We start from the raw sequence: 115,343 nt of genomic DNA on the forward strand, positions 1-115,343 counted from the left end.
TCTATTATTTAACAACAGATGGAAGTTTAGTGGAAACTGCTAACCTTTTGTATATCCATCGCAATTCTGTTAAATACCGGATGGATAAGATAGAAAAGGTCGCAAACATTAAAATAGCAAGCTTTCGAGAGAAATTTGTTTACTATTTATGCATTTTTTATTATTTGTTTAAAAATCCAAATTGAAAAAGCTCGTTGTGCTCGGAGCACAACGAGCTTTATTTATTTTTGGTTTATGGGAACATTGTAAAAGATGAATTAAATACTTAAAATTATAATAATTCTTTATATTCAATTAATTAAGAGGAACAAGATGAAGAGGTGATTGTCATGATAGGAGTTATTCGTGTATTTACGACCGATAATAAAGAGATATTAAATCAACACGGAAAGGTAATCACAAATACTAGTAATATACCTACAGTGAGCAAATGTATACAAGATCAGCCCCTTGGAATATTTAATGAAGAAACAGAAGCACAAGCAATTCCCAAAATTGTGGAATTGGGCAAAGAGCTAGAAAGGGAAGGCTCAAAGGTGCTGGTAATTAGCTGTGCTGCAGACCCAGCTATTGAAGAGCTTCGAAAAGCAGTATCAATTCCAGTAATTGGAGCAGGAAGTGCTTCTGCACTTACCGCTTTATCTATAGGTAAACCGGTTGGGGTAATGGGCATTACTGATAATGCTCCTGCAGTAGTGGAGGATTTACTGAGTTCATTGCTAGTTGGTTATAAAAGACCTGATGGCGTGACAAATACGACTGATTTATTAACAGCTCAAGGAAAACGAAGTGGCATTGAAGCGGCAGAGCATCTTATAAGTCTCGGTGCTGAAGCTATTGTATTTGCATGCACAGGCTTTTCGACAATCGGACTTGCTGCAGTATTGAGAGAAAGGTTAAATATACCAGTGATTGATGCAGTTGAAGCAGAAGGCTTGTTTGCCTCTTATTTATTGAAAAAGTCAGTTCCATCTGTTTCATCTCAAGCAGGATTCTTGTAATTTACATTATGCCTTAACAACGTAATAGAAAGAACATTTTCGGTAACTTAGGAGGATTTAAGTGAAAAACAATCATAATGAACCAAAACATCCACGAATTTTTGAACCAGTTGCACTTATTTTAACAACTGTAACAGCTATTTTTGGTGCCATCATTGGTATGCAAATAATCACAACACTTGGAGTAACTCCAAATACATCTATAATTGGTGCACTTATTGCCATGCTTATTGCTAGAATTCCGATTACAATCTTTAAAAAATATAAGTCTATTCATCGTCAAAATTTAGTGCAAACTTCCATCTCATCCGCAACCTTTGGTGCAGCCAACAGCTTGCTTATCCCAATTGGTATACCGTTTTTGATGGGTAATACAGAGTTAATTATTCCAATGCTTATTGGGGCGGCCTTAGCAATGTTTGTTGATGCAGCTGTGCTATATAAACTATTCGATTCAAAGCTTTTCCCAGCAAAAGGAACATGGGCACCTGGTGCAGCGACTGCGGAAGCAATCCTTGCTGGTGATAAAGGTGGAAAAAGAGCTGGACTTCTAGGTGTAGGTACAGGAATTGGAATAATAGGTGCATTCCTTCATATTCCAATGTCGGCATTCGGTGTAGCATTTATCGGTAATATTTGGGCATTAACAATGTTCGGTATCGGTCTGTTGTTCCGCCAATATTCCATTCCTTTCTTTGGTGTTGATGTCAATGCATTATATATTCCACATGGCCTTATGATTGGTTCAGGCTTAGTAGCATTAGTGCAAGTATCCATTCTGATCTTTTCGAAAGAAAAACCATCAAAGAAATCTAGTAATCCAGAAGTAGCAGCATCAATAGAATTGTCAGATGATTCGCAATATACTCGTCCGATAAAGGAAGCGAAAAGAGCGTTAGGCTTAGGCTTTTTAGCATATGTCGTTGTAGCTCTAATTATTGCAATCACAGGAGGGATTGTGACAGACATGTCACCAGGCATGTTTATCGGCTTCTTATTTTTTGCAGCATTTGCAGCATTTGTTCATGAATTAATCGTAGGAATTGCAGCAATGCATTCTGGGTGGTTTCCAGCGTTTGCTGTTGCCTTTATTACCTTACTAATTGGAATGATGATTGGCTTCCCGCCAGTTGCACTTGCATTACTTGCAGGATTTAGTGCAGCGACAGGTCCAGCATTTGCTGATATGGGTTATGACTTTAAAGCAGGCCATATTTTAAGAGGGCATGGCAAGGACAGAGAGTACGAAAAGAAAGGCAGAGAGCAGCAGTATATTACGGCAATGATAGCCTTTGGGATTGCTCTTCTAACCGTTGTTTTCACTTATAAAGGTTATTTCGCACAAAATTTAGTGCCGCCAGTTGATGCTGTATATGTTTCTACTATCCAAGCAGGCACATCACTTGAAGTGGCTAAACAATTATTAATATGGGCAATACCAGGAGCTATCCTGCAATTAATTGGTGGTCCAAGCAGACAATTAGGAATTTTATTTGCGACTGGCTTACTTATTACAACACCATATGCAGGCTTTGCTGTATTAGCAGGGATTATTATCCGCGTTATTTGGAGAAAAGCAAAAGGAAAAGAAGCGGATGCATCGATGAGTATTCTTGCAGCAGGATTTATCGCAGGTGACGCAATTTACAGCTTCTTCAGTTCAGTATTTAAGTTAGGAAAATGAGGTGAGTACATTGTCAAAAATGATCATTGATGAAAAAACGGTCGAATATGCCGTTTACGGTGGCGCTATTCTTGGCGGCGGCGGTGGTGGCTGGCTGGAAGACGGCCTGCAAATCGGAAAGCTTGCCTTTGAGGTCGGCCAGCCAGAGCTGATAACAATAGATAGTCTTAAAGAGGAAGATTTACTTGTAACAGTCTCACTAGTTGGAGCACCTGCAGCAAAGGATAAGTTTGTAAAACCGATCCATTATGCCAAAGCATTAGAAATCCTGTCTCAAAGGGTTGGAAAAAACATAAAAGGCATCATTACAAATGAAAATGGAGCAGGCACGACTGTTAACGGCTGGTTTCAATCAGCTGTTACAGGCATCCCGGTAGTAGATATACCCTGCAATGGTCGGGCACATCCAACTGGATCAATGGGCTCCATGAATTTATCAGAACAACCGGACTATATTTCCTATCAAGCCGCAGTTGGCGGCAAGGGTCCAAATTATATTGAATTAAGCCTCGCAGGCTCGCTCGACAAGGTATCTACTGTTGTTCGAAAAGCCTCCATTGAAGCTGGCGGACTTTTGGCTGTTGCAAGAAATCCGGTAACTGTTGCATATGCCAAGCAAAATGGCGCAGAAGGAGCTATCCAGCAGGCGATAGCGGTAGGCGAAGCACTGCTAAGTAACAAAGGGGAAGCAGCAATCGCAGCAGTCGTGAACAAACTTGGCGGCAAGGTTGTTGCTGAAGGTACTGTCACAGACTTTGTGCTGGAAACGACTGGCGGCTTTGATGTTGGAACAGTAACAATAAATGACTCCTATGAATTAACCTTTTGGAATGAATATATGACGATTGAAAAAAACGGTGATCGTTTTGGCACATTCCCTGATTTAATTATGACGTTTGATGCTAAAACAGCCAGACCAATTGTTTCGGCAGCAATCGAAAAAGGCCAGAACATAACGGTTATTTCCGTTCCAAAGGAAAAATTAATATTAAGTACAACAATGAGCAACGAAAAATTAATGAAGCCGATTGAGGAAATTATTAATAAATCTATTATTCCATATATCTATTAATAGAGTTTGAAAGGGGAAAATAAAAATGGTACTTAAACAAACATTGCTTGCATTGGAAACATTGGATAGTGCATATGTAACAGGAGAAATTGTAAAGGAGTTATTCTCTGAATATCCAAATGTCGAGGTAACGGTTACGACTGTTACCGGCGAAAAAGGCAGTACAGACTTTATAAAAATCCTCGTGCCTGGGACAAATGGGAAAACAAACGGTGGCACTGTTCCAACGTTTGGGATTATTGGAAGACTCGGCGGCATTGGGGCACGCCCAAGCCGAATTGGGTTAGTATCAGATGCAGACGGTGCTATTGCAGCAATCGCTTCTGCTTTAAAGCTGGCAGACATGCAAGTGAAGGGAGATCATCTTCAAGGTGATGTTATCATTACAACACATATTTGCCCTAATGCGCCAACTCGCCCGCATGAGCCAGTTGATTTTATGGATTCACCTGTCGATATTTTAACAATGAATAAGCATGAAGTAACTTCTGATATGGATGCCATTCTATCCATTGATACGACGAAAGGAAACCGAGTTATTAACCATAAAGGCATTGCTATATCTCCAACAGTAAAAGAGGGATATATACTGCGTGTAAGCGAAGACTTGCTGCGCATTATGGAAATGACGACAGGACAATTTGCTGTTACCTTCCCGATTACAGTTCAGGATATAACTCCATACGGCAATGGACTCTATCATATTAACTCAATCCTTCAGCCAGCTGTTGCGACACATGTACCAGTTGTTGGGGTAGCAATTACAGCACAATCGGTTGTTCCTGGTTGTGGAACAGGAGCAAGTCATGAAACAGATATTGCAGATGCTGTTCGCTTCGCTGTGGAAACAGCGAAGGAAGCAACAAATGGAACATGTCAGTTTTATAGTGATGCTGAATTTAGTCAAATAACAGAGCTTTATGGTTCAATGAAAAAGCTGCAAACAATGGGTGAAAAGGCATCACAACAATAAGAGGAGGAAGAGGAGGTTCCTCTTCTTTTTCTTTAAATGGAGGGTTATGATGGAAAGACTTGGGATGATAACGATAGGACAAGCTCCACGTATGGATGTTGCACCAATTCTTGAGAAATATTTACATGGACGAGCAGAACTCCTTCAAGCTGGCGTACTGGATGGCATGACAAAGGAATTTATTGAGCAAAACTTGTTTCCGGAAGAAAATGATTATGTACTTACCTCAAGACTAACAACAGGTGAATCTGTTATCATGTCAAGAGAGAAAATCAAGCCGATATTGCAGCAGAAAATTAACGATTTAGAGAACAAGGGGATTAAAAGTATTCTGTTGCTTTGCACAGGAGTGTTTCCTGGCCTCACTACGGAAAGCGCTTATTTAATTGAACCAGATCACATAATCCCGCCGACAGTAAAAGCATTAGTAGGTCATAGACGTTTTGGCGTAATTGTTCCATTGCCAGAACAAAAGACGAACTTAAAGCCGAAATACTCACCATATGAATTGAATCCATCGTTTGCTGTTGCTTCACCATATGAAGGCGATAAAGAGAGCTTTGTGCATGCTGCCAATGAATTGAAAGACAATGTAGACGTTATCCTGCTCGATTGTATGGGATACACAGAGCAAGCACGGGATATTGTCGCAAATACAACTGGATTACCAGTTATATTGTCTAATGCGATTATGGCAAAGCTAGTTGCAGAACTTGTTTAATAGGAGGATTACAATGAGCGAAAAATTAGTAGAAATCAGTAAAAATGTTTTAGTGAACTGTCTTGGTTTACGAAAGGGAGAAAGCTTCCTTGTCGTGGCTGATGATGTAAAAAAGGAATTAGCTGAATCCTTATATGAAGCTGGTAAATTACTCGGTGCAGAAGCTATGCTAGTTGTGATGAAAGAAAGGGATAAGTCTGGACAGGAACCGCCAGCCCCGATTGCTCTAGCTATGAGCAGGTCAGATGTCGTAGTGTGTGTGACCCAGCATTCCTTGACACATACACAAGCAAGAAAAAATGCGGCAGCTGCAGGAGCACGACTTGCAACAATGCCAGGTATAACAGAAGACATGTTTTTGGAGGGGGCAATCGCAGCTGATTATGTAAAAGTAAAAGCATTAACAGAAAAGTATACAGACATATTGTCAAAAGGGAATAGTATCAAAATAGAAAAGGGCGGATATGTTCTTTCCTTTTCGATAAATGGCCGCGAAGGGATTCCGAGTACTGGGATGTATGTAAACAGTGGTGAATCAGGTAATCTGCCATCAGGAGAAGCATATATTGCACCGATAGAAGGAAGTGCAGCTGGCCAAATTTTAATTGATGGCTCCATTGCAGGAATTGGGCAATTAGAGTCACCTGTCCTCCTGACAATTGAAAATGGGCGAATTATAAAGGCCGAGGGAGAACAAAGTGACAAGCTCCTCGCCATTTTAGGGGAAGAAGATGGCAGATTGCTATGTGAATTTGGGATTGGTACAAATGATAAAGCCAGAATTACAGGAGTTGTCCTGGAGGATGAAAAGGTGTATGGCACCATCCATGTAGCGTTTGGCAGTAACAATACATTCGGTGGAACAATAGCTGCAGGTGTACATATTGATGGTGTTGTCACGAAGCCAACAGTTTATATCGATGATAATGTAATAATTGATAATGGTGAACTAAACTAATTAAAGGCGCTATAAGCTTAAGTAGCTCATGGCGCCATTTTTTATGTGGGTTCAGTTTAATTAGGTACAATATAAAAAAAATCAGGATAATAACCGAAATGTATAACAAGGAGGAGTGTCATGTGAAAATGACACAAAATTTCAAGATGTGTGGACATGCTCATCCAATACAACACAAAGCAAAATAAAATAGAAAAAAATACAATGGTAGCAGGAAGCTCTAAGCTTTTTATCAGCAACCCTTTTAAACAAAGCAATGGTAATATAATCAACAATAATTTCTATTACTTAAGTGACGGAGAGAAAGAAACACGTTGGATATGGGAAATGAACGAAATAAAGGGCTTCAGCAGTTATAAGAAGAAAAGCAGCCAGGACAGTAAAAGTGTCTTTAAAAAGCCTAAGTTTAAGAATGAAAGTAAACGAGATTTACGACTGACAAAGTAATCTTCACCCCCAATGTTACGGTAATGAGGGAAAGCTAATATTAGTTTACATAATTATTTTATAGTTGACTGATAGGAATAAATACTTAGTTATGTAAAATTTCCGAATACTAGAAACTTTATCTTTATTTGACCGTAGAATGTATAGTATTTTTTCGGCAATTCCGTTAATTAAAAACGAGGTGATAGTATGTGGAATATATCAATCAATGCAAAGAAGGCTTTTTCGAAATGTACAGCCCTGCCGATACATGAAACAGATGAAGATTGGGAGATTACGTTAAGGGAAGCAAACGAAGAAGGAGAAGATATACATACAACTCTTAAAGCTGAGCTAAAGGAAGCAAAAGCGGAATTAATGCAAGTTTTGCCGAGCCGCTTTATCCCATTTTTAGAAAATGGTACGTTGAATCAGCCGGTTCTCCCTAAGGATGTGCGTAACGATTATTTACAGTGGGTTAGAAAGCAGGAAGAAATTTTTGAAAAGCTATTAGAGGCTGCCTATGATCAATCAGAGAAGGCAGCAGCGAACTTACCACCAACAGCTTAAGCTGTTTTGACAGAAGGATTTCATGATGCGATTATAGAGCGTGTGGAAAGAGAGGGGGAAAACCTTCATCTTTTTATTAATACAGAAAGTGGCTTTTATAATAAGTCATATGTACACTTAGTCTTACTCAATGTATTAACCGAATTTGCAGAAATGCCGCTGCAGACAGGGCAGTATATGATATATGATGAGCTAATGAGAATAAAGGATGGCTATGCTCTTCGTGTGTTATTCGATGCACCGGAATCAGAATGGACCATAAGCATGAAGAGTATAGAAGCCTCTTGCTATTACCGACCGGCTTTTTATACTATATATCATAATGAAGAGATGGGGGAAGAATTATCCTTTGAAGATTATTTAAAGCAGCTAAATCATCCTGACCATAACTATTGGCTAATTACACCTGATGTTAGCTGTCCGATAAAAATTGATTCCCATGAAGTCATATTAGAAAATGGCAAAATGTCCTTTAAAGAGGACAAAATAATTATTTCAGTCGCAAACAGTCGTTATGTATACAACATGGATGAATATCATCCAATCAACTTTATCTTTACTGAAACGTACGAAGATCCATATGCTCAAAATAATGAACCTTTACCTCAGGAAGAAATAGAATCTGCCATTTTAGGTAATGATTTGGAATTGCAAGTGCGTGCATGGAATACATTGTTTTCCAATCCTATGAATCATGTCGACTTAATTAACAACGTATTACTTCAAACAGAGATTTCAGAAGAAAATGAAATGCTGCTTGCTGTTTTTATTAGTGAGTTTAATGAAAAAGGCATCCTCACAGAAGAAGTTATCGAAAAGTTTCAATCAATGATTGATTAGCTGTAACCAGACTTTAAACAGAGCTGCCAATTGGCAGTTTCTTTGATTTTTACTATTTATAACGTATTTATTCTGTTAAAATATGTTATGTTAGGCATTCTTTACAACAATGAAATTATAGTGATTAAGGGAGGGGGAATCAAAGGTATTTTATCTAAATCTAAAATCAATACCTTTATTTCGAGATTTTTCATTAATTCTGTCAATAGAGTGTTCTGAATATTGAGTAAAAAAATAAAGAGATTTTAATTAGAGGGGAAATAGGAGGGGTAAAGCTGTTTGAATAAATTTATATAAATCTATATATTTCTATTGATAATCTTTAGATTGCTTGATAGTGTGTAGTCGAGGTGAAAAAATGAAACTATATTCTATCAGCCAGTTCGCTGAAAAAATCGGAGTTACTGCTCATACACTGAGGGTTTGGCATAAAGAAGAAAAGCTGATTCCCGCGAAAATTACAGATGGTGGTACCCGTTACTACTCTCAAGAACAACTTGATAATTATTTTGGAATCAAGCGCATTCAAAAGGAGAAAAAAGTGATTGGGTATTGTCGAGTCAGTTCTTATAAGCAAAAAGACGATTTGGAACGACAAACAGAAAACGTCAAGAAATATATGATTGCCAAAGGTTATCAGTTTGAAATTATTACAGACATAGGTAGTGGAATCAATTACAACAAAAAAGGATTGAATAAATTAATCGAAATGATTGTATCAGGTGAAGTGTCTAAAATTGTGATTCTTTACAAGGATAGGCTGATTCGTTTCGGATACGAATTGATTGAAAAAATCGGTCAACTCTATGGTGTTGAAATTGAAATTATTGATAATTCAGAAAAGTCTAGTGAGCAAGAACTTGTTGAAGATATGATTCAGATTGTAACTGTGTTTTCTTGCGGTCTTCAAGGAAAACGTGCTAATCAAGCCAAGAAGATGATAGAGGAGTTGGTTGAGAATGATTCTATCAAAGAAGATTAGGCTAAAGCCAACTCCCGAACAAGAAACATTGCTTTGGAAATCTGTTGGAACAGCACGATTTATTTATAATTGGACATTGAATCAGCAAGACATCAACTATTCAAGTGGTGGGAAATTCCTTTCAGACAATGTATTAAGAAAGGAATTAACCCAGCTAAAGAAAGGCGAGTTGATTTGGCTTAATGAGGTTTCAAATAATGTAGCTAAACAAGCAGTAAAAGACGCCTGTAACTCATTTAAAAGATTTTTCAAAGGGCAATCAAAGTTTCCAAGATACAAGAGTCGCAAACGTTCTAAACCATCTTTCTACAATGATACCTCTAAGTTGAAAATAAAAGTTGGTCAAGTACTTATTGAGAAAATAGGCTGGATTCAAACGTCAGAACAAGTATCTATGGATTGTAAATACACGAATCCACGAGTAAGTTATGATGGAAAGTACTGGTATTTGTCGGTTGGGGTTGAGCAGATTTTTGAAGAAGTTGAATTAAAGGATTTCTCACTAGGAATTGATGTTGGAATCAAAGATTTGGCAATTTGTTCAGATGGTTCAATATTCAAAAACATCAATAAAACTAGAACTGTTAAAAAATTAGAGAAACGTCTGCGGAGGTTGCAACGAAAGGTTTCTCGTAAATACGAAAATAATAAGGAGGGAAACCGTTTCGCCAAAACGTGCAACATTATAAAAATCGAAAAACAAATTCGTTTACTACATAGACGATTGACGAATATCCGAAAAAATCATTTACATCAAACTACGTCTGCTATTGTGAAAACCAAACCAAGCAGAATCGTTATGGAAGATTTGAATGTAAGTGGGATGATGAAGAATAAGCATTTATCAAAAGCGATTGCTCAACAAGGTTTATATGAATTTGGAAGACAAATTCAATATAAGTGTGAGAAATATGGCATCGAATTTATAGAAGCCGATAGATGGTATCCTTCGTCAAAAACGTGTAGTAGTTGCGGTTCAATCAAAAAAGACTTGAAACTGTCAGACAGAAAGTATATCTGTCACTGTGGTTTCGAGCTAGATAGAGATTTGAATGCTTCCATTAACCTATCACGTTATCAATTAGCAATGTAACAATAACCAGTTAATGCTAATATGTAGGATTCGTTGTATCCGAATTTAAGCCTTTTGAGTGTCATATCAAACGTTAGTAGCTTCGGCAAGGATGGACACGTTGAAGAAGGAAGTAAACGTAGATTTATAGATTTCTATAAGTTTATGGCAACGGAATACAAAGGTGTTTGAAAAGAAAGTAACTTGGTTAGAGCTTTTCTATGATTTATTATTTGTAGCGTCTGTCGCAGTTGCCACACATGTATTGATACATGTAGAAGACGGGCACATTCATACCGAATATTTATTTAAATTTGTATTGATTTTTGTTCCAATCTGGTGGGCATGGGTAGGACAAACTATGTTTGTTAACCGCTTTGGACAGGATTTATTTCATCAGCGCTTGTTTTTAATTCTGCAAATGTTTTTTGCATTAGTGATGACATCCAGTTTAAATGTTGATTTTGATCCATATTATCTTACCTTTTTAATAGGTTATATTGGCTTAAGAACAGTGACTGCTATACAGTACCTTGTTGTCCAGCGCCTAGAAGAAGGAGCGCGAAAGGAAGCAGCACGGTACTTAGGAAAGTACTTTTGGATAGGAATTATTATCTCCTTATTTTCACTGTTCTTCGATTCGTGGGTTCGCTATTTTATCCTATATTTAGGTATTCTGATTGATATTATTGTGCCAATGCTGGGTCGAAAATACTTAGTTAAAGTCCCAACTAATACCGCCCATTTGCTGGAGCGATTTGGCTTATTTACTATAATCCTTTTTGGTGAATCTCTTGTCAGTACACTGGCAGTTATTCAGCCTACCCAAGGAGATTGGCACTCCATAGGCTTTGCAGTCATATCGTTTGTACTGATTATCGCAATGTGGTGGCAATACTTCGATAACGTGGAGAAGAAGGTAGATAAATCAATCCAAACCGCTGGGCAAACAATCATCTATGGGCATCTCTTTATCTTAATGTCATTAAGTGCCGTAGCAGCATCAATCAGACTTTTGGTTTTACATGAAGTAGAATATTTCTTCAGCTTGTTCTTTATTTTCGGTTCCGTACTACTTTATTTTTTCGCAACAACGTTTGTATTCCATCAATACAGACATGTGCACCATCGCTTGAAAATATATCATTTGGGAATATTTTTAGGGATTCTCGGAGTATTTTTTATCTTTAATTTACTCGTCCCAGTACCTTCAATTGTTATAGTTGGAGAGATGACATTCTTTTTCATTGTGTATGCTAAGTTGACTACAACTTAGTAACAATGGTTATGTAGAGAAAGAAGAAGACATAAGCTATGTGAATAAGAGGTGATCGGTTGTGAAATTTAATTCAAAAAAAGACTGGTGGCTGACACTTATCATATGGGGCGGAGCATTATTCGCAATCGGGAGCGGCATGTACGGCTTAATGGAAAAACCTGCGGACCTGTTTATCATTTTTATAGTCATTTTTGGTGCAATTATTGTTCCGTTGTTTATGCTGTGGATGTGGTTTACTACTTATTATATTTTAAACGAAGAGAATTTGATTATTAAGTACGGCCCTTTCAAATCAACTATTCCACTTCAAAGTATAAACAGGGTAAAGAAAACAAACAATCCACTATCAAGTCCTGCATTGTCATTAAAACGGGTTGAGATACATTATGATAAATATAATTCAGTATTCATTTCACCAGTTGACAGAGCTGAATTTATTGCATTGCTTTGTAAAAGGTGTCCACAAATAGAATACAGCAAATCAAAAACGCCAAAGTCTTGAAGACTTTGGCGTTTTTGATTTTTACATATGGATTGATTAGTATTTTTGCTGTATTCAGAAAATTACTTGATTTTTCTAACTGATTAACATATCATATTGATATATCAAGGTGATATATATAATTGGAAATTATGGGGGTTAACTATGTCTGCAGAAAATTCAATACTAGCAATTTTAAGCTTTTGGCCTAGCTCAGGATACGATATTAAGGCGGAATTTGAACATAAAGCTGCCGGATTATATTGGGGAATGAGTTATGGAAGTATATATCCGAAATTAAAAAAGCTTGAAGAAGAAGGATTAATTTTTCCAATGGAAAAGGAAGAAGAAGGACGAAAAAAGAAACTATATGAACTTACTTCAAACGGATGGGGTGAATTCGAAAAGTGGTTACAGGCTACACCAGCATATCCTGTAGTAAAGGATGAGCTATTAATGAAAATGTCTACATGGCATGAGGATATGGATTCATCTGTATTAATCAGTCATTTGCAAGCAAGGAAAGCTACAACGGAGGACATCCTTAAATTTGTGAAGGAATGGCCGACAAACGGTAACTCATACATTAGCAATTATGGCATGCTGTCAATTCGCTATGCTGAAAAGCGTTTGAAAACAGAATTAGAATGGATCGAGGAATCGATTGAAGCCTTAATAAAGGATAAACTTCCTACAGGCCAAGATCCTTATGGTAATACGGATAAAATGATGTTGAGAAGAAGAGAGGCTTTAAAAACATTAAAGGAAAATAATTAAATGAATATTGGCTTAGTCAAGCCCTTAACATTTCGTGCATATCGGTCCCTTTTTAGCGCCCAATTATTTTCCGATTTAGGTAATTGGCTTGATTTTGTTGCATTACAGGTAATTGTTGCATACCAGTGGGGGTTGGATGAAACAGCAATAGCTGCACTAATTTTTGTTTTAGGTGTTCCATGGGTTATTATTGGCCCCTTTGCAAGTGTGTTTGTTGATCGTTGTAATAAAAAGTTTGTTATGATTGTTTGTTTATTACTGAGAATTATATTGGTAGGAGGACTTTTTATTGCTCCCAATCTGCCTATTCTATTAATCTTGGTTTTTTTGAAAGGGACAGTTGCAGCCATTTACGATCCTGCAAGACAAAGTATGATTAGATTTACCATACCTGAAGAATACCTGCCACAGGCTGTAACACTTAGCCAGCTTTCAAACAATACAATGAAAATTCTTGGGCCGGCACTTGGTGGAGGGATTATTGCTGTTTTTGGTGCTAAAAGTCCATTCCTTTTTGAAGGAGTTGGTTTTTTCCTTGCTGTGACGCTACTATTAAAACTTCCAAATATAAAAGAACACGTATTAAATACTGACAGTATTAATAAAGAATCAATAAAGAAAAATGATTATTGGAAGGAACTTATAGAAGGCATTAAACATATTGTCTATACTCCAAAATTGCAGACAGCAGTTGTTTTATCTTCTATCGGATTTTTTCTCATTTTCTTATATGATGGGCTATTAGTCTTTATTGCACAGAACTTAGGGTTTTCACAGGGGAATTTTGGCTTGTTGATTAGTGCTGTTGGTCTAGGAAGTGTTATTGGTTCCATCTTGCTAGGGAACTGGACAGGGTGGAAAAGTAAACCATTACAAATAATGTCGGTTGCCTTTTTATTAAGTGGATTTTTCATAATTGTCATGGGTCTTGGTGATATGGGGGTTGTTACGCTTCCATTAATAGGCTGGTGCCTCGGAGCTTTTATCCTTGGATTAATGGGATCTGGGGAATCCGTCCCTTATAGTTACCTGCTACAGTCAGAAACACCAAAGCATATGATGGGAAGGGTTTCTGCGGTGGCGACAGCCTTTCAAACAATTTCAATGCTTATTGCACCAGCAATTGGGTCTCTATTTGCCAAATTAATTGGAGCAAGTATTATACTTTTGGCAGCAGGAGGAGCTACTTGGCTTATGGGCGTAATCGTTCTTTTGTTTATTGTGAAAAGAATCAATCACTCTAAGAAGATAAAAGGAGAATTTAATAATTAAGAAAGAGTCAGCTGTCATTATCTATAAGGTAATGACAGCTGAAGAAATCAACACCTACAAACCATAAGCGCATTTCCATCTGGATCTTTAAAATAAAAATAGTGTCCATGTTGTATCGGGGTAACCATTTCGATTTGCTTTTGTTTAATGAAATCAAATGCTGCTTCAATATCATCGGTGTTTAAATGAAATAATGGTGTTTTTATGATATTTTCTGAAGTGAATATTTTGCTGTCCAGAACAATTCCTGTACCCTGCATAGGTAAAACATAAAGATGATCAAAAAGAATTTCTCCATTTGATTCTACACCTAAAAGATTACAATACCAATCTCTTGCTCGCTCAATATTGCTAACTGGTATAAAAACAGTCCCGATTTTGTTTGTTATAGGATTATTCATCATACACCTCAGCTTCAAATCCTTCCTATTTATCTAATACTATTAAAAAAAGTATAGGGATTGTTTGTGAATGTTCCCCTTATTCAAGATTTCGACCTATTATAGTTTCGTCCTTTAACAAACTGAAATTTAGTTATATTTTCCTACTAAAAATTGTGCTTTTTTATCCGTTATAAAGTATATCCATGGTAATAGAAAAGTAACTAATGAAAAAGGCAAATTTATCATAAGGTAGGACTTAAAGACCACTGTTCAAGGCGTTTGCTTCGATGGCTGGTTACCAGAGGAATATTTATGAGTAGAAATTTAATATAATAGTATATATTTTATTAGCTTCACTGTGAATAGGTCGTTGTTAGTAATGGAGTTATTTAAGGATATAAAGAATATCCTAATATGTAGAAAAAGGGAAGAAGAAACTTGAACACAACTGCTGGTATTAACATAAGTACTCAAGTATTAGAAGGAAATGCTGTTTTAGCTGCATTAGAGTCGAATTTGGCTATTGTTGAATTTGATTTGAACGGAAGGGTCATTTGGGCAAATGAAAATTTTGCGAAAACACTTGGTTATAATGTTCAAGTATTAAAGGATATGACGCATAAGCAATTTTGTACGGAGGAATTACAGGGTAGCAAGGAATATGCAGAGCTTTGGACTAATTTAAGAAAGGGTCTAAAGTTTCAGGAGAAAATCCAACGTGTTTGTAAGCAAGGCAACTTATTATGGCTTGAAGCAACATACATTCCTGTCTTATCAGACGAGGGCGAAGTGACTAATGTTCTTAAGATAGCAACAGATATTACAGAACGAGAAAATCAAACATTAGAGCTTGTTTCATTATTAAAGAATCTATCATTTGATTTAGGAGAAATGGTCACAGAAACAGCAAAGGAAAATATGATTGCGATCCATTCATTAGAGGAACAAACTGAATTAATCAGACATCTGTCTAAATCCATTCAAAATATTTCCTTACAAACAAATATACTGGCGCTAAATGCAGGGATTGAGGCTGCTCGTGCTGGTGAGCATGGACGAGGCTTTAATGTTGTTGCGAAGGAAGTACGGAAATTAGCCGGTAGTGTAGAAGAAGCTATTAAAAAAATAAATAATAACATTGAAAATATTTCAAAAGAAGTAACTAGAGTAAGTGAAGTAACGAAAAACTCACAGGAAGTCGTTAAAATCACACAAACAGAAATTTGTGGAAAGATGGATGAGTTTGAAGGATTAAATAATCGAAAATAAACTAGCCTTGTATAGTTTTTTGCCGCCAATTTTGGCGGTTTTTTTATGTAATCTCCTATAAGAAAATTCTTTCCTTAATATTCCTCTATTTTTTCAAAATCTAGCATTTTCTGTAATACTAGTAATATTTCTTAATGTAAGTGTAATGAGAATTAACTATATTTTTCTGAAAATATTGATATACTGAGATAGTTAAAACGTCGAGATACATAGCCAATGGAAAACACATAAATTTTGGAGGTTACCATCATATGAAAAAGGCCATTATCGCAGGATTGGCAAGTTTAAGTTTATTCGCAGGAGTATTAGCTCCTTCTCCTATCGATTCAGGAAAGGTAGAAGCTGCATCTTCTACTTCATATAAGGATAAAGCGGTTAAAGAAGGCAAAAAGGTTATTGGGACAAAATATAAATGGGGCGGAACAACAAAAGCAGGGTTTGATTGCTCAGGTTTTGTCAACTATGCCTATAAAAAGGCTGGTAAAAGCTTGCCAAGAACAACCTCAGAGCTTTATAAAAAAGGCCAAAAGGTTTCTAAAAGCAAACTGAAAAAGGGAGACATGGTGTTTTTCGAAACATATAAAAAAGGCGCATCACATGTTGGAATATACATAGGCGACAATAAATTCATTCATGCAGACTCCACTAAAGGTGTTACAATTACTAGCTTAAATAATAGCTACTGGAAATCAGCATACTATAGTGCAAAGCGAATTTAAATTAAAATAGCTGGCAACAATGCCATTACTTTTAGGAACAGAGCACCTTGGTGCTCTGTTTTTTAGCGTGTTTAATTGGGATATGGTAAGAGGGAAAATTAGGTGAACTTAAGAGGGGACACATACTATAAATAGTAGAATTTAATCTTTCCCTTTCTTAGGGAGTAAATTAAGAAATTTTGCTAATGAAAGCAATGTTGATGCTCTTTTCTCAAATAAATATTCCTTATTTGAGTATTCGGCCATCTCTGCTTTTATGTTTTCTGGTATATACTCCTCAGGAATAAGAATCGAAACAAAAGCATTTACTTTCGGGATATCCAATTGATCAGAAAGGTATGACAGATGATTTCCGTCACCAATTGCTGTGTATTTTCCATTAGGCAGACGAATTAAATGTAAATCAGCTATCAATTTGTCATCATCCCAGCCTTGTGCTTCAACTGATTTCCGAAGTTCAATCATTTTTTCGTCATTTTTAATTTCTTTAGGTGTGTGGCTTAAGCCGATGATATCTCTAGGTGAAACGGAAGTGACGCCATAATCAACCGTTACATATGGTTTATAAGGGCTGACCGCTTGATCAAAGAGTATCCACCGTTTTTTGAAGATTTTTAGCAATGGAAACACCTCCTGCTTTAATGCTATTTAACATCTGAGGATTTCATTCCTAAAAAAATAAAATGGCCATCCTAACGTTTGTGAAGCATTTATTTACTGAGGATACTGGGATTTTATAAAGTAATGAGACTGAACGATTCGAACTGTTGATCCAGAATGTTCAAAGAGCATGCAGATTACATTGTATGTGTTGGAAACTCTACTGAAATATTTATTTAAAACATGCTAAATATATAAGGCAGCCTGAATTATTTAATAATGCCTTCGCTAATAAGTGTTTGGATAGCCTGTTTAGCTCTTTTTACATAGGAGTGATTGGACACAGTATTATGTCCTTGCATTTTGATTTTTGTTCTTTCTTGTGGATGGTTCAAATAATAATCGACTAAGCTAAGGGTTTGTTGCTTATTATTAGATACAACTAAATCTTTTCCTGGAGTGAATAAATCTCTAACACCTGGAGTGTCAGAAGTGAGTAAGAAACCACCCGAACCTAATATCTCATAGGTACGTTGCGTCACCTGTGATTTGTAATTTTGCGGACCGATAATTATTTTTGCGCTATTGTATACTTTATAAGCATCTCTGTATGGCAAATAACCGTGAATCCAATCACTTGGGATATTTACACCGAGTACATTGCCCATCTTATCCCAATCTGCTCCCCAAAAGTCAATGCGGATACCTTCTTCTATCAATGGCTTAATCAGTGTTTGAAGGGATTTATTCCGATAATGCTCAGGAGATTCTGTAAGAATATGAGGGTAAGCGTTTGCTACTACTACAATATCATATTTATTTTCAGCATTAGAGACCGGATAATGAATGCTAGGCTCAAAGCCGAAATCAAGATGAGCGGCAGGTATTTTTAACTTTTTGTAGAAATCCACTAAATTCGTACTTAATGTGAAAACAAAGTCTGGCTTCATTCTGGCGAGCAGAGGAAGGGTAAAGTTAAGTGTAAAATGAGGATCCTCTACAGCCCAATATATATGTGGGATACCTGAAGCCTTTACTTGTGAGCTTATTAATTTCTGTTTCCACGGACTATCATTTTCTTCCGACCATCCCTCGGTAAAAATAAGTTGAGGCCGAAAGCTCGCAATTAGATTAGGAATTGTCTTTTCGTCTATTTTCCCTGAAACCAAAACCTCATGACCCGCATCCCTAAACCCGGCTGCTAACCCATACATTAAAAGTTCATTACTATCAATAAAGAGTATTCTCAAAAGGAGTCACCACCAGCAATTTTTAATAATATATGAAAAGATGGACAAACATGAAACGGCTTGAGTGAAATAAATTTAAATATGGTACAAATAGAAAAACATTGGCATATTTTATAAATAAATAAAAACACTTATTGCAAAAGAAAGGGGATAATTTTGAGAAATGACTCTAAACGCTTTATCGCTTTAACATTTGATGATGGACCATCACCCTATACACTGGAGATTCTTAAAATCCTTAAAACCCTTCAAGTAAAAGCAACTTTTTTTATCCTAGGTGAAAGTCTAGACAAATATCCTGGAATTCTTCAAGCAATAGTGGAGGATGGGCATTCGGTAGCAAACCATACCATGAACCATCCAGATATTACACAAATATCAAGGGATGTATTGCTGGAGGAAATTCATACACTTAATACGGAGCTCAAGAAATCTGCTGTTCAAGATATAAGGTTCTTCCGTCCTCCCTATGGAGCAATTAATGAGGAGACATACCAGATATTACATGAACTTGGCATAATTCCAGTCTTATGGGATATTGATACAAATGACTGGGATTTATCACAGGAAGACCAAATTGAAGATCGTGTAATGGATGGAATCAGAGGTGAAAAGGAATATAAAATCATCCTCATGCATGATGGGGGAGGTCCTAGGGAAAGAACTGTGCAGGCATTGCCTAGGGTAATTGAAAAATTAAAACAAAAGGGCTATCAGTTTTTAACAATGCCTGAGTACTTTTATCATGTATATAATATAAAATCATAAATGACTAAAAAAACTCCTCCAATTAATAGAGAGGAGTTTTTTAAATATGCGATTCTAACAGTAGTTTGTTTTCTAGGATTAATTTGTTGGTAGGATTGAATTTATGTGCGATAACAATATGCTGGTAGGCTTTATGGCTATTACCGAGCATCGAATGACAGACGCACAACTGCAAATGAGGAATCCATGTAGAACAGCCATGGTTTATGATACTGCCATCATCTATTTCGGGAAGAATTGTTGCATACTGAAACCAATGAAGCGCCGTTCTCGGTTCATCCTTCTGCAGAAAAAGAAACCCGAGTCGACAACAGTCTTCAGAACAGGGAGAGCCACATTGGAATGTTTTTAAGATGTAATGGATTGCATTGTCTACATCTCCCATTTCTGAGTAACAATCAGCTAATTTACGATAAGCTGTTCTTTCATCCTCCATCCAATGATTTTCAGTCTTAATAAAATCCTTATAAACAGGAATGGCTTCTTCATAATAGGAATTATCATAAAGTTCATTGCCATAATAGAAGAGGTCGCGAGGGGTAAAGGGAATTCCTTCATTCAATCGCTTTCTGTATATAAGCAGGTTTCTATTATTATTTTGATGCATTCTTTTATGGCTAATAATAATATCACTATGCAATACCTCACCGCTCACATCGAGGAATTCATGGACTGCTCCGTGCCACTTAAATTGTTTGGATCGTTTGACAATTCTAACTTGCCTCAGGCTTGCTAAAACATTGCCTCCTTCATCAAACGCTGCATGGTATTTCATTGTAATTGCATTGACGTATGAAGGAAGGGTTTCTTTTAAACGTAATAATTTTTCTTTATCCTGAAAGATATCATCAGCATCCATCGTCAAAATATAGTCCATGCTGGCGTGCTGAAAGGCAAAATTTCGGGCAGCTGAAAAATCATCAACCCATTTAAACTGGTAAATACTATTCGTATATTTTCGGGCAACATCTATTGTGCGGTCAGTTGAACCTGTATCAACAATAATGATTTCATCCACTATATCTTTTACGGAATCTAAACATCTGGCAAGCGTATTCTCTTCATTTTTGACAATCATACATAAGCTAATTAAAATCATACGTTCCTCCATATAAATATGTCTGCATCCTGTGGCAGGATGCAGACAATCTTCTTGTTTAGCCTTCTGGATTAATATACTGGTTGTACAAATCTTCAATCCAAGTTTGATAATCTTGATCATTTGTCATAGGATTTTGATTCTGTGAAACCGTAACGCCAGTCGCGCCAGTAACACCAGTAACCCCAGTTATCCCAGTAATTCCAGTAATTCCAGTAACTCCAGTAATACCAGTTATCCCAGTAATTCCAGTAACACCAGTTAACCCGGTAACTCCCTTAAGCTTTTTTAACTCGTGTGGAAGAAGGTGTTTTTTATGGGGACCTTTATGGCCTTTTGGACCTTTAGGAGGTTTAGGTGGCATATTCATCAACTCCATTTTATAAGTTACTATAAAATATTACGTTAACAAGAAAATAGTTCTAGGACAAACATAACAAAGCATATGTTTTTCATTAGATTTCTTGTATTTTTTAGAATTTCGAAGAATTCCAAATCGGGAAGTACCTTCTTAACTCAGGAATAAGTTTATTCATCTGTCGTTTTCTTATAATCAAATGGAACAACAGTGCTTTTACTTCTTCTTTTGATACTTGCCATTCTGATGGAATATCCCTCCCGAAGGCAGCAGCAAGCTGCTCGTCTTTTATTGATTCAAGCTTAATCAATGCTAAGCGGAAGGGGTCTGCATTATCAATGTAAGGTACAAATTCATCATAAGTAGAACCCCAGATGACCTGAGAGTTCCATGTATAATAATTAAGACTCTCAATAGTCCATTCAGGGCCATTAAAAGCATCAGCGTGATCGATATAGGCAAGCTGGTAAGGTTTTTGGCCAGTAATCAATATATTTTGCGGCTCATCTTTTCTGTCATAATTCGATATCCAGTGATCAAACACAATAATTTCTGGGAGTGTGGAAGTGTTTTTACAATGATTAAGCTTTCCGGGTGTATACATACTGGCATTATTAATAAGTAAGCTTCCGAAATGTGGTCCTTCTTCAATAGCCATTCTCTTTAATAATTTTGGATCTTTAAGTTTCTGTTTTGAAAAGATTATTACTTGACCAGTTGCTATCGGGAGATGTAATAGCGTTCCTAGCCGATATGCCACTAATTCATTAAATAACGATCTCCTGCCATTTGGGTTGGACATTAATTTTACAATGTAAATATTCCCATCACTGCACAGGAATAGCTTTGCAGCCATTTCGCCCTCTTCAACATCCTTTATATACTCAACTGCATAAACAGACATTTGTCCCCTCCTTGACAACATTCGTTTTTAGGTCTTTATAGTTTATTTGCATAAATTTAGATTGTGAGGCGGAAAGCCCTTGGAAAAAGAAAAACACATATGTATTTGCATCCTTAAACTGCCAAGAATAGAGGGTTTTTAAGCAAATGGGAGAATATTAATGGGGTGACTAATCAATATCAGAATTCTTAATGAAATTCTGAACATGTATTTATAGATAAAGAGGTGTGCAGATGAAAATGTTAGTTGTTTATACATATCCAAATCATAAAAGCTTAAATTATGCTTTTTCCCAACAAGTAATGAAGGGAAGCAAAGAAAACGCTAATATAAAGGGAATTCAAATGCTTGACTTATACGAAGAAGGCTTTAATCCCTTGTTAGTATTCAATGAACAAAAACGAAGACGTGATATGCATATTGATCCGGAGTTAGAAAAATATAGACAACAAATAAAGTGGGCTGACAAGCTAGTGTTTATTTATCCTATTTGGTGGGGAAGACCACCTGCCATGCTACTAGGATATATTGACCAAATGTTTGCCTCGAATTTTGCCTATAAAGATAAAAAAGGACTTTTTCCGGAAGGTCTTTTGAAAGGGAAATCTGTTGTCTGCATATCGACAATGAAGGGACCAACTAATTATCCGATGCTGTGGCTTAATAACGCCCACAAAATTCTTATGAAAAAAGCGCTATTTAATTTTGTCGGAATAAAAAAGGTGAAGTTTTTTGAATTCGGAAATATGGAAAGCCCTAGAGGAAACCACAGCAAGAAATTAGAAAAGATTTATCAATATTTCCAGAAAATAGACAAATGAATATCTTAGTATTGTCCGTATATTATATAATTTTCAAACAGCTGCCTGAGAGTCAGCTGTTTTTTTTCAAAAAAGTAAGCCATGGTTCCTTGCTTCAGTATAGCGATAAAGAAATTAGGATATTTTATGGATAAAGGCTTAAAGGAATTCTGTGAAAGGATTGTGGGCTTAAAATGTGGTATCCATACACGATAATAGGGATTTTTCTACTCATCCTAATTACTATGCCAAAAAAGCTGACAATTAAGGAGATGTATTATAGTGCTGGCGTCTTTGGCTTTGGCACTTGGCTTGGAGATGTATTGGTAGGGGATGTTTTTAAGGGATTTCAACTTGGCCCTTCGCCTGTCACTTCTCCGATCGACTATATATTTGTGGCATTTGTTCCACCAGCAATCGGCATCATCTATTTGAACTTTTTAACAGTTACTAAATCTATTTTATACAGGTGGATATTTGCCGTCGTTTCGTTCCTGTTAGAATGGGGAGCAGTAGCATCAGGCTACATGACAAGTAAAGGCTGGCATACATGGTATTCCATTCCAGTATATATTTTTGTTTTCCTTTTCTTTTTTCCTTTGCATTTAAAAATCATGAGAAAAAATTAAATCTTCATGTTCGTAAAGCCAAAAGAACCAAAGCAATTTCAGCTCAGGTTCTTTTTCTGTTTAAGATAATAAAGTGAATTTAACTAAAAACATCTGTTATTATGATATAATTAATGAATAAACGATTATGGTAATATAACAATTTACTAGTAAAATACTATTATTGTCAATTTATTAAAATAACTATATTTCTCTTGCTTACATAACAAATAGTAAACTAGCAAAATGTCTGTTATAGTTGGAGTATTGATATGTAGAAAGAAGGTACTGAATGTGGGGTACAAAAGGAAGCAATATTTTGGATTAGGATTGACCGTCTTATTTATGGTTCTCTTAATGGGAATCGTTCTTATTATGATGCAATCCATTAAAGATAATATGCTGGAGATTGTGCAGGATCGCTATCATAAGGTGAATGAGGCTACAGAAATCAGGCAGCAGATTTATTTGGAAGACCGTAATATGCTTAACCTGATGAACGGAAGAAGTGCGAATACAAATAACGATTTCGTTGAAACATCTGCGGAGGATATCACCCTTCTTAATACTAAAATAGCCGATCTTGAAGTAATATTGAATACAAACAAGGCACAGTCGCTAATTAAAGAAATTAGTAATGGTTACGCAGAGTTTGCCAAAATGGAAACAGAGATTTTAACTGTTTACAATAATAATGGCTCTACACAAGAGCTGCAAGCCATTTATAATGATGGCGCAGCAAATCGAACGGTGCTATTAAGCAAAATTGATGAGTTTAAGGATTATCAGGAATCGTTGATGGGTGACGCTTTAAGTGGAGCCAATGCTACATACAAACAGCTTGTTATTGCACTTATTTTGGTTGTTTCCGTTGCACTTATACTCATCGTTTCTGTCATGCTATGGATTATTAGAAGTACTACAAGAAATATTAATTCCATCGTTGATGTCATTAAAGATGTTGACTTTAATAATTTGGCTGAAGTGCCTCGCATTCAATTGGACAGTAATGATGAAATTGGTGATATTGCAAGATCATTTAATTCAATGGCTGCGTCCCTTGAAAATTACACATCAAAGGAAAAACAATTTGTCGAAGAAATTTCCGAACAAAGCTGGGTTCAATCTAATTCTGCTGAAATCATCAAATTATATGGCCGCCACGTTTCCATATCCGCACTTTCAGAGCAATTTATTAAGAAGGTAGTAACTGCTACAAACGCTAGTTTTGGTGCATTTTACCTTATGGATGAAACAGGCAAAGAGTCTGTGTTCAAAAAAGTCGCTGCATATGCAGATTCAGAGACTGGAAGACAAACATTTACTGCAGGCGAAGGGCTTATTGGCCAAACTGTGCACGACAAGAAAATGATTGTTTTGAATAGTGTTCCTGAAGACTATCGTTTAATCTCCACTGGATTAGGAGAGGTTAAGCCGAAATCTGTACTGATTGCTCCAATATTGGTGAAGGACGATGTTGTTGCTGTTTTGGAGATAGCGAGTATTAAGGAATTCACTAAAGCTGATCAGAAGCTTATTGAAAATGTCCTGGAAACATTGGGAATCGGTATTATGAATATTCTGGGGAGAATGGAAGTCGAGCGCTTACTGCTTGAATCACAAGCCCAAACAGAAGAGCTGCAAACACAATCAGAAGAATTACAAGCGCAATCAGAAGAACTGCAAACACAGACAGAAGAGCTGCGAATGATAAATGAACAGCTGGAAGAACGCACAAATGATGCAGAGTTTAAAACAGAGGAACTTGTGACTGTTAAAGAAGAATTAGAGGAGCAGGCGAAACAGCTTCAGCTTAGCTCGAAATATAAATCTGAATTCTTGGCTAATATGTCTCATGAGCTTCGCACACCACTTAACAGCATTTTGCTGCTTTCTGAAATGCTTGCAGATGACCTTGATGCAGAATTATCTCCAGAACAAAAAGAATTTGCGAAAGTTATTAATTCTTCTGGTAATGATTTATTAAATTTAATCAATGATATTCTTGACCTGTCCAAGGTGGAAGCAGGAAAACTTGAAATTAGCTTTGAAGAGGTGTACTTAAGTGAATTCGTCGATAGGCTGAAGCGTAACTTTACGCAAATTGCAAAAAGCAAAGAGTTAGACTTCGACATTAATTACGCAGACGATGTTCCGCCAATTATTTACACAGATGAACAAAGATTACAGCAAATCATGAAAAACCTATTGTCGAACGCATTCAAATTCACAAAAGAAGGCAAAGTAGCTATTACGGTTAATAAAGCAAATGCGGAGGAAGTTTCGCAGCTTCCGCTTTCTAACCATGCGGATATATGGGTGAAAATGTCTGTTTCAGATACAGGAATTGGGATACCTGCAGATAAGCATATGATGATATTTGAGGCATTCCAGCAGGTTGATGGAGCTACAATGAGGAAGTATGGTGGCACAGGTCTGGGCTTATCCATTTCTAGAGAATTTTCACAGCTCCTTGGCGGTATGTGCAAAGTAGAAAGTCAAGAAGGCGAAGGCAGTACCTTCACTATTTATATTCCTAATTTGCCAGGAGGAATTCCATTAATAGGGATAGATAACACAGAAGAGGAACAAGCTTCAACTACTGGAACAGAAGTGCCTGAATATGAGCTGAATGAATCGGCTGTCAGTGCAGAGGAAAGCACACCGCAGTCTCCATCAACTGTTTTACAAGGGAAAACAGTGATTGTAGCGGACGATGATTACCGGAATATCTATGCATTAAAAAACGCGCTGGCTAAAGAAGGTATGAACGTTATTACTGCTGAAAATGGTGCTGAATGTCTTGAGAAGATGAAAGAATTGGAGCATTTTGATATTGTTTTAATGGATATTATGATGCCTGTTATGGATGGTTATGAGACAATCAAACGAATTAGGACCATGGAAACACATAATGATATTCCTATCATTGCTTTAACAGCAAAAGCGATGAAGGGCGACAGGGATAAATGTATAGAAGCAGGGGCATCAGATTATATCAGTAAGCCTTTGAAGCTAGATCAATTATTATCTGCAATGCGTGTATGGCTCTCCTAAGCTTGGAATTGTCTCAAGTAAAAAATTAAGGAAATGATTACATGGAAAAAGAAGAAATTGAATTAGACTTACTTTTAACAGCTGTTTACAGAATTACTGGCTATGACTTTAGGCAATATATGCGTTCCTCCTTGATGCGTCGTGTTCAGAATCGCCTAAGCAGAGAGAAGCTGCTTACTATTACTGGCCTAACCGAAAGGATTATCTATGATGAAGACGTGCTGCACAAGCTGCTGCGTGACTTTTCCATAAATGTTACGGAAATGTTCAGAGATCCATCCTTTTTTAAGGCGTTTCGAGAAGAGGTAGTTCCTGTTTTAAGAAAGCTGCCTGAAATCCGAGTATGGCATGCAGGCTGTTCTACTGGGGAGGAAGCATATTCCATGGCAATCCTGCTAGAAGAAGAGGGCTTGGCTAACAAAACAAAGATATATGCAACAGATATGAATGACATTGTGCTGGAAAAAGCTGCCGGGGGAGTGATACCGCTCCCGAAAATGCAGGCATATACGAAAAACTATCTTGCTGCAGGCGGGAAAAGATCCTTCTCCGAATATTACACAGCAGACAGCAATGGCGCGGTATTACATTCTACCTTGCTGGAAAATATCGTGTTTGCACAGCATAATCTCGTGACGGACGGGTCGTTTAATGAATTTCATGTAATTATATGCCGTAATGTGCTGATTTACTTTAATTTTGAATTACAGCAGCAAGTATACAACTTATTTAATGAAAGCCTGAGTGCAGGAGGTTTTCTTGGTTTAGGCAGCAAAGAGACAATACGCAGTGATTCTGCCTACTTTGAAAATTTTAATACCCAGGAAAAATTATTCCGCAAAAAAAGCAGTGTCCCGTATTAGGACACTGCTTTAAATTTTTTAATTTGCTTGAATAAGAACAACACACATATCATCTGTGGCACCATCTTGATGATCCTTCGATGTAATTAAGTCGATTGGTTCAGCTAGTTTTGCTTCGGCAAGTCGGCATGAAGCCGCTTCCTTAATACACTCAATCCCTGTTTGACCGTATTTATCAATGGCCTCATGTACACCATCCGTGCAGAGGATAAGCTGTATAGATTCAGAGTATGTAATAACATTCTTTTTTGTTTTTATATCATCAAAGAAACCGACAGCTGTAGTGTTGCTTTTTAGCTCCGCTATATGATTATCATCAATTAAAGCATAGCCGTCGAGATGTCCTGCGTTTATGTATTCTATCGTTCGTTCATTCGTATCTAACACTAAATAAATGGCTGTAAAGTAATAAGGTATTTTCTGATTTGAGTTAAGGGTACTCATCCGGCGATTTAAATCTTGTATAACATACTCAGGATCAGGATTTGTTTGTATAGTATCACGCAATACCGAGGAAATGAACATACATACAAGCGAGGCCGAAATTCCATGCCCCATCATATCAAGCTGAATGGCGGCATAACGGTGGTCACTTATCTCATACCAGAAATACATATCTCCTGCCAATTGAAATGCAGGCACATAGGATGCCTTTATTAGCAAATTTTCTTTATAAATTGGCGGGCTTAGTACACTTGTTTGAACTTGTGTAGAAAGCTCAAGCTCATTGCGGATTTTTTCCTCCTGCTTTTTATGCCAATCTTTTTCATATTTTAAGCGGATGGCGACTCGAAGTCTGGCAAGCAGCTCCGTTTTGTTAATCGGTTTCATTAAGTAGTCTGTTCCACCTGCATCTAACGCCTCGACCACCTTGCTTGAATCCTCTAAAGCTGTTACAAAAATAACAGGTATATCCTTTAAATGTTCAACTTGCTGGAGTTGTTTACATGCCTCTATTCCATCAATTTCAGGCATCATGATATCCATTAAGATAGCATCCACCTGGCTCTCAATAACGTATGGGGTATCTGAATATAAGTAGTTAAACATATCCTGTGCGGAAGTAAACGACAGATAATCAATATACCCGGCACGCTGAAGCAACTTTTCGATAACGAATAAATTTGCCTCGTTATCATCAACAATCAGAATTCCCAATTATCGTCCCCTCACTTACTTTCTGTTTTTCTATATACAACATTTTTAAATACCCTATAAAAATTAAAATAAACATAAAAAGATAAATTTTAATTGATTCCAAATAGATTTCAAGGTGATAAAAATGGCAAAATGCTATAATTTCAGTAGGAACAAATGGTTACTACCATTTTAAAACGTGCTAAAACAGATTATATAGATAAAATTTTTTACAACCAATCTTTATGATAGTATTCTCATAAATCCTTAGTCAAGTCATTAATAAATCATTGTTCGAAACTAGCAGATGGAAAGAAGGGTTTGGATGAATAAGTTTTACATTGCTTCAAGCTTTAAAAATATAGATTCAGTACAATATGTCAGTGAAATATTAGTTAATAAAGGATATGTTCAAACATATGATTGGACAAAAAATGAAAGGGCATCATCACTTGATGCTTTAACAGAAATTGGTCAGAAAGAACTAACAGGGGTAAAAGCTGCGGATTTACTTATCGTGTTACAGCCTGCAGGAAAAGGGAGTCACATAGAATTAGGGATCGCACTTGGCCAAGGGAAGACAATTATTCTTTATACTCCAGAAAAGAAAATAGAGGATCTAAAGACCACTTGCACCTTTTACCATCTACCAGAAATAAAAAAATGTGTTGGAGATTTAGCTGAATTAATAGAGTTAGTTACAAAAACTGTTGCGGTTACAGAAAGCTAAAAAGCATAGCTTACATCAGTTATACTTTAACTTATTTACATATGTATTAATGAGTAATATGAAAGATAAGTTCACCAACAGCTTCACCAAGCTTGACAGTAATAGTAAATAACCAAAAGCCAATGGATGTAATAGAAGCTAATAGCCCAAAAGTAATAATTGTTTTAAAAGTTTTTATATTTTTTATATGCTGGTACATCTTAGAATGGTCCCCCATTATAGTTTTATTATAATTTATAACAAGAACGCTAATAATTGTAAATAATTTATGTTTGAAAATGGAGATATTATGTTAAATTGGATTAGTAGGTAAATAAATGGGTATTTCATATAAAAAAGTCACTTGAGAAAAGAGGGAGTTATCATGACAATAGTTATTGAAAATGAGTTGCTTAAGGTGGAAATCGCTAGCAGCGGTGCAGAATTACGCAAGGTGAAGCATAAGAAAACGGAGCTTGATTATATGTGGAAAGGTGATAAAGCCTATTGGGGACGCGTGTCACCAGTATTATTTCCAATTGTCGGCCGTTTAAAGGATGATGAGTACGAATTGAACGGAAAGACGTATGAAATGTCTCAGCATGGCTTTTTACGTGATGTAACTTTTGAGATTACAGAGCAGACAAGCAGTGCTGTTTCGTTTGCTGTAGAATCTGGTGGGCGTTTTCTTGATGTATATCCATATGAGTTTAAGGCGTTGATTCATTATAAGCTAAAAGAAGATTCTTTGGCTGTTGGCTGGGAAATAGTGAATGAAAACAACGAGGAAATGTACTTTTCTATCGGTGCACATCCTGCCTTTAATGTGCCGCTGTCAGAAAATGAAACCGCTGCAGATTATACCCTTTATTTTACGCCTGCAGAGAATCAAAGTGTAACAGAGTATGAGTTAAAGGATGCACTTATTCATGAAAAAGGAAACGCTAATGATATTAATGCCATTCAGATTAAAGACTCTCTATTTGAAAAAGATGCTTTAATATACAGTCATATTGATTCAATCAAGTTAGCGTCAAATCTTTCGAATCATGGGGTAGAAGTGAAGTTTGCTAATTTCCCATATGTAGGGATATGGTCGAATTATTCCAAAACAGAAGGAAAAATGGCCCCATTTGTGTGCATTGAGCCTTGGTACGGAATTGCCGATACGTTTCATACAACAGGCAAATTGAATGAAAAGTTCGGTATTAATAAGCTGGAAGCAGGAGAAACGTTCCAAGCGGAATACGAAGTAAGGTTTATATAAATGTAACGACAAGTATTCCTGACTACATTATTAGCAGAAGGCTGTATTGATTTACACATTTTTAGCAACGTCGGACATGAATGTAACTTGGCTATTAAGATAGTCGGTAAATAAGATTTCTCTTTGATTCTTTTACGTTCATTTCAAAATTCTCTTTACATTAGCACAAGTTAGGTTTATGCTTAATCTGAATTTTACATATGATTTAACTACTAGGGGTGCCCAGAAAGCGGGCTGAGAGAAAAAATGATTTTTTTAACCCTTTGGACCTGATCTGGGTGATGCCAGCGTAGGAAAGTAGTCAGTGAAGTAATTTGTTTACTGCTATTTAAGCCAGGTCTTTTTAAGATCTGGCTTTTTTATGTTGGTAAGCATGACAATTAAATAATTTTATCGCACTGGGGGAGCCGGAATTATCGGCTGAGAGTAGACATTTTTGTCTTGACCCTTTTGGACCTGAACTGGATAATGCCAGCGTAGGAAAGTGTTCACTTGGAGATAGCTGTTTTTTTTGCTACCCTTTTCCCTCAGTGCTATTTTACTGGAGGGATTTTTTTATGGACAAAACAAGGAAGCTCACATTAACAGCGATGATGGTTGCAATTGGAACGATGACAAGCAATGTGTTTTTTATTCCAATAGGGTTTACAAAGGTCTTTCCTATCCAGCATTTTCTTAATGTACTTTCAGCAGTAATGCTAGGACCTTATTATGCAGTGCTCCAAGCATTTAGCGTCTCCCTGTTAAGAAATATAATGGGAACAGGTTCTCTGTTTGCATTCCCAGGTAGCATGGTTGGTGCATTGTTGGCAACCTTCCTGTATTTAAAGACAAGGAAGCTGTATATGGCATTTATTGGGGAGGTTGTTGGTACAGGTGTACTTGGCGCAATGCTGGCATATCCGATAGCTGCCTTGCTGCTTGGACAAAAGGCGACGCTATTTGGATTCATCCCGCTGTTTATCTTCAGCTCGATTGCTGGTGCCTTGCTAGGCTTCATTATTTTAAGTGTATTTGTAAAAAAACAATCAATTGTCCTAACAAATACAGGTTGGCTTAAGAAATAAAAGGCAGGCTATTGCTTGTATAAAAGGAGAATAAGATGGCAGAAATAACACCAAAAACAGATGAGCAACAAATAATAGTGGAGCTTGAAGAAAAGCTTCCACCTTTCAAAAACTTTCTATACGGATTGCAGCATGTCTTTGTTTCCAATGTTTGGCTTGATCCAATTTTTGTAGCAGCGATGATTGGTTTGCCCTTTGCCTTTTCTGCAAATCTAGTAAACTCGATTTTTATTGCAGCAGGACTTGTCACATTGCTGCAAGCAGCCAGATTTGTGAAGCTGCCAATCGTTCAAGGTCCGTCAGCAGCATTTGACTCCATCATGATTGCTGCCGGAAAAGCGAATGGTCTTGCTGCAGCGAGCGGTGCAATTCTTATGAGTGCGTTAATCGTATTTATCCTCTCAATCACTGGGTTGCTTGGCAGATTAAAGATGCTGTTTACGCCAGTGATATCGGGAACGGTTATCTTTTTAGTCGGGATTTCATTGTCTGGCTTTACACTTTCAGAATTCCTTGGTGGAGCACCAGGTGACGAAGGTTTTGCTAGTCCGGCGGTATTAATGATGTCGATTCCTACAGCATGTATCGTTCTCCTTCTATCAATATTTGGAAAAGGGTATTTGAAATCATTTTCTTTTCTTATTGCATTAGTTGTTGGTGACATTATTGCCATTTTCCTCGGAAAAGCAGATTATTCGATGATAGCAGAAAAGCCTTGGTTCGGCCTTCCGACATTCTTGCCGTATGGAGGGCTGGAGTTTGAATGGACGACATTTATAACATTTTTTGTTGCTTATATTGTGGCAGTGATTGAAGCAATGGGTGTTTATCAAGCATCGTCCACGATATTAAAAACAGAAATAGATGCAAAGCGGATAAGAAATGGCTTTGCTGGTGAATCGGCTGGTTCCATGCTTTCCTCACTGATTGGCGGTTTTCCAACGACTGCATACGCTCAAAACGTTGGCCTCCTTCGTTTAACAGGTGTTGGTTCAAGATATCCAGTGATGATTGCAGGAGTTATTTTTCTTATCCTTGGATTTGTGCCAAAAGCAGGAGCGTTGCTTGCCTTAACACCGAGTCCAGTTGTTGGCGGGATTTTTCTGCCTGCTGCTGCAACATTAATATTTACCGGAATTTCCTTATTAGCAAAGGTAGAACAAAATGATCGCAACTATATGATTATAGGATTATCTATACTGCTGGCAATTTCATTGCCGAGCTTTGCAACAGGACTTACTGGTGCAGCAGGAACGTTCCTTTCTAATACAATTTTAATTGGAGCATTCAGTTCGATTATTCTGCAGCTATTGTTTGTTAATATCCCAAATTGGTTTAGAAAGGGGACAGGAAAATGAAAGAAAGCGCCATGGCAATAACAGATGATATTCTCTCATTTATTGATAAATATAAAGAGGGCTTTCAAGAACTGGAAGGATATGAACAAGATTTTAATACACTGTCACTGCAGCTGTTTAACTATCAATTTCAGCATAACTTACCATATAAAAAATATTGTCAGACAAAGAAAAGGACACCGCTTACTGTTAAGCATTGGTTACATATTCCGCCAATGCCGATTCAAGGCTATAAGGAGCTGACATTATCCTGTGAACCATCAGATGAGACAGAAGCAGTATTTATGACAAGTGGAACAACAAATCCTGAACAAAAGGGCCGAAATTATCACCCGACATTACGTGTTTGGGATGCTTCTATGAAATATCCATTTAAACAATTTGTTATGCCAGATAAAGAGAATCTGAAAATGTTAGTCCTTTCACCTGCAGAGGATTTGAATAAAAACTCTTCCCTTTCTAGGTATTTATCAAATGCAGTAGCCAACTTCGGTACAGAGGACAGCAAGTTTTTATTTAAAGAAAACGGGTTAGACATGGAAGAACTTATAAAGGAATTGCAGAAATGTGAGCAAAAACAAGAACCAGTTTTATTGATTGGCGCAACGTTTGCGTATGTTCATATCCTTGATTATTTACAGGCAAAGAAGCTGCACTTTCAGCTCGCAGAAGGAAGCAGGATATTTGATACAGGCGGGTTTAAGGGACAGTCCCGTGAAGTAGAAATGGAGGAGCTGTATCAGCATTTTCAAACATTTTTCCACGTCAGCCGATCTAAATGCATCAATATGTATGGCATGACAGAACTTAGCTCCCAACTTTATGACAAGACAATCCTGTCAAGCTGTAAAGGTGAAGTAACTTATGATAAAACAGGCCCTGCCTGGGTAAGAACAGTCATACTTGATCCAGAAACCTTAAAGCCTGTCGAGAAAGGATCAAAAGGTGTGATTGCACATGTCGATTTAGCGAACTGGAATTCATGTATAGCAATTCTGACACAGGATGAAGGTGTACAAACAGACGAAGGGCTTCAGCTGCTTGGCAGGATAAAAGGGTCTGAAGCAAGAGGCTGCTCGATTGCTGTTGACCAGTTAATGCAGGCAGCTCAGGGTGGTGCTTCGTTCTCGTGAGCAATCATGTAATCGTTGATGCCTTTTATCTGCCCAATTCTATTAAACTGAAAAACTTCCAAGAAAAACCTATTTTTGTAAACGGAGTAAATTATCTATTAAGATATCCTGTTATTCAGAAACAGGAGCTTCAGGAAATAGCTGCAGCAGTTAAGGAAAATAGAAGGACTTATTTAGCAACCCTTCCAACAAGTGAAATAGTGGCTAAAATCGATAAAGCAATCCAGCTTTGGCTGAATCCTGATTATCCATTAAGACAATTAGCTGAATCCCTTGTTCCTGCAATTACTGGCTATGATAGCGATATGGTACGCCTCGAGCTAAAAAAATATATGCGGACATTCCGCAAGAGAGAGCTACTCCGTTTTCTTGATGAGGAATTTGATCAGCCTGCAATACTGGATGAATTTCGGCCAAGAAAGTCAGGTGGAATGAGCAGGGCCTTTGGTCCAAGCACGATATTTCATATCTTTTCAGGAAATGTGCCAGGTGTGCAGCTATGGAGTTTAGTGATGGGTCTTTTGCTTAAATCAGCTGCAATTGGAAAAACCTCGTTATCAGAGCCGCTTTTACCTGTATTATTTCTGGAGTCACTGAAAGAAGTGGACGAGACCTTAGCCGAATCTATGGCAGTTATACCATGGAAGGGTGGAACCGTGGAGCTGGAACAGGCTGCGGTTGATTGGGGTGATGCTGTTATTGTATATGGTTCTAATCAAACAGTAGAGGCAATCAAAAAAAGAACACCGGTACATAAGAAGCTGCTGTCATATGGACATAAGATAAGTATTGCGTTGATCGGCAAGGAAGCATTAACAACCGATCATTTCGCTAAAACTCTGCATAAGGTTGCTGAGGATGTGTCCATTTACGACCAGCAAAGCTGCCTTTCGCCTCAAGTAATCTATGTTGAAAAGGAAGGGGCGCTAAGCCCGAAGCAATTCGCCCAAGGATTGGCTGGAGAGCTAGAACGGTATCATCTAAAAAGACCTAGAGCAAGATTAACAGGTGAAGAGGCAATGGCCATACAAAACATTCGTAATCAATATCATCTTAAAAGCATAAGTTCGGATAAAGTAGCGGTCTACAGTAGTAAAGAGGATACAGCTTGGACGGTTATTTATCAGGAAGAACCAGCTTTTAGCGGAACCCCTTTAAATCGTACTGTTCATGTATATGCAATCGACAAACTGGAAGCGGCAGCGGATATTCTTAAGTCTTATGAGACATACCTTCAGTCGTGCGGTTTGGCTGTTGAACCGGCCAGATTATTTTCGATTACAAGTCTGTTAGGTGCTGTTGGTGTTAATCGGTTTTGCCCGATTGGTGAAATGAATTCGGCAAAACCAGGCTGGCATCATGACGGCGGTTTTAATCTTACCGAGCTTGTCAAGATGGTTGATATGGAAAGAAACCTTGAATACGCGATGGAAAAATACGACGAGGATGTCGAGTAAAAGGATGTGTATAGATGAATCTTCAGGAAAAAGTCGTGCTGGTAACTGGTGCAAGCAGAGGCATTGGCGCTGCAATTGCAAAGAAGTTTGCTGCAGAAGGTGCCTTTGTTATTATTAACTATTTGAAAAACAAGACTCTCGCTGATTTGGTGGTTAAGGAAATTGAGGCAAACGGCGGGCAGGCAGCAGCCATACAAGCGGATGTTCAAGTAGAGGAACAAGTTGCCAATATGATTACTCAAATTGGTGATTCGTTTGGCACAATTGATGTTGTCATCAATAATGCACTAAGCCACTACACCTTTAATCCAAAAACAAGGAAAACAGCGTGGAATATCAGTTGGGAGGATTACAACAGCCAATGGGAGGGTAATGTACACGGAGCGTATAATGTGTGCAGGGCAGTAATGCCTTATATGAAAGAGCAAACGCACGGGAGAATCATTAATATTGTTACAAATTTAATGGAACTTCCTGTTATACCCTATCATGACTATACAACCTCAAAAATGGCGCTGTTAGGCTTCACCAGAAACTTGGCTAAAGAGCTAGGGGTTTTCGGAATAACAGTCAATGCCATCGCGCCTGGTCTGACATACCCGACAGACTCCAGTTCTGAAACACAGGAATCTGTCAGAGAATCGATCATTCACATGACACCAATGGGCCGTTTGGCGAAACCAGAGGATATCGCAGGCAGTGCTCTATTTTTAGCATCCGACCTCGCTGCATTTATTACAGGACAGTGCATATATGTGGATGGCGGGTTAGTAATGAGATGAGAGATTGCCCCTTGTCGTGAATGAATTAATGGACTTTTTCGTGTATGTTGGTTCCTGCATTTGGATATAAATCCTTCTCCTTAACATTAGAGAAGCTTTTGTAATAGAAGAAGCTATTATATAATGAACCTAAATCAACCGGCACTTAAGACGAAAGAGGGGTATAAGATGATATTAAAAATGGATGAAGAGACGATAGAGTATTTAAAACAAACATTAAAAAGATCTAACTTTGCAACAACGATATTAAATGATACACTTTATTTTTTTGCAAAAGAAAAGGTGAGATTACCAAAAGGAGCTAATCCAATGGAGGTGTTTGCCTATATTAATGAAAAAGATGAATTAGTGACAGAATTTGCAGCAAGACACGCTCAGGAACAAAACAGTCCATTTGTGACGATAGGCAGAACAACGAATCTTAAAGAAATTTCGATGCAGGGTTATATTCTTTATACATACTTCCTAACAGATAATAAAAGTGAAACAAATTATTCTAATGAGGTGATTGACACAAGCAGCACCCATTATTGGGTAATTAATACCCAGGAATAGCTTGAATTAATGGATTAAGACGCTATGTCGGAAAATTGGATGGTCAATAAATACCCTAATTGGATGGTTAACTTTTGTGGGAAATCCAGTATGATAGGAATGTGATATAATTATCATGATGTGATTTTAATATTGGAGTGAGCATTTATGACTTGGATTTCCATCATAGCATTAGTTCTATTTTGTATCGTGAAGGTTTTAATGACGTGCTTGCCATCAGGCGCCGTTGAGTGGCTGCTTGGAAAGTATAAATTGCATATGAAGCTTTCTAATGATCATACAGATATCCTTTACAATGGGAGAAAAATTGAGGGTGATACGAAAGCCGATATTTTAAACCATTTTAATCAAGCGATTGTCAGAGAAAAATACAGTCTGTATCCAGGCAGTGAAGATAGCTATCTACATCCGGCAAATGCCGATTACTCTCTAACTATTCATACGAAGGCAGGCAAAAAAGAGTGGAAGCTGCTGCTGTCCAGTTATAAGGACAGAATAGATGTAGTAAAACAATATAAGAACAAAATTGTCGTATATAGCACATACCCATTTGAGCTTGATCTCGACAAAATGAATAAAGCTTAATAAATATAAGGAAACAAAATGAGCCATTATAGTGACACTATATGGCTTTTTTAGTGTAATAATTTATCTTCAAAATAAATAGAATATTGCATAATATAATACCAATTTATGGCGGCCTGCTAGTATAATAGAAGGTATATGTGTAGAAATACTACAAATCTTTAAATTGTTATGAAATGAGGTAACAGGATGGGTAAAGGCTTAGAAGGAAAACGCGTAGCAATTGGAGCTTCTCGAAAAACAGAGGAAATGAGCAAATTGATAGAGAATCAGGGAGGCATTCCTGTTGTCCGTTCCCTGCAAGGTACGGTGTTTTTGGCAGAGAAGGAGGTTGAACCGGAACTAATTAAGTTTGTAGAAGAAGGTGCAGACTGGGTAATCTTTACGACAGGTATCGGAACAGAAACGTTAGTGAATATTGCTGATAAACTTGGAGTGAAGGAAACCTACCTGAAGCAAATCGACAAGGCGAATGTGGCAATAAGAGGATATAAAACGAAAAACTTCCTCAAAAAAATAAACATAGAGCCTGCTGTATTGGATGAGGATGGATCAACTAGAGGACTGATACGCGCTCTTGAAGACGTTGATTTTACAGGGAAAAAAGTGCTTGTTCAGCTTCATGGAGAAACAGCTCCTAAGCTGATTGAGTTTTTAGAGGGCAAAGGAGCAAGTGTTCAAACTATCCTGCCATATCAGCATATTGCTCCAGAATGGGATGCTGTTCAAACACTATTTGACGAAATCATAGAAAAGAAAGTGGATGCGGTTTGCTTTACAAGCGCCATTCAAGCAAGATCTTTATTTACGTTTGCGAAAGACAAGGGTATAACGAAAGAAATATTGGCTGCATTTCAAAGCAATACACTAGCTGTTGCAGTAGGGAAAGTGACGGCAGAGGCTTTATCAGAGGAAGGGATTGACCGAATTGTTGTGCCAGAGCTTGAGCGTATGGGGGCAATGATTATTGAGCTTTCTCGTTACTTTGAAAAAAGTAGAGTATAAGTATTTTGAGGTATCGGTGTAATTAGAACCGATGCCTTATTTTTTTAGATTAAGATAATTTGGTTTCTAAATTTATAAAAAATTTCTATAAAAAATCATTGGAAAAATTATAGTTCAATATTATAATAGTTGTAAGTATAAGTTAGTGATATTTTTCATCTGGTGCATACAAGTTTAAGCTCAATAAAAAGTAAGCGCTTATAAATATCTAATAAGGAGAATACAAATGAATCGAAACAGCAATTCACTGCAAGAACTAATCATTGCTCAATATCCATTTAATGATCCGAATAATATAGGGAAAGATACTTCCAATAATGGCAATCAAGCTACTGTTGAAGGAACTGTACCACCAGTAATAGAAGCAATTGGCGGGAGGTCTTCTGTTACATTGTCAGGTGGAAAATCTGGCACATCTTATTTAAGGTTACCTGCAGGAATTCTTGCGGATATTGATGATAACACAGGGATAACTGTCAGCACATGGCTTTATTTAGGAAAAGGATCAAATGTATGGGAGCGGATTTTTGATTTTGGAAAAGGGGAAACAGGCCCGTACCTGTTTTTGACTCGAAATTTCAGAGGCAATTGTTTTTCCGGCTCAGACCTTATCGCAGATGCAGGCAGAACTTACTCTTCAGGTGATTGGCTTCATGTGGCAATGAGTGTCCGCGGCACAGAAGGCGGAAGGCTAAGCAGTGCAGGTCCTGTTATTTACGTGAACGGTGAAGTTGTCGCAGACGGTTCGATCAGCCAAACGTCAAGTGGCACATATGCTAAGCTGCGCAGTTGGTTCGAAACCTTTTCTTATCCGGACAACTACAGGAATAATTTTATCGGTAAGTCACAATTTGAAGTAGATGCTGACTTTAACGGCTCTGTCTCTGATTTTCGCATTTATAAGGCTGGACTGACACAGGATGAAGTAATTGAGGTAATGTGTGAGTCCCTTACAGATGCAGAAATTGTTCAGCTTGCTAAAGATAAGTATTTAGCATTTCCAATAACGGTTGTTTCAAAAAATGTTGCCCTTCCTAAATTTTTAATGGGTGGAAACGTGTCTGTTACATGGAAATCCAGTGATTCTACAGCAATATCAAGTGAAGGTGTTGTTGGAAATATTGATAAGCCGATTGGAGTTACCTTGACAGCTATCTTAAGAAAAGGACATGCCACTGCAGAAAAAGAGTTTCCGCTGACTGTTCTGCCTGAGGGAGTGCCATCTCATTTATTAACGATTGATGGCAAAGACGAGGTTCTAGATATAAGCAAAACAATGTACGGACTTTTCTATGAAGATATTAATAACGCTGCAGATGGCGGTATTTATGCAGAGCTAGTTCAAAACCGCTCCTTTGAATCCTTCGTATTCGATACATATTCACACCATTCTGGAGCTTGCGGGTGCTCAACAGGAAGAAACCGACAGCCGCTTCATGCTTGGTTTGGAGATACTGATTCTGTAACTGTCAACAATACAGGAGGCTTGAATGAGTTTTTTGGAATCACAGATAAAGAGGTGAATTCTCATTATATTACAGTCCCACATGGCAGCACTCTTATTAATAAAGGCTTCACCGATTCAAACAATCATTGTGCGATGTTTATTAAAGAAGGAGACGATTATCATTTCACCTTATGGGCGAAAGCAATGAAAGCTGGAAGGATTACAGCACAGCTTCAGGATAAGCATGGGAACCCAATTAGCAGCAGTGTAACGGTAGAGGTTAATGGAACAAATACTTGGGAGAAATATGGCGTACATTCAAAGATCGTACTTACCGGCTCTGAAACAGTATTAGGTCAGCTTGTCTTATCCTTTGATGGTGAAATTTCCATCGATATGGTCTCCTTGATGCCAAAGGATGTTTGGGGTGCAGGTGAGGAAGTAAGATCAGCGACGGCTCACACTAATTATCAAGGAAATCCGAACTATCGCTTACGTAAGGACTTGGTGAATGCACTTGTCGACTTGCATCCAACCTTCCTGCGCTTCCCTGGAGGCTGTATTTCAGAGGGCTCCTACATTTGGGACAATGTGTATGAATGGAAGGATTCTGTTGGCGCTGTGGAGCTGCGCAAGGAAAACTTTAATGTATGGGGCTATATGATGACAATGGGGTTAGGCTATATGGAATACTTCCAGCTGGCAGAAGATTTACATGCCATTCCATTGCCTGTTATGGCGTGTGGTGTGCTTTGTCAGGCTAGATCTGATTATGTCCATCCTGCTGGTGGAGAGCTGAGAGATTATTATGTTAAGAGCTTTACAGATTTAATTGATTTTGCGATTAGCACAGATTTCCAAGAAAACGAATGGGCCGTGTTACGCAAGCAAATGGGTCATGAAGCACCATTCGAGCTCCCATATTTAGGTGTAGGAAATGAAAACTGGGGTACAGAGTTCTTTGCGAACTTTGAATACTTTAAAGCTGCCATCGATGAATACATGAAAACCAATTATCCAAACCATCACTTGCAAATCATATCAACAGTTGGTGCTCAAGCAGACGATGATGCGTACGAGGAAGGCTGGAAATTCCTAAGCGGTCACCTGACAGAAGCAGCAACAGTTACCTTCACAGATGGACAAAATGAAACAGAAGAAAATATTACATGGTATGAAAAGCAGCCACATTACATGGATACAATTGCCGATGAACATTATTATCGTTCTAATGAGTATTTGTTAAACAATGCAGACAGATATAATTATTACTACAGAGCGTATGAACAAGACGGAAGTATCAACGAAACTGAAATTTCTAAAGTATTTGTCGGCGAATTCGCCTCAACAGATAAAAATACACTGGCTGGTGCGATTGCAGAAGCTGCTGTAATGACCGGCTTTGAAAGAAATTCAGATGTCGTTCGTTTAGTTGCATATGCACCACTTTTCAATAAAGTACTAACAGACGGAACGTACCGATGGACACCTGATTTAATTTGGTTTGACGATGAAACAGTTTGGTACACACCAAACTACTATGTGCAGCAGCTATTTGGAAAATATCTTGGAACGAAGCTTTTAGGAACCTCCTTTTCTTCCTATCAAAATGGGAGCTTGACTGAGCTTGCACCAAAGGGCGGTATTGAAATAGCTGCGGGAAGTGCAGAAGTGGAAGTGAAATCAGTCAAGGTTATAAGTAACATAAGTGGTGAAATATTGTTTGAACAGGATTTCAGAAAAGACTTGCTTTCTGACTGGGAAATCATTCCTGGCTCAGCAGGATACTCCATTGATGAAGAAAGAGGCCTAATATTACAGCCGCAAAACGGCGGACTAAACGGCTTATATATAAAAAATGAAGCTTGGACTAACTATAAAGTAGAAGTCGTTGCCGCAAAGATTTCCGGTAATGACGGTATCTATGTTGGTGTCGGCTTGACTGATATTTCACCAGAAACAAAGGACGTTATAGAATATGCTATCGGCTATAATGGTAACGCAACAGGAGTAAAGGTTCATAAGCAAGGAATAGAAGGCTATATGCTTGGCGACTATTCATCAAGCACCGCAGCAGGCAATTTACGTGCAAGCTGCTACGAGGAGCTTGACGATAATACGCTTTATACGATTACAGTCAATTATGGCGGCAGTAAAGGAGAACGTCTAATCTGTTCCTACACAGATGGAAGCTTCACAAGTAAAGTGCTTGATTACAAATTGGAAGCCTATAACCAAGACATCTTCCACTCTGTTACGAAAGACGATAATCATGTATACGTTAAGCTAGTTAATGCTGATCCATTTGCAAAAGAGACGAAGCTTGAAATAAAGGACCTTCAAGTTGATTCAGATGGAAAAATGATTACTGTTACAGGAGAAGATTCACTTGTGCATACTCCAAACGTAAATAAAAAGAATGCCGAGCAAATTGTTCCGGTCGAATCGAAAATCAGTTTAAACGACAATGGAGCGGTTGTTAAATTAGCGGCTAATTCTGTTAATGTGCTTGTATTGACAAGGAAATAACCTGTTTGCATAAGTTAATCTATAAATTTTGTTATGTTAAAACCCAATTAGAAAACCAAGACCATTTCAAAAGTCTTGGTTTTTTTTGTTAATTTTCAGCAAATAATGATTTATAGCAAAAGAAAAGAATGGGATATAATAGTGATGATATATCAGCTTTAGCCTTGGTACAGATTAGATACTTTACACTTAAAATTGCCGTTACGGTTACAATACAATTAAAATCATCGAAAGCCATTTTCATACCAATTACAAACCAGTTGACAGCTTTCAGGTAAGTACAGCGGTTTCAAACAACTAGACTAAATGACATGAAGTATGACATGATGAGAGTGAAGCGAATCTCTATGGCAAGCAAGAGAAAGCTTTTTGCCTTTGATAGAGATGCACGGTAGAAGTGACTTTCGAGTATGAACTTTTAACAGAATTAAAATATAGATGGGAGAATTATTATGACGATTTCAAGGAAGACAATCGAGTACACAAAAGTGCCTGAACCAACTACACCGGCTGCTAATGAGCCGATAGATTTAAATGATGAAACACTGGACCAGCATAAACAGAAAATATTGACGCGTATGCAGGAAAAGCAGCTTGATGTAATAGTCGTATATGCAGACAGGGAGCATGGCGTGAATTTTGGCTATTTAACTGGGTTTGAACCGAGATTTGAGGAAGCGGCATTAGTACTCCATAAAGATGGCAAGGCTTATATGATGTTAGGAAATGAATCGTTAAGGATGCAGCAATACAGTCGTATTAAAGTGGAAGCAGTACATACACCTTATTTCTCTTTGCCTAATCAGCCGATGGAAAATAGTAAAACATTAGCTGGATTGATGGAGGATGCGGGGATAAAACAGGGGATGAAGGTTGGAATTGCCGGATGGAAGCTGTTCACAAGTGCATTAGAGGATAATGAGCAAATCTACGATGTGCCATATTTTATCGTCACAGCAGTTAAAGAGGCAGTCGGAGAGCAAGGCTTATTACTAAATGCAACTTCCATATTTATTCATCCAGGCGACGGTGCACGGGTAATTATGAACGCCAACGAAATAGCCCATTATGAGTTTGGTGCTTCATTAGCATCAGACCGCATGCTGCGCTTGCTTAATAAACTGCAAACTGGCATGACGGAAATGGAGCTTGCTGGTGAACTGGCAGCCTGGGGCCAGCAGACGAACGTACAGACAATTGTTGCAACAGGCGACAGATTTACAAATGCAGTCGTAGCACCTCGAGCAAAAAAGGTTAGCATTGGTGATAAGTTTTCCGCAACATTAGGATTTCGAGGCGGCCTTAGCAGCAGATCAGGTTATGCTGTTACATCACAGGAAGATCTACCAGAAGAAGTCAGGGACTATTTAGAGGCAGTAGCCAAGCCGTATTATGCTGCAAGTGTAGCATGGTATGAAAATATTGCGATTGGTTTGCGTGGCAATGAAATGTATGAATTGATTGAAGAGGTTATTCCGAAGGCTGAATATGGCTGGAAGCTGAATCCAGGTCACTTAACAGCAGGAGAAGAATGGATGTCATCCCCGATATACTCTGGATCTGAAATTCCTGTAGAAAGTGGAATGCTATTCCAAATGGATATCATTCCAAGTATCCCTGGCTATGGTGGTGCTAGTGCAGAGGATGGTGTTGCGATTGCTGACGAAAAATTAAGAGATGAGCTTGCAGCACTATATCCGGATGTTTGGGAGCGAATTCAAGCAAGAAGGGATTATATGATTAATACATTAGGAATTAATCTCAAGCCAGAAGTACTGCCACTGTCTACTATTAATGGCTATATGCGACCATACCTATTAAACAAACAATATGCATTTAAGGTGAAAAGCTAAAAATTAATAAAAGTTAGTAGGATATGGCTTTTATGCAATTCGAATTTCACACTAAGTAAAAAAAGGGTTGTTTTTTCTATTTACAGGAGAAACAACCCTTTGTTGATTATAATACAGTAAATGTTAAAAAATAGAAGATTTTTGGAAACCTACACCTCTTTTTATCGTATAATTATATAAATTAGGTGAAGGGACTGAAAAAGTGGATATTGATTTTTTCTGGATAGGTGCAGGCTTAGCTGTGTTTGGTTATTTTATCGGATATGGTTTGAAAAATTTCAAAAATCCAAAAGGAAGCCCGTCAGGACATCCAACTCTAATTAAAGAAAAAGACTTATATATTTATTTAGGCTTGAGACCAGAAGAAGTGAAAGAGCTATTAGTAAAGTATCCGGAAGCACCTAAGTTAGTATTAAAAGGAACTACCTATTATCCGTATGAACACTTCACACAATAGCTATCGTCAGAAGATATTTATAAAAACAGATAGCTGAACTCCGTTTTTCGATTGCTAAAAGAAAGATAACAAAGGAGGTAAAAAGACTATGAGTAGTTTTCTAGTATTCTTTATTGTTTTTTTAACGGTGATTGTTGATTTTTGTTGGCTTGATAAAAACCGGAAAAGATGGGGCTGGATGAATAGCTGGACTAAAAGAGATAAAGTATTTTTCTTTGTAGGCTTCCTTGCAATTTCTGTTTTTGTTTATGTAACAATGGGTGTTACATATCTATAATGCTAGGATTTAAATATTAAACATTAAATTATTATGGCAGGAGCTTCCTGCCATTTTTTTGATGTAAGGGATTATTATGGAACAAGAATTATGGTATTGTAAAGATAGAATATTTTGACAGGAGGCAATCCAATGTAGAATTCCCCACTCTTATATAAATAAAAATGAATAAGAAGTGAGGGATAGCTATGTCAAAATTTCATATTGAGTCTTTTAGATTTCTTTGGATTGGTCAAATGCTGGCTAATCTAGGAGATGTTATTTATACTGTGTGCTTAACTACAATCGTATATAAGGCAACTGGTTCCGTTACGTTAATGTCATTTGTGCCTTTTCTCATAACAATAACTGCCTTATTTAGTGGATTTATTGCACCAATCATCATTGATAAATATAAACTAAAGTGGATTTTGTTTTTTTCGCAAGGTGGCAAAACAGCATTACTGCTTGTAATTTGCTTATTTGTTTCGTTTATAAATATAAAAAATTTGCTTATTTTGTATTTCCTAATTGCGATCATTTCCTTTTTGGATGGCTTCGCAACACCAGCAAGAAATGCACTTATACCAGTTCTGGTAAAGGAAAAGGAACTTGTTAAAACAAATAGTTTTTTAGCTATTTTAGACCAATTAACTCAGTTAATAGCTTGGCCAATCGGGAGTATTTTGTTAGTTGTATGGGGAGGAAGCTATCTGTTATGGATTACTTTCCTTTTATTTGTCATATCCTCCCAATTAATGTTCCTTATAAAACAAGACCAACAGCCATATAAAGAAACTCGAGCTTCTGTTTGGGAGTCTATTAGTGAAGGTTGGCTGATAATTGTTAGGTCTAAACAATTAAGGTCTGTGACGATAATGAATTTGTTCGAGACCCTAGCAAATGGGGTGTGGATTACTGCCATTTTATATGTGTATGTAGAGGATGTTCTTAATAAACAGGAAGTATGGTGGGGAGTTATAAATGCTTTTTTCTTTGCAGGAATGTTTGTTGGCGGATTAATTGTATACAAAGTTTCCAGTAAATTAGAATTACAGCTTGGAAAATATATCATCTGGTCGACATGTAGTTTATCTATACTTACATTGTTTTTTGCATTAGCTTCAAATGTTTGGTTAGCTCTGTTGATTTCCTTCGTATATGGGTTTCCTCAAATGGTAAAGGATGTAGCAGAGGTGTCAATTGTCCAAAAGAGTGTGAGAAAAGAACAGCTTGCTAAAGTATTTTCAGCACGGGGCACTATTATGTATGCAGCCTTTGGTATTTCTGCAGTAATATTAGGCTGGATTACAGAGGAATATGGTGTGACAATTACATTTCTACTTGCAGCAGGATTTTTCCTGCTTTCATTTCTAGTAGGTATTGCCAATCGGAAACATCTTCTTGTTAAACAAAAAAGTTAATATTTTCTCTTGAGATAACTGCCCATGGGCAGTTATCTTTAAATTTAATGCTAATTTTGTAACATAAAACTATTAGAATCGATCGGAGGATGTCTTCATTTTGAAATGGCCATTTTTTAATAAGAAATCCTATTATCCTGCAGATAACTATTCGAAGGAATATATAGAAGAGGTGCTTAATTATACCCAAGTCAGCTTATTAACAAAAATCCCAGCGATATTTGAACTATTACTAACAAGCTCGCCGGAATTGAAAATGAGAGTAGCTCAAGTTTTGTATAAGTGTGTATCAACATTAAATGTTTTAGATTTATCGAGACTTGATTCTTTATTTAGAGAACGTACATCCCTGCACTGGTCTTATGACTGGAAAAAGGAAAACCCGGAAAGTCTGATTATACCTAATATGTCGGAGGACGAGAAAACAGTTATTTTAGGCTTATGCAGTTTTCATCCAAATGGGTATTTTAGAGAAAAAGCACTGCATAAATTAGCACAGCAAGATACAGGGAAAGAATTACCTTATTTGCTTTTAAGATGCAATGATTGGGTTCAAGAAATAAAAAAGCCAGCAGAACGATACATAGAGTCACTGATAACGCCCCAGTATTTAGAAGAAATTGTTAAGTGTCTTCCGTATATAAATAACATTGACAACAACAACGTCTTTAAAAAAGTTGTGCAGCTTCTAACCAAAAAGGAGACTTTCCCTTATTTGGATAAGGGCACAGACTCAAAAGTCAGGTCAACTCGGTTAGCTTGTTATCAAATGATGATGAACTTGAATGGGGTTAATAAAGAATCCATTATGAAGTATTATCGCAAAGAAAAAGAGCCATCATTGCGACTGTTCATTTTTAATGAATGGACGAGACATATAACGGTTGATGACTTTAAGAGCCATTACCTCCTATTAAAAAGGGACAAATCTCCGACGATTCGTTTACAAGTATTAGAAAAATTTAATGCTTACTTTCCAAGTGAGCGTTCTAAACAGTTAGAAGCGGCATTATTAGATAAAAGCAGGGCGATGCGAGTATATGCGAGATTTTTATTAACAAAACACGATACAAGTTACGATTTTGCTAAATTTTATAGTCAAATGATAACCGCACATAAGTCAGTGCATATAGCAATTTTAGGCTTAGGTGAAGTGGTCAGAAAAGAGCATGCAGAATTAATTACTCCTTACTTAAAGCATCATAATGTTGCCATCGTGAAGGCAGCGATTCGTGCGTTAGCCATGTTAGACGGTGAAACATATAAAAGTAGCTTTGCTGCATTGTTGAATTGTAAGCATAGAGGTATTTCTAAAGCAGCAACAAAGGCAATAGCTACCCTTAGTTATGAGGATATGAAAGAGTTTCTTTATACACTTTATGAAGATACTATATACGACCATACTAAAAACAATACAGCGTTGTTATTAAGCTCACTTCCTAAATGGCAGGCACTTATTTATATAATAAAGTTCTATGTAAATACGGAAGACGAAAATATTTCTAGTTTAGGCGAAAGAAGGCTAGTAAGATGGATTGCACAGTATAATCGCAGTTTTGTTTTACCAACAAAGCAGCAAATTGAAACTATAAAAGCCTTATTATATAACCATAGACATGATTTAGAACAACAACAGGTAAGTGCCATTGAATTTTGTTTGAAAGGGATTGAAACAAGAGGGTAGAACAGGCGAGCCAGCCGGTATTCACCTTGACACCGCACCATTAATGCCCTATTATTACTCGGAAAACAATTCTGTCATTTCTAGCACTTCCTTCTTTTGAAATGGCAGCCATTTTATATAATTAGAATCACTGTCAGAAGCGAAAAAATATAAAGGGGTATCTGGTCATGACAACATTAAATCCGAAGGTTGATGAGTTTATAAATAATGCCAAGAGCTGGCAGGAGGAATATGTGAAGCTAAGAAGCATCATTCTCGACTGCGAGCTTACTGAAGAATTTAAGTGGATGCATCCCTGTTATACGCTAAATAACAAAAACATTGTGTTAATACATGGCTTTAAAGAATATGTTGCATTGCTGTTTCATAAAGGTGCGCTGCTAAAGGATCCAGAGGGGATTTTAGTTCAACAAACAGAAAATGTTCAAGCAGCCCGTCAAATTCGCTTTACTAATTTACAAGAAATAGTCGAAAAGGAAGCAGTATTAAAAGCCTACATTCACGAAGCAATAGCAGTCGAGGAAGCTGGTTTAGAGGTAGAGCTTAAAAAGAATGAGGAATATAGCGTACCAGAAGAGCTTCAGCAAAAATTTGCTGAAAATCCTGCTTTTAAAGAAGCTTTTGAAGCATTAACTCCTGGGAGACAGAGAGCCTATCTGTTACATTTTTCCCAAGCAAAACAGGCGAAAACAAGAGAGGCAAGAATAGAAAAGTATTTACCGCATATTCTTGAGGGGAAAGGCTTAAATGATAAGTAAATAAAATAGCGATTAAACCTTCCGTTATATTTGGAAGGTTTTTTGTTACCCCCAAAAAACAAGAAAAGAACGATCATGCCACTGCATGATCGTTCTTCTAATATTATATGTTTGGATTTTCTTCCGGTTTCCAATTAAGAATGCCGTCATCTTTAACGAACTCGATAATAACATCTGTAATGCCTTCTACTTGTCCAATTTTAGCCTCTATCCGAAGTCTGACATTATCTGCTTCAGCGATAGTAAGAGTTGGAGCCAGCTCCACCTTTACTTCCACATGGAAGTGTTCGCCCTCTTTAATAACGACTAATTCTTGGATATCTTTTACTAAAGGATCCTGCATGACAAGCTGACCAATTTGGATTTCCATTTCATCATCTGATTCGCCAATTACACCTGCAGCATTGTCAAGAAATACCTTTCCAACAACAAAGAACATCATTATTCCGATAATAACGGAAGCAATTCCCTCTAATGCATGGAAACCAGTATATTTAGAAATGATAACAGCAGCTAAAGCGAGCAGACCGCCACCAGCAGCAACTAAATCCTCCATGAAAACTAATTTTGTGGCTGGTTTAGCTTTCCCAACTAACTGAAAGCTTTTGAAAATGATCTGCATGCCTTTTGCCGAAGAATTTGTTTCATGCATGATTTCCTTCATTGCTTTGTATAGCACAGAAGATTCTAAAACGACGCCGATAGCTAATACAGATACAACAATCGCAAATCCAGCAGATTCTGTTGGGTGAATGATATGATGAACGCCCTCTTTAATCGTTTCATAACTCATAATACCAACAATTAATACTGCACCTAGTAATACTAAGTTGACTAATCTTCCAAAACCACTAGGAAATCGTTCTGTTGGAGCCTTTTTAGAAAGTGCTGAACCAATATAAACAAAAAATTGATTGGCTGCATCCCCGATTCCGTGCATGGTTTCTGCAAACATTGCAACGTTTCCTGTCAAGGCAAAGGCAATTCCTCTAATTGTGGCAATAATTGCATTGACAATCCCTGCGGTTAATGCCGCTTTGTTTCCCTGTTTCAATAGAATAAATAACTCTTTCATTTCTCGTTGTTCCTTCTTTCCTTTGGTTGATATATAACATTATACATATTTCCAAGAGGAATTATATCCCATATGATGTTTTTTATGAGTAAATCAACCATATAAAGCGGAATTTTAATAAAAAATAGGTATATTCAGAGCGATTTCCGAAAGTGCTCTTTCTTTTATTTTCCTTCTTATTTATTTAACAAATTGTGTCGGTATACTTCCTAGCATTAATGGTAAAATGGACAAGTATAGGATACTTATAAAATAACATTACATATCGAAAGGGAGTATGAAGCATTGGAATTGAAAACGGTTATGGAAGAGCTAGAAGCACTTGGTAAGGAAAGAATGAAAAAAATGTATATGACAAATGGTGCACAGGAGCCATTGTTTGGGGCAGCAACAGGTGCAATGAAACCAATTAAAAGGAAAATAAAAATAAATCAGCCGTTGGCAGAAGAGCTATACGCAACAGGAAACTATGATGCTATGTATTTTGCAGGTGTTATTGCCGATCCAAAAGCGATGACGGAAGCGGATTTTAATCGTTGGATTGATAAAGCATACTTTTATATGCTGTCAGATTATGTGGTAGCGGTAACATTGTCGGAGTCAGATATTGCTCAAGAGGTTTCAGATAAATGGATTGAAAGCGGAGAAGAGCTGAAAATGTCGGCAGGATGGAGCTGTTATTGTTGGCTTTTAGGCAATCGTAAGGACAGTGAATTCTCTGAAGACAAGATTTCTAATATGCTTGATAAGGTGAAAGCTTCGATTCACGAGGCACCAGAACGAACTAAATCAGCGATGAATAATTTTGTATACACGGTTGGCGTTTCCTATAAACCGCTTCATGAAAAAGCAGTTGAAACTGCAAAGCAAATAGGTGTGGTAGAAATGAAACGGGATAATAAAAAAAGCAGTTTTCTTAATGCATCTGAAAATATCCAAAAACAAGTGGATTTAGGAAAGCTTGGCTTCAAACGCAAGTATGTTAGATGTTAACAGCAGCTTGATCTGTTGAAATACTAGCAAATTCGTTGCATGTATGTAGAAAAGGGAGAGGATATAACGCCGATGAAAATAAATCAATTAATTGCCAACAATATTAATCGCTTAAATACCGTTTTGCCTGAGGATTTATCGTTAGGAATTGCCGGATTATCCGGTTCTGGAAAAACAACATTTTGCCAAACGATAGGGGAGGAATCAAAAAAACGGCTCGTTTCTTTACTTCCTAAGGCTGAATATCAGTATCTGTTTTCTAATATAATGGAAACGAATTTTAGTGCCATCAAGATGGAGGACATGCCTTTAGTTCTGTTTCTTGGAAAATCATCGATTTCATCGAATCCACGCTCAACAATAGGTACACATACAGGTGTTTTTAAGGAAATTCGGGAAAGGTTGGGTGAAACCTTTCATGTTTCACCAGAAGTATTCTCCTTTAATAATGCCTTAGGCTGGTGTCCTGCATGTAAGGGGCGCGGTACTACCAAAAACGTTGCATGCAAAAAATGCGAGGGTAGACGTTATAATCCCGAGGTAGAGCAATATACGCTGTCCTTATTTAATCAGCCACATAGCATCTCTGATATTAATGATTTAAGTATGGAAACAATTCTATCATTATCAGACGAATTAAATATAAGCGACGAAAGACAAAAAATCCTCCAAAATATCATCAATATGAATATTGGCTATTTGTCGTTAAACCGCATAATGGGGACATTATCAGGCGGAGAATTAACGCGGATGTACTTAGCGGAGTTTATGGCAGCCAGCAGTAACAGTGTGATCATTATTGACGAAATTTCCGTTGGACTTGATCATAATACGTTGCTGCAAATTTTGGAGCAAATCAAACAACTCGGTTATAAAAATCAAATTTGGCTTATTGACCACTCTGATACAGTTTTGAATACGACAGATGAGCAATTGTTTTTCGGTCCAGGCAGTGGAAAATACGGCGGGAAAATTGTCAAAGAATCACCTCGGCCTGAACCAGTATATTGGAGTCGTAAACAAGAAGATCCCACTGATTATTATCAATTTCACGACCTATACTGTCGAAACATTCAAATGGATAAAATCCAAATCCCCAAAAACAGACTTGTTACCTTTACAGGTGAATCTGGATGTGGCAAATCGACACTTGTAAACGAATGTATCTCAAAGGATTTTATGAAGCGATATCCAAAGGATAAGCTGGTCATGGTTGGACAAGACCGAAACCAATCGATTACAAGCAGGTCCACAATTGCGACATTCCTTGATATAAAAAAGAAGCTCACGAAATACAGTGAAGATATTGATGACATCTTCCAGCGTTCCATAGAAGATATTATTGCGGAGCTTCCTACTGAAGATATTGCCCATAAACGGTTGAGCTTGCTCATTAAACTTGGACTAGGTTACTTGACATTAGAAAGAAAAACACAAACATTATCAACTGGCGAGTTTCAATGTGTTCATTTAGTTTCTGAGCTGTATGCAAAAACTAGAAATCCACATACATTATTTATTTTCGATGAACCATCAAAAGGATTATCTCAAAATATATTAAACCAGTTTATTGATAGCGTTAGGGTTATTTTACATGACGAATCTGTTTCGATCATTATGATTGAACATAATGCCTATATGCTAGAAAGCTCTGATTTTATCATTGATTTTGGCAAAAGGCAGCAGGAGCCTGTCAGACATCTTGATGTCGTCGGTCATGATAACTATTTTACAAAGGATACTAATGAACATGATTATGCTCCTGTACATATTTCTTCCACTTTAGAAGATAAAAACGGGATTACTTACTTAAAAGAAAACCATATTGAATACTTTAAAAGTGCGGAAAACACATATAAAGGTGGTATTTTAAAAAGCTTATCTTCCATGGCTCGGTTGATTTACGGTGAATATGAATCAGATAAAATTGCACCTGTTATCGCTATTGATTTAGAAAGACACTTATATAGTCAATACAGTTTTCTTTATGAAATGGGCGGATTGATTAATCATCTAGTTGCTGCACATCCAACAAATAAAGATACGAGAAGCTTTGATTTTTTCAGTCAGGATAATCATTGTCCAAGCTGTTCAGGTCGGATGGAAGTGGAGAAGTTTGATTTTGACTTAGTTATTCAAGATAAAACAGTTCCATTTTGGGACGGGCTTTTACATCCGGACGTGATGGAGGTGTTGAAATTCTATCAGCATGCCAAAATAGAGTTCCTGTTTGCAGAAATAAAAAATGAACTTGGCCAGGATTTGAGTAAAAGCTACAATGATTTGACAGAAGCGGAAAAACATACTTTTTTATATGGATACTGGGAAAAATCATTTTATGACAAAGCAACAAAATCCTCGAAAAAGTGGGAAGGCTTTAACTTTATCCTTGGACGGTATATGGTTATTTCCAAATCAATAATAAAAGAACAAATGAAGCAATCAAAGGAAATGATTCCTTGCCCAATTTGTAAAGGAACCATATTAAACCATAAGAAAAAATTGAGCTTTGATAACATTGATATTAGAGAGATAATCCAAAAGCCGATTAATCAAGTGATTGAAATAGTAGGAAAAGTACCTGAGCTAGAAAAGCTTCACTCCATCGTTGGCGGCGACATGGTTCTTACACAAGATGTCTCGTTACTTCCGAGAAAAACACAGGTAGCATTGAAAATGTTTGAGTTAGAACAAGCAAGCTTTGCCGGTTATGAGGTGGTCCTACAAAATGCATTGCCATTCTGGGGCCAAATTAACAGGAATATAGAAGCAATAAGCAGCAAAAATCAGCTGACAATCTGTGATTTTGCCAAAATTGAAGAAACAAGGGAAGACATTATTGATAAGTATTTCACTAATGGTAAATTCAAAAAACTAACTTATGTATATGAAGCGTTTGGCTATAAAAAGCTTGTAACGCAAATCAACAAAATAAAAACAAGCCATCAATGTCCATTCTGCAAAGGAAAAAAAGTCATTTCAGAGGACAATTTGCATGATGGTGTTTATAAATTATCCGTTCCTTGTGTCAGCTGCTATGCGAGCGGCATTAACGACGAAGGTCGTAAAGAGCTGGTTGAAGGAATTCAAGTACAAACATGGCTGACAGGCAAAGTAAGGGATGTGGTGGAAGCTGCAAATATGGAGGAAGTTGCAGATATACCAATTTTCAACCGGATACGAGAGCTGAATAAACGAGATTTAATGGCAGTATACCATTATCTTGAGCAGAGTAAATAAAATGAAAAGACAATAGATGACTCATCCATCTATTGTCTTTCTATTTCTTCACAAAAAGTTCAGCTGCTTCTGCTTGAAGAGTATGCTATTGTTAAGAAAAAGAATATTCTTAATTTAAGGGGGAGGCAGGAAACTATTGAATCAAAAGACAGAAAAAATAATAAGTGGTTTTTGTGGGTTCTGGGAACTGATAAGTGAAAAATGCTCTTATTCTATTGGTGAGCCACCAAAGGCAGGAACCTATCAGCTTAAAATTGATAAGGGCAAGGTCCAGTTTCATGTTAGCTGGGTTGATAAAGACAGTAAAAAGTTCCAGGTGGAATTTTCAGGAATACCGAATGGAATAAAGTATCCATATGAAGATAATCCCCATGTGGACACTGTAAAGTATGAAATAACATCCGCTGGCGACTTTATGTCAATCGCTTATAAAGGTAATCTCATAATAAATGAAGCTAGCAGAGTATTATCAGAAGACGGCAATTTTTTGTATGTTACGCAAAAGGTACTTGGACCAGATGGAGAGCTGCATGCTAATTCTTCTGTATATAAAAGGCAAGTAATGTTATAGACAAGGAGATAGTGCATTAAAAAAGAAGTACGTTTAAACGTACTTCTTTTTTTCATATATAATTTTATATTATCTTTTTTTAAAATCGCAGCAAAAAACCAAGATAAACCCATTGTAATTGGTCTAATTCTGTGATAATCTTATAAAGGTTCACATTTTGAAATTAATTTTACGTATAATTATCCTATTTTCTACTTTAATTATACGACGTGAACGAGCCATTAGTCAACCTTTTTTTTAAAAATTTTTTCTGAGGAGTGTTGCTATGAATTCCGAATTTCAAAAGGAACAAATACGGGTAGCAAGTGTGACACAGGTAATTACGGAAGAAATGAAAAAAATGGAGGATGAGACTGTAAAAAGCAAAAATGAAGTTGTTCATATCCGCAGGCATTTTTGGGATGAGGTGAAGGTGAATACAGAAACCTTTGATGACTATCTTGAGACGATAATTAACCTGCGGCAAGAGGCTCAAGTTTTGTCAGTAAGTCAAAGCATTCATAATCATGCTGCTAAGCGTTTATCCACATTACGGAGAATGCAGGAGGTTCCTTATTTTGGCCGAATAGATTTTTTGGAGGAAGGGGAATTAGCTAAGGAACATATTTATATAGGGATCGCCTCACTTAGTGATTCTAGTGGCGAGGATTTCCTGATTTACGATTGGAGAGCTCCAATTTCTAGTGTCTACTACGATTATCAGCCTGGAGCTGTTCAGTACCAAACACCTGGGGGAACAGTTTACGGTTCCCTTGAGAAAAAGTGGCAATACCTTTGCCGTGGCGGCTCACTTCAATCTATGTTCGATACAAGTCTGACTATTGGGGACGAAATATTGCAGCAGGTGCTCGGTGAAGGAACAGGTAAACAGATGCATAATATCGTAGCGACAATTCAACAGGATCAAAACCAGATTATTCGTTTTGATCATAAGAGACTGCTTATCGTGCATGGTGCAGCAGGCAGTGGCAAGACATCTGCAGCTCTCCAGCGAATTGCGTATCTGCTTTACAAATATAGAGATAGTCTGAATGCGGATCAAATCATTCTTTTTTCACCTAATTCGATGTTTAGCAGTTATGTTTCCAATGTGCTTCCAGAGCTTGGTGAGGAGAATATGCAGCAGGTTACATTTCAGGAATATTTAAATCACCATCTGAGTAAAAAGTTCCATGTTGAAAACCCTTATGAGCAATTGGAATATATACTAACTGCAGAAAAGAGTCCTTCATACAACGCAAGGCTTGCAAGTATCCGTTTTAAAGCATCGACCGCTTTTTTTGAAGCGATTCAAGCATACAGGCTGTCGCTAGAATTATCGGGAATGCTATTTAAGGACATAATCTTCAGAGGGAAAGCAATTGTAACGGCACAAGAAATTGCGGAAAGGTTTTATGAACACGATACAGAACTTCGCTTTCATAATCGACTAGAAAAGCTGCAAGACTGGCTGCTGAAAAAAATAACCACGACGCAAAAGGCTGAGCGGAAACAGCAGTGGGTGCAGGAGGGAATAGAGCTGCTTAGCGATGCTGATTACCATAAGGCACGTATATACTTAGCAAAAAAACGTGGCTATAAAAGAGAAGAAATTGCCGAATACGAAGTGGAGCCTGCAGCACTAGCCAAACTTATTATTCAGCGGAAATTCAAGCCGTTCCGAAAGCAAATACGTGACTTTCGTTTTATTGATTTTAAAGGTATTTATAAGCAGATTTTTATAGATTCTCAAGCTTTAAAACACTGGGGTAAAGGGGAAACTCCAGTGGAATTGGCGGCCATTTGTCAAACAACAATTGAAATGCTTGCTGAAGATAAGCTTTTTTATGAGGATGCTACACCGTTTTTACTTTTACAGGAATTAATACAAGACTTTCAGTCAAACAGCGCCATTAAACATATTGTTGTTGATGAGGCACAGGATTATTCACCATTTCAGTTTGAGTTTTTGCGAAGATTATTTCCGGCGGCAAAAATGACAGTGCTAGGAGACTTTAATCAGGCGATCTTCGCACATGCCAGTGATAAGGTCAATTTTCACACACTTTCAAGCCTTTATGGACCAGATGAAACAGAGCTCATCAATTTGGCGAAAAGCTATCGCTCTACTAAACCAATCATTGAATTTACTCGCCGACTTATTCCAAATGGAGCTAATATTATTCCGTTTGAACGCGACGGCGATCGTCCAGAGCTGAAGCAAGTAACAGATGCATATGAGTTGCACAGCTCCATTAAACTAAAAGTTGCTGAGTTGCAGGCTCGTGGCTTTCATAGTATTGCGATAATCTGCAAATCTGCCGAAGAAAGTATTAAAGCTTATGAATCTCTTTCAAGCATTGATCAAATTATACTAGTAAAGAGCAATGCAATCGAGTATGAACAAGGTGTAGTTGTCGTACCAGCATATATGTCAAAGGGCATTGAGTTTGACGCAGTCATCATTTATAATGCATCAGGGCAAGTTTACGCTGATGAAAGCTTACGTAAGCTCTTTTATACTGCCTGCACAAGAGCTATGCATTATTTACAGCTGTATAGCGTAGGTGCACCAAGCAAATTTTTGAGGGATGTATTATCGGCAGGGGTTATAGAAGCTTAAATTATTTACACAAAACGAGAGTCGCTTTTTTATAAAAACATTTTGCACTTCATTTTCATTATTCTATTTAACAAGGAAAGTAGGAATGATCCAATGTCAACAGAAACTAATTCTGTTCAGAAAAAACCCCCATATGGCATGATAGCGATTTTATTTATTGGAGCCTTTGTCGCAATCTTGAACGAAACCTTGCTGAATGTTGCACTCCCAGCAATCATGGAGGAATTTGAAGTAAATGCAACTGCAGTTCAGTGGCTTTCTACAGGCTATATGCTAATCAACGGGATATTAATTCCAGCGAGCGCGTACTTTATTCAGCGTTTTTCTGATAAAAAGCTATTCATTACAGCGATGCTATTGTTTACTCTTGGAACACTTTTAGCTAGCTTAGCACCTGCATTTAGTGTGTTATTAGGAGCACGTATGGTTCAGGCTGCAGGCTCTGCCATCATGATGCCGTTATTAATGAATGTAATGCTTACTGCATTCCCCGTGGAAAAAAGAGGAGCAGCAATGGGGATGTTTGGTCTTGTTATGATAACAGCTCCAGCAATTGGACCAACACTGTCAGGCTGGCTGATCGAGCATTACAGCTGGAGAATGTTATTTGATATTGTGCTACCCATTGCAGTTATCACGTTAATTTTTGCTTTCATTAAATTAAAAGATGTAACAGCACAGCGTAAAATTAAACTTGATTTCGTCTCATTGGTTTTATCAAGCATCGGCTTCGGCGGCTTGCTTTATGGCTTCAGCTCTGCCGGAGAAAAGGGCTGGGACAGTCCGTACGTATACGGGACGATAATTATTGGTGCAATTGCCTTAATTACCTTTGTTCTTCGTCAATTCCGAACAGATGAGCCAATGCTTGAATTTCGGGTTTACAAATATCCAATGTTTGCATTGTCATCCATTATCTCCATCGTTATTTCTGTAGCAATGTTTTCGTCGATGATTTTACTGCCAATTTATGTCCAAACACTTCGAGGAATCACACCATTGGATTCTGGTCTGTTAATGCTTCCAGGAGCAATCGTTATGGGGATTATGTCTCCGATTACAGGAAAGCTTTTTGACAAATATGGTGCAAGAGTTTTGGCGGTAATTGGCTTAAGTATTACCGTTGTTACATCCTATTTCTTTAGTAAGATTGACATGGATACAGCTTATTCTACACTTGTCCTATTGTATACCTTCCGTATGTTTGGGATGTCAATGGTTATGATGCCAGTAATGACAAACGGCTTAAATCAGCTGCCAGCTATAAACAACCCACACGGAACAGCAATAAACAACACATTACAGCAGGTGTCAGGTGCAATTGGCTCCGCATTGTTGATTACTGTTATGCAAAACAGAACAAAAGCAGAAGCTGAGGATTTGGCTGCTAAAGCAATGGCAAATATGGATGCAAGTACAGCCCAAAATACAGCAGAACTTAAGCAGCAAATCATGAACACAGCAATGCTGCATGGAATTAACTTTACTTTTATCGTTTCCACATGGATTGCAGTTGTGGCATTAATACTTGCCTTCTTCATCAAACGAGTAAAACCGAGCTATCAAAATCAGCCGGGAGAAGAAGCGGTTAGTAAGGAATTTGAAGCTGGTAAAGATTAAGTAAAAATACTGAAACACCGGGATGCCTACTAATGGTTGTCCCGGTTTTTTTTTATACTGTACAAAGGGATTCTATATAGTTAATAAAAATTAAGGGTAAAATGATATTATTGTAACTATTTGGAAGGTTTTTCGTCTATTACCGAAAAGGGAATAGGAGACAATTTACATGAGATTATCAGCATTTTTTCGAACAAAAAAGAGAAAAATAGCAAGCACTATCTGTATTACCATTTTTATCTTTTCGGTTTATTACTTTTTTTTCTACTATCAAGAGTCAGAAATGTTCGCAGGATTTCCAGTTCCGTTAGCAGCAAACCTTGTTAAAGCAGATCAAGATAATAAGTATGAAGAATATAAGTGGTGGGCTGCTTCTGAAACTGATAGCATTCCTCCCTATTATTGGCTTGTAATTCGTATATTGGGTTGGCAGGAGAAGGAAAGAGAAGGAGCTTCGACTACTTACGAAAAAGATGGCAAACAAGTATTTCTTACATCTGTTGATAAAGTTATATATCTTCAGTAAAGGAAAGCTTCCTAAATTTGTACATTACTAGAACAACATCCTAATATATGGTATTGTACTAGCGTACGATAAAATACAAAATAAAGTACAGCGGGGAGATTCTTACTTATGAAGAAATGGAGCTATTCACTACTTTTAGCAATGGCTATTTTGGCACTTGCTGCATGTGGTGCCGAAAAAGAGGCAAGCAAGACGTCTAATGACGAGAAGGAAACAGAGGAGTCTGAAGAGTTTGCAGTGGATAAAGGCCTGTTAAGTGTAGAAATTACGATGCCAGCAGCCTTTGTTGAAGGACAGGATATGGAGAGTACGATTAAAGAAGCGGAAGCAGAAGGTATTGAGGTAACGAAAAATGAAGATGGGTCTTTAACGTATAAAATGTCTAAATCAGAGCATAAACAAATGATGAAGGACTTAAAAAAGAACGCGGAAGAATCGCTTGAAGAAATAAAAACAGTGGGTACCTTCCCATCAGTTAAGAATATTGATTATAATAAATCCTTTTCTAAGTTTACGATGACAGTAGACAAAGCTGCATATGAAAACAGCATGGATGCTTGGTCTGTTATCGGCATTGGCATAACAGGAATGATGTACAATCTTTTTAACGGTGAAGATATGGATAAAATGAAGATAAATATTGATTTAAAAGACGAAGCGACAGGTGAAGTGTTTGATACGACCGTTTATCCAGATGCTTTAGAAGACGCAGACTCAGCTTTAACTACAGAACAATAAATAGCGGCAAGCCCAATTCTCAAAAGATATTGGGCTTTAATTATGCCGTTATTCGGGGTATATCATGGAGGAGCGACAAGCCGAGAAATATTTTCCGGTTTTTATGTTGTATTTCCTGAGAAATCGCAGGATATGACAATGTTTGTGGTTATTCTACATGATGAGGAAAAAGTATCGTCTTGGAAAAGATATGGAAATTACCAATGGGTGCTCCGCTGGGCTTTGTTCATGTATTAGACTCATATTGCTGAAAAAACTTTTAAAAAAGCAGAGCAGATAGCAGTCAAAGCATAGTTATCCTCTTTCTTGGACATGGAGATAAGAAAAACACCAATCACATGAAACAGACTATTATCTTTTGTACTATAATATAAGTAATTGGTTTTTAGGAGGATCTAAAAAATGAAGCCTAAAATAGAAGATGTGGCGAAACTGGCTGGTGTATCGCCAACAACGGTTTCAAGGGTATTAAACAACCGTGGATACATAAGTGATAAAACAAGGGATAAGGTTCAACAGGCAATGAATGAGCTGAACTATTTTCCCAATGACGTGGCGCGGACTTTATTTAATAAGCGTTCCAATTTAATTGGCTTAATATTGCCCACAACCGCAAATCCTTTTTTCGGGGAATTGACCTTTCATATTGAAAATATTTGTGCATCGCTCGGCTATAAGGTGCTGCTTTGTAACAGCTTAAATCAAGTGGATAAAGAAGAAAAATATTTAGAAATGCTGTTAAGAAATCAAGTCGATGGCATTATTGTCGGCACACATAATCGTGGAATCCTAGACTACCATAAGCAAGGCCTAGCAGTTGTGGCAATTGATCGCTATTTGTCAGAAACTATTCCTGTCGTTAGTTCTGATAATTACGATGGCGGTAAAACAGCAACAGAATTATTAATACATAACCAGTGTCAATGTATTGTGTTAATTGATGGAATCGGTGAATTAGAAACACCAGCAAGACTGCGGAGAAAAGCTTATATGGATTTAATGGAACAACACCGGCAAACACCAATTATTTATGAAATCGCAGAGGTATTTGAGCAAAATAGCTATATACCTATATTAAATGATCTATTTACAGAGCATCCTGAGGTCGATGGGGTGTTTGCGACAAATGATTTATTTGCTGCAGCATTATGGAATGAAGCGAAAAAGCGAAACAAATCGATCAAAGTAGTCGGTTATGACGGAACAGAGACGCTTCGTACCCTGTTGCCTGAATTAACAACCATCAAGCAGCCGATTAAGAGCTTAGCGGAAGCAGCAATCGATATATTAATTAAGGAAATAGAAGAGGAATTGCCAGACTTACCTTTAGAAACAAAGCTTCCTATCAAATTAATAAAGGGAACGACAGCTTAAACATTGCCTTCACGCAATGTTTTTTTAATTTTTATGTCAACCCGTTGACATATGAAACCGGTTGACATAAAATGATGTTGAAAGTGCTTTCAGTTTTTAAAATTTGTTCTCTATTACATTATAAAGGGGAAATAGAAATGAATGGTTCAAAACGACTGTATTGGCAATTAAGTGCTTATTTTTTCTTTTTCTTTTTCACTTGGTCTTCTAGTTATTCTTTATTTTCGATTTGGTTAGGGCAAGAAATTAATTTGAATGGAGCAGAGACAGGCATTATCTTTTCTGTAAACGCTATCTTCGCACTATGCATGCAGCCGATATATGGATATATTTCCGATAAAATCGGGCTAAAGAAAAATATTTTATTTTTCATTAGCTTGCTGCTCGTGCTAGTTGGACCATTTTATATCTTCGTGTATGGACCGCTATTACAATTTAATGTTTTGCTAGGGGCAATAGTCGGAGGATTATATTTGGGTACTGCCTTTCTGGCTGGAATTGGTGCAATCGAATCATATATTGAAAAAATCGGGCGCAAATATCAATTTGAGTATGGAAAATCAAGAATGTGGGGCTCCCTTGGCTGGGCGGCAGCAACATTCTTTGCTGGACAGCTTTTCAACATTAACCCAAACATCAACTTCTGGGTTGCTTCCGTTTCTGCGGTCATCCTAGTTACAATCATCATCTCTGTAAAGGTAGAAATGACTCATCATGAAATGGAAAGAGCCGATTCCGTTACATTCAAGGATGTTGGTCAGTTATTTCTGTTAAGAGATTTTTGGTTCTTCATGCTATATGTAGTTGGTGTTACTTGCGTATATAGTGTTTATGACCAGCAGTTTCCGATTTATTATTCGTCCCTTTTTGCGACAGAGGCACTAGGAAATCAAGTGTTTGGCTATTTGAATTCTTTTCAAGTATTTCTAGAAGCGGGCATGATGTTCTTAGCTCCATTCATTGTGAATAAGCTTGGAGCAAAGAAAAGCTTGCTGCTAGCAGGGTTCTTAATGGCATTTAGAATAATTGGCTCAGGTGTGGTAATAGGCCCTGTCGGAATTTCTTCGATGAAGTTAATTCATGCAGTAGAGCTGCCAATTATGTTAATCGCCATCTTTAAATATTTGGCGGCGAATTTTGATACAAGACTATCATCGATTTTATATTTAGTCGGCTTTCAGTTTGCCTCACAGGTTGGTGCATCCATACTGTCCCCATTGGCAGGCAGATTATATGACAGCATTGGCTTCAGACAGTCGTATATTTTCATGGGAGTGTTAGTTCTTGTTTTTTCCGTTATCTCCATTTTCACCTTATTAAATAATAAAAAATCAACTGTTAATAAACCGAAAAAACTGCAAGTAGTCAATTAGGAGGGCGTATTTATGTTAACAACAAATAAACTTCAGCAGGCAGAACAAGCAATCCAAAATGCAAAGCAACAATTAAATAAACGATACAGACTAGGCTTTCATATTATGGCACCAGCTAACTGGATTAATGACCCGAATGGGCTAGTCCAGTATAAAGGTGAATATCATGCATTCTATCAGCACCATCCATATGATGAAAATTGGGGACCAATGCATTGGGGGCATGTCAAAAGTAAGGATTTAGTGCATTGGGAGCACATGCCGATTGCTCTAGCGCCAACAGAATCCTATGAAAAGGATGGCTGTTTCTCAGGAAGTGCTGTCGATGATAATGGTGTTCTCACATTAATATATACGGGTAATATTTTTGTAGACAAAGAGCAAGATATTCTCGACCAATCTCAATGTATTGCTACAAGCACAGATGGAATTACTTTCACAAAGGAAACAGCAAATCCAGTGATCTCTAAGCATCCAGCAGAAGGCTCCGGCCACTTCCGTGATCCTAAAGTTTGGAAGCACGAGGACTCCTGGTACATGATTATCGGTACAAGACAGGAGGATACGGGTAAGGTTGTTCTGTATAAATCACAGGATTTACGGGCGTGGCAATATGTTGGAGTATTAGCTGAAAGTGACGGTACATTAGGATATATGTGGGAATGCCCAGACTTCTTTGAGCTTGGAGGCAAACATATTTTGCTGTTTTCTCCGCAAGGAGTGGGAGCAGAAGGTGACTTATATAATAATCTTTTCCAAACAGGCTATTTTGTTGGAGATTACGATTATAAAACAAATGCATTCAAGTCAGGCAGCTTCACGGAATTAGATAATGGCCATGATTTTTATGCAGTCCAAACCCTTTTAGACGACAAGGGCCGCCGCATTGCAATCGGCTGGATGGATATGTGGGAATCCAGTATGCCAACAAAAGAAGATGGCTGGTGTGGTGCACTAACATTGCCAAGAGAATTAACACTCAATGAAAATAATAAAATTCTAATGAAGCCTGTCGAGGAGCTGTCATTACTGCGCACACAGCAGCAAAAAGTATGTACAGATAAAAGCCTGTCTGGAAGCTATCTCGTTGAAGCAACACAGGATTTAATCGAACTAAAGCTCGATTTTGATTTAACGAAAACATCCGCACAAGCAATAGGACTAAAAATTCGCGGCACCAATCAAGACGTAACCAAGCTCGCGTTTGATGTGGAACAGCAAAAGCTAGTGCTAGATTGCTCTAAGTCTGGAAAAGGCGAAGATGGAGTGAGACGCACAGCACTAAAAGCAGACCAGCAGCTTTCCTTAAGAGTATTTATCGACAGATCCTCAATAGAGGTTTTCGCAAACGATGGAGAAGTAACAATGACAAGCCGAATATATCCAACAGAAGAAAGATTAGGATTTGAATTGTTTAGTGAAAGCGGGGAGACAGAAGTAATTGATTTTACTTGTTGGGAGTTGGAGGATATTTGGGGATAATGAATAAGGGACCAAGTGAACATCACTTAGTCCTTATTTTATTAAAACGGCAGATTCCTAAATTTCTTTGGAGTTAACTCTGTATGCTCTTTAAATATTTTTATGAAATGAGGCACACTGTTAAATCCGCATTCATAGGTGATCTCTTGAATAGATAAGTCAGTGTTTTGCAAGAGTTCCTTTGCATGATTTATGCGGAAATTGATTAAATATTGATACGGAGAACAGTTCAGATGTTTTTTAAACACTCGTGAAAAATGATACGGACTTAAGCCTGCACAATTTGCAATGTCCTGAAGCTTAATCTGGGTATGAAAGGAGCTTTCTATGTAATTAATTGCCTCTAGGATAGATTTGAATTGCAAGGAATCGACTTCACTCGATTTCTTTTTTAATTCATAAAGAATCTTATGGATATAGATAGATACCGCATCTTCTTCAACATGATTCTCTTTGGCAGCATGGAGAATACTAGTCATATAGTCTTGAATTACATAATTATTTGCTATTGAAAAGACGCAGCCGCTTGCCTCATAAAGGAGATTATAATAAGCTTCACTTGCATTACCAGAGAAATGAATCCAATCAAATACAGTTTCTTCTTCGGCCTGATATTTATGCGGTTTATAGCAGTTCAGAAACACAAAGGAGTTTTCTGATGCGATATATTCCTTTTCCTCATAAAAGATTCTCATTTTTCCTTTCTTTACAATCATAAATAAATAGCTGTTCCAATTGTTCCGCTCCACGATATAGTCGTTACTGCAGCAAAATGTGCCAGAATAAGATAAATAGAAAAGTGCATCTTTTGCAAAATCACTAGGTGTGTGAAAATACATTTTCGATTGTGATAAAACACCTTTTTCCACCATATAAAACCGTCCTCCTGTTTAACTTTTAAGACAGCAAGAATATTATATTATTTAGCAATATCCTATAATGACATTGTAAATAGAGTTTATTAATATGTACATATGGAAAGCAAAAATAAACAATAAAGGAGATAAATGACATGGAAATTAGAATTGGATTAATTGGTGCAGGTTGGATGGGGAAAGCTCATACGAATTCATTTGTAAACGCTTTATTAAACTTCGGTCCTGAATATGGCAAGCCGATTTTTGAGGTAGTATCAGATGTGAGTGCAGAGGCAGCTAAAAAAGCCAGTGAGACATTAGGTTATGCCAAATGGACAACTGACTGGAAGGAAGTAGTTACTGACAAAAGTATTGACATCGTTGATATCGCAACACCAAATGCCTTTCACTATGAAATTGCAAAGGCGGCACTAGAGAACGGCAAGCATGTTTACTGTGAAAAACCTTTAACTTTATCAAGTGAGCAATCATTAGAGCTTGCTGAAATAGCGAAGGCAAATGGAGTTGTCAACTATGTTGGCTACAATAATGTGATGAATCCAGCAAGCTGCTATATTAAAGAGCTGGTAGACACCGGAAAACTAGGCGATATCGTCGGCTTCTTCGGAACATATGCTCAAGACAGCCTGCTTGATCCAAACTTGCCTATTACTTGGAGACATATTAATAAATATTCCGGATCAGGTGCACTTGGTGATTTAGGCTCTCACTTGTTAAGTGTTTCCCAGTTTGTTTTAGGAAATATTGAAAGCGTTAACGCCACATCAAAAACGATATTTAAGCAAAGACCAGCATCTCCTGGTTCGTTAACATTAGCAGAAGTGGAAAATGAAGATATTATTGCTATTCTGACAAACTATGAAAATGGAGCTGTCGGCACAATTTCTTCGAGCAGAATTGCTGCAGGCAGAAAAAATTACTTAACGTATGAAATCCAAGGTACACAAGGGACAGTTCAGTATTCTTTAGAGCGCATGAATGAAGTTAATGTGTATTTCACTTCAGATGATAGTGCAGACAGAGGCTTTCGAACAGTATTTTTAGGACCTGATCATAAAGGCTACAGTGCGTTTTATCCAGCGGCTGGTATTGCGATTGGCTATAACGATATGAAGGTGCTCGAAGCACATGAATTGCTGTCAGCATTATCAAGAGGCACTGCATATGTTTGCGATTTTACATTTGGCGCACAAATTGATAAAACAGTTGATGCTATTTTAAAATCAGCAGAACAGCAGCAATGGGTTCGGGTGAATGAAAAAGGAGGGGTAATCGCATGAAGATTAAAATAGGCACAGCACCTGATTCATGGGGAGTTTGGTTTCCGCAAAATGATAAACAGATTCCGTGGGAACGCTGTTTAAATGAAATGGTAGAGGCCGGCTATGAGGGAATTGAGCTTGGGCCGTGGGGCTATCTTCCAAATAATTATGTGCAATTAAAGCAAGAGCTTGAGAAGCGCAGTTTGAGTCTTACTGCAACAACCTTAGTCGGTGATCTTACTTCTGAAGCGAGTACCAAAGAAATGATTACCCTTTTAGATGAAATGGCCAAGCTTCAGCTGAAGTTCCCAACAGCGAAGTATGTTGTATTAATCGATGATTGTTATACAGACCTGTTTACTGGCGAACTGATTCGCCCGCAGATATTAAATGAGGAGGAATGGCGCTCATTCGTCCGCAATGTGGAACAAATTAAAAACCATGCCAAATCAACATACGGCTTGGAGGTAGTCTTCCATCCACATGCCCAAAGCCATATTGAGACAGAGGAGCAAATTGAAAGACTTCTGCATAATACAGACATCAATTTATGCTTAGATACAGGACATCATGCTTATGCTGATGGTGATCCAGTTGCATTCATGCGCAAATACTATGAGCGTATTCCATATCTTCACATAAAAAGCTGTGATCTTAAGGTAAGGGAAAGAATGCAAAAAGAAAACTGGCCATTTGCTAAAGCAGTGAGTGAAGATATAATGTGTGAACCTGAATTAGGGGTAGTGGATATGGAAGCATTTTTCGAGGTACTGCGTGATATTGACTATAGCGGCTGGGCAGTTGTCGAGCAGGATATGTATCCAGCACCATTTGATAAGCCATACCCAATCGCAAAACGGACAAGTGAGTATTTAAAGACGATTTCAAACTCTATTAATGTCAAATAGACAGTAGAATGATTTTTACATCTCTATCATAAGAAGAGCACTCTTATGATAGAGATGTAATGCTAAATAAGCGTGAGTTTCATTTGATTATTTTTGAAAGCGGATACAAATTTCTGGATGTTAAAGGAGGAATGGAAAGTGGATAATGCAAAGCTGTCTGATCATCACTCGATGGAAACGGGAAAACACAAAAAAGATCCTAAAAAAAATCTCCGGTTAATCACTATTGTTGCGACCTTTGGAGGGCTGCTGTTTGGGTATGATACTGGAGTTATTAACGGAGCTCTCCCATTTATGGCGCGTCCTGACCAGCTTAACTTAACTCCCTTTACAGAAGGCTTAGTCGCAAGCTCACTTGTCCTAGGTGCAGCGATCGGTTCCATCTTTGGAGGAAGGCTGTCAGATAATAAAGGTCACAGAAAAACAATTCTTTATTTAGCCATTTTGTTCTTCTTCGCAGCACTCGGTTGTGTTGTCGCTCCAAATACAACAATCATGATTTCATTCCGATTTCTGTTAGGGCTTGCGGTTGGCGGAGCATCGGTTATCATTCCATCTTATCTTGCAGAAATGTCACCTGCAGAACGACGAGGAAGATTAGTAACCCAAAATGAATTAATGATTGTTACTGGCCAATTTCTCGCCTATGTTTTTAATGCTGTTATCGGAAATACTTTTGACGAAGCAGGACATGTATGGCGTTATATGTTAGTGATTGCAACACTTCCCGCTGTCGCCTTATGGTTAGGTGTGCTTATTTTACCAGAAAGCCCGCGCTGGCTCGCGTCAAAAGGTAGAATCGGAGAAGCGCTTAAAACGTTAAGACAAATTCGTGAAGGAGCTTCCGCAGAAAAGGAATTAAAAAATATCGAGGCAAGCATCGCTGAAATGAAAAATACCAAAAAGGTCACCTTTAAAGATTTAAGGATTCCTTGGATTAAAAAAATTGTTGTTCTCGGGATAGGAATCGGAGCGATATCCCAATTAGTGGGCATCAATTCAATCATGTATTATGGCACACAAATCCTTCAAAATTCAGGATTTGGAACAAAGGCAGCATTAATAGGAAATGTCGCAAATGGCTTAATCTCCTTAGTTGCTGTGATTATCGGTATGTCCATCATGCATAAAGTAAATAGACGCTCCATGTTTCTGACAGGCTTAATTGGTGTAACAGCAGCACTTATTTCAATCGGAATATCCACACTGCTACTTGCGGATTCTCCGAGCTTGCCATATGTAGTCCTGTCCATGACATGCGTTTATTTAGCCTTCTTCCAAGGGGCAGTCGGCCCGATGACATGGCTTACGTTATCTGAGATTTTTCCAGCGAGAATCAGAGGGATAGGAATGGGAATGGCAGTCTTGTTTCTTTGGCTTTTCAATTTTCTGGTTGGTTTATTCTTCCCTATTCTATTAGACAGTGTCGGCTTATCGGCAACCTTCTTCCTATTCGCCGTATTTGCAATCGCAGGGATTGTGTTTATAGGAAAGTATTTACCTGAAACAAGAGGATTGTCATTGGAGCAGATTGAGGAGAATTTTAAACAGAATTAAAGAGTTCTATAGACAGAGCTGAAACTAAAATTAGTGCAGCTCTGTTTTTATTTTGCATCTTTCATTCAAAAAAACTTTGTTAAGTAATCTTACACGTTGCTTGCAACTTTATTTTTGAATTTCTAATATGTAAGTATTAAACCATTCTTCATGAGATGTTCGAGAGATATAAATAGAGAATAACGGTCAAAAAAACCAGTAGGCATCTGTAATAAAAAATAATCATTAAACATTATAATGTTATATTGACTATACCAAAGGACTGTAATAGAATGTCTTTATGAAAAGGATTTCATTTTGAAAAGGGAGAGAGTTATTCATGCGTATTTTATTGCGTTGTGCTTCAGGTATGTCAGCTAGTTTATTAGTAACATAAATGGAAAAGGAAGGCGGAGAAATAAAAGGGAGGATTAATAATTAAAGATAATATTCGTTTTAGTGTAAGGTCATTTTGGTGATTCAGATGTGATTTGTCTTGGACCACAAGTTAATCGTAGTTAATTCAATTACAACAAGCTAGCACATGCAAAATTAATTATTCTGTCTTGTCTACTAAGTAAGGAATATTTTTTATCTTCAAACATTATAATGTTATAAAGTTTGAGATTCGTATTAATTAAACATTTATAAAAAGAGGGGGTATTTTTATGAATAAGGTTATGCAGTTTTTAGAAACAAAAGTAATGCCAACCGCACAAAAAATTGGTTCACAGCATCATCTTTTAGCAATCCGAAATGGAATACTATCTACGCTCCCATTAACGATCATTGGTTCATTTTTTGTCATTTTATTAAATTTTCCAATTGCAGGTTATGATGAATTTATTGCGGACTTTAGGCCGGTACTAGATATTCCCTTTCGATTCACTGTAGGAGCAATGGCTTTATATGCTTCATTTGGCGTTGCATATGCTTTAGCAGGACATTATAAGCTTGACCAATTAAGTACTGCTTTACTTTCAGTCTTGGCCTTTCTGATTACGTCCATTGTCCCAATACAAGTAACTGAGCCTGTTGCAGGCGTTATTGAAGCAGGACGTTGGCTTAATATAAGCAGCTTAAGTGCTCAATCATTATTTGGTGCAATCGTAACTTCTTTGTTAACTGTCGAGATATTTCGGTTTTTTATCAAAAGGGATATTCGGATTAAATTACCAGATAGTGTTCCACCGATGGTTGCAAATTCATTTACTGCATTAATCCCAACACTCTGTGTTATTGTGCTTTTTTGGCTTGTTCGCCATGTATTACATTTTGATATTAATTCAGTCATTACGTTGCTAATCTCACCATTAAAAGACTTTTTAGTTGGCAATAGTTTGTTTGGCGGATTACTAACGATTTTCTTGGTTGTCTTTTTCTGGGCACTAGGAATACATGGTCCTGCCATTATGGGACCAATTATAAGACCAATGTGGGATGCAAGTATTCTTGAGAATATGGAAGTATTTGCTTCAACTGGTGATGCTTATAATCTGCCAACTTTATTTACAGAGCAATTCATTCAATGGTTTGTTTGGATTGGTGGAGCAGGATCAACTTTAGCACTCGTAGTGTTGTTCATGTTCTCAAAAGCAACATTTTTAAAGGAATTAGGAAAACTCTCATTCTTGCCTGGGTTGTTTAACATTAATGAACCGATCATTTTCGGAGCTCCGATTGTTATGAACCCGATATTAATTATTCCATTTATCTTGGCACCACTTGTAAATGGAATTGTCTCATACTTATTTTTCCAATTCCACTTAATACCTATGATTATGGCGAAACTTCCGTTTACGGTTCCAGCACCAATTGCAGCAATTATAAGTACAGATTGGACGATTATGGCAGGGGTATTAGTTATTCTGAACTTCTGTATCTCACTTGCTATTTATTTTCCATTCTTTAAAATGTTCGAAAAGCAGCACTTAGAGCAAGAAAAAGAACAATCCCAATCAAAAACCGCGTAAGGGGATGATTCCATGTTGGAGATGATTTTATCAGGGGGAGTATTGGTTGCTTCCTATATCGTATTTTTGAAAACGAATATTGGAGCAAAGTGGACAATTTGGAAATCAATCGGCTTATCCATTCTGGTAATCCTGCTATCAATGCTTCTATTTGTCTTTACAGGCGGAAAATTTTATTTAGTCGTAATCGTACCAACCATTATATGTGCTGTATTTGTCACCGTCAGTTTTCAAAGGTATATAAACAATGTTCAAAAAATAATAGCAGAAAAGTATGCAAATCGTGAGGTGTAAGGAATGAAGCGTTTAGGTGTCTCCATTTATCCAGAAAAATCAATGATGGAAGAGGATAAACAATATTTGAAAATGGCAAAAGCTTATGGGTTTGATCGTGTATTTACTTGCTTACTATCAGCTTCAAAGTCGAAAGAGGAATTAATGCGAGAATTTACCGAGATTATTACTTTTGCAAAGGCATTACATATGGAAGTTATTTTAGATGTCTCTCCTGCTGTCTTTGACAAATTAAGTATTAGTTATGATGATTTAGGTTTTTTCCATGAGCTAGGTGCTGATGGAATCAGACTTGATTTAGGATTTGACGGATTAAAGGAAGCGAAAATGACAAATAATCCTTATGGTTTAAAAATAGAGTTGAATATGAGTAATGATGTTGATTATCTGTCCAATATTTTAACACATCAAGGGAATAAGGATTATATCATTGGATGTCACAATTTTTATCCGCAAAAATATACCGGTTTACCATATGACTTCTTTATAGAATGTTCCAAACGCTTCAAAAAATATGGCATTAGAACTGCCGCCTTTATAACATCCTCAGTAGGACAAATAGGGCCATGGGATATTAATGACGGGTTATGTACTTTAGAACAGCATCGAAATCTGCCAATAAACATCCAAGCAAAGCATTTGTGGGCAACAGGGCTAATTGATGACATTATCATTGGCAATGCTTACGCAAGTGAGGCTGAGCTTCGTATACTTGGGGAGCTTAATCGGGATATTTTAGAATTAGAAATTGAATTAGAGCCTGATGCTAGCGAATTAGAAGTTAATATAGCTTTAAACGAAACACATATACGCCGCGGTGATATTACAGAATATATGATTCGTTCAGTAGACGTACGAAAAAAATACGCTGATCATTCAGTTGAAGAAAAACAATCAGTGTCGCAAACGACTGGGGATATTTTTATTGGCAATAATCATTTCGGAAAATATAAAGGCGAATTGCAGGTTGTATTAAAGGATATGCCAGAAGATAAGCGAAAAAACAAAATAGCAAAAGTTGTTGCTGATGAGCATTTTCTAATAGAGTATATCAAGCCCTGGAGCGCTTTTAAGTTGGTAAATGTAAAATGATTTCTACACTTTCCTATTGTTTGTTGGTACAATAAAAGGAAAAAAAGTTAATCGAAGTTGAGAAACGCTGGAAAGGTAGATCTTTATGAAATTGTTACGGAAAAAGGGACCATTTTATATTCAAGTGAAAAATGAATTAAAAGAACGGATGATAAAAGGAGTCTATCCTAAAAATTCATTAATCCCGCCTGAACCCGAATTGGAAAAGGAATTTGGTGTTAGTAAAATCACGATACGAAAAGCTGTCGAACAATTAGCCCTTGAAGGCTATGTCGAAAAACATAGTGGTATTGGTACGAAAGTATTAGATAATCGAGCCATTTCAAAACTATCAAAGGGGCAGGGGTTTTCTGAATATTTATTATCGACAGGATATACCTTAAGAAAGGGTAACGTAACAATTTCTAAAATAGATGTGTCGGACCATCCAATCTTATCTAACGTTTTTCATGAAAAAGAGTGCTATTGTATTGAGCGAATATTTACGTTAAATGACCAGCCGTACATTCATTTTACTCACTATATTCCTGGTCGTTTTTTACTTTCGCTTGACCCTGATACATTTACAAATTCCCTGTATGAAGTGCTGTATGAAAAGGGAGTATACTTTAATCGGTTTCAAGATGAATTTGGAGTGGAAATTCCAAGTGGAAAAATTGCTCGGTTGCTAAATATTGAACCGAAGCCATTATTTCAAAGAACACGTTTTTCTTATGACATCAATGAACAATTAATCGAATATTCGATTGGCTACTATAATACGGATATTCATAAATATATTGTGAACTTAAATATATAGTCAATGTAAAAAGCTAAGTTACTCTATTTGTACTTAGCTTTATATGATTAATAATTTGAAGGATATATATTTATTACATATTAAAACATTATAACGTTATGTTTTTATGGAATATCATTATAAAATTATATCTATTATCTTAACTTTAGTGACTGTATATTTTTTGAAAGTGTCTTTAAATAGAGTACGGAAAAGGTGAAATGGTATGAAAGATTTCGTATTACATCATGTAAAGAGAATAACCGGAGAGGAAATCGATATTGTCATAAATGACGGTAAAATTGCCAAAATCATGCCTGCAGGAACTGGACTTGGCGAGCATATGATAGATTGTTCAGGTGTTTATGTATCAAGTGGTTGGATCGATTTACATGTCCATGCATTTCCTGAATTTAATCCGTACGGTGATGAAATTGATAAAATCGGAGTAAATCAAGGTGTGACGACAATTGTTGATGCTGGTAGCTGTGGTGCAGATCGAATCTCCGAGATGGCTGCAAGCAGACAAAAAGCAAAAACAAATGTATTTGCATTTTTGAACATTTCCTCTATTGGTTTACAAAGAGTAGATGAATTATCCAGATTAGAATGGATCGATAAGACAAAAGTTCTACAAGCAGTAAACGATTATAAGGAATTAATCGTTGGCTTAAAGGCACGTATTAGCAAAAGTGTGGTTTGTGATAATGGGATTGAACCCTTAAGGATTGCACGAACACTTTCTAATGAAACAGCATTGCCGTTAATGGTGCATATCGGTTCTGGTCCACCATTCATCGATGAAATTATTCCTCTCCTAGAGAAAAGAGATATCATTACACATTATCTCAATGGGAAACAAAATAATCTTTTCGATACACAAGGGAAACCGCTCCAAGTGTTAAAGAATGCCATTGAACGCGGTGTGCATTTGGATGTTGGGCATGGTACAGCAAGCTTTTCCTTTAAGGTTGCACAATCGGCAAAACGTTATAACATTGGATTAAATACAATTAGTACAGATATTTATCGAAACAATCGGATAAACGGTCCTGTATATAGCTTGGCTAATGTTCTAACAAAATTCCTATCCCTAGGATATTCGCTGGAGGAAGTAATCATGGCAGTTACGACAAATGCTGCAAACTGGCTAAAAAAACCGGAGCTTGCTTGCATAAAGGTTGGGGCTGTTGCGAATTTGACCCTTTTTACTTTTCGGAATGAACCGATTACACTCACTGATTCTGAAGGTGAAAAGCGGGAAGCGAAGCAAAGAATAGAAACAAAAGGAGTGGTTATAAATGGAGAATTCATTGAATGCTAAATATGGGCTTAAGCGTGTAATTAATGCAAGTGGGCGAATGAGTATCTTAGGTGTATCAGCACCAACTGATACGGTGATGGATGCCATGAAGCAAGGTGGACAAAACTATGTGGAGATTACAGATTTAGTCGACAAAGCAGGTGATTATGTTGCAAAAATCCTAGGTTCAGAGGCAGCAGTGATCGTAAACTCGGCATCAAGCGGGATTGCTCTTTCTGTTGCAGCAATTGTAACACAGGGCAATCGCCGTAAAAGTGAGCGACTTCATCAAGAGGATATTCCGAAAAGTGACATCATCATGCTAAAGGGTCACAATGTACAGTACGGAGCACCTGTAGAAACGATGATTTACTTAGGCGGTGGAAAGCTTGTTGAGGTTGGCTATGCCAATGAAGGCAAAGCGGAGCATATTGAAGATGCCATTTCTGAGAACACAGCAGCTATCCTCTATGTCAAATCACATCATGCCGTTCAAAAAAATATGATTTCTGTTGAGGAAGCATGGGAGGTTGCCAAACGGAATGAAATTCCACTTATTGTTGATGCAGCGGCAGAAGAGGACCTGCAAAAATATGTGAAATTCTCTGACCTTGCGATCTACAGTGGTTCCAAGGCAATCGAAGGACCAACTTCAGGAATTGTTGCTGGCAAACGAATCTATATGGAGTGGCTAAAGACTCAATTACATGGGATTGGACGAAGTATGAAAGTCGGGAAAGAAACAACATTCGGCTTACTTCAGGCACTTGATGAATACGGCAATAAAGAAGACAAAAGCGAACAAGAGAAAGAAGCATTGCAAATATTAATGTCACTTAATAAGCTTGATGGCGTCAACGTAACGATTGTTCAGGATGAAGCTGGCCGTGCCATTTTCCGTGCCAGAATTCAAATTGATGCTAATCAAGTTCAACTAACAGCAAAAGAAGTGAATACAAGACTGCGAGAGGGTGAGATTGCCATTTATACACGCGATTATGGTGTGAGACAGGGCTATTTCGATATCGATCCCCGTCCGCTGCAGCATGATGATATTCAGGTAATTGAATCTAAGCTACGTGAAATAGTGGGAGGAAAATAAAATGTCCAATATCTCAAAACGTTTTTACAGGAATCGTGTTGCCTTAAATGTTTTAGCAAATAGTGTTGAGAATGCAAAAGAGGTTTTTGAAGCTGCTGAAGGCTATGTGTTAGTTGGTGTTCTTTCGAAGGATTATTCTACTGTAGAAGAAGCAGTCACAGCAATGAAGGAATATGGGAAAGAAATAGATGAAGCGGTATCGATTGGATTGGGTGCAGGTGACAACCGTCAAGCTGCTGTTGTTGCAGAGATTGCAAAATACTATTCCGGCAGTCATATAAACCAAGTGTTTCCTTCTGTTGGAGCTACACATGCCAATCTTGGGGAAAAAGATAGTTGGATTAACAGCTTGGTATCACCAACAGGACGGGTAGGTTATGTGAATATATCAACAGGGCCAATTAGTGCAGCACACGAAGAGCATGCAATTGTACCAATCAAAACTGCTATTGCGCTTGTACGCGACATGGGCGGAAATGCATTGAAATACTTCCCAATGAAAGGGTTAAGCAGTGAAGACGAATTCCGCGCTGTTGCACAAGCATGTGGTGAAGAAGGTTTTGCATTAGAGCCAACAGGCGGGATTGACAAAGAGAATTTTGAACAAATTTTGCGTATTGCTTTAGAAGCCAATGTGCCGCAGGTTATTCCACATGTGTATTCCTCGATTATCGACAAAAACACAGGAAATACAAATGTCGAGGATGTATGTGAATTACTTGAAACGATGAAGAAATTGGTTGATCAACATGCCTAAGAGTATTGCAGCATTTGGAGAGGTTATGATGCGTCTGCAGGTGCCTGGATACAAACTTCTCTCCCAAGGAAGCACATTAAACTATTCCTTTTCTGGTACTGGAGTGAACGTAACCGCAGCACTAGCAAGATTTGGCCATACTGGGTTGCTTGTGTCCACATTGCCAGAAAATCCAATTGGTGATGCAGCTCTTTCCTATCTTCAAAAACTTGGAATCACAACATCATTCATTAGACGAGATGGAAAGTATGTTGGTATGTACGTATTAGAAAATGGCTTTGGTGCCAGGCCAAGTAGGGTTACATATACCAATCGGCTTGAAAGCAGTTTTAATACCGCAGCTGAGGGAACGTATGATTTTAACGCCATCGTAAAGCAAGTCGATATTGTCCATTTTTGTGGCATCACGCTAGCAATGAATGATACTGTCCGTCATCTCATGAAAACATTAGCCAAAGCGGTAAAGGAAAATGGGGGGACAATTGTTTTTGATTGTAACTACCGTCCATCGCTCTGGGGTGAGGCCGGATATATAAAAGCGAAGCCACATTACGAAGAAATGCTTCAATTAGCTGACATTGTCATGATGAATGAAATGGATGCACAGTTTGTACTAAACTTGAAAACAGAGAAGAATGATCGCAGTGAGCAGCTGAAGGAATTAATTCCAATTGTTGCAAAAACCTATAACATCTCTGTCATTGCTGGCACACACCGGACAATCAACGGTGACAATACACATTCCTTACAAGGCTTTATCTTTAAGAATCAAGCATTCCACTTTTCAAAAACATTATCTTTTTCTGTCTATGACAGAATTGGAGCAGGAGATGCTTATTCAAGCGGGATTATACATGGTGAAATGGAAGGGTTTCCACCTGAGAAAACAGTTGAATTTGCCGCAGCCGCGGGAATGCTTGCACATACAATTGCAGGAGACACACCAATGTCAACAGAGAAGGACATATTGCGGGCTATGACAGAATCAGTAGGAGATATTGAAAGGTGAAATAGTAAAGAACAGGACTTGTTTAGTTAAGTCTAGGTTAAAGCTGAACTATTATATTTATTAATAGTTCGGTTTTTTTTTATGTTATTGTTTACGGTTTAAATACAAGAAATAAAAATCTTAGTGGAATGGAGCGGAGGCCACTCGATTCTAGCCGTAATTAGAAGATGCTCTAGACCCCGTAGACAAAGACGAGGGTTATCGGAAAGCGAGTGGGTGCAGCGCAACGAAATGAAACGTATTAATATTAAAGACATACTATATTAATTCTCAAAAGGTCAAAAGTTAGATGGATATTTTTTATCATTAATATTATTCTCCACTTATTTTACTTTATCCATCTCAGAGTCCGTAAGGTAAAAAAATTTCTGTTTTGCTAACAAAAATTTCCTGAAGCTTCTCCTTGAAAAGTGTAAATACTAAACAGGCAAAAACAGCACAGTTTCTAGGAGGAAATGAAAAAAATGAGAGTGGTACATTCACTAATAGCATGCATGACAATCCTTTTTTGCTCAGTCGGTTTAAATCCAACTGTCTCCGAAGCACAACGAGTTACACATGATCCCGTTATTTTCGTTCACGGCTTAGGCGGAAACAGTACGAACTTTTATTTCATAAAAACCTACTTGAAGCAGCAAGGCTGGGCAGACAATGAGCTTTATGCCATTGAATTAGTTGATAAAACAGGCAACAGTATTACTAATGCAAAACAGCTTGCCACTTATGTAGATGATGTACTAAAGAAAACAGGGAAAAAGAAAGTGGATATTATCGGTCACAGTGCAGGCGGCATTAATGCCTTAACATATATCCTTAATACAGGTGGAAGCAAGGTTAGTGATGTTGTGACATTAGGGTCTCCAAATCGTGTAATAACAACAAAAGCACCTGTAGGAACAGATCCTAACCGCAAGATTTTGTATACTTCCATCTACAGCACTACCGATTATATAACACCATACCGTCTGTCTATCCTTGACGGCGCGAAAAATATTCAAATCAGTGGCGTTGACCATTTAGGGCTTGTTGCTAGTAAAAAGGTGAACGAGTTAATTAAGGCTGGCTTAAATGGCGGCGGTTTGAATACGAATAAATAGTTATTGTATAGGACATCTGAAACTCTTATTGACGAAAGGTCAGTAAGAGTTTTTTAGTGGAAAAAAGATCTTATTACAAGTAGAACTCTTACTAAACTGCATCTATTATTCTTTTATAAAATAGTGGTTTAATTCTTGTATTTTACCTAGCAAATTACCAGCCTAGCAAATCTTACCGGTTGTTTCTCCTCCCGAAATAGATAACAATTAGTTATAGCAAGATAACTTTTTGAAAAACAGGGAGGAAATAATGAAGAATACTAAATTACTAATTTCATTAGTTGCGTGTATGGCTATTATTGTTTCTGTTGTTGGCGTTAAGCCTTCTGTATCTAAAGCGGCATCTAGTCATGATCCAGTCATTTATGTCCATGGTACAGGCGGGAACAGCACCAACTTCTTTGCGATAAAAAGCTATCTTAAAACACAAGGCTGGGCAGATAACGATCTTTACGCGATTGAACTAATCGATAAAACAGGCAACAGCTATACAAATGCAAAACAGCTTGCAACATATGTTGATCAAGTGTTAAAGAAAACAGGCAAGAGCAAAGTCGATATTATTGGTCATAGTGCCGGCGGAATCAACACACTGACGTATATCTTGAATACAGGCGGAACGAAGGTCAATGATGTTGTAACATTAGGTTCACCTAACCGCTTCATTACATCGACAGCACCTGTTGGAAAAGACCCTAACCATAAAATTTTGTATACGTCTATTTACAGTTCAAATGATTATTTAGTACCAACATGGCTATCTAACCTAAAAGGAGCGAAAAACGTTCAGCTTAGTGGAATTGGCCATTTAGGATTGGTTGCTAACAGCAAGGTCAATGAGCTTATTAAGGCAGGATTAAATGGCGGGGGCCAGAATACGAACTAATATAAGATATAAGAAAAATGACTCAAGAGCTGTCTTGAGTCATTTTTTTATTTAGAGACATTAAAAAGTGAATGGGAAGACCATGAACAAAAGGACGGCAGCCATCCTCGCAAATGGGAAAGGCTGATGAAACATATTACGTTTACAATATAACACGACCTGTACCAAGAAAATTTGAAAAAATATTAACGTTTTCAAAACGCGGTTTATTTTGATATTTTTAGATTAAAATTTCTAATAACTTGTGACAACTTTCGTGAAAATTAGAATGCTAAAAAAGGAATGGTGAGGTGATAACACCTAAATCGGCTTTTGTAATGTAAAAAGCTTCAGTTTTTTACAAATGTTTGCAACTAGTTATAATAAGCTGTATATTTAAACTGTAAGCGATTTCATAAAGGGGAGGATAACTAATGAAAAAATGGTATTCTGTATCATTATCATTGCCGTTAGCAGCTAGTTTATCATCCAGGGAAGGTGTTTTGGAAGAGAAAAACCAAAATGATAAAGACGGTGTTTTTTATGAAATCTATGTGAAGTCTTTTTATGATTCTGATGGAAATGGCCATGGTGATTTAAAAGGGGTTATTAAGAAGCTGGATTATTTAAATGATGGAAATAGAAATACGAACAAGGATTTACAAGTTAATGGCTTGTGGTTAATGCCGATTAATACCTCTCCAAGCTACCATAAATATGATGTGACAGATTACTATAGTATCGATCCTGAATATGGAACATTGGAAGATTTTCATGAACTGACATTAGAAGCACATAAACGTGACGTTAGAGTTATTATAGATTTAGTAATCAATCATACAAGCAGTGAGCATCCTTGGTTTATAGAAGCCAGCCGAGATGTTACTAGTAAATATCATGATTATTATGTTTGGTCAGATGAACATACTGATTTAAGTGAAACTGGATCATGGGGCCAGCAGGTGTGGTATAAAAATCCGAATGGAGCAGGCTATTATTACGGCACTTTTTGGTCTGGGATGCCTGACTTAAACTTTACTAATCCTCATGTAAGAGAAGAGCTAATAAAGATTGGCCAGTATTGGTTAAAGCAGGGGGCGGACGGCTTCAGGTTAGATGCGGCTATGCATATTTATAAAGGACAAACAACAGATGGTGCATTAAACAACCTAAAATGGTGGGAGCAATTCAGAGCAGCGATGCTAGAGGTAAAACCAGATGTGTATTTGGTTGGAGAGGTTTGGGATGTGCCAGAGGTTGTTGCGCCATACTATAAGTCATTAGATTCTGCATTTAACTTTGATTTAGCCAGCAAAATTGTTCATTCTGTTAAAAGCGGCATAGACGAAGGGATAACTGCAGCAGCAATAGCTACAGATGAACTTTACAGAACCTATAACCCAAACAAAATCGATGCAACCTTCTTATCAAACCATGATCAAATTCGAGTTATGAGCGAATTAAATGCAGATATAAAAAAGGGCAAATCGGCAGCCTCCATTCTCTTAACATTGCCTGGTAATCCGTTCCTATATTATGGAGAAGAAATTGGCATGACAGGTGAAAAACCAGATGAGCTAATTCGGGAACCATTTCGGTGGTACGAGGGTGATGGTGAAGGCCAAACAAGCTGGCAGACACCTGTTTATAATATTGGCAATAACGGTATTTCAGTCGAAGTACAAGACAATAACGAAAATTCGCTGTTAAATCACTACCGTAAAATGATTCGTATTCGGCAGCAGTATGTGGAGTTAGGCAAAGGCAATATAGAAAGTATCGAAGTGAATAATGCCAAAGTTGTTGCTTATAATCGTACGTATAAAAAAAGCTCGATTCAGATTTTTCATAATATCGCAAATGAAACAGTCGTTGTAAAGACTCCACTTATAGGGAAAGTTATTTTCGTAAGTGAACAGGGTGTTAAGAACACGAAATCCTCTTTAACCATTCCGGCTCACACAACTGTTTTAGTGAAATAATAATTATTGATTTCACTGGTAGGGCTCTAGGGTTACTAGAGCCTTTTTTTACTTAAAGGATTCACGAGAACGGTTTTCTAGTAACTATAGTTAGTGTCTTATGGAAATCCCCTGCATTTTTTAGTGTTGTGCAGTAGTTTAAGTTATTATAAAAATATTACTAAAATAGGGTAAAATTTATAGTGTCTATATATAGCGACTATAAAGAGTGAAAGTTTGTATATATACATAAATAGTCTCGTTCATTTACGTGATTTGGTTATCTTTTCAACTAATAGTCACTTTGTTTAGACCTTATACTTATGCACGTAACAATAAAAAAATAGCGAGCACGAAAGTTATTTGGGAATACTATTAGTCATATTGATTCGAGCTTTTTACCTGTATCCGATATTTCAGTATGTTATAGTAAAGAAAGAAGCAATTTAGATATCATAGAATAGTGAGGTAAGGTGTTTTGGCAAAATTAATTTACAGTTTAATTGCTGTACTTATATTGCTTGTAGGCTGCAGCAATAATTCAACGACAAAAGAAGAGGATACAAAGGAAGAGGCTTCTTTTGATGAAACGCAAAAGGAAGTTGTGGATTTCATTAACAATGATGTTGCGAAGGTTTCTGCATATGAAACAGAGGCAAATGAAGCACTGGAAACTGTGACAGGCGATAACTTTAAATCAGATGAAGAGCTGTATAAAGTGCTGATTAATCAAGTCATCCCGACATATGAAAAAGCAGTTAATGAAGCAAAAAATATGGAAGTCACTTCTTCTGAATTAAAGCCCTTGAAAAAACAAATGGAAGAAGCAACAAGCACATATTACGATGCATTGCAGCTTGAAAAACAAGGCTTAGAAACGAAAGAAGAAGATTTATTTGGTCAATCAAACGCAAAAGCGCAGGAGTACTTGCTGTTGATTAAAGATTACCATGAAGATATGGGCAAATTAGCGAAAAAGTATGATATTGACTATCAATCTGAACAATAATTCAGGAAGAGAGGTACCGATTTGGTATACCTCTCTTTTTTTGCGCTTTTATAAATAGCTCACAATAATAAATGGTGATGCTTAAAGGGACAGGATAGTTTCCCAATATCTTGATTTGTTGTAATCTATCTGTAGTAGGATTGAAAAACTTTCCAGTGGAAAAGGTGGAGATTCAATGAAACAGACTGTGTACATTACTAGAAAGCTGCCAAATGAAATCGTTGAGAAGCTATCGCGAAGACTTCATGTGCGGATGTGGGAGGAAGAAGGGAAACCAGTACCAAGGGAAATACTGCTTAAAGAAGTTGAAAATGTAAACGGGCTTATTTGTTTATTAACAGACACGATAGATGAAGAGGTCATAACCAGGGCGAAGCATTTACAGATTATAAGTAATGTAGCGGTAGGCTACAACAATATTGATGTTAAAGCAGCAACGAAAAAAGGAATAATCGTGACTAATACCCCTGGAGTTTTAACAGAAACGACAGCAGATTTAACCTTTACGCTGTTAATGGCAGCTGCTCGCGGCGTAACAGCTGCCTCTGATGCTTTGCGAGGTGGACAATGGGGGGCTTGGTCGTTAATGGAATTTACTGGTCAAGATATATTTGGAGCAACATTAGGGATTATTGGATTAGGTAGAATTGGTGAAGCACTTGTGAAGAGGGCACAAGGGTTTAACATGAATGTGCTTTATTATAATCGCACCCGAAAGTATGATAAAGAACGTGAACTTGGTATCACATATGCAGAGCAGACGGAACTTTTGAAAAGGTCTGATTTTGTATGTCTCATGCTTCCATATAGTCCAGAAGTCCACCATCTGATCGGGAAAGAGGAATTGTCTTTAATGAAACGAAATGCCATTCTTATCAACACAGCCAGAGGCGGCCTAGTCGATGAAGAGGCATTATATCATGCATTAAAAAGCGGCGAAATTTGGGGTGCTGGCTTAGATGTTTTTGAACAGGAACCAGTACCAGTTAATCATCAATTATTAACTTTAACTAATGTGGTTACATTGCCGCATATCGGAAGTGCAAGTCTTAATACAAGAATGAAAATGGCACATCTTGCAGCAGATAATATAGTAAGAGTGCTGAATGGTGATACTCCATTAACAGAGGTTCGCCTGTAATATAAGTGAAGCTTTGATTAATTTAGAGCTGTTTAAACTCGTGGACTGTATTATTGCAATCTTTTATTGATGTACAAAAGTCAAAGGGAATTAAACCTTACCAAGAGTATTTTTTACATAAAAAGACGATATCAGCCTATACAGCTAATATCGTCTTTTTATCAATAACTTTTTACTGCATTCTTTGCCAAGGCATTCTTGATAGCAAGCACTGCTGTTTCAGTATTTTGAGCAGTCAGTATGATGGTCCGCTCTTCACCATAAAGTTTGGCTTTTCGTTCATAAAGTGGGTCATAATAATATTCTAAAAGCAGGTAAACAGCTTGTTCATAGTTTTTGTTTATTAAGTGATCTTCAATGGATGCTGCGATTGGTGTATGAATTCTTCTCTTGATTAGCTGGAAAGCCTCAAGACATTCTTGGTGATGCTCCCATGGCTCATAATCTTCAAGAATATGCTTTACTCTTTCCTCAATCGGCATGTGCAGAAAGATTTGGATGCCTGCTTCTTTTCTTTTTAGCAGAGGCTCTGGAATAACAACTTTGCCTATCCGTTTGCTTTCAGCCTCCATCAGAAGATAAGACGAACCCTTTAACTTTTCTAAGTGATGTATAAGCAAGGAATCAAATGTTTTTTGATTATGTGCATGTTTTCCGATTTGGCCGAAAATGGAACCGCGGTGGTTTGCCAACCCTTCAAGATCAATAACAGGATAGCCCTCTGAAGCAAGCTGCAACAGGATTTTTGTCTTATTAGAGCCTGTATAACCGTTTAAAACTATTGCTTCCTGCTTTATTTCAAGACTTTCTATTTGCGATACAGTCCATTGTCTGTATGAACGGATGCCGCCTTGAAGCCGGAAGGCATGAACTCCCATTAGATCAATAAGTGTCGCAGAAGTTTTACTCCTCATACCTCCTCGCCAACAAAAGACGACTACGTCTCTGGATAATTCCTGAAAGGCCCGAACAAACTCAGGAAGCTTGGCTGATACTATTTCCACGCCTCGTGCTTTTGCGGCATCGACACTAACCTGTTTGTAGATAGTCCCGATTTCTGCCCGCTCTTCATTATTGAATAGGGGAATATTTATGCTTCCTGGAATTGTATTTTCGGCAAATTCAGCCGGTGAACGAACATCAACTAGTGTGAAGTCTTTCTTGTCTTTCAGATCCAACAATTTTTCAATCGTAATATCTTGGAACAATCGTAACCCTTCTTTCTAATACCTCTTTAAGCAACAACAATATGTCCCTTTTGATTGTCTGTTACTTCACCTATTAAGGCAGCCTCCACACCTTTTTCAATTAGTTGAGCAAGCAGGGAGTCTGCTTCATCTCCGCTGACAGAAATTAACAGTCCGCCAGAAGTAACCGCATCACATAAAATCAGCTGATCCAATTCATCCATTTGTGCGGGAAATGATACTTCCCCATCTAGGTGTGCAAAGTTATTTTTTGTGCCGCCTGGAATGACCCCTTGTTCAGCCAATTCTCTGACTCTTGGAAGAAGAGGGACTTGCTCTTTATAAATAGTAATGCCAGCTTGGCTTCCTTTTGCCATTTCTGAAGCATGTCCAAGTAAACCAAAGCCTGTGACATCCGTACATGCATGTACGTTAAATGGTTCCATTACTTCTGCAGCAGTTTTATTTAAAGTTGCCATTACTGTCGTAACACGATCGATTTCTTCCTCTGACAGTAAGGACCTTTTAATGGAAGTTGTTAAAATACCGACACCAATCGGTTTAGTAAGAATAAGTTTATCGCCAGGCTTAGCACCTGCATTTGCACGGACTTTGTCAGGATGAACAGTACCAGTCACAGCAAGACCAAATTTAGGTTCTTTATCATCAATAGAGTGGCCTCCAACAAGTGTTGCCCCAGCTTCCTTTACTTTATCACCAGCACCGCGCATAATGTCTGATAAAATCTCCTTATCAAGAACAGAAATAGGGAAAGCGACGATATTTAGTGCTGTTAAAGGCTTTCCACCCATTGCATATATATCGCTTAACGCGTTTGCTGCAGCGATTTGACCAAATGAATAAGGATCATCAACAATCGGTGTAAAAAAATCGAGTGTTTGTACTAGCGCCAAATCATCTGTTAATTTATAAACACCTGCATCATCACTAGTATCAAGACCTACAAGCAGATTCGGATTAGGTTCTGCAGGGGGAAGCATTCTAATTACTTCTGACAAATCAGCAGGACCAATCTTGCAGCCGCAGCCCCCTTTTGTTGATAAGCTAGTTAGTTTTACTGGATAAGACTGTGTCATATGACACCAACCTTCTTTCTAATTAATTCTTTTCATGTACCTATTTATTATAAAACACATTTTATACTAATGCACAATTAACGGTTCTTTCTAAAAGGTACTAATAGAATTGATGTGTTATAATGAGCTATACAAAAATATTTATCAATGAAGGTGAAATAAAGTGGCTTCAAGCAAAAATATGCACCTTGCAAGTCCTGCTAGCAAAAAAAGAGCAGTTTTGTTTACTGTCCTGTTCTTAGTCGTTGCAATATTAGGACTTAGTTATATAAAATGGTGGCCATATTACCAAAAAACAATCCTGGCAGCTACAACCCATACGATTGGCTCCTCGATATTGGCAGACCAAGTGTCTGGAACATTCACATGGAAAGGGGCATACACTTACGCAATCACGTACTTTACCGCTGTTTGGAAAGCGGCTGTACTAGGTATTGTGCTAGGGTCACTGTTGCAAGTGCTGCTGCCATCAAAATGGCTTTGGAAGGTACTTGGAAAGACATCCTTCGGCAGTACTGCTGCAGCAGGAATCGCCTCTATGCCAGGGATGATGTGCACCTGCTGTGCCGCACCAATGGCAGTTGGATTAAGGGAAAAAAATGCGTCAGTCGGTGCAAGCCTTGCATTTTGGCTCGGAAATCCTGCTATTAACCCAGCAACATTAGTATTTATGGCCTTTGTCCTGTCGTGGAAGTTCACACTAATCCGCTTAGTGGGAGGTTTGCTGTTAACATTTGGTGTCAGTTATCTAGCTAATAAACTAGTAAAAGATACAGATAAAGTAGATGTAGATGAGCTTGTTGAAACAGACGAGGAGTCAGAAAATCGTCCATTTATGGTCAGATGGCTAAAAAGTATTGTTACAATGGTTCTTTATGTTGTGCCTGCGTATGTTTTATCAGTCCTTTTATTAGGAGCAGCACGGTTCTGGATATTCCCTAATATGAGTGGAGCAATGGCAGACAGTCTGATTGCCATTATAATATTTGCTATTGCCGGCATGCTATTCGTAATCCCAACAGCTGCAGAAATTCCTATCATCCAAACATTCCTGGCAATGGGCCTAGGAGGGGGACCCGCTGCTGCACTGTTAATTACATTACCATCTGTCAGCCTGCCATCATTACTAATTGTGGCTAGATCATTTCCTGCTAGAGTACTAGTCTTTGTGGCAGGATCTGTTGCCGGATTAGGAATATTAAGTGGACTTATTGGTTGGATTTGGTTATAAAATGAATGAAAGCGGCTGAGACAAGTTTTTCAGTCTAAAATGGTCCTGAACTTTTTAAGCGAATCATTAATCAGTCCGCTTAACTGTTTGGGTCCATTTTTTGTTGTGCTATAAAAAATTTTGGCAGCATGGAGCAGCAAGAAGCAGAGGGAGCTCAGCCTTTACCATTGGGGAACGATGGAAAAAAATGCAAACTTTACTTTATTTATTGTAAATGAAGTTATTCGGATAGCATACTAATTGGTAAAAATTACTTTGCACGAAGAAAAATAAATTTTGATGATGATTTGAATGAGCTTCATCTACTGTTTTTTTATATGGTGTCTTGATATAGACACCATAAAATATCCTTGCTAATATGCTTTTTTAACTAAGTAAGGGGTAGGGCAATAAAACATTAATTAGCAACTTTGTTCAAAGGCTATAGTTAAAAAATGCACATCGGGTTTTACTAACTATCCTCGAAATTATCCTAAGTATTTTTTGCTAAAAATAAAAAAATACGTATAATGATTAGTAAATATAAAGAAATGGAGTACATCAAATGGTCCAGTCAATTAACACTAAGGTCGATTTTGTTACAGATGCAACCTCACATATGGGAATTTCAGAGTACGGTAAAATCATGATTGGAGATAAGGGTTTTGAATTCTTTAATACTCGTGATGCTCGTAAATTTATTCAAATTCCTTGGGAAGAAGTCGATATCGTGACAGCCTCTGTTATGTTCAAAGGGAAATGGATACCTCGATATGCTGTTCAAACTAAGCGTAATGGAAAATATATTTTTTCTTCAAAGGATCCAAAAAAAGTATTGCGAGAGGTTCGTAATTACATTGATGCAAGCAAAATGGTGCAATCTTTAAGCTTCTTTGATGTTGTTAAACGCGGTGTAAAAGGAAAAATCAAAAAATAATAGTTTGGCAATTTGTAATTGAAGTTGAAAAAGAGACTGTGAAATAATAATTGTCTTACCGCTCTTACAATTGTAAACGCAACCTTTGTGATAAGGCTGCGAAAAAAAAGATAAAATTCCCCTTGTAAGATGATAATTAAGTATGCTACAATATTTTTGCAAGCTCATTAAAGCGAGGCGAAAATTTTTTATTCTAAACTTAAAGCGTTTACATAAAACTATATATCATCGTCATATTTTTTACGTGTTACTGATTCGATCAGGCATGAGTTAAAAGTATTGATTGAAATGAAGGATAAGGGGCACTCTATACCTATATCCTCATTTAAATCGACTTTTTACTCATGCCTTTTTTGTTATTCTATCGAAGATGTAACCGCTTTAAATGAGCTGAAGAAATACAGCTGAACTACACTTGATGAAATCATTTTAGTAATTTAGCTGTAAATAATAATAGGAGGTAAAAAGATGGTAGGAATTATCATTGCTAGTCATGGTGAATTCGCCACTGGTATCATGCAATCTGGAGCGATGATTTTCGGAGAGCAAGAAAATGTAAAAGCTGTAACATTGATGCCGAGCGAAGGACCTGAAAATGTCAAGGCAAAAATGCAAGAAGCAATCGCCTCTTTCGACAATCAAGACGAAGTATTATTCTTAGTCGATCTTTGGGGTGGAACTCCATTCAACCAAGCCAACAGCTTGATAGAAGATCACAAAGACAAATGGGCGATTGTTGCAGGTATGAACTTACCTATGTTGATTGAAGCTTATGCATCACGCTTCTCCATGAACACAGCCCATGAAATTGCTGCACATATTTTAGGTACAGCAAAAGAAGGGGTTAAAGTAAAACCAGAAGAATTAGAACCAGCAGAAACCACTGCTGCAGCTGCTGCTAAACCAGTTAATGCAGGTGCACCTGGTAAATTTGAATACGTGTTAGCACGTATCGACTCTCGTTTACTTCATGGTCAAGTAGCAACAGCTTGGACAAAAACGACCCAGCCAACACGAATTATTGTTGTGTCTGATGCTGTAGCTAAAGATGATCTACGGAAGAAATTGATTCAACAGGCTGCTCCTCCAGGCGTTAAGGCACATGTTGTACCAATCAATAAAATGATTGAGCTTGCTAAGGATGATAAACACTTCGGCGGTCAGCGTGCATTGCTTCTGTTTGAAAACCCGCAGGATACGCTGAAAGCAGTCGAAGGTGGCGTTCCATTAAAAACCATTAATGTCGGTTCAATGGCCCACTCACCTGGGAAGGTTCAACCGAATAAGGTATTGGCTTTTAGTCAGGAAGACATTCATACATTCGCTAAGCTTAAAGAAGCTGGTTTGAACTTCGATGTACGCAAGGTACCGAACGATTCAAAAGGCAATATGGATGATATTCTCAAAAAGGCACAGGAAGAATTAAATAAGCAAAAATAATCGTATAAATCAGAGAAAACGGGAGGACTAATAACATGGATTTAAATATGATTCAAATAATATTAGTCATTATCGTCGCATTTTTAGCTGGTGTCGAAGGGATTTTGGATGAGTTCCACTTCCACCAACCTATCATTGCATGTACGTTAATCGGCTTAGTTACTGGAAACTTAGTACCATGTCTTATCTTAGGTGGTACGCTGCAAATGATCGCTTTAGGTTGGGCAAACATTGGAGCTGCCGTAGCTCCGGATGCTGCGTTAGCATCAATTGCATCTGCAATTATTTTAGTCTTAAGTGGGCAGGGAGAAGCTGGAGTATCCTCTGCTATCGCGATTGCAGTTCCTCTTGCAGTTGCTGGTTTGTTATTAACAATCATCGTTCGTACAATTGCAACAGCATTGGTGCATTTAATGGATGCTGCAGCAAGAGAAGGTAATATACGAAAAGTTGAATTATGGCATATCGTCGCAATCTGTATGCAAGGTTTGCGTATCGCAATCCCAGCTGTATTAATCTTAGCTATTGGAGCAGGTCCTGTTAGAGAAATGCTTGAAGCAATGCCAACTTGGTTAACAAGCGGCTTGGCAATCGGTGGGGGAATGGTTGTAGCAGTTGGTTATGCAATGGTAATCAACATGATGGCTACAAAAGAAGTATGGCCATTCTTCGCAATCGGCTTCGTATTAGCAACAGTTTCACAAATCACACTTATCGGTCTTGGAGCTATCGGTGTGGCGCTTGCACTTATTTACTTAGCACTATCTAAGCAAGGCGGCTCAGGTGGCGGCGGAAACTCCAACAATGGAGATCCATTAGGCGATATTATTGATAATTACTAAGAAGGAGGGGAATAAACAATGGAAAAAGAATTAAGATTATCGAAAAGAGATCGTGTTTCTGTTTGGTGGCGTTCCACTTTCCTTCAAGGTTCTTGGAACTATGAACGTATGCAAAACGGTGGTTGGGCATTTTCCATGATTCCTGCCATCAAAAAATTATATAAAACAAAAGAAGATCGTTCTGACGCATTAAAACGTCACTTAGAGTTCTTTAATACACACCCATATGTTGCTTCACCGATTATTGGTGTTACATTAGCTCTTGAGGAAGAACGTGCAAATGGTGCACCAGTTGAAGACACAGCAGTTCAAGGTGTTAAAGTCGGAATGATGGGACCTTTAGCAGGTATAGGTGATCCAGTTTTCTGGTTCACGGTTAAACCAATCCTTGGTGCATTAGCAGCTTCACTTGCATTAACTGGTAATATCCTTGGTCCAATTATTTACTTCTTTGCTTGGAATATCATCCGAATGGCTTTCACATGGTATACACAAGAATTTGGTTACAAAGCAGGCTCTAAAATTACGGACGACTTATCTGGCGGCATCCTGCAAAGCATTACAAAAGGTGCCTCCATACTCGGGATGTTTATACTCGGGGCCCTTGTTAACAGGTGGGTATCCGTCCAATTCACCCCAGTTGTATCGTCCGTTGAACTCGACAAGGGTGCATTTATCGAATGGGATAAACTACCTGATGGTGCACAAGGCATAAAAACAGCGCTCGAACAGCAAGCTGCCGGATTATCGTTAGATCCTATGAAGGTCACCACATTACAAGCAAACTTAGACAGCTTAATTCCTGGTTTAGCTGGTTTGCTGCTAACACTTCTGTGTATGTGGCTGCTTAAGAAAAAGGTATCTCCAATCGTTATGATCCTTGGATTGTTCGCGGTTGGTATCGTGTTCCACTTAATTCACTTAATGTAATGAATAGCTTTAAGTAAATAATGAAACACAAAAAACACCTCCTGTTAATTAGGAGGTGTTTTTTGTATTCCCCATTTGTTGGCACCTTTCAATTGTTAACACAGAAATAACACAAATAAAGTTATTGGACAAATGGCACCAAAAAATATATCACTTTATGATACATTAATCTGTAGACATATATATCACAAAGTGATATATTAAAATTAACATAATGTATCACTTTGTGATATATCAAAAAAGGATACAGGAGGTGATTGATTGAAAACAACGGAACAATTAACAGATTCCATGTTCTATATTATGTCAGCACTAACTAAGCCAAGACATGGCTATGCAATAATGAGCCTTATCGAAGAACGAACAGAAGGAGCAATAACGATCGGACCTGCTTCCATGTATACGATAATTAAGAAGCTATTAAAGCATGAATGGATTTACCTTTATGATGATTCAGATCCAAGACGGAAAACATATCTGCTGACTGAAAAAGGCAAAGAAGTTTTAACGGCAGATGTAAGTCTAAGAAAAATAATGATTCAATTGGCAGAAATAGGGTTAAAGGAGGCTGAAGAATGAAGCAGACTAAATATGTTTTGTCAGGCGGTTTAGCTTTTGCTGAGGAAAAGGACATGAAGCAATTACGAAAGCTTTCTAATGATGGCTGGCATGTTAGTGGGTTTAAATTTATGGGGTATACCTTAAAAAAAGGTGAAAGTGCTGATTATATATATAGTGTAGATTACCGTTCATTAAAGGATATGGAGGGCGAGGAGTATTTTGAATTTTTTGCTTCCTCAGGCTGGACACATATTTCATCACAAGATAACATCCACCTTTTTCGAGCATCACCTGGTACAAAGCCTATTTACAGTGATCGAGAGACTACGGCTGAAAAGCATGTGAACTCCATAAAATCAATGAGATGGCTCGTAATTTCAATGGTTTTCCTGACAGTATTCGCTTGTCTAGGAGCACTTATAAGCACAGGCACAATACAAATGATATTTAATATACTTGCTGTCGTATTCCTCATTGTCGCCATTCCCGCCTCTTGGACATTGATTGCCACATACAGTAATAAATGGAAAGCAGAAGGAAGAAAAGGCTTAGTAACATTGGTGAAGGCTTTACCAATTATATTTCTTCTTTTCGTTGTGTTAGTAATTTTCCAAGTGTTTGAAAGTATAAGTTATTCTGTTTCTATATTAGCTGCTATGCTAATAGGTGGTATTGTCGCACCAATGATTATTTGGGTTATAATGTCGTTATATATAAGGGTACGAGGAAATAATTAGGCAATGAAATATTTGCTGCAAAGGGCTTTCTTTCATCAAGGAAGCCTTATTTTTATGAAGAAAGTGAAAAGCTCTTGCTATTCTTTGTATGCCAGCTTAATCTCTAACCTATTTGTCCTACTAAAAAAGGAGATACAATTAATTAATACGATAAGTTTCATTAACGGGTAAGAGCATTGATTCCAAACTGGAATCATGCTCTTTTGGGGTTAAGTATCATGTCCTCAATTGTTCCATTTGCAGTTGTATGTCCTTATACAAATAGGGGATTCAGGTAAACAATATATCTTAATATGATTAAAAGCTAGTACAAAGGGTAATATACCTCTATAACAAATAATGAGGTGATGGAAATGTCTAACATGATAAAACAAGAAGAGCTTGAAACATTAAGAGAGTTAATCAAGGATATAGACACGGCCATGCTAACGACCGTAACAAAAGAAGGGCTTGTGTCTCGCCCAATGAAAACGCAGGAAGTCGAGTTTGATGGAGACTTATGGTTTTTCACTAAAAAAGAGACAGATAAATATGAAGAAATTTTACATGATCAAGATGTGAATGTCGCTTACGCAGGTAAATCCTATGTTTCTGTCCGAGGAAGAGCAGAAATCGTGGAGGATTTAAACAAGAAAAAGGAACTTTGGAGCAAAGCATATGAGAAAATTATGCAAACCTCCTATGATGATCCAAGTGTTGTTTTGATTAAGATCAAAGCAGAAGCAGCCGAATATTGGGAAACGGGTAATTTAACAAAGAAAATGGCTTTCTTCTATAAACGCATGACAGGACAAAGCTCTGATTCGACTGATGTTAATGAAACAGTTGAATTGAAAAATTAATAATAAAATGGATTGTCTGATTAATGGACAATCCATTTTTTGTGCGAAATGTAATATATATATGGAATAAAGTTATATATATGTTACTATATGAGTAAGGAGGGATTTACTTATTTGGAAAATAAAGTGAAAATTTCTCGTCTTCAAGTTAATTTAACACAGCAGCAGCTGGCTGAAAAGATCAATGTAACCCGTCAAACAATTAGTTTAATTGAGAAGGGAAAATATAATCTATCCTTAAAGTTATGTATAGATATTTGTCGTGCAGTTAATAAAACGCTAGATGATGTATTTTGGCCAGAAAAGGAGGGAAATGTTGAATGAAAATGATTAAAGATGAACGCTTAAAAATTCAAAATCTAAAAAACATCCGCATTGCCTACATCATTCAAACCGCTGGTATACTAGCCATTTTAGGGTATGAGCTAGTAATTAAAGGCTTTGACGAAATGATGGATAATCCCTTATGGTTTGTGTTTATGATTTCAACAATTGTCTCAGCCTATTTATCAATGAGTATTAGTGCAGACCATGAGAGCACCAAGAAAAACCCAAAAAAGAGCTTATGGATTTCCATTGCTGTGCTCTCCTTAATTACGGCAATTTTTATCCTGGTAGTGTCCCTTACAGATGGAATAAACATGGGGTTAATGATTGGTGGAATTATATTTATTTGTGGTATTGCTCCGATTATATATTTATATTATTTACGAGTAAAACGAAACGAGGATATTACGGAAGAATGAATAAGTTTTACTTAATGTTTTAGGGGCAGGGATGAAAAGTCTATGCTCTTTTTTGTTATGCTCTTCTTATCAGCATGCTTGTATGTTGAAACATTTCTCGGACTTATCCGTAATAAGTTAAGAGGTTACCTGTTTACAGGAGGTAGAAAAGTGAAAAGAAGAAAACTTACTGGTTTAGTAATAGTTCAATTAATTATCGGAACACTGGTTTTATTTGGTAGTATTTATAGTTCTGTTACAGAAAACTTCAGCTTACAACCGCTTGTATTTATCCTTTTAAGTGCATGGTTAATTATTATTGGGGTGAAGGAATATAAACGAACGAAGAAGCTGGGGTGGGGAATCCTTTATTTAGGCAGTTCGCTTTTTGTTTTTTATGTTGGTGTGGAAGGTATTTTAATGAAGTAATTTAACGTCAAATTAGGGATTACAAAAAAATTACTATAATATTGATGAAAACGGATGAAGCTCATTTCATCCGTTTTTATGCATCACTGTATCATTTACTCACAAAAGCTGAAATGTATTACGAGAAAATGTAATTAACCCATCATCCTGCATGCGACTGAGTTCTCTTGATAATGCACTTCTGTCCACGATTAAATAATTGGCTAGCTCCTCTCGGGAAAAAGGAATCGTAAAGTGCTGGGTATCACTTTTTTGTGATTGCAAATGTAAATAATGCAGAATTTTGTTGCGGAGATTTTTATGGGAAACAATGTCTAATTTATGATATAACTCTTGGTTTTTTTGTAATAGCAGTGTAAAAAGGTTTTCGATAATTCGTGCTCGTAACGCACAAATGACTTTATTAGGCTGAACGATATTTTCTTTATGAAAAAAGAGAATTTCGCAGTCAGTTGCCGCAGTTACATCATACTCCACTCCAGTTTGAGTGAATTGAAGAGCTGTCTCGCCAACAATATCCCCTGCGCTTAATTCAGTGAAAATAAACGTTGATCCTGTAATATCCTCACTGCTTAAGAAGATAGTCCCTGTCAGAACGATTCCAAAGGTCGGAAGAGGGGCTGCTTTACTAAAAATAATCTCCCTTTTTTGATATTTTTTTGTATATCCCTTTAAGCAATGGATAGATTCCCTGATTTCTTCCTCAGAAAAACCGTTAAATAAATCGATGTTTTGTAAGATTTCAAATGAATTTTGCAAAAGTCTCACCTCTTGTTGCCTAGGCAACCGAAATTTACTATTCCGTCTGTTATACTCCAATTAATTGATAAAGATTATCATTATTGGTTGATATCATTATAGCTAATTACCTGAAATATTCAATACATTCTTTGTAATAGAAGGGGGAACAAATGAATTTTCCGATAGAACAGGTATTTTCGTTAAGTGCTGCCATAGCTTATCGTCATAACCAAATAACGAGCACTGTATTAATAAGTGAAAATAATACCAATATTGTGATGTATGCAATGGATTCAGAAGAAAGCATCAGCAGTGAATCCTCACCAAATAGGAAAATGGTGTTTGTATTAGATGGGAGCTTAAATATAACTATTAACCAAACTTCCTATGCTTTACATATAGGAGATTCATTCATCATAGATAAAAACACGCAGCATGCAATTGAGGCACTTGAAAGATGTAAGTTCGTCCAAATCAATTATAACAATAAGGAGATTTAACATGGGAGCAGACAGCTTAATAAAAAAAATACCACATTCACAAGTAATTAAATTGGAGGATATGGTTGCAGTTGATGCCAATCAAGTTTCGAGTATGACATTAGTACAAAGACCTTCTATCGGAATGACCTTATTTTCCTTAGGTGAAGGGGAAGGGATAAAAATGCATACATCACCAGGAGATGCTATGGTGCAAATACTGTCTGGCATTGCAGAGATTATAATTGGTGAGGAAAAACACCTTGTTCATGGAGGCGAAACCATAATTTTACCAGCAAATATACCACATGCATTACATGCGATCAAATCGTTTCAAATGCTGTTAATTGTTGTGAAACCAGACAAACAATAAGAGAGGTGCAGCAATATGGGGAAAAAGGAAGTTGGACATACCTTTTTAGCGAGATTAGGTAAAAAGCGATTAAGACCAGGCGGAATTGCAGCAACCAATTGGTTAATAAAAGAAGCTAACTTAACGAACAAATCAAAAGTATTAGAAGTAGCTTGCAATATGTGTACAACCTCGATTGAACTTGCAGAAACATACAAGTGTCACATAACAGCTGTTGATATGGATACAAAAGCATTAGAAAAGGGAAAAAAGAATATCGAAAAAGCGCAGCTTCAAAACTATATCACTGTGCAGCAAGGGAATGCTATGAATCTTCCCTTTGCAGACAATACATTTGATGTAGTATTTAATGAAGCAATGCTAACAATGTTTAATGAATCAGCAAAAAAGAAAGCAATTTCCGAATATTATCGTGTCTTAAAACCAGGAGGAGTACTATTAACTCATGATATTATGCTGACAAAAGGTACACCGCAAACACTAGTGAATACATTAAGAGACATCATTCATGTTAATGTCTCCCCACTGCCGCAGGACGAATGGATGCATACATTTAAAGCAATCGGCTTTAATGAAGTAAAAACAAACTCTGGAGCCATGTCGTTGATGAACCCTAAAGGAATGATCCGAGATGAAGGATTTCTTGGCATGCTAACGATTATTAAAAATGGACTGAAAAAGGAAAACAGACAAACGTTTAAAAGCATGTTCAAGTTTTTTAACCAGTCAGGTAAAAGCTTAAACTATATTGTTGTTTGCAGTAAAAAGTAGGTGACACTATATTTATGTAGTCATAAAGCCAGTGATAGGAACATTCGCTGGCTTAGTTCAATCTAGTTAATAAACAATTACTTCTCAATATGTATCTTGGATAATACCTGATTATTGATGTCATTATTTTCACCTTTTTCTTTAGCCCAAATACTAGCAAACAATTTTTTATCCGCGTTAAATTGCTCCTTAAGTTTTTCCAAACTTGAAATATCACCTGTAAACTCTGTGATATCATCAATAACAACTTCAACTGGTCCTTCATAGGAGGCCTCTAGAGACATATCGTCTGGATGTGTGCCTATAACGATGCTATCATCGTCAACCTCAAGAATTGTCCCACCATAATCTGCGCCGGTGATTATGGACTTTTCCGTGTTGTTACAGCCAATTAAAAGGAATATGAAAATTATTAATGAAAAAACGGCTATTTTTCTCATTTTTTGTCTCCTTCGTATCGTTTAAAGTTAATACGCAGGAGAGGTTAAAAGGTTTCAGCAAGTCTATAGAATTAAAAAATAATACGGTGCATTAAATAAACGAAGAAGTATGTTTAATCGAGTTTCCACTTTGGTGGATTATAAGGGGATTTTGGCAAAGCAAAACCGGGAGAATCTGTTTATGAGGATTGTCCCGGTTTTTATTTTGCATATATTATTTACATATAGTCATATTCTGAATCTACAAAATAGAGCCAGTGATAATATTCAATCTGGGAATCTGTCATTTTTGAAATGTCATTTTCATTGAATTTTGTTTGCTCCATTAATTTCTGTACTTTGGAATTTCTTTCTACTCGGCTCATTTTAAATCCTCCCTTAAGTGTGAGAAGTAACGAATTGGTTGAGTTGAAAACGTTTTCCTTCTGTTCTTATCTTTATTATATATCTCAATATGAGATTAAACAAATATTAAAATTAGATTGTTTTTCGAAAAATAATCAGAAATTGTTATTTATCTTTATTATGTAAAAGGGTATGAATCTTTTTTAACAGTCGCACGTAGTAAATTAGTGAGACAGTGGAAGAATAAGTAAAATGGTATCGGTGAATTCCACATAGGAGGAGTACAGATGATCTGGATTACACTTGGAATTGTTATTATTTTAGGCGGATTTGGTTTATGGGGACAATTATCAAGAGCAAAATGGTTAGAGGAAAAATCTAAAAAAAGTAAGACGTCTTAACAATATGATGAAACTATTTTTTTATACTGCAGCAACTATCTGATCAGTAAAAAAACAATACTCAGTTACCTAATGATCAAAAAAACCTCCATTGTTTGGAGGATCTATGTTTGGCTAAGATGGCAAGGAAATAAAAGTAAGCTGTACGCAAACAAGTCATAAACTAAATTCATTTTCCTAAAGCTCTATAAACGAATATCTAAAACAAAATCAGCTAAAAAGTAATCGATAACCAAAATAGCCTAAAACAGCAACTACAATTAATATAATCATAAAGCCAGTTTCTTTCCAATTGCTGTTACCAGTAAAATCTACTGTGCTGCCATTGTTTGCTTTATCTATTGAATCCTTTAATGCTCCTGTCGGATTGTTTTTTAACTCTTGCTGACGTAGTTGCTCGCGTTTTTCTGCAGATGTTTGTTTACCAGTCATAGGAAGAACCTCCAATTTGTTTATTTTTTACATTATACAGTATATTTGGAAAAATGAACAAATTAATAATCTGCTATATCCATAGTTAATAAAATAAAATAGATAGGCGGATCCTATTTGTAGATTTGAAAGAGGCTATATGGTTCCAGTCAGAATAATTAAATAATGTTTTTTTTAGGAGTGTTAACTTGAAAAAAGTTCTAACAATTATAGTAGCGATAATCCTCGTTGGGGGAATTGGTATAATTATTTACAATGTTAATTTTAAAGATAAAGATTTTTATTCTGTTACAGAAATCAACAATGATGCTATTACCTCCATTGAGGTCAATAAGTTAAGTGGTGATAGTGATCAACAGCAAGTGGTGAATATTACTAATCGTAAGGAAATCAGGAAAGTAATGAGTGATTTTGCAGATGCAAAATGGGTGAGAGAGCCACAGTCGTTAAATCCTGATGAATATTATAGTGTTATTCTTAAGAACGAGAAAATTCCAAAAGCGGTATTGTTTGTTAATAGTAATGATTCTTTTTATGTCACAACATCTAAAGATGAAGGAAGTAATGCAAACTCCTTCATCCTTAAGGAGGATAAAATAATAGAGATTCAAAAATTATTTAAGTAAGGATGTTACTTTAAAAACGAGAAATTGTTTAGCTAGTAACTAACCGTTTAAAGGCTAAATAAACAAGGAAAAACCAAGAAGTTAATTTTCTTGGTTTTTGTTATACTTATAACTATCAATAACCTTTAGAATGGTGATAGTAATGAATGCAGAAGAATTGAAAACGAAGATTCAGAAATTATCAATATGGAAAAAAGGGGACCAGCGCGCCCCTCATAAGCTGCTATTAATTCTTTATGCCTTAGGACAGATGCAAGCACATAGTGATAGATTAATTCCATATGAAATAACTAGAGTAAAGCTGACAGAATTACTGCGAGAATTTGGTCCAATCCGCAAATCTTATCATCCAGAAGAGCCGTTTGTCCGGTTAAAGAAGGATGGAATTTGGATGTTGGATAAAGAGGTAAATGAAAAAAGCCCCAATAATCGGCAGCTGATAAATGATCATGTGTCAGCTGGTTTTACAAGTGAGATTTTTAACCTTTTATATGACAATCAAAGTCTGATGCAGGAGATTTCTCAAGTAATATTGGATCAGCACTTCCCAGAAACCTTGCATGAGGATCTTTTAGATGCGGTTGGTCTTGATTTTACTTTATATACAAGGAGGAAAAGAGATCCTAAATTTAGAGACCGAATTTTAAGAGCATATGGATACAGCTGTGCAATTTGTGGTTTTAATGTCCGATTAGCTGATACACTTGTTGGGATTGAAGCGGCTCATATTAAGTGGCATCAAGCAGGAGGACCTGATACAGAAGAAAATGGAATTGCCTTATGCGCGCTGCATCATAAGCTATTTGATAGAGGTGTATTTACATTATCAGAGGAACGCAGAATGCTTGTTTCTCAAGATGCACATGGTACACATGGATTTGAAGAATGGTTAATGAAATTTAATGGAAAACCCGTCCGTGAACCAATTCAAGCCTATTATTATCCAAAGCAGTCTTATTTGAATTGGCATGTGAAGGAGGTTTTTAGAGGACCGAGCTACATGATTTAAATAATAGTGGAGGAGCTATTAGTGATAATCCTAACAGCTCTTTATTTTAGTTAATCAATAGTATTTAGTGACCAAACGTAGTCACTTAACGATTAAAAATGCAGTGTGTATCTGAAAAATTAATGCTAAAAAGTGAGGTTTTTTCACTCAACGCAACAATATGGTGTCTAGTTATAGACACCATTAATAATACTTGATATTAATGAGTTTTTTACAGATATACACTTTTGAAAAAATCTTATAAATAGGTACAGTCACTAGTTGAATTCTCCAAGTAGTGCTATGTGCTAGTTCTACCTTAATCCACAATTCCTTTCAAACTAAAAGAAGTACGAGAAGGGAGGAGGTGAAGGAAGAAGACTAGCTTAAATACAAACGAAAGCCAATAATAATTAACAGCACAGACAGCATCTGCAATATGACTTTTCCTGGTAGTTTTTTCGAAAGCAGTACGCCAACCTGGGAGCCGATTAGTACGCCGAAACCACCCCATAAGACAATTTGCCAATCAATACTGCTGTAAAAGATTTGCGAAATAGCACCTACAGATGAATAAATGGTAAGTGAAAATATGGACGTTGCAGTAGCAATATGTGTTGGAACCTTAAAGCCATATATCAATATTGGTACAAGGAGCCAGCCGCCGCCAATTCCTAAATAGCTGGAAAGCACCCCCATCATAAATCCAATTGGGAGGATGTAGGCTATTGGTAAATGTGCTGCATTTTCCAAAACAGCGTACTCTTCACGTGTAGCAGCAATTTCATCTTTCACGGTTCCTTCTTGCCCTAATTGACGCGCTTTTTTCTTTCTTAGATTCGCGAACGGGGAATTTTTTGCAAAAAGAAATATCCCTAAAGCAACTAAGATTGTTGCAAAAATAATATAAAAATAGCTAGATGAGTAGATTTGCAGAAGCCATACACCCAGAATAGAACCTGGGATAGCACCAGTAGCTAGTTTTAAGCCTGTGTGATAATGAATCCGTTTTTGTTTTGCATAGCCGACTACCCCTGACAGGGAGTTGATTAAAACAATCACGATTCCAGAACCAGCAGCAAGGGCAGGGTCCATTTGAAACACCAGCAATAATGCAGGAACAAAGATAAAGCCGCCGCCAGAGCCGACAATTGTTCCATAGCCACCTGCAATAATGCCAATGATAATTAATATTAAACCTGTTATGATATCCATCATCGTTCCTCCTTTTTCTTATACCTTAAGGCTATCAAAGGAAGTGATGATTGTATATTTGAATAATTTTATAGCCTATAAGCAACTGTTATACCCATTATATAAACCTAAAGTTAATAGGAAAAAGCAGGCTGTTTTTAGAGAAAACGCCTGCTGGAAAATTTACTGTCGAATAAATTGGACGAAATATTTTAATCCGGATTTTTTAAAGCGATGAGATTTCTGCACCATCCATAAATCGCGGGATATAAGGAAATTGGTTATCTTCACTTCATGCAGAGTTCCGCTCTTTATTTCCTTTGTGACAGTTAATCTTGGCATGATGCTCACACCTAAATCGGCTTCGACAGCACTTTTTATGGATTGATAGCTTCCTAGCTCCATTGCACTTTTAATATTACCGAGCACACCATGCTCGTTTAATGCATTTTCCACAATAAGCCGTGTCCCAGAATCTGTTTCTCTCCAAATCATTTTTGCTTCGGAAAGCTCTTGGATACTGATATGATCTCTGCTGCTCCAGAGATGAGCAGGGGAGGTGACGAGAATTAGTTCATCATCGGCAAATTTCTCGCGGATAAGCTCTTTATTTTCTACAGCACCCTCAACAAAGGCAATGTCAATTTCATTATTTTCAAGTTTTGCCAATATGGTAGGGGTGTTGCCAATGGAAAGGCTAAACTTTAAGTCTGGATAGCTTCTGTTGAATTCTCCGAGTAAACCAGGCAATAAATATTCGCCGATCGTCGAACTTGCCCCGATATTTAAGACAATCTCCTCATTTCCGGTCAATTCCTGGATTGCCGCAAAGGAAAGCTTGGAATACTCTACGATTTCCTTTGCAAATGGATAGAGAATTTCACCTGCTTTAGATAACGTTAATTTCCCGGCATTTCGTTCAAACAGCTGTGCTTTATAGACTTCCTCTAATTGTCGTATTTGCCTTGTCACTGCTGGCTGTGTGACAAAGCTTAAGCGAGCCGCCTGACTAATCGTACCTTCCTCAACAACAAGGCAAAACATTTTCAAACTTTCTATATTCACGTAATAATCTCCACCTTAAAAAGTAATTTATCCAGAATGAAGCTATTACTTAACATCTGCAACACATCGAAAGCCAAGATGCCCAGATGAACTGTCTGGTGTATTGGAGGTCCGAGCAGCAACCCGATAACGATTGCAATAAGATTCATGACAAAGGTAGGAGCCACCCCTCATAACTTTTGTTTCTCCGTTTTCCGGTCCTTGCGGATTTGTCCGTCCGCCTCGATCATGGATGCTTCTGCTAAACCACTCGGAGCACCATTCCCATACATTTCCAGAAGTATTATACAGCCCGTATCCGTTCGGAGGGAAAGACTGAGCCGGAGCAGTTCCTGCATAGCCGTCTTCCTTTGTATTTATTCTTGGGAATACACCTTGCCATATATTGCAATAATGCTCGCCGTTTGGTGTTAGTTCGTCTCCCCAAGGATATTTTTTTCTTTCAAGTCCGCCTCTGGCAGCATATTCCCACTCGGCTTCAGTAGGAAGTCGCTTGCCTGCCCAGCGGCAAAATGCATTGGCATCATTCCAAGAAATATGCACAACAGGGTGATTCATACGGTCTTCAATATGAGAGCCAGGACCTTCAGGGGCTTTCCAATATGCTCCGTTAACACCGTGCCACCAAGGCGTATTGGGAACAGGCGGTGTTTGCCTCAGCTGAATTGGTGAGAGGAACAGATAAAAAACAAAGGACCAGCCGAAGTTTTCGGCTTCTGTTACATAGCCCGTATCCTCCACAAATGCTGCAAACTCTTCATTTGTTACACAATAAGAATCTATTAGAAAGGAATCAAGCTCAATTTTGCGGACGGGACCTTCACCGTCTGCTGGAAACCCTTCCTTTTCCGTTGTTCCCATAAAAAACTCACCGCCTTGTAACTGGACCATTTTGTTTCTAAATTTCACTTCCAGATTAGCTGCAGGTATGTCAACATATGTTTGCATACTTTTACTTTCTGTTTCTTTTCTACGAACTGCACAGCATGATTGTGTTTCCTTCATTTAGATCACTTCCTCTTGTGTAAGGTGGTTTCTGTGAATGACTGACTTGCGGTCTGTAATAGTTGAATCTATTAAAACCTCTTGATTAAATTCTATAGCATCCTGCAGATAGCGAAATAAAAGACTTGCTGCTTCCATTCCCATTTGAAAGGCTGGAACATACACACTTGTTACAGCAGGGAAGCATTGTTCGCCATCACCGTATCGATGCTCAATTGTAGCTATTGATACATCATGTGGAACCTTTAATTGAAGATTGTTTAAATAATTGATTGTCTGCTGGACGATGGAAATATCTTGTACTAAAAGGGCGGTTGGCTTATCTCCGTTGCTGAAAATTTGACTTAATAGCTGGATATAAGCTTCAAGACTGCCTGTATGATGATGAACATCAATTTGCAGCAATTCTTTATTTGCTGCTGAATATTCGTGCGTGACGCTTTTGATTATTTTCTCCTCTGTGCTGATGATGGCAATATGTTTATGGTGATGGCTAGTAAAATGATCTAGCAGGTCTTTGTTATATTGCTTGTACTTTGCATAAACATTTAAGCCGATATGGTCGACTGTTTTCTCTCCAATATAGACCATCGGCATTTTTAATTGGAGAAGCTCCAGGAAGGCGTCGCAGATAAGCGGGGTTCCACCCAATATGAGTCCGTCAATTTTCTTTTGTTTAATAAAGCTGTAATACTGGGGAGGGCACTCATTTCCTTGAATTTGCTCTTTTGTAGCTGTTTCATTAATTAATAAAAGGTGATACCCATACTTTATTAATAGTTTGTTAACGCCATTAATAAATTCAAGTAAATATGTATTGGACGTGCCTTCAATAGAAGGGGTTTGAAACGGAAAATAAAGTCCAATCAATTTCGTTTCATTATTCGCTAGATTTTGAGCGATGGAGCTTGGTGTAAAATTCAGCTTTTCTACGGCATCCATTACCTTCTTTTCTGTTTTGCTGCTTGTGTAGCCGCTTTTGTTTAGTACTCTTGAAACAGTGGAAATAGATACTCCTGCTAGATTTGCAACATCATAAATAGATACCTTCAATATACTCACCACTTTTTTATTTATCGACAGATAGAAGCATTAAAAGAATTATGGAAGCGCTTCTATATTAATACTGCTAATTTACCATTAAAGCATGAACAGGTCAATCGTGTATAAAAGTTCTTTATACCCTATAAATATATTGTTATTGCAAGCGTTTAACAATTTTGATAAATTGTACGTAACAAAATGATAAGCGCTTTCAGATTTGGTGATAACAAATGTGGAAGCGCTTCTACATTAAAAGTTGGAGGAGAGATACTTATGCGAGCCATAATGGTGATGTTTGATACGTTAAATAGACATATGCTTCCAAACTATGGGTGTGATTGGATACATGCACCTAATTTTAAAAAGTTAGGAGAAAAAACAGTTGTGTTTGATCAGTCCTATGCAGGCAGTCTGCCATGCATGCCGGCAAGAAGAGAGCTTCATACAGGCAGATACAATTTTCTGCACCGCAGCTGGGGTCCAATTGAACCATTTGATAATTCCATGCCTGAAATCTTAAAAAAAAATGGCGTCTACACCCATTTAGTAACAGATCATCAGCATTATTGGGAGGATGGGGGAGCAACTTACCATACTACAATTCCTTCGAATTAGTAAGAGGACAAGAGGGTGATCCATGGAAAGGGCATGTTAAGGACCCAGATTATCCGGAAACAGAAACAGCAAAATCCCTTGCGAGTAGTAATATGTACAGACAGGACTTAGTTAACCGGACCTATTTTGAAGAAGAGCAAAATCACCCGCAGACTACAACATTCAACTTGGGTATGCAATTCATTGAAAAAAATAAGGAGGAAGATAACTGGTTTTTACAGCTCGAAACATTTGACCCGCATGAACCGTTTTTCTCTTATTCGCACTACAAAGAACTTTATCCTCATGAATATAGTGGTAAGCACTTTGATTGGCCGCCATATTATTTTGTCCAGGAAAGTGAAGAGGTCGTTTCACATGGGAAGTACGAATATGCAGCATTATTGAGCATGTGCGACCATTACTTAGGGCAAGTAATTGATTTAATGGACAAAAATGATATGTGGAAAGACACGATGCTTATCGTCAATACAGATCACGGCTATTTATTGGGAGAGCATGGCTGGTGGTCGAAAAGTGTAATGCCTGTTTATGAAGAAATTGCGCATACGCCATTATTCGTCTGGGACCCGCGAGTCGGCGTTACAGGGGAAAGACGACAATCGATTGTACAAACAGTTGATATAGCACCAACATTGCTCGAATTCTTTGGTGTTTCACTTCCTGAGAATATGGATGGACAACCACTGCGCCAAACCATTCAAGCAGATGTACCTATCAGGGAAACGGCGTTATTTGGATACCACGGCGGGCATGTAAATATAACAGATGGTAATTATGTATACATGCGGGCACCTGTCGCACCAAAAAATGAGCCACTCTATGAATATACATTGATGCCAACACATATGAGACAGCCATTTGCCCCAGAAGAGCTGCAAAATATTGAAATTCAACAACCGTTCCCTTTTACGAAGGGCTGCCAGACAATGAAAATTAAGGCAGGCGCCGGGTTTGTGAATGCATTTCAATTTGGTTCTAAGCTTTTCGATGTTCATAATGATCCACACCAAATCGAAGAGCTTGAAAATATAGAAGTAGAATTAAAGCTTATTGAAAAGATGGCAGCACAAATGCGGAAAAATGATGCTCCGACAGAACAATTTGCACGATTAGGCATACCAGAAGATGGCCGCATGACAGTAGAAGAGCTACAAAAGCAGAAAGAAGAGATTCGGAAAAAGGAACAGATAACAGTGCTTCCAAATCATCCATGGGAAAGGGCTGCCCAAAATCAGCTTCGTGCATTATTGAATATAACTCCCGAAGAACAGCGAGCTAAATTATTAAACCAGTTTGAAGAATTCGTCCTAAAGACAGCTCTAGATGGAGTTTCAACAGAGGCTGTCCATGAGTTCATTGAGACAGTCTATGAAAAGGAGCAAAAGGCAATGGCCCAGTACTTTACAGGGTTGGCAGGAAGAACAAGTTAACAGGAATTTTGCCAAGAAAGGATGATGACAATGTATCTTGTTATGGATATGGGAGGAACATTTATTAAATATGCCCTGCTTAATTCGGCAGGAACGATTATCAACAAAAACAAAAAGCCGACAGTTAAAACAAATCTGCCTGATTTTAAGGAAGCTTTATTTTCCATCATTGAAGAGCATGATTTAACTAGCATCAAAGGGATTGCGATAAGCTGTCCAGGCACAGTGGATGTTAATAGCGGTGTCATTTATTACGGTGGTTCCTTTCCGTTTTTGCATGAGGTAAATCTTGCAGATATGATACAAAGCAAATATAACATAGAAACAACGGTGGAAAACGATGGCAAGTGTGCAGCATTAGCTGAACTTTGGCTTGGCAGTATTAAAGGAAAAAAAGATGCTGTTGTATTAGTGCTTGGGAGCGGCGTTGGTGGTGGAGTTATTTTAGATGGAAAGTTGCATCGCGGAGTGAATCTTTCAGCAGGGGAAATCAGCTATGTTATGAGCAATTTAGATCCAATTACGAAAGAAACAAGCTTTATGGGTGCTTTAGGTTCTGGTGCATTAATGGTGCGCAGCATAGCAGAAGGTAAGCAGCTTGAAGACTTAACCGATGGTGAAGCCGTATTTAACTATATAAATAATGGCGACAAGGAAGCGATGAAGATTTTTGATGATTTTTGTATACACGTAGCAGGTCAAATCCTTAATCTTCAATATATTTTAGACCCAGAGATATTTGCCATTGGCGGTGGTGTCAGTGCTCAAAAGATTCTATTAGAACGAATTAAGTGGGCAGTAGAGGAAATTAAACAGGCAAATCCGATGCATATGGCGAACCCAAATATTGTTGCTTGTCTTTTCCGCAATGATGCGAACCTATATGGAGCATTGTATCATTTCTTTGTGAGCAAAGAGGGAGCATTTGTAGGCTGAAAAGGATAGAGGCAGCAAATGTCTGCCTCCAAAAACCTATGAATATTTGTGGAAGCGCTTCTATATTTTATAATGTAACTTTACGGAGGGAAAAACAGATGAGTACAAAATCAAGAGCCCAAAAAAGCGATATATTTTTCTATTCACTTGGCGGATTTGGATCAAATCTTCTATTCACATTAACAACGTCCTTTTTAATGTATTTCTATACAGATGTATTTAAAATATCACCATTAGCAGTAGGTTCGGTATTTTTACTCGTTAGAGTTATTGATGCCATTTTAGATCCGTTTATTGGCATGCTTGCTGACAGAACAAGAAGCAAGTGGGGTACATATCGTCCGTGGTTAATGTTTGGTTCGCCATTATTAGCAGCCATGACATTACTGTTATTCAGTGCACCAGATTTAAGCGCATCTAATAAAATCTTTTATGCGATCGCTGTGTATGTTGGCTATTCTTTAGTTTCTTCACTTGTCAATATTCCATATCATGCCTTAACACCAATTTTGAGTCAGGACCCAAGTCAGCGGACTGTCATTGTAACAGCTAAACAGCTTATGGGCAGTCTTGGAACATTGTTGATTTCTGGTGCAGCACTACCAGTTGTTGCGTTCTTCGGCAGTGGAGAAAAAGGCTGGTTCTTCACCACATTAGCATTTTCTGTCGTTACGATTGCATCCTATTGGTTCTGTGCACTCGGTGCTAAAAATGCAGATAACGCACAGGTTAATAATCAGAAAGCACTGAATTCTCACGAAGGTCATCCGCCGCTCAAGGAGCAGCTGGAAATCATTTCAAAAAATGGACCGTTACTTGCCTTATTAATCGCTGGCTTTGCTAATATGACAGCACAAATTGTCAACTCGCAAACTGCTATTTACTACTGGCAATATAATATTGGCAGGGAGGATTTATACTCCCAATTATTCATTTGGGGGACATTGTTATCAATTCCTGCGTTTCTGTCTATTCCATGGTTCGTCACCAAATTTGGCAAGAAAATAGTGTTTATTGTTTCGTGTTTGATAACGATTTTACCGCTTGTAATTTTGTTATTCTCCTCCTACGAAAATATAGCGGAAATTTTTACATTATCTGTTTTAGTGAAAGTTCTCGGCCCTTTATCAGGTGTTCTTCCATGGATTATGATTGCAGACTGTGTTGATTATGGAAAATGGAAAACAGGCATTAACGGATCAGCAACGATTCACTCGATGATGCTGTTTACAAATAAATTAGCTGCAGCACTTGGCGGGATTCTTGCTGGTGCTCTCCTTGGTACTGCTGGATATGTCGCAGGTCAGCAGCAAACAACAGAAGCATTAAATATGATTACCTACCTTTATTTCCTTGCCCCTGTTCTTGGCTATATTATTGCTATAATTGCGTTTAATTTCTATGGAATTACTCCAGAGGTACAAGCTAAAATGGCAAAAGAAATAGACGAAAGAGAGAATCAAAATAAAGTAGTTAGCTAATCTTCCTATAAATTAAGCCGACTTACTAATAAGTCGGCTTAATTTAGAAGTAATAAGAAAGCGTTTCCTGAAATGCTTTGAATATATAAAACTTCGTTATACCCTATAAATTTAATGATATTGCAGAAGGGAAATTAATCTGATAAATTTGTGCTAACAGCAAGATGAAAGTGCTTACAAGTAAATATGGAAGCGCTTCTATATAAATGTGAAGTGGTGATTACATTATTAATTGTCGTTTGATAGGTTAATCAGGATGAAATCATAAGGGGGAAACGTATGAAAAGCGCAAATGCAAGTGTAAAGAAGAGTGAGGTTGTATTTTATTCTTTTGGCGGTTTTGGTTCCAATTTATTATTTGTATTTACTACTTCCTTTTTAATGTTTTTCTATACAGATGTATTTAAGATTTCACCTGCTGCTGTTGGTACTGTGTTTTTGGTTGTTAGATTGATAGATGCCTTTTTAGATCCTTTTTTAGGAATGCTTGCAGATAGAACTAGGAGCAGATGGGGCACATATAGACCATGGTTAATTTTTGGCTCACCACTGCTGGCAATGTCAACATTGCTGCTATTTACGGCACCTGAGTTAAGTCCAACAGGTAAAATCGCTTATGCGATTGCCGTATACGTAGGATATTCCTTTGTATCATCAATCGTTAATATTCCATATCACGCTCTAAGTGCAGTGTTAAGTCAAGAAACAACACAAAGAAACTGGATTGTTACAGCAAAGAATTTTATGGGGAACCTTGGAAGCTTAGCAGTTTCAGGCTCTGTACTGCCATTAGTAGCCTTTTTCGGAAGTGGACAGAAAGGCTGGTTTTTTGCGACACTCTTGTTCTCGATTGCTTCTATTTTCTCCTATTGGCTTTGTGCTTACGGTTCAAAGCAGCATGATAATAAAGAAATTAACAACCAAAGGTCAATGGTCGAACAAAAAGAGCATCCTACTATTAAAGAGCAACTGAAATTAATCTCTACAAACAAACCACTTGCCATTCTTTTACTTGCAACTGTAGTAAAAATGGCAGCATTAATGTCCACATCATCGATTGCTATTTATTACTGGCAATATAATATTGGCAGACCTGATTTATATTCACAGCTATTTATTTGGGGAACAATTCTTGCGATACCTGCTTATTTTGTGACACCGCATCTTGCCAAGAAATACGGAAAAAAAGCACTTTATAATTTCAGCTGTTTTATAACAATTGTGCCATCAGCGATTCTTTTATTCACCCCGTCAGAATATGTAATGACAATCTTTGTTTTATCTGTTTTCGTTAAAGTCCTCGGTCCATTCACAACTGTATTGCCATGGATGATGCTACCAGACTGCGTGGACTACGGAAAACTTAAAACAGGCATAAACGGATCTGCAACAGTCCACTCCATGATGATTTTTATTAATAAGGTTGGAGCGGCAATCGGCGGCCTTTTGTCTGGTGTACTCCTTGGTGTTGTCGGTTACGTTGCCGGACCGCAGCAGCCTCCAGAAGTATTGAGCATGATTAACTATGTGTACTTCCTTGTTCCGATTATTGGTTATGCACTTGGGTTAGTATTTATGAAGTTCTATCCGATCAACAATGACTACCATTCTAAAATACTAGCAGAAATAAAGAATAAAGACATGAACAGCCAGCCGCCAGGTCTATAATTTTGAGGGAGGAGAAACGATAATGACGAAGAAAAAAAAGCCGCATATTATTTTGTTTAATCCAGATCAATGGCGCGGGGACGTGCTCGGTCATATGGGGAACCCTGCTGCAGTCACTCCTAATTTAGATGAAATAACAAGAGAGGACGGTGTCTCCTTTCGTAATGCATTTTGCCAAAACCCTGTGTGTACACCAAGCCGCTGTTCGTTTATGTCCGGGTGGTATCCTCATGTAAGAGGGCATCGTACCATGTATCACATGATGAGTGAAGAGGAGCCTGTTCTATTAAAAACATTAAAGAATAATGGATATCATGTCTGGTGGGGCGGGAAAAATGATCTTGTTCCTTCAGAAAATGGCTTTGATGAGTATTGCGATATAAAGTATGTGCCGGAAAATCAGCCAAAGCCGATGTTTGGCGGTATATTCGACGGTGGTGAGGATAGCTGGAGAGGCTTGCCTGGCAGTGACACGTATTACTCGTTTTTAGTTGGCAAGCTGGAAAAGGAGCAAGGAGAAGCATACTATTATGACAGTGATTGGGCTAATATCTTTGGAGCAATCGAACAGATTAAAAATGCACCAGAGGATAAGCCGCTTTGCATTTACTTGCCTATACTTTATCCCCACCCGCCATATGCGGTGTAGGATCCTTGGTACAGTATGATCGATAAATCGAGATTGCCTAAACGTATCAAAGCAAATGACCTTTCAGAAGATATGCCGTCAATGCTGGCAGGACTGCGGGAAAGATATAACATGGAAGGGTGGTCTGAAGAACGCTGGACTGAGCTAAGGTCGGTGTATTACGGCATGTGTGCCCGTGTTGATCATCAATTTGGACTCTTAATGCAAGCATTAAAAGAGGCAGGGATTTATGATGACACAGCTGTCTTTTTCTTTTCCGATCATGGTGACTTTACAGGCGATCATGGGTTAGTAGAAAAGACGCAAAATACTTTTCAAGATTGTTTGATAAAAGTACCATTTATCGTAAAACCACCAGCACAACACCAAATCAAACCAGGCATCAGTGATGCATTAATCGAGCTTGTGGACCTGGCTGCGACGGTACATGAAATGGCAGGGGTAGAGGCAGATTACACCCATTTCGGACAGTCTCTTTCACCAATAATTGCAGGAACAACAGAAGATCTTCGTGAAGCAGTATTTTGTGAAGGCGGCAGAATGCATGGTGAATACCATTGCAATGAATCTGCACCTGCAAATGAAGACACATCAATGCTTTATTGGCCAAGAGGGGAAATGCAGCGCAGTGAAGGCCCTGAGCACACTAAAGCGACGATGATTCGCACAAAAGACTATAAATATGTAAAAAGAATGTACGAAGAAGATGAATTATACGACTTAACACAAGATCCAGGAGAAACTACTAATCGCATAAATGACCCAAATTTAACTTCTGTTCTTTTTAATTTAAAGGAAAAGATGCTGGATTTTTACCAAGAAACCTGTGATGTTGTTCCACATAGGAGATCGAGCAGGGAAGCGAAAGCACACTAACATAAAAAGTGAGTTCGATATTTTATCGGACTCATTTTTTTATAAAAGGTATCCTAAAAATTCGATCATTTTTTTCTGTTAGAAGAACTTTTTATTCCTAAAATTCTCATGATTCGTAAAACCTTCTTATGATTAACGTTTTGTCCACGCTTTGCAAGCTCCTCGCGAATTCGGCGGTAGCCATACCGGCCTTCATGCTCATCAAAAATTGTTTGAATTTCAACCTTTATATCAGCATCCTTATCAGGTCGGCTCATTTGCTTCAGCAGATTATAATAAGTGCTTCGTGGAATATTAAGGTACTTCACAAGAGCTGTTACCGGATATTGCTTCCTTAATTCATAGACTATTTTGGCTTTGTCTTGATTGGTGATGTTTTCTTGTTTAGACATAAGCAATTCTAGTTTTGTTAAGTAGTCATTTTCCATATCTTGCTGTTTTTTGTTTGCTATCAGAGGAACGGATGTTCTTTGCTTTTTTGAATTATTTGATTTTGATGTCATATATATCCCTCAGTAAAAGTTGAATTTCTATTCCATTTAAAGTGTAATAATGAACGAGATTGGCAGCTTATCCTTAGCTGAACTATCTAGTAATTACATCTAGTTTAATGTGTTTCAAGAATTTTGTATAGGTTTTGCGAAAAAATCTGGCATTACATATTAATTAGTAAGGTGACTTACTAGACGGACACTTTCCTAAAAAATAGCGTACAATACACATTGATTTATGCCATTTAGGATATAGGAATTGTAATGTAGAAATAATAGTGGCTATATATAGTCACTATATTAAAACCATTGATAATACTGAAACAATAAAATGTTTTTATGTATTTGAATAAACGAGTGAAAAGATAAAGACACTTACTGTCGAGACTCGCTTGAAAAGAAATAAATTACAGAAGTATTAAGCAATTAAAATCCATCTGCTAACCATGTCAAAAAAAGTCGAATATAAGCACGTAAGGAGACTATAATTAATACAGCTTATGTTATAATTACTTATGGAACAGACGTACGAATATAATTACTGCATGTTGTGTGCACATAACATGTAGCTACACAAACACTAATTCAGTAAAGTCATAAAAATTATACGCATCCAAAAAATAAATAAAAAAAGCAATTATTGAAGTTAATGTTAACAAACTGAAATAAATAGTTGGATTTAGCAAGCAGATATACAGGAGGAAGTTAGCTTGAACACATATATAGTCATGCAAGGAAGCAAATACCATGAAGTAAGGGACATGGGAATTATCTGGTCACCGAAAATTGCTAAGGGTGGAAGTATCGAGCATTCGTGGGAAAGAATGAAGGAAGTGAAAAAGGGCGACCGCATTTTTCATTATGTGAAAGGAAATATTGTGGCGATTAGTATTGCGAAAGAGGATTGTGTGGAAGCAACAAGACCACTAATTTTACAATCAGACCTTTTCGATGATGAAGCCGGATACTTAGTTGAGGTAGAGTATTATGAACTGGACAAATCGGTAAATGTAAAAGAGAAATTCGCAGCCATTTCACCACTGCTTCCAATCAAATACTCACCATTCCAAGACGATGCAAGTGGAAATTCAGGCTATTTATACCCATGTAATGAAGAACTAGCGATCAAGTTATTAGAGCTGATTGGTGAATTAAATATTTACTTAATAGATACAGAGCAGCTTGAATTATCTATGGATTACATCAAAGTAACAGAGCATAACACATTAATACCAGTTATCGCCGAAACAGAATCAGAAGTGAAAACGAAAATCCGTTTAGGACAGCAACGATTCAAGAAGGACTTAATGTCCTTATGGGGCTGCAAATGTGCACTATGCGATATCGATTTGCCAGAGCTGCTGAAAGCAAGCCGCTCCAAGCCATGGAAAGACAGTACAAACGAAGAACGAAACGATCCATATAACGGTATCCTGCTATGCAGTAATCACGACGCCTTATACGAAAACGGTAAAATTGCCTTCGACGGTCAAGGCAGACTCCATATCTCACCAGAGATTAATGAAGAGGATTATCAAAAATACTGCTTATTAACAAAGAAGAAAATCAAACTAAACCAAGACAACAAGGTATACTTCAAATGGCATAAAAGAAACATCTGGAGCAAAGCAAGCGGCACAATTGAAGAAGCAGAAAGCCAAGAAGAAGTAATCGAACAGCCTTAAACAAGGGCTGTTTTTTTTGTAAAATAGATTTTACTGGATTTATAAAGGGATTCATCTGGTAATAATTTCTATAAAAAATATTGTGAAACTGCGGTAATATTTTCTTGGGTCTAAAAGACTATTTCTAGAAATAAGATTACATAATGTTAATTTTGCAGGATTTATAGTATAGGTAATAAATATAGATGAGGATAACTGAAGATTTGAGTAATTTGGAGGATAAAAGTAAAATTCTTAAAAATATTTTTTTGGATATTTATTGCTAGTTTTATACTTACCTTTATAGTATTTTCCATACAGTGTCTACTATCTGCTTGGTGGAATATTATCTTTTTATTAGGCTGTTTTCGCATAGATTGTTGCTATCTTAACCATACTGTAAAAAGGTTGATATAATGCGGTCAGGAGGCGTTCAATTATGTGGTTAGATGTTTATGAGCAGTTTGGCGAATTAACCGATTCTGAGAAGATAGCGTTGTTCAATGCAATGAATCAAGACCTATTCCCAGATGACCCAAGCAGAATTACGAAGCTATTGAAAGATATTTGTGAAGCTCGTTTTGCGTCAGGAATGGGTTGTCTTCATTGTGGAAGCACTTCTGTTAAGCGGAACGGCAAATACAAAACACGCCAACGTTATCTATGTTAGGATTGCGGGAAGACCTTTAACGATATGACAAACACCCCGTTTTCAGGTTCTCGTTATCCCGAAAGATGGGTTAAGTACATTGAATTAATGGTAGAAGGCTATACTTTGCCTAAAATCGCTGAACGCCTTAAAATACACATCTCCACTGCATTTTATTGGAGACATAAAATCTTGAACGCATTAGGTAGTCTCGGATTTGACCAACTCAAAGGGATTGTTGAAAGCGATGAAACATTCCTTAAAGAGTCTATGAAAGGAAAACGAAAATTAACACATAGAGAACCGAAAGAGCGTGGTGGTAAAGACCAAAAGAGGGGCATTTCCAACCTTAAAATTGCAGTGGTTGTAGCCCAAGACCGTAATGGTAGTGTAGTTGCACGAAAGGCTGGTCGTGGGCGTGTACGAGCAGAAGAAATAGATGCCGTAATTGGGGAACATATAGACCCCTCTGCTTTGTTATGTACAGATACAGCAACGAATTATAAAAAGTTCGCTTTGATTAAGGGGTTAAAACACGAAACGGTTAATGTCAGTAAAGAAGGGTATGTCAAAAAGGGTATATACCACGTTCAACACGTCAATAACTTTCATAAACGCTTGGAAGATTGGATGGTTAGGTTTCAAGGTGTAGCTACCAAATATCTTGATAACTACCTCTACTGGTTCCGTTGGCTTGAATTAGGGAAAAACTTAGCATTTGATAAACGAGTAGAACAAATGCTTGTTTCAGCCTGTCGAAAATCCAATAAGACTACTGTTGAAATGCTAAGTAGTGCATAAAAAAAGACTTCGTACGAAGTCTTAATCAAATCGAGATTCTACTAATTCAATTAATTTATCAGTCATATCATTTGAAACGGTATAGATAGTATTTGTATCTTCCGTTTTCATAAATGTGCTTCTTTGTCCTTTTTCGCCTATCCATAAATATAAACTTTGTTGATTGTCCTTATCATAAACGACATCCATATAAAATTCGGGGGCAGCCATATCAACTATACCAGGTTCTCTTACTGCACTTGAAAAGATGACTTGAAAGGCTTTTAAGGTATCTTTGTCATCAAAGGTGATTTCATTGACACCGTTTGTTTTTGAAATGCTAATGCTTTTAAAATCATTTTTGATTGATAGTCTTTTATCATTTTGCGATTTAGCAGTTGGATTTGCAGAGATTTCAGTAGTGATTCCTTTCGATTGACAAGCAAAAAGAA

Annotated in this window: 109 protein-coding genes, 3 pseudogenes and 2 riboswitches (2 of these 114 cut by a window edge); of the genes and pseudogenes, 90 read left to right on the plus strand and 22 right to left on the minus strand. The window is 37.4% G+C overall.

Features of this window, described 5'->3' with window-relative positions:
- The 15 genes and pseudogenes from EM808_RS18270 to EM808_RS18345 all read left to right on the plus strand — a co-directional run.
- A protein-coding gene (locus tag EM808_RS18270) for a PucR family transcriptional regulator (RefSeq protein WP_127739645.1) crosses the window boundary here: on the plus strand, nucleotides 1-185 show its final stretch. It extends 1,336 nt beyond the left edge of the window; 185 of the gene's 1,521 nt are visible here — the last part of the coding sequence; its start codon lies off the left edge, out of view; its stop codon occupies nucleotides 183-185.
- Between the two features lie 144 nt (nucleotides 186-329).
- Nucleotides 330-1,001 (plus strand): aspartate/glutamate racemase family protein, encoded by a 672-nt coding sequence (locus EM808_RS18275; protein WP_127739646.1) that lies wholly within the window; start codon nucleotides 330-332, stop codon nucleotides 999-1,001.
- Nucleotides 1,002-1,062: 61 nt separating this feature from the next.
- A complete protein-coding gene (locus EM808_RS18280) occupies nucleotides 1,063-2,685 on the plus strand; it encodes an OPT/YSL family transporter (protein WP_127739647.1) in 1,623 nt (540 codons plus the stop codon).
- A gap of 10 nt (nucleotides 2,686-2,695) precedes the next feature.
- Nucleotides 2,696-3,757, plus strand: a complete 1,062-nt coding sequence (locus tag EM808_RS18285) for a DUF917 domain-containing protein (RefSeq protein ID WP_127739648.1) — start codon at nucleotides 2,696-2,698, stop codon at nucleotides 3,755-3,757.
- 25 nt (nucleotides 3,758-3,782) lie between these two features.
- The gene (locus EM808_RS18290) at nucleotides 3,783-4,730 is read left to right on the plus strand and encodes a DUF1177 domain-containing protein (protein WP_127739649.1); all 948 of its coding nucleotides are present in this window, start codon (nucleotides 3,783-3,785) and stop codon (nucleotides 4,728-4,730) included.
- 49 nt (nucleotides 4,731-4,779) lie between these two features.
- A complete protein-coding gene (locus EM808_RS18295) occupies nucleotides 4,780-5,451 on the plus strand; it encodes an AroM family protein (protein WP_127739650.1) in 672 nt (223 codons plus the stop codon).
- A gap of 13 nt (nucleotides 5,452-5,464) precedes the next feature.
- Complete coding sequence (locus EM808_RS18300; RefSeq protein WP_127739651.1) at nucleotides 5,465-6,409, plus strand: aminopeptidase; 945 nt, start codon at nucleotides 5,465-5,467, stop codon at nucleotides 6,407-6,409.
- A 156-nt stretch (nucleotides 6,410-6,565) separates the two neighbouring features.
- On the plus strand, nucleotides 6,566-6,856 hold the full coding sequence (locus tag EM808_RS18305) for a hypothetical protein (protein ID WP_127739652.1): 291 nt from the start codon (nucleotides 6,566-6,568) through the stop codon (nucleotides 6,854-6,856).
- Nucleotides 6,857-7,045: 189 nt separating this feature from the next.
- A pseudogene (locus tag EM808_RS18315) lies at nucleotides 7,046-8,245 on the plus strand (DUF4085 family protein).
- 358 nt (nucleotides 8,246-8,603) lie between these two features.
- Nucleotides 8,604-9,227, plus strand: a complete 624-nt coding sequence (locus EM808_RS18320; RefSeq protein ID WP_127739655.1) for an IS607 family transposase — start codon at nucleotides 8,604-8,606, stop codon at nucleotides 9,225-9,227.
- Nucleotides 9,205-10,320 (plus strand): RNA-guided endonuclease InsQ/TnpB family protein, encoded by a 1,116-nt coding sequence (locus EM808_RS18325; protein ID WP_127739656.1) that lies wholly within the window; start codon nucleotides 9,205-9,207, stop codon nucleotides 10,318-10,320. The genes EM808_RS18320 and EM808_RS18325 overlap by 23 nt, the downstream gene beginning before the upstream one ends.
- A gap of 163 nt (nucleotides 10,321-10,483) precedes the next feature.
- A complete protein-coding gene (locus EM808_RS18330; RefSeq protein WP_127739657.1) occupies nucleotides 10,484-11,575 on the plus strand; it encodes a low temperature requirement protein A in 1,092 nt (363 codons plus the stop codon).
- Nucleotides 11,576-11,636: 61 nt separating this feature from the next.
- On the plus strand, nucleotides 11,637-12,080 hold the full coding sequence (locus EM808_RS18335; protein ID WP_127739658.1) for a PH domain-containing protein: 444 nt from the start codon (nucleotides 11,637-11,639) through the stop codon (nucleotides 12,078-12,080).
- A gap of 144 nt (nucleotides 12,081-12,224) precedes the next feature.
- Nucleotides 12,225-12,836 (plus strand): helix-turn-helix transcriptional regulator, encoded by a 612-nt coding sequence (locus EM808_RS18340; RefSeq protein ID WP_127739659.1) that lies wholly within the window; start codon nucleotides 12,225-12,227, stop codon nucleotides 12,834-12,836.
- Nucleotides 12,837-14,108 (plus strand): MFS transporter, encoded by a 1,272-nt coding sequence (locus EM808_RS18345; RefSeq protein WP_127739660.1) that lies wholly within the window; start codon nucleotides 12,837-12,839, stop codon nucleotides 14,106-14,108.
- A gap of 47 nt (nucleotides 14,109-14,155) precedes the next feature.
- Here the strand turns inward: EM808_RS18345 and EM808_RS18350 are convergent, their stop codons facing one another.
- A complete protein-coding gene (locus tag EM808_RS18350) occupies nucleotides 14,156-14,509 on the minus strand; it encodes a VOC family protein (protein WP_127739771.1) in 354 nt (117 codons plus the stop codon).
- Nucleotides 14,510-14,929: 420 nt separating this feature from the next.
- Here EM808_RS18350 and EM808_RS29670 point away from each other — a divergent pair, with 420 nt between their 5' ends.
- Nucleotides 14,930-15,760 (plus strand): methyl-accepting chemotaxis protein, encoded by an 831-nt coding sequence (locus EM808_RS29670; RefSeq protein WP_127739661.1) that lies wholly within the window; start codon nucleotides 14,930-14,932, stop codon nucleotides 15,758-15,760.
- A 251-nt stretch (nucleotides 15,761-16,011) separates the two neighbouring features.
- Nucleotides 16,012-16,479: a C40 family peptidase gene (locus tag EM808_RS18360; protein ID WP_127739662.1), complete on the plus strand. Its 468-nt coding sequence runs from the start codon at nucleotides 16,012-16,014 to the stop codon at nucleotides 16,477-16,479.
- A 141-nt stretch (nucleotides 16,480-16,620) separates the two neighbouring features.
- On the opposite strand, the gene EM808_RS18365 is transcribed toward EM808_RS18360, so the two are convergent.
- Both EM808_RS18365 and EM808_RS18370 read right to left on the minus strand, forming a co-directional pair.
- Nucleotides 16,621-17,100, minus strand: a complete 480-nt coding sequence (locus EM808_RS18365; protein ID WP_127739663.1) for a hypothetical protein — start codon at nucleotides 17,098-17,100, stop codon at nucleotides 16,621-16,623.
- 248 nt (nucleotides 17,101-17,348) lie between these two features.
- A complete protein-coding gene (locus tag EM808_RS18370; RefSeq protein ID WP_127739664.1) occupies nucleotides 17,349-18,329 on the minus strand; it encodes a CgeB family protein in 981 nt (326 codons plus the stop codon).
- 156 nt (nucleotides 18,330-18,485) lie between these two features.
- Between EM808_RS18370 and EM808_RS18375 the strand changes: the two genes are divergently transcribed.
- Nucleotides 18,486-19,097: a polysaccharide deacetylase family protein gene (locus EM808_RS18375; RefSeq protein ID WP_164849706.1), complete on the plus strand. Its 612-nt coding sequence runs from the start codon at nucleotides 18,486-18,488 to the stop codon at nucleotides 19,095-19,097.
- A gap of 40 nt (nucleotides 19,098-19,137) precedes the next feature.
- Here EM808_RS18375 and EM808_RS18380 read toward each other — a convergent pair whose 3' ends face one another.
- The 3 genes from EM808_RS18380 to EM808_RS18390 form a co-directional block, all read right to left on the minus strand.
- On the minus strand, nucleotides 19,138-20,196 hold the full coding sequence (locus EM808_RS18380) for a tetratricopeptide repeat-containing glycosyltransferase family 2 protein (RefSeq protein ID WP_127739666.1): 1,059 nt from the start codon (nucleotides 20,194-20,196) through the stop codon (nucleotides 19,138-19,140).
- Between the two features lie 58 nt (nucleotides 20,197-20,254).
- Nucleotides 20,255-20,560, minus strand: a complete 306-nt coding sequence (locus EM808_RS18385; RefSeq protein ID WP_127739667.1) for a hypothetical protein — start codon at nucleotides 20,558-20,560, stop codon at nucleotides 20,255-20,257.
- Nucleotides 20,561-20,669: 109 nt separating this feature from the next.
- Nucleotides 20,670-21,458 (minus strand): HipA family kinase, encoded by a 789-nt coding sequence (locus EM808_RS18390; RefSeq protein WP_127739668.1) that lies wholly within the window; start codon nucleotides 21,456-21,458, stop codon nucleotides 20,670-20,672.
- 233 nt (nucleotides 21,459-21,691) lie between these two features.
- Between EM808_RS18390 and EM808_RS18395 the strand changes: the two genes are divergently transcribed.
- The 4 genes from EM808_RS18395 to EM808_RS18410 all read left to right on the plus strand — a co-directional run bounded on the left by EM808_RS18395 (nucleotide 21,692) and on the right by EM808_RS18410 (nucleotide 26,786).
- The gene (locus EM808_RS18395) at nucleotides 21,692-22,279 is read left to right on the plus strand and encodes an NAD(P)H-dependent oxidoreductase (protein ID WP_127739669.1); all 588 of its coding nucleotides are present in this window, start codon (nucleotides 21,692-21,694) and stop codon (nucleotides 22,277-22,279) included.
- Nucleotides 22,280-22,452: 173 nt separating this feature from the next.
- Nucleotides 22,453-22,887: a hypothetical protein gene (locus EM808_RS18400; RefSeq protein WP_127739670.1), complete on the plus strand. Its 435-nt coding sequence runs from the start codon at nucleotides 22,453-22,455 to the stop codon at nucleotides 22,885-22,887.
- 273 nt (nucleotides 22,888-23,160) lie between these two features.
- Nucleotides 23,161-25,923, plus strand: coding sequence for a hybrid sensor histidine kinase/response regulator (locus EM808_RS18405; RefSeq protein ID WP_127739671.1), 2,763 nt, complete (start codon nucleotides 23,161-23,163; stop codon nucleotides 25,921-25,923).
- 41 nt (nucleotides 25,924-25,964) lie between these two features.
- On the plus strand, nucleotides 25,965-26,786 hold the full coding sequence (locus EM808_RS18410) for a CheR family methyltransferase (protein WP_127739672.1): 822 nt from the start codon (nucleotides 25,965-25,967) through the stop codon (nucleotides 26,784-26,786).
- A gap of 18 nt (nucleotides 26,787-26,804) precedes the next feature.
- Here the strand turns inward: EM808_RS18410 and EM808_RS18415 are convergent, their stop codons facing one another.
- Nucleotides 26,805-27,944 carry a PP2C family protein-serine/threonine phosphatase gene (locus EM808_RS18415; RefSeq protein WP_127739673.1) on the minus strand — a complete coding sequence of 380 codons (1,140 nt, stop codon included), beginning with the start codon at nucleotides 27,942-27,944 and terminating at the stop codon, nucleotides 26,805-26,807.
- A 304-nt stretch (nucleotides 27,945-28,248) separates the two neighbouring features.
- Between EM808_RS18415 and EM808_RS18420 the strand changes: the two genes are divergently transcribed.
- Complete coding sequence (locus tag EM808_RS18420; protein WP_127739674.1) at nucleotides 28,249-28,653, plus strand: nucleoside 2-deoxyribosyltransferase; 405 nt, start codon at nucleotides 28,249-28,251, stop codon at nucleotides 28,651-28,653.
- 46 nt (nucleotides 28,654-28,699) lie between these two features.
- On the opposite strand, the gene EM808_RS28650 is transcribed toward EM808_RS18420, so the two are convergent.
- Nucleotides 28,700-28,852, minus strand: a complete 153-nt coding sequence (locus EM808_RS28650) for a hypothetical protein (protein WP_164849707.1) — start codon at nucleotides 28,850-28,852, stop codon at nucleotides 28,700-28,702.
- A 165-nt stretch (nucleotides 28,853-29,017) separates the two neighbouring features.
- On the opposite strand from EM808_RS28650, the gene EM808_RS18425 reads away from it, so the two are divergent.
- From EM808_RS18425 to EM808_RS18500, 16 genes are all read left to right on the plus strand, one after another.
- Nucleotides 29,018-29,899, plus strand: coding sequence for an aldose 1-epimerase family protein (locus EM808_RS18425; protein ID WP_127739675.1), 882 nt, complete (start codon nucleotides 29,018-29,020; stop codon nucleotides 29,897-29,899).
- A 204-nt stretch (nucleotides 29,900-30,103) separates the two neighbouring features.
- Nucleotides 30,104-30,212, plus strand: a riboswitch (TPP riboswitch).
- Between the two features lie 77 nt (nucleotides 30,213-30,289).
- A riboswitch (TPP riboswitch) is annotated at nucleotides 30,290-30,399 on the plus strand.
- A 57-nt stretch (nucleotides 30,400-30,456) separates the two neighbouring features.
- Entirely contained in the window at nucleotides 30,457-30,966 is a 510-nt protein-coding gene (thiW, locus tag EM808_RS18430) for an energy coupling factor transporter S component ThiW (RefSeq protein ID WP_127739676.1), read from the plus strand.
- 35 nt (nucleotides 30,967-31,001) lie between these two features.
- Nucleotides 31,002-32,324 (plus strand): solute carrier family 23 protein, encoded by a 1,323-nt coding sequence (locus tag EM808_RS18435; protein WP_127739677.1) that lies wholly within the window; start codon nucleotides 31,002-31,004, stop codon nucleotides 32,322-32,324.
- Entirely contained in the window at nucleotides 32,321-33,457 is a 1,137-nt protein-coding gene (locus EM808_RS18440; protein WP_127739678.1) for a LuxE/PaaK family acyltransferase, read from the plus strand. The genes EM808_RS18435 and EM808_RS18440 overlap by 4 nt, the downstream gene beginning before the upstream one ends.
- Nucleotides 33,454-34,914: an acyl-CoA reductase gene (locus tag EM808_RS18445; protein WP_127739679.1), complete on the plus strand. Its 1,461-nt coding sequence runs from the start codon at nucleotides 33,454-33,456 to the stop codon at nucleotides 34,912-34,914. Before EM808_RS18440 ends, EM808_RS18445 begins: the two co-directional genes overlap by 4 nt.
- Nucleotides 34,915-34,928: 14 nt before the next feature.
- Nucleotides 34,929-35,696, plus strand: a complete 768-nt coding sequence (locus EM808_RS18450) for a 3-oxoacyl-ACP reductase (RefSeq protein WP_127739680.1) — start codon at nucleotides 34,929-34,931, stop codon at nucleotides 35,694-35,696.
- Between the two features lie 123 nt (nucleotides 35,697-35,819).
- On the plus strand, nucleotides 35,820-36,251 hold the full coding sequence (locus EM808_RS18455; RefSeq protein WP_127739681.1) for a hypothetical protein: 432 nt from the start codon (nucleotides 35,820-35,822) through the stop codon (nucleotides 36,249-36,251).
- Nucleotides 36,252-36,398: 147 nt separating this feature from the next.
- A complete protein-coding gene (locus EM808_RS18460; RefSeq protein ID WP_127739682.1) occupies nucleotides 36,399-36,836 on the plus strand; it encodes a YfmQ family protein in 438 nt (145 codons plus the stop codon).
- A gap of 189 nt (nucleotides 36,837-37,025) precedes the next feature.
- Nucleotides 37,026-37,841 carry a uroporphyrinogen-III synthase gene (locus EM808_RS18465; RefSeq protein WP_127739683.1) on the plus strand — a complete coding sequence of 272 codons (816 nt, stop codon included), beginning with the start codon at nucleotides 37,026-37,028 and terminating at the stop codon, nucleotides 37,839-37,841.
- Between the two features lie 226 nt (nucleotides 37,842-38,067).
- On the plus strand, nucleotides 38,068-41,817 hold the full coding sequence (locus EM808_RS18470) for an alpha-L-arabinofuranosidase C-terminal domain-containing protein (protein WP_127739684.1): 3,750 nt from the start codon (nucleotides 38,068-38,070) through the stop codon (nucleotides 41,815-41,817).
- Nucleotides 41,818-42,269: 452 nt separating this feature from the next.
- Entirely contained in the window at nucleotides 42,270-43,670 is a 1,401-nt protein-coding gene (locus tag EM808_RS18475; RefSeq protein ID WP_127739685.1) for a M24 family metallopeptidase, read from the plus strand.
- A 202-nt stretch (nucleotides 43,671-43,872) separates the two neighbouring features.
- Complete coding sequence (locus EM808_RS18480) at nucleotides 43,873-44,127, plus strand: DNA-binding protein (protein ID WP_127739686.1); 255 nt, start codon at nucleotides 43,873-43,875, stop codon at nucleotides 44,125-44,127.
- An 88-nt stretch (nucleotides 44,128-44,215) separates the two neighbouring features.
- Nucleotides 44,216-44,404, plus strand: a complete 189-nt coding sequence (locus EM808_RS18485; protein WP_127739687.1) for a hypothetical protein — start codon at nucleotides 44,216-44,218, stop codon at nucleotides 44,402-44,404.
- Nucleotides 44,405-44,592: 188 nt separating this feature from the next.
- A complete protein-coding gene (locus EM808_RS18490; RefSeq protein ID WP_127739688.1) occupies nucleotides 44,593-45,807 on the plus strand; it encodes an MFS transporter in 1,215 nt (404 codons plus the stop codon).
- 100 nt (nucleotides 45,808-45,907) lie between these two features.
- Nucleotides 45,908-47,491 (plus strand): HEAT repeat domain-containing protein, encoded by a 1,584-nt coding sequence (locus tag EM808_RS18495; protein ID WP_127739689.1) that lies wholly within the window; start codon nucleotides 45,908-45,910, stop codon nucleotides 47,489-47,491.
- Nucleotides 47,492-47,658: 167 nt separating this feature from the next.
- Nucleotides 47,659-48,249 (plus strand): YdeI/OmpD-associated family protein, encoded by a 591-nt coding sequence (locus EM808_RS18500; RefSeq protein ID WP_127739690.1) that lies wholly within the window; start codon nucleotides 47,659-47,661, stop codon nucleotides 48,247-48,249.
- Nucleotides 48,250-48,352: 103 nt separating this feature from the next.
- Here the strand turns inward: EM808_RS18500 and EM808_RS18505 are convergent, their stop codons facing one another.
- Nucleotides 48,353-49,324 carry a cation diffusion facilitator family transporter gene (locus tag EM808_RS18505; protein WP_127739691.1) on the minus strand — a complete coding sequence of 324 codons (972 nt, stop codon included), beginning with the start codon at nucleotides 49,322-49,324 and terminating at the stop codon, nucleotides 48,353-48,355.
- Between the two features lie 285 nt (nucleotides 49,325-49,609).
- On the opposite strand from EM808_RS18505, the gene EM808_RS18510 reads away from it, so the two are divergent.
- The 10 genes from EM808_RS18510 to EM808_RS18555 all read left to right on the plus strand — a co-directional run bounded on the left by EM808_RS18510 (nucleotide 49,610) and on the right by EM808_RS18555 (nucleotide 63,843).
- Nucleotides 49,610-50,317 carry a DNA alkylation repair protein gene (locus tag EM808_RS18510; protein WP_127739692.1) on the plus strand — a complete coding sequence of 236 codons (708 nt, stop codon included), beginning with the start codon at nucleotides 49,610-49,612 and terminating at the stop codon, nucleotides 50,315-50,317.
- Nucleotides 50,318-50,389: 72 nt separating this feature from the next.
- Nucleotides 50,390-53,557 carry an ATP-binding cassette domain-containing protein gene (locus EM808_RS18515; RefSeq protein WP_127739693.1) on the plus strand — a complete coding sequence of 1,056 codons (3,168 nt, stop codon included), beginning with the start codon at nucleotides 50,390-50,392 and terminating at the stop codon, nucleotides 53,555-53,557.
- Nucleotides 53,558-53,693: 136 nt separating this feature from the next.
- Nucleotides 53,694-54,128, plus strand: coding sequence for a hypothetical protein (locus tag EM808_RS18520; protein ID WP_127739694.1), 435 nt, complete (start codon nucleotides 53,694-53,696; stop codon nucleotides 54,126-54,128).
- 265 nt (nucleotides 54,129-54,393) lie between these two features.
- Nucleotides 54,394-56,730 carry an RNA polymerase recycling motor HelD gene (gene helD, locus EM808_RS18525; RefSeq protein ID WP_127739695.1) on the plus strand — a complete coding sequence of 779 codons (2,337 nt, stop codon included), beginning with the start codon at nucleotides 54,394-54,396 and terminating at the stop codon, nucleotides 56,728-56,730.
- A 93-nt stretch (nucleotides 56,731-56,823) separates the two neighbouring features.
- On the plus strand, nucleotides 56,824-58,350 hold the full coding sequence (locus EM808_RS18530; RefSeq protein ID WP_127739696.1) for a DHA2 family efflux MFS transporter permease subunit: 1,527 nt from the start codon (nucleotides 56,824-56,826) through the stop codon (nucleotides 58,348-58,350).
- 169 nt (nucleotides 58,351-58,519) lie between these two features.
- On the plus strand, nucleotides 58,520-58,876 hold the full coding sequence (locus tag EM808_RS18535) for a hypothetical protein (protein ID WP_127739697.1): 357 nt from the start codon (nucleotides 58,520-58,522) through the stop codon (nucleotides 58,874-58,876).
- Between the two features lie 108 nt (nucleotides 58,877-58,984).
- Complete coding sequence (locus tag EM808_RS18540; RefSeq protein ID WP_127739698.1) at nucleotides 58,985-59,614, plus strand: hypothetical protein; 630 nt, start codon at nucleotides 58,985-58,987, stop codon at nucleotides 59,612-59,614.
- 402 nt (nucleotides 59,615-60,016) lie between these two features.
- Nucleotides 60,017-60,988 carry a LacI family DNA-binding transcriptional regulator gene (locus tag EM808_RS18545; protein WP_127739699.1) on the plus strand — a complete coding sequence of 324 codons (972 nt, stop codon included), beginning with the start codon at nucleotides 60,017-60,019 and terminating at the stop codon, nucleotides 60,986-60,988.
- Nucleotides 60,989-61,125: 137 nt separating this feature from the next.
- A complete protein-coding gene (locus tag EM808_RS18550) occupies nucleotides 61,126-62,361 on the plus strand; it encodes an MFS transporter (RefSeq protein ID WP_127739700.1) in 1,236 nt (411 codons plus the stop codon).
- Nucleotides 62,362-62,373: 12 nt separating this feature from the next.
- On the plus strand, nucleotides 62,374-63,843 hold the full coding sequence (locus tag EM808_RS18555; RefSeq protein WP_127739701.1) for a glycoside hydrolase family 32 protein: 1,470 nt from the start codon (nucleotides 62,374-62,376) through the stop codon (nucleotides 63,841-63,843).
- Between the two features lie 41 nt (nucleotides 63,844-63,884).
- Here EM808_RS18555 and EM808_RS18560 read toward each other — a convergent pair whose 3' ends face one another.
- Complete coding sequence (locus EM808_RS18560) at nucleotides 63,885-64,715, minus strand: AraC family transcriptional regulator (RefSeq protein ID WP_127739702.1); 831 nt, start codon at nucleotides 64,713-64,715, stop codon at nucleotides 63,885-63,887.
- Nucleotides 64,716-64,855: 140 nt separating this feature from the next.
- Here EM808_RS18560 and EM808_RS18565 point away from each other — a divergent pair, with 140 nt between their 5' ends.
- From EM808_RS18565 to EM808_RS18640, 16 genes are all read left to right on the plus strand, one after another.
- Complete coding sequence (locus tag EM808_RS18565; RefSeq protein ID WP_127739703.1) at nucleotides 64,856-66,001, plus strand: Gfo/Idh/MocA family protein; 1,146 nt, start codon at nucleotides 64,856-64,858, stop codon at nucleotides 65,999-66,001.
- A complete protein-coding gene (locus tag EM808_RS18570) occupies nucleotides 65,998-66,891 on the plus strand; it encodes a sugar phosphate isomerase/epimerase family protein (RefSeq protein ID WP_127739704.1) in 894 nt (297 codons plus the stop codon). The genes EM808_RS18565 and EM808_RS18570 overlap by 4 nt, the downstream gene beginning before the upstream one ends.
- Nucleotides 66,892-67,062: 171 nt before the next feature.
- Nucleotides 67,063-68,448: a sugar porter family MFS transporter gene (locus EM808_RS18575; protein ID WP_150909292.1), complete on the plus strand. Its 1,386-nt coding sequence runs from the start codon at nucleotides 67,063-67,065 to the stop codon at nucleotides 68,446-68,448.
- A 647-nt stretch (nucleotides 68,449-69,095) separates the two neighbouring features.
- Entirely contained in the window at nucleotides 69,096-70,400 is a 1,305-nt protein-coding gene (locus EM808_RS18580; protein ID WP_127739706.1) for a PTS sugar transporter subunit IIC, read from the plus strand.
- Nucleotides 70,401-70,412: 12 nt separating this feature from the next.
- A complete protein-coding gene (locus EM808_RS18585) occupies nucleotides 70,413-70,694 on the plus strand; it encodes a hypothetical protein (RefSeq protein ID WP_127739707.1) in 282 nt (93 codons plus the stop codon).
- 3 nt (nucleotides 70,695-70,697) lie between these two features.
- Nucleotides 70,698-71,786, plus strand: a complete 1,089-nt coding sequence (locus EM808_RS18590) for a DUF871 domain-containing protein (RefSeq protein WP_127739708.1) — start codon at nucleotides 70,698-70,700, stop codon at nucleotides 71,784-71,786.
- A gap of 85 nt (nucleotides 71,787-71,871) precedes the next feature.
- Complete coding sequence (locus EM808_RS18595) at nucleotides 71,872-72,585, plus strand: GntR family transcriptional regulator (protein ID WP_127739709.1); 714 nt, start codon at nucleotides 71,872-71,874, stop codon at nucleotides 72,583-72,585.
- 205 nt (nucleotides 72,586-72,790) lie between these two features.
- A complete protein-coding gene (locus tag EM808_RS18600; protein ID WP_127739710.1) occupies nucleotides 72,791-73,888 on the plus strand; it encodes an amidohydrolase/deacetylase family metallohydrolase in 1,098 nt (365 codons plus the stop codon).
- The gene (locus EM808_RS18605; RefSeq protein WP_127739711.1) at nucleotides 73,866-74,969 is read left to right on the plus strand and encodes a DgaE family pyridoxal phosphate-dependent ammonia lyase; all 1,104 of its coding nucleotides are present in this window, start codon (nucleotides 73,866-73,868) and stop codon (nucleotides 74,967-74,969) included. The genes EM808_RS18600 and EM808_RS18605 overlap by 23 nt, the downstream gene beginning before the upstream one ends.
- 1 nt (nucleotide 74,970) lies before the next feature.
- On the plus strand, nucleotides 74,971-75,726 hold the full coding sequence (gene dagF / locus EM808_RS18610; RefSeq protein WP_127739712.1) for a 2-dehydro-3-deoxy-phosphogluconate aldolase: 756 nt from the start codon (nucleotides 74,971-74,973) through the stop codon (nucleotides 75,724-75,726).
- Nucleotides 75,719-76,735 (plus strand): sugar kinase, encoded by a 1,017-nt coding sequence (locus EM808_RS18615; RefSeq protein ID WP_127739713.1) that lies wholly within the window; start codon nucleotides 75,719-75,721, stop codon nucleotides 76,733-76,735. The genes dagF and EM808_RS18615 overlap by 8 nt, the downstream gene beginning before the upstream one ends.
- 455 nt (nucleotides 76,736-77,190) lie before the next feature.
- A complete protein-coding gene (locus tag EM808_RS18620; protein ID WP_127739714.1) occupies nucleotides 77,191-77,832 on the plus strand; it encodes an esterase/lipase family protein in 642 nt (213 codons plus the stop codon).
- Between the two features lie 250 nt (nucleotides 77,833-78,082).
- On the plus strand, nucleotides 78,083-78,718 hold the full coding sequence (locus tag EM808_RS18625) for an esterase/lipase family protein (RefSeq protein WP_127739715.1): 636 nt from the start codon (nucleotides 78,083-78,085) through the stop codon (nucleotides 78,716-78,718).
- A gap of 413 nt (nucleotides 78,719-79,131) precedes the next feature.
- Complete coding sequence (locus EM808_RS18630) at nucleotides 79,132-80,679, plus strand: alpha-amylase family glycosyl hydrolase (RefSeq protein ID WP_127739716.1); 1,548 nt, start codon at nucleotides 79,132-79,134, stop codon at nucleotides 80,677-80,679.
- A 457-nt stretch (nucleotides 80,680-81,136) separates the two neighbouring features.
- Nucleotides 81,137-81,667, plus strand: coding sequence for a hypothetical protein (locus tag EM808_RS18635; RefSeq protein ID WP_127739717.1), 531 nt, complete (start codon nucleotides 81,137-81,139; stop codon nucleotides 81,665-81,667).
- Nucleotides 81,668-81,842: 175 nt separating this feature from the next.
- Nucleotides 81,843-82,808: a 2-hydroxyacid dehydrogenase gene (locus EM808_RS18640; protein ID WP_127739718.1), complete on the plus strand. Its 966-nt coding sequence runs from the start codon at nucleotides 81,843-81,845 to the stop codon at nucleotides 82,806-82,808.
- 161 nt (nucleotides 82,809-82,969) lie between these two features.
- Here EM808_RS18640 and mnmH read toward each other — a convergent pair whose 3' ends face one another.
- Entirely contained in the window at nucleotides 82,970-84,016 is a 1,047-nt protein-coding gene (gene mnmH, locus EM808_RS18645; protein WP_127739719.1) for a tRNA 2-selenouridine(34) synthase MnmH, read from the minus strand.
- A 26-nt stretch (nucleotides 84,017-84,042) separates the two neighbouring features.
- Nucleotides 84,043-85,092, minus strand: a complete 1,050-nt coding sequence (gene selD, locus EM808_RS18650) for a selenide, water dikinase SelD (RefSeq protein ID WP_127739720.1) — start codon at nucleotides 85,090-85,092, stop codon at nucleotides 84,043-84,045.
- A 181-nt stretch (nucleotides 85,093-85,273) separates the two neighbouring features.
- Here selD and EM808_RS18655 point away from each other — a divergent pair, with 181 nt between their 5' ends.
- From EM808_RS18655 to EM808_RS18705, 11 genes are all read left to right on the plus strand, one after another.
- A complete protein-coding gene (locus tag EM808_RS18655; RefSeq protein WP_127739772.1) occupies nucleotides 85,274-86,323 on the plus strand; it encodes a permease in 1,050 nt (349 codons plus the stop codon).
- Nucleotides 86,324-86,867: 544 nt separating this feature from the next.
- A complete protein-coding gene (locus tag EM808_RS18660; RefSeq protein ID WP_127739721.1) occupies nucleotides 86,868-87,239 on the plus strand; it encodes a DUF956 family protein in 372 nt (123 codons plus the stop codon).
- A gap of 468 nt (nucleotides 87,240-87,707) precedes the next feature.
- A complete protein-coding gene (locus tag EM808_RS18665; RefSeq protein ID WP_127739722.1) occupies nucleotides 87,708-88,679 on the plus strand; it encodes a mannose/fructose/sorbose PTS transporter subunit IIA in 972 nt (323 codons plus the stop codon).
- A gap of 35 nt (nucleotides 88,680-88,714) precedes the next feature.
- A complete protein-coding gene (locus EM808_RS18670; protein ID WP_127739723.1) occupies nucleotides 88,715-89,521 on the plus strand; it encodes a PTS mannose/fructose/sorbose transporter subunit IIC in 807 nt (268 codons plus the stop codon).
- Between the two features lie 18 nt (nucleotides 89,522-89,539).
- A complete protein-coding gene (locus EM808_RS18675) occupies nucleotides 89,540-90,451 on the plus strand; it encodes a PTS system mannose/fructose/sorbose family transporter subunit IID (protein ID WP_127739724.1) in 912 nt (303 codons plus the stop codon).
- 261 nt (nucleotides 90,452-90,712) lie between these two features.
- Nucleotides 90,713-91,030 (plus strand): PadR family transcriptional regulator, encoded by a 318-nt coding sequence (locus EM808_RS18680; protein WP_127739725.1) that lies wholly within the window; start codon nucleotides 90,713-90,715, stop codon nucleotides 91,028-91,030.
- On the plus strand, nucleotides 91,027-91,749 hold the full coding sequence (locus EM808_RS18685; RefSeq protein WP_127739726.1) for a DUF2812 domain-containing protein: 723 nt from the start codon (nucleotides 91,027-91,029) through the stop codon (nucleotides 91,747-91,749). The genes EM808_RS18680 and EM808_RS18685 overlap by 4 nt, the downstream gene beginning before the upstream one ends.
- 353 nt (nucleotides 91,750-92,102) lie before the next feature.
- Nucleotides 92,103-92,591, plus strand: a complete 489-nt coding sequence (locus tag EM808_RS18690; RefSeq protein WP_127739727.1) for a pyridoxamine 5'-phosphate oxidase family protein — start codon at nucleotides 92,103-92,105, stop codon at nucleotides 92,589-92,591.
- 114 nt (nucleotides 92,592-92,705) lie between these two features.
- Complete coding sequence (locus tag EM808_RS18695) at nucleotides 92,706-92,915, plus strand: helix-turn-helix transcriptional regulator (protein ID WP_127739728.1); 210 nt, start codon at nucleotides 92,706-92,708, stop codon at nucleotides 92,913-92,915.
- A complete protein-coding gene (locus EM808_RS18700; RefSeq protein ID WP_127739729.1) occupies nucleotides 92,912-93,337 on the plus strand; it encodes a hypothetical protein in 426 nt (141 codons plus the stop codon). The genes EM808_RS18695 and EM808_RS18700 overlap by 4 nt, the downstream gene beginning before the upstream one ends.
- A gap of 150 nt (nucleotides 93,338-93,487) precedes the next feature.
- Nucleotides 93,488-93,745, plus strand: a complete 258-nt coding sequence (locus tag EM808_RS18705; protein ID WP_164849709.1) for a DUF3953 domain-containing protein — start codon at nucleotides 93,488-93,490, stop codon at nucleotides 93,743-93,745.
- A gap of 99 nt (nucleotides 93,746-93,844) precedes the next feature.
- Here the strand turns inward: EM808_RS18705 and EM808_RS18710 are convergent, their stop codons facing one another.
- Nucleotides 93,845-94,513 carry a Crp/Fnr family transcriptional regulator gene (locus EM808_RS18710; RefSeq protein ID WP_235856647.1) on the minus strand — a complete coding sequence of 223 codons (669 nt, stop codon included), beginning with the start codon at nucleotides 94,511-94,513 and terminating at the stop codon, nucleotides 93,845-93,847.
- 143 nt (nucleotides 94,514-94,656) lie between these two features.
- On the opposite strand from EM808_RS18710, the gene EM808_RS18715 reads away from it, so the two are divergent.
- Genes EM808_RS18715 through EM808_RS18725 form a run of 3 tightly spaced genes read left to right on the plus strand, consistent with a single transcriptional unit; the run spans nucleotide 94,657 to nucleotide 96,109 of the window.
- On the plus strand, nucleotides 94,657-94,986 hold the full coding sequence (locus tag EM808_RS18715; RefSeq protein WP_127739732.1) for a cupin domain-containing protein: 330 nt from the start codon (nucleotides 94,657-94,659) through the stop codon (nucleotides 94,984-94,986).
- A 1-nt stretch (nucleotide 94,987) separates the two neighbouring features.
- The gene (locus EM808_RS18720) at nucleotides 94,988-95,338 is read left to right on the plus strand and encodes a cupin domain-containing protein (RefSeq protein ID WP_127739733.1); all 351 of its coding nucleotides are present in this window, start codon (nucleotides 94,988-94,990) and stop codon (nucleotides 95,336-95,338) included.
- Nucleotides 95,339-95,353: 15 nt separating this feature from the next.
- Entirely contained in the window at nucleotides 95,354-96,109 is a 756-nt protein-coding gene (locus EM808_RS18725) for a class I SAM-dependent methyltransferase (RefSeq protein ID WP_127739734.1), read from the plus strand.
- A 77-nt stretch (nucleotides 96,110-96,186) separates the two neighbouring features.
- Here EM808_RS18725 and EM808_RS18730 read toward each other — a convergent pair whose 3' ends face one another.
- The 3 genes from EM808_RS18730 to EM808_RS18740 form a co-directional block, all read right to left on the minus strand.
- On the minus strand, nucleotides 96,187-96,549 hold the full coding sequence (locus EM808_RS18730) for a hypothetical protein (RefSeq protein ID WP_127739735.1): 363 nt from the start codon (nucleotides 96,547-96,549) through the stop codon (nucleotides 96,187-96,189).
- Between the two features lie 218 nt (nucleotides 96,550-96,767).
- Entirely contained in the window at nucleotides 96,768-96,914 is a 147-nt protein-coding gene (locus EM808_RS18735; RefSeq protein ID WP_127739736.1) for a BH0509 family protein, read from the minus strand.
- Nucleotides 96,915-97,505: 591 nt separating this feature from the next.
- Nucleotides 97,506-97,727, minus strand: a complete 222-nt coding sequence (locus EM808_RS18740; RefSeq protein WP_127739737.1) for a DUF6366 family protein — start codon at nucleotides 97,725-97,727, stop codon at nucleotides 97,506-97,508.
- Nucleotides 97,728-97,915: 188 nt separating this feature from the next.
- Here EM808_RS18740 and EM808_RS18745 point away from each other — a divergent pair, with 188 nt between their 5' ends.
- Nucleotides 97,916-98,353, plus strand: a complete 438-nt coding sequence (locus EM808_RS18745) for a hypothetical protein (protein ID WP_127739738.1) — start codon at nucleotides 97,916-97,918, stop codon at nucleotides 98,351-98,353.
- 142 nt (nucleotides 98,354-98,495) lie between these two features.
- Nucleotides 98,496-99,362 carry a phosphorothioated DNA-binding restriction endonuclease gene (locus tag EM808_RS18750; RefSeq protein ID WP_127739739.1) on the plus strand — a complete coding sequence of 289 codons (867 nt, stop codon included), beginning with the start codon at nucleotides 98,496-98,498 and terminating at the stop codon, nucleotides 99,360-99,362.
- A 360-nt stretch (nucleotides 99,363-99,722) separates the two neighbouring features.
- On the opposite strand, the gene EM808_RS18755 is transcribed toward EM808_RS18750, so the two are convergent.
- The 4 genes from EM808_RS18755 to EM808_RS18770 all read right to left on the minus strand — a co-directional run bounded on the left by EM808_RS18755 (nucleotide 99,723) and on the right by EM808_RS18770 (nucleotide 103,658).
- Nucleotides 99,723-100,556 carry a sulfite exporter TauE/SafE family protein gene (locus EM808_RS18755; RefSeq protein ID WP_127739773.1) on the minus strand — a complete coding sequence of 278 codons (834 nt, stop codon included), beginning with the start codon at nucleotides 100,554-100,556 and terminating at the stop codon, nucleotides 99,723-99,725.
- Between the two features lie 162 nt (nucleotides 100,557-100,718).
- Entirely contained in the window at nucleotides 100,719-101,600 is an 882-nt protein-coding gene (locus EM808_RS18760) for a LysR substrate-binding domain-containing protein (RefSeq protein WP_127739740.1), read from the minus strand.
- 45 nt (nucleotides 101,601-101,645) lie between these two features.
- Nucleotides 101,646-102,605 carry a formylglycine-generating enzyme family protein gene (locus EM808_RS18765; RefSeq protein WP_127739741.1) on the minus strand — a complete coding sequence of 320 codons (960 nt, stop codon included), beginning with the start codon at nucleotides 102,603-102,605 and terminating at the stop codon, nucleotides 101,646-101,648.
- Entirely contained in the window at nucleotides 102,606-103,658 is a 1,053-nt protein-coding gene (locus EM808_RS18770) for a LacI family DNA-binding transcriptional regulator (RefSeq protein ID WP_127739742.1), read from the minus strand. It abuts the gene before it with no gap.
- Nucleotides 103,659-103,922: 264 nt separating this feature from the next.
- Here EM808_RS18770 and EM808_RS29570 point away from each other — a divergent pair, with 264 nt between their 5' ends.
- The 7 genes and pseudogenes from EM808_RS29570 to EM808_RS29190 all read left to right on the plus strand — a co-directional run bounded on the left by EM808_RS29570 (nucleotide 103,923) and on the right by EM808_RS29190 (nucleotide 111,307).
- Nucleotides 103,923-104,264: a sulfatase-like hydrolase/transferase gene (locus EM808_RS29570; RefSeq protein ID WP_268926526.1), complete on the plus strand. Its 342-nt coding sequence runs from the start codon at nucleotides 103,923-103,925 to the stop codon at nucleotides 104,262-104,264.
- Complete coding sequence (locus EM808_RS18775; protein WP_268926527.1) at nucleotides 104,216-105,697, plus strand: sulfatase; 1,482 nt, start codon at nucleotides 104,216-104,218, stop codon at nucleotides 105,695-105,697. Before EM808_RS29570 ends, EM808_RS18775 begins: the two co-directional genes overlap by 49 nt.
- Before the next feature lie 30 nt (nucleotides 105,698-105,727).
- A complete protein-coding gene (locus EM808_RS18780) occupies nucleotides 105,728-106,633 on the plus strand; it encodes an ROK family protein (protein ID WP_127739743.1) in 906 nt (301 codons plus the stop codon).
- Between the two features lie 98 nt (nucleotides 106,634-106,731).
- On the plus strand, nucleotides 106,732-108,114 hold the full coding sequence (locus EM808_RS18785) for an MFS transporter (RefSeq protein ID WP_127739744.1): 1,383 nt from the start codon (nucleotides 106,732-106,734) through the stop codon (nucleotides 108,112-108,114).
- 279 nt (nucleotides 108,115-108,393) lie between these two features.
- Nucleotides 108,394-109,782 carry an MFS transporter gene (locus tag EM808_RS18790; protein WP_127739745.1) on the plus strand — a complete coding sequence of 463 codons (1,389 nt, stop codon included), beginning with the start codon at nucleotides 108,394-108,396 and terminating at the stop codon, nucleotides 109,780-109,782.
- A 22-nt stretch (nucleotides 109,783-109,804) separates the two neighbouring features.
- Nucleotides 109,805-110,863: pseudogene (locus tag EM808_RS29185) on the plus strand (sulfatase-like hydrolase/transferase); the annotation flags it as partial.
- A gap of 225 nt (nucleotides 110,864-111,088) precedes the next feature.
- Nucleotides 111,089-111,307 carry a sulfatase/phosphatase domain-containing protein gene (locus EM808_RS29190; RefSeq protein ID WP_268926528.1) on the plus strand — a complete coding sequence of 73 codons (219 nt, stop codon included), beginning with the start codon at nucleotides 111,089-111,091 and terminating at the stop codon, nucleotides 111,305-111,307.
- A 65-nt stretch (nucleotides 111,308-111,372) separates the two neighbouring features.
- On the opposite strand, the gene EM808_RS18800 is transcribed toward EM808_RS29190, so the two are convergent.
- Nucleotides 111,373-111,810 (minus strand): IS3 family transposase, encoded by a 438-nt coding sequence (locus EM808_RS18800; RefSeq protein ID WP_127739746.1) that lies wholly within the window; start codon nucleotides 111,808-111,810, stop codon nucleotides 111,373-111,375.
- A 698-nt stretch (nucleotides 111,811-112,508) separates the two neighbouring features.
- Here EM808_RS18800 and EM808_RS18805 point away from each other — a divergent pair.
- Complete coding sequence (locus EM808_RS18805) at nucleotides 112,509-113,483, plus strand: HNH endonuclease (protein ID WP_127739747.1); 975 nt, start codon at nucleotides 112,509-112,511, stop codon at nucleotides 113,481-113,483.
- A gap of 418 nt (nucleotides 113,484-113,901) precedes the next feature.
- Nucleotides 113,902-114,912: pseudogene (locus tag EM808_RS18810) on the plus strand (IS1595 family transposase).
- Between the two features lie 21 nt (nucleotides 114,913-114,933).
- Here the strand turns inward: EM808_RS18810 and EM808_RS18815 are convergent.
- A protein-coding gene (locus tag EM808_RS18815) for a hypothetical protein (RefSeq protein WP_127739748.1) crosses the window boundary here: on the minus strand, nucleotides 114,934-115,343 show its 3' portion. It continues 49 nt past the right edge of the window; only the last 410 of its 459 coding nucleotides appear in the window; the start codon falls outside the window, past its right edge; its stop codon occupies nucleotides 114,934-114,936.

The organism is Niallia taxi, assembly GCF_004005475.1.
Classification (GTDB): Bacteria; Bacillota; Bacilli; order Bacillales; family Cytobacillaceae; genus Niallia; species Niallia taxi.

Coding starts and splice junctions, on each gene's coding strand:
- EM808_RS18275 (WP_127739646.1), top strand. CDS start 330: ATGATAGGAGTTATTCGTGTATTTACGACCGATAATAAAGAGATATTA.
- EM808_RS18290 (WP_127739649.1), top strand. CDS start 3,783: ATGGTACTTAAACAAACATTGCTTGCATTGGAAACATTGGATAGTGCA.
- EM808_RS18295 (WP_127739650.1), top strand. CDS start 4,780: ATGGAAAGACTTGGGATGATAACGATAGGACAAGCTCCACGTATGGAT.
- EM808_RS18300 (WP_127739651.1), top strand. CDS start 5,465: ATGAGCGAAAAATTAGTAGAAATCAGTAAAAATGTTTTAGTGAACTGT.
- EM808_RS18305 (WP_127739652.1), top strand. CDS start 6,566: ATGCTCATCCAATACAACACAAAGCAAAATAAAATAGAAAAAAATACA.
- EM808_RS18320 (WP_127739655.1), top strand. CDS start 8,604: ATGAAACTATATTCTATCAGCCAGTTCGCTGAAAAAATCGGAGTTACT.
- EM808_RS18325 (WP_127739656.1), top strand. CDS start 9,205: ATGATTCTATCAAAGAAGATTAGGCTAAAGCCAACTCCCGAACAAGAA.
- EM808_RS18340 (WP_127739659.1), top strand. CDS start 12,225: ATGTCTGCAGAAAATTCAATACTAGCAATTTTAAGCTTTTGGCCTAGC.
- EM808_RS18345 (WP_127739660.1), top strand. CDS start 12,837: ATGAATATTGGCTTAGTCAAGCCCTTAACATTTCGTGCATATCGGTCC.
- EM808_RS18350 (WP_127739771.1), bottom strand. CDS start 14,509: ATGAATAATCCTATAACAAACAAAATCGGGACTGTTTTTATACCAGTT.
- EM808_RS18360 (WP_127739662.1), top strand. CDS start 16,012: ATGAAAAAGGCCATTATCGCAGGATTGGCAAGTTTAAGTTTATTCGCA.
- EM808_RS18380 (WP_127739666.1), bottom strand. CDS start 20,196: ATGATTTTAATTAGCTTATGTATGATTGTCAAAAATGAAGAGAATACG.
- EM808_RS18385 (WP_127739667.1), bottom strand. CDS start 20,560: ATGCCACCTAAACCTCCTAAAGGTCCAAAAGGCCATAAAGGTCCCCAT.
- EM808_RS18390 (WP_127739668.1), bottom strand. CDS start 21,458: ATGTCTGTTTATGCAGTTGAGTATATAAAGGATGTTGAAGAGGGCGAA.
- EM808_RS18395 (WP_127739669.1), top strand. CDS start 21,692: ATGAAAATGTTAGTTGTTTATACATATCCAAATCATAAAAGCTTAAAT.
- EM808_RS18400 (WP_127739670.1), top strand. CDS start 22,453: ATGTGGTATCCATACACGATAATAGGGATTTTTCTACTCATCCTAATT.
- EM808_RS18410 (WP_127739672.1), top strand. CDS start 25,965: ATGGAAAAAGAAGAAATTGAATTAGACTTACTTTTAACAGCTGTTTAC.
- EM808_RS18420 (WP_127739674.1), top strand. CDS start 28,249: ATGAATAAGTTTTACATTGCTTCAAGCTTTAAAAATATAGATTCAGTA.
- EM808_RS28650 (WP_164849707.1), bottom strand. CDS start 28,852: ATGTACCAGCATATAAAAAATATAAAAACTTTTAAAACAATTATTACT.
- EM808_RS18425 (WP_127739675.1), top strand. CDS start 29,018: ATGACAATAGTTATTGAAAATGAGTTGCTTAAGGTGGAAATCGCTAGC.
- thiW (WP_127739676.1), top strand. CDS start 30,457: ATGGACAAAACAAGGAAGCTCACATTAACAGCGATGATGGTTGCAATT.
- EM808_RS18435 (WP_127739677.1), top strand. CDS start 31,002: ATGGCAGAAATAACACCAAAAACAGATGAGCAACAAATAATAGTGGAG.
- EM808_RS18440 (WP_127739678.1), top strand. CDS start 32,321: ATGAAAGAAAGCGCCATGGCAATAACAGATGATATTCTCTCATTTATT.
- EM808_RS18450 (WP_127739680.1), top strand. CDS start 34,929: ATGAATCTTCAGGAAAAAGTCGTGCTGGTAACTGGTGCAAGCAGAGGC.
- EM808_RS18455 (WP_127739681.1), top strand. CDS start 35,820: ATGAACCTAAATCAACCGGCACTTAAGACGAAAGAGGGGTATAAGATG.
- EM808_RS18460 (WP_127739682.1), top strand. CDS start 36,399: ATGACTTGGATTTCCATCATAGCATTAGTTCTATTTTGTATCGTGAAG.
- EM808_RS18465 (WP_127739683.1), top strand. CDS start 37,026: ATGGGTAAAGGCTTAGAAGGAAAACGCGTAGCAATTGGAGCTTCTCGA.
- EM808_RS18470 (WP_127739684.1), top strand. CDS start 38,068: ATGAATCGAAACAGCAATTCACTGCAAGAACTAATCATTGCTCAATAT.
- EM808_RS18475 (WP_127739685.1), top strand. CDS start 42,270: ATGACGATTTCAAGGAAGACAATCGAGTACACAAAAGTGCCTGAACCA.
- EM808_RS18485 (WP_127739687.1), top strand. CDS start 44,216: ATGAGTAGTTTTCTAGTATTCTTTATTGTTTTTTTAACGGTGATTGTT.
- EM808_RS18490 (WP_127739688.1), top strand. CDS start 44,593: ATGTCAAAATTTCATATTGAGTCTTTTAGATTTCTTTGGATTGGTCAA.
- EM808_RS18500 (WP_127739690.1), top strand. CDS start 47,659: ATGACAACATTAAATCCGAAGGTTGATGAGTTTATAAATAATGCCAAG.
- EM808_RS18505 (WP_127739691.1), bottom strand. CDS start 49,324: ATGAAAGAGTTATTTATTCTATTGAAACAGGGAAACAAAGCGGCATTA.
- EM808_RS18515 (WP_127739693.1), top strand. CDS start 50,390: ATGAAAATAAATCAATTAATTGCCAACAATATTAATCGCTTAAATACC.
- helD (WP_127739695.1), top strand. CDS start 54,394: ATGAATTCCGAATTTCAAAAGGAACAAATACGGGTAGCAAGTGTGACA.
- EM808_RS18530 (WP_127739696.1), top strand. CDS start 56,824: ATGTCAACAGAAACTAATTCTGTTCAGAAAAAACCCCCATATGGCATG.
- EM808_RS18535 (WP_127739697.1), top strand. CDS start 58,520: ATGAGATTATCAGCATTTTTTCGAACAAAAAAGAGAAAAATAGCAAGC.
- EM808_RS18540 (WP_127739698.1), top strand. CDS start 58,985: ATGAAGAAATGGAGCTATTCACTACTTTTAGCAATGGCTATTTTGGCA.
- EM808_RS18545 (WP_127739699.1), top strand. CDS start 60,017: ATGAAGCCTAAAATAGAAGATGTGGCGAAACTGGCTGGTGTATCGCCA.
- EM808_RS18550 (WP_127739700.1), top strand. CDS start 61,126: ATGAATGGTTCAAAACGACTGTATTGGCAATTAAGTGCTTATTTTTTC.
- EM808_RS18555 (WP_127739701.1), top strand. CDS start 62,374: ATGTTAACAACAAATAAACTTCAGCAGGCAGAACAAGCAATCCAAAAT.
- EM808_RS18560 (WP_127739702.1), bottom strand. CDS start 64,715: ATGGTGGAAAAAGGTGTTTTATCACAATCGAAAATGTATTTTCACACA.
- EM808_RS18565 (WP_127739703.1), top strand. CDS start 64,856: ATGGAAATTAGAATTGGATTAATTGGTGCAGGTTGGATGGGGAAAGCT.
- EM808_RS18570 (WP_127739704.1), top strand. CDS start 65,998: ATGAAGATTAAAATAGGCACAGCACCTGATTCATGGGGAGTTTGGTTT.
- EM808_RS18575 (WP_150909292.1), top strand. CDS start 67,063: ATGGAAACGGGAAAACACAAAAAAGATCCTAAAAAAAATCTCCGGTTA.
- EM808_RS18580 (WP_127739706.1), top strand. CDS start 69,096: ATGAATAAGGTTATGCAGTTTTTAGAAACAAAAGTAATGCCAACCGCA.
- EM808_RS18585 (WP_127739707.1), top strand. CDS start 70,413: ATGTTGGAGATGATTTTATCAGGGGGAGTATTGGTTGCTTCCTATATC.
- EM808_RS18590 (WP_127739708.1), top strand. CDS start 70,698: ATGAAGCGTTTAGGTGTCTCCATTTATCCAGAAAAATCAATGATGGAA.
- EM808_RS18595 (WP_127739709.1), top strand. CDS start 71,872: ATGAAATTGTTACGGAAAAAGGGACCATTTTATATTCAAGTGAAAAAT.
- EM808_RS18600 (WP_127739710.1), top strand. CDS start 72,791: ATGAAAGATTTCGTATTACATCATGTAAAGAGAATAACCGGAGAGGAA.
- EM808_RS18605 (WP_127739711.1), top strand. CDS start 73,866: ATGGAGAATTCATTGAATGCTAAATATGGGCTTAAGCGTGTAATTAAT.
- dagF (WP_127739712.1), top strand. CDS start 74,971: ATGTCCAATATCTCAAAACGTTTTTACAGGAATCGTGTTGCCTTAAAT.
- EM808_RS18615 (WP_127739713.1), top strand. CDS start 75,719: ATGCCTAAGAGTATTGCAGCATTTGGAGAGGTTATGATGCGTCTGCAG.
- EM808_RS18620 (WP_127739714.1), top strand. CDS start 77,191: ATGAAAAAAATGAGAGTGGTACATTCACTAATAGCATGCATGACAATC.
- EM808_RS18625 (WP_127739715.1), top strand. CDS start 78,083: ATGAAGAATACTAAATTACTAATTTCATTAGTTGCGTGTATGGCTATT.
- EM808_RS18630 (WP_127739716.1), top strand. CDS start 79,132: ATGAAAAAATGGTATTCTGTATCATTATCATTGCCGTTAGCAGCTAGT.
- EM808_RS18640 (WP_127739718.1), top strand. CDS start 81,843: ATGAAACAGACTGTGTACATTACTAGAAAGCTGCCAAATGAAATCGTT.
- selD (WP_127739720.1), bottom strand. CDS start 85,092: ATGACACAGTCTTATCCAGTAAAACTAACTAGCTTATCAACAAAAGGG.
- EM808_RS18655 (WP_127739772.1), top strand. CDS start 85,274: ATGCACCTTGCAAGTCCTGCTAGCAAAAAAAGAGCAGTTTTGTTTACT.
- EM808_RS18660 (WP_127739721.1), top strand. CDS start 86,868: ATGGTCCAGTCAATTAACACTAAGGTCGATTTTGTTACAGATGCAACC.
- EM808_RS18665 (WP_127739722.1), top strand. CDS start 87,708: ATGGTAGGAATTATCATTGCTAGTCATGGTGAATTCGCCACTGGTATC.
- EM808_RS18670 (WP_127739723.1), top strand. CDS start 88,715: ATGGATTTAAATATGATTCAAATAATATTAGTCATTATCGTCGCATTT.
- EM808_RS18675 (WP_127739724.1), top strand. CDS start 89,540: ATGGAAAAAGAATTAAGATTATCGAAAAGAGATCGTGTTTCTGTTTGG.
- EM808_RS18685 (WP_127739726.1), top strand. CDS start 91,027: ATGAAGCAGACTAAATATGTTTTGTCAGGCGGTTTAGCTTTTGCTGAG.
- EM808_RS18690 (WP_127739727.1), top strand. CDS start 92,103: ATGTCTAACATGATAAAACAAGAAGAGCTTGAAACATTAAGAGAGTTA.
- EM808_RS18700 (WP_127739729.1), top strand. CDS start 92,912: ATGAAAATGATTAAAGATGAACGCTTAAAAATTCAAAATCTAAAAAAC.
- EM808_RS18715 (WP_127739732.1), top strand. CDS start 94,657: ATGAATTTTCCGATAGAACAGGTATTTTCGTTAAGTGCTGCCATAGCT.
- EM808_RS18720 (WP_127739733.1), top strand. CDS start 94,988: ATGGGAGCAGACAGCTTAATAAAAAAAATACCACATTCACAAGTAATT.
- EM808_RS18725 (WP_127739734.1), top strand. CDS start 95,354: ATGGGGAAAAAGGAAGTTGGACATACCTTTTTAGCGAGATTAGGTAAA.
- EM808_RS18730 (WP_127739735.1), bottom strand. CDS start 96,549: ATGAGAAAAATAGCCGTTTTTTCATTAATAATTTTCATATTCCTTTTA.
- EM808_RS18735 (WP_127739736.1), bottom strand. CDS start 96,914: ATGAGCCGAGTAGAAAGAAATTCCAAAGTACAGAAATTAATGGAGCAA.
- EM808_RS18740 (WP_127739737.1), bottom strand. CDS start 97,727: ATGACTGGTAAACAAACATCTGCAGAAAAACGCGAGCAACTACGTCAG.
- EM808_RS18750 (WP_127739739.1), top strand. CDS start 98,496: ATGAATGCAGAAGAATTGAAAACGAAGATTCAGAAATTATCAATATGG.
- EM808_RS18755 (WP_127739773.1), bottom strand. CDS start 100,556: ATGGATATCATAACAGGTTTAATATTAATTATCATTGGCATTATTGCA.
- EM808_RS18765 (WP_127739741.1), bottom strand. CDS start 102,605: ATGAAGGAAACACAATCATGCTGTGCAGTTCGTAGAAAAGAAACAGAA.
- EM808_RS29570 (WP_268926526.1), top strand. CDS start 103,923: ATGCGAGCCATAATGGTGATGTTTGATACGTTAAATAGACATATGCTT.
- EM808_RS18780 (WP_127739743.1), top strand. CDS start 105,728: ATGTATCTTGTTATGGATATGGGAGGAACATTTATTAAATATGCCCTG.
- EM808_RS18785 (WP_127739744.1), top strand. CDS start 106,732: ATGAGTACAAAATCAAGAGCCCAAAAAAGCGATATATTTTTCTATTCA.
- EM808_RS18790 (WP_127739745.1), top strand. CDS start 108,394: ATGAAAAGCGCAAATGCAAGTGTAAAGAAGAGTGAGGTTGTATTTTAT.
- EM808_RS29190 (WP_268926528.1), top strand. CDS start 111,089: ATGATTCGCACAAAAGACTATAAATATGTAAAAAGAATGTACGAAGAA.
- EM808_RS18800 (WP_127739746.1), bottom strand. CDS start 111,810: ATGACATCAAAATCAAATAATTCAAAAAAGCAAAGAACATCCGTTCCT.